This is a genomic window from Lachnospiraceae bacterium (assembly GCA_025758065.1).
Taxonomy (GTDB): Bacteria; Bacillota; Clostridia; order Lachnospirales; family Lachnospiraceae; genus Enterocloster.
This window is the reverse complement of sequence record CP107199.1, coordinates 2,015,172-2,130,514: the sequence shown is the minus strand read 5'-3', so window position 1 is coordinate 2,130,514 and position 115,343 is coordinate 2,015,172. Positions and strand designations below refer to the sequence as shown.

Genomic DNA, 115,343 nt, shown 5'->3' with positions numbered 1-115,343 from the left:
GGAGGCCCGTACTGCCCTGCGTACCGCAATGATCAATGAACAGACTGTCTTTGGTTTTGAAGATCTTGGTCTTCTGCGCCTTCTCTATGCTGCTGACCCGGAAAAAGAAACCAGCCAGTTTGTACAGGAAATACTAGGGCCATTGATTGAAAATGACCATCAAAAGCATTCGGATCTTATAAAAACACTGGATTATTATTTTGAATACGCCGGAAATGTAAAAAGAATATCAGAAGAAATGTTTACACATTATAACACCATCGCCTACCGGATCAAAAATATACAGGAGATCACAAAAAAAGACCTCCATGACAGGAAAGATCATTTCCTGCTGGAGGCGGCAATATATCTGTATAAAGTGAAAGTCAGATTTTAATAGTCATCAGGTCAGGCTGATTAAATTTCCAAGATATAATCCTCTTTGCGGGGAGCTGCCTGGGGCTCCTCGCCTGTATTATATCCAAGAGCAACCGCACCTACACCTTTTAAATTTTCAGAAAGTCCCCACTGTTTTAAAAGTTTCTTTCCTTCTTCACTTTCAAAAATCTCTTTTTCTCTGTGTACCCAGACACTGGAAACACCACAGGCTTTTGCTGCAAGCATCAGATAACAGAGCACATTGGTCCCATCTTCTACCCAGGTGCTACGGCTGCCATCTGCTAAAACAAGGGCGATCACAGGAGCTCCATAAAATGGATCTGCGTCTTTGTCTCCCATGATCTGGGCATTCAGCTTTGAAATATGATCCCGCATTTCTTTATCCTTGATCGCAATGATCACTGGGGACTGTCTTCCTCCACCTGTAGGCGCATAGGTAGCAGTCTTTAATATCTCCTGAAGTACATCTTCCTGTATCATAAGATCTTTTCTGTAACTGCGGATGGATCTTCTGTTTTTCATTGCTTCTAACATTTCTTTATTCATAATGGTCTGCCTCTCTTTCATCTCTTATTTTATTTAAGATTATTATAGCAAATGAACGCGGGAAATGTTCCCAAAATAGAGAGACAGAAATTGTGGAGTTTTTCATTCTGGAATACTGCCCTTATTTTGACCGATATTCTTCTAAACTTATCTTATTTTTTAAGTTTTCTGGAAAATTAAATTTATTTAGCGGAACTTTTTTAGCCACATATTCATATGTTTATCATGCCCCACCATAAAAAAAATAAAGAAGAGGGCCGATACACCGCAGCGTAAATGTACTCTCTTCTTTATGGCTAATTTTTTCGTTGTCCGCCAACCATCAGCTCATTCGTCTGATCTACCTTTCGGATTGAATCATTCTCCCAGTATCTCTACCTGAATGATCAGGTGTTAGCCCACCCGATATAGTATACTATATCTCTAGTAAAACTAGACCAAAATACTGATTAAAAATCAATAGATAACTAGTACATCGTTTCGTAAATAACTGTACTAATCACGTAGGATGCGGATTTGAGTGTGCAGGTCTAAAAACGCAGGCGTAGCGGGCTACGCTGAGGCTTTTAGGCCTGTGCAATCAGATCCGCAGACAAGTGAGTGGTATAGTTATTTTGAAAACGATGTACTAGGTTTACTCCATTCCCTTTAACAGCTTCTCAACGCTGGAAAGCTTTACGCACAATGCAAACAGCTCTGTAGCCACGATCAGGTCGCCCAGAGGTGGATAAGTCGGGGCAATACGGATATTGCTGTCATGAGGATCTTTTCCGTATGGGTAGGTTGCTCCGGCAGAGGTCATAACAACGCCTGCTTTCTTGCATTTTGCTACAATATCTTTTGCACAGCCATCTAAGGAATCAAAAGCAATAAAGTAGCCGCCCTTTGGCTTGGTCCACTCGCCAATACCAAGACCGCCCAGCTCTCTTTCCAGGATCTCTTCTACAGCTTCAAACTTCGGACGGATGATGTCTGCATGCTTTCTCATATGCTCTACCATTCCATGGATGTCCTTAAAGAAACGTACATGACGCAGCTGATTTACCTTGTCATGGCCAATGGTCTGGTGCTTTAACTGAGCCTTGATGTCTTCCAGGTTGTTGTGGGAGGTAGCGATGGCTGCGATACCGGAACCTGGGAAGCTGATCTTGGAAGTAGATGCAAACTTGTAAACCAGATCAGGATTTCCTGCTCTTTTGCACTCTGCAAGGATCTCGATCAGATGATCCTGGTCATGGTCATACAGGTGATGGATGCCATATGCATTATCCCAGAAAATACGAAAATCAGGAGCAGCCGGTTCCAGTCTTGCAAAGCGGCGTACTGTTTCGTCAGAATAGGAATACCCCTGTGGATTGGAATACTTCGGTACACACCAGATACCCTTAATAGAAGCATCATTAGCTACCAGCTCTTCTATCATATCCATATCAGGACCTTCCGGAGTCATAGGAACATTGATCATCTCAATACCGAAATACTGGGTAATACCAAAGTGACGGTCATATCCCGGAACCGGGCAAAGGAATTTTACCTTATCCAGCTTGCACCATGGGGTATTTCCCATGATACCATGTGTCATGGCTCTTGAAACCGTATCATACATAACATTTAAGCTGGAGTTTCCATAAATGATAATGGTAGAAGGATTAACCTCCATCATATCTGCCAGAAGTTCCTTTGCTTCATCAATACCGGTAAGCACTCCGTAGTTACGGCAGTCTGTACCATCTTCACAGGTCAGGTCATCATCACTGCTGAGCACGTCCATCATGCCCATGGACAGATCCAGCTGATCTGCGCTTGGCTTACCTCTGGACATATCCAGTCTCAGATCTTTTGTCTGAAAATCGTGATACTTTGCCTTCAGGTCTTTGCGAAGGGCTACCAGTTCTTCTTTGGTCATCTCTGCATACGGCTTCATAATTTCCTCCTCTATATGTGTTCTTAAGACAGACATATGTCAGTGCCATAAACACATTTTCTTTCATTGCTATAAAATATACACCAAAGTATTTATTCCGTCAACACAAAATTTCCTTATGAAGTCAAAAGCTTTGCTTATGTTTAAATACACCGCATATATTTTTACTTATAGCTCAGTAAATTCCCCGGTAAACCGGGGAATTTGACTGTGCAAACTGATTTTCAGTTTTTACTGCGCTAACAGCTCCTTTAACAGCTTATTTACCATTCCAGGGTCTGCCTTTCCCTTCATAGCCTTCATAGTCTGTCCTACCAAAAAGCCCATGGCTTTTTCTTTTCCGCCCTTATAATCGGCTACGGACTGCGGATTTGCCGCCAGAATGCCTTCAATGGTGGCCTTTAAAGCACCTTCATCATTTACTACCTTTAAGCCCTTTTCTTCTACATAAACAGCCGGATCCACATTATGCTCAAAGATCTCTTCAAATACAGTCTTCGCCACGGTACGGTTGATCTCGCCAGCTGCTACCATCTGGATCAGCTTTGCCAGATTTGCAGGTGAAAAGCCCATATCATCCGGATCCATTTCATGTTCTTTCAGCAGGCGCATAGCTTCTACCATCAGCCAGTTGGATGCCTCTTTTGGCTTTCCACAAAGCTTTACTGTCTCCTCAAATACATCTGCCACATGCTTGGAATTTGTAAGGATCTGTGCATCATACTGAGGCAGGTCAAATTCGCTGATATAACGGACCATTTTCTCGGTACGAAGTTCTGGCTGTGCTGCCCTGATCCTTGCGATCCACTCATCACTGATCACCACCGGTGTCAGGTCCGGATCCGGGAAATAGCGGTAATCCTGGGCATCTTCCTTAGAACGCATAGCCTTTGAGCTTTCTTTATTATCATCCCAGCGTCTTGTTTCCTGGATGACCTTCCTGCCGTCTTCGATCAGCTCGATCTGGCGTCTTGTTTCCCCTTCAATGGCATGTGCAATAGCCTTAAAAGAGTTGATATTCTTCATCTCAGTCCTGGTGCCAAATTCCGACGCTCCCACTTCACGGACAGATATGTTTACGTCAGCTCGCATGGAACCTTCCTGAAGCTTACAGTCAGAAGCTCCCAGATACTGGATGATCAGACGAAGTTTTTCCAGATATGCGATTACTTCCTCTGCGCTTCTCATATCCGGTTCAGAAACGATCTCGATCAGCGGTACACCGCTTCGGTTGTAATCTACCAGGGAGCAGTCTTCCCACTCGTCATGGACCAGCTTTCCTGCATCCTCTTCCATGTGGATCTCATGGATACCGACCTTTTTCTTTATGCCGGACTCTGTTTCGATCTCTACCCAGCCATCGTGACAGATAGGCAGGTACAGCTGTGAGATCTGGTAGTTCTGTGGATTATCTGGATAAAAATAGTTTTTACGGTCAAATTTGCAGTACTGGTTGATCTGGCAGTTTGCAGCCAGACCTACTGCCATGGCATATTCTACCACCTGTTTATTTAATACAGGCAGAGAACCGGGCATACCGGTACATACCGGGCATGTATGGGTATTTGGCGCTCCTCCGAAAGCGGTAGAGCAGCCGCAGAATATTTTCGTCTTTGTTGCCAGTTCTACATGGACTTCCAGACCGATGACGGTCTCATACTGTTTACTCATGGCTTACTCCTCCTCAGTCAGATACTTTTGCCAGCTTAGGCATTTCGTATTTTCTGGTACACTCAAATGCATATCCTGCGCGGATAATGTTCTTTTCCTTAAAGCAGTCACCGATCAGCTGCATTCCAATCGGAAGACCCTTAGAGTCCATGCCGCATGGAACGGTCATTCCAGGAAGACCAGCCAGATTAACGGAAATCGTATAAATATCACCCAGATACATTTTTAATGGATCACTTAAGGAAGCTCCCAGCTTTGGTGCTGTATCAGGAGATGCAGGAGCCAGGATCAGGTCATATTTTGCAAAAGCTTTATCAAATTCTTTCTTGATCAGAGCCTTGGTACGCAGGGCCTTTAAATAATAAGCGTCATAATAACCGGAGCTTAATACGAAAGAGCCAAGCATGATACGGCGCTTTACTTCCGGTCCGAAGCCTTCAGAACGTGTCTTTTTATACATGTTGTGAAGACCCTCGTATGCTTTGGTGCGGTAGCCATATTTTATGCCGTCAAAACGTGAAAGGTTGGAACTTGCTTCTGCAGAAGCAATGACGTAATAAGCAGGAATAGCATAATCTACCAAACCTAAATCAAAGGTTTCTACAATAGCGCCTTTTTCCTTTAAAATATCTGCTGCCTTTAAAATGGCTGCCCTTACTTCCTCATCCAGTCCTTCACCAAAATAGCTTGATGGGATACCGATCTTCATTCCCTTTACATCATCTTTTAATGCAGAGGTAAAATCACAGTCTGTACGGACCATGGAAATGCTGTCTTTTAAATCATGGGAAGAAATCGCTTCCAGAATCGCTGCACAATCGGAAACGTCCTTTGCAACCGGTCCGATCTGGTCCAGGGAAGAACCATAGGCGATGAGGCCATAACGGGATACAGTTCCATAGGTGGGTTTAATGCCGGTAACGCCGCAGAAGGAACTTGGCTGACGGATAGAACCGCCTGTATCAGAACCTAATGCATAAAAGCACTCATTAGCTGCTACAGCTGCACAGGAGCCGCCTGAAGAACCACCAGGTACATGCTCTGTATTCCATGGGTTGCGGGTCACACCGTAATAGGAAGTCTCTGTGGTGCTTCCCATTGCAAATTCATCCATATTGGTCTTTCCAAGAATAACGGCTCCTGCTTTTTCCAGGTTTAAAACAGCCTCTGCTGTATAAGTTGGCACAAAATTTTCAAGGATCTTTGAGCTGCAGGTAGTGCGCATGTCTTTAGTACACATGTTATCCTTAATAGCAGCCGGAACACCTGCCAGTGGACCTGTCAGTGTTCCTGCCTCGATCTGGGCCTGAACCTCTTTTGCACGCTTCATGGCTCCTTCTTCGTCTAACGTAACATAAGAATGAACCTGCTCTTCCACTGCCTTGATCTGCTTTATCACTGCTTCTGTGGCCTGCAAAGAAGTGATTTCTCCGGCCTTTATCTTTTTTCCCAGTTCCAGGGCTGTTAAATCTAATATACTCATCTGGCCGCCTCCTATTCTACTGTCTTAGGCACCATGAAAGCTCCATCCTTCTTTGCAGGTGCATTGGCAAGTATCTCGTCTCTGTCATCCCCGTTTGTCACTACATCTTCACGGAATACATTATTTACGGGAAATACATGAGACATAGGCTCTACGCCAGTTGTATCCAGTTCATTTAATTTATCAATATAATCAAGCATTCTTCCCATATCTTTTTTTGCTTCTTCTTTTTCTTCTGGTGAAAGCTCCAGTTTTGCCAGAATGCCCACATACTCTATGGTATCGTCACTGATCACATTTGCCATGGTTTTGTTTCCTTTCTGAAGTCTCTTTTAATCTCTTTCCAAAGACTTTTTCCAAATTTTTTTATCTAAATTGCTTTATCTAAACCAGATCTGAACCGGTTCCTTCTATAATATATAAGAAGTATTTTAATATTTTTATAAGTCTTTCTTATGAACTATGGTTCCAGTCTTGTTACATCTCTTGGGAAGAGCGCTGTCTCTCTTACGTTCTGCTCATTTAAAAGACGCATGGTCAGTCTCTCTAAGCCGATTCCCAGTCCGCCATGTGGCGGCATTCCATATTTAAAAATCATCAGATAAGAGGCAATGTCTTCCGGATCCATGCCACGTTTTTCCATTTTTTTAAGGATCTCGCCATAATCATGAATACGCTGTCCGCCTGTGGTCACTTCCAGACCCTTAAATAACAGGTCAAAGCTTAATGTAAATTTCGGATCTGCCGGGTCATCCATAGCATAAAATGGACGTTTCTTAGATGGATAATGGGTAACAAATACGAAATCACTGCCGTATTCTTCTTTAAAATAACGGCCAATGAGAAGTTCTTCTTCCGGCTCTAAGTCATATGGGTTTCTGATCCGCCTGTTGTATTTTTCAGTTACCAGCTCTTTTGCTTTGTCAAAACGGACTGCGGGGATCTTACTTACATCCGGAAGTGTGACACCTAACATATCCAGTTCCTTCTTGTACTCTTTTTCAAGAAGAGCCATAGTGTACTGTAAAAATCCGGTCTCCATTGCCATAATGTCCTCGAAACCGTCAATATATCCCATTTCAAAATCCAGGCTGGTATATTCGTTTAAATGACGGGTAGTGTTGTGCTTTTCTGCACGGAACACAGGAGCTGCTTCAAATACACGGTCATAAACACCTACCATGGTCTGTTTGTAAAACTGGGGGCTCTGGCCTAATTCTGCTTTTTTGTTGAAATAGTTTAATTTGAATACGTTAGATCCGCCTTCAGCACCTCTGGCTACGATCTTTGGTGTGTGGATCTCTGTAAAGCCCTGGGTAAATAAATAATCCCTGAAGCCTCTTACAATGCCTTCCTGGATCTTAAATTTTGCACGTTCTCTTACATTTCTAAGTGATACCGGACGCAGGGCCAGCTTTGTTTCAAGGGATGTGTTCATTTTCCATTTGCTGATGGGGATCGGCATTGGCTCTGCGGGCTGGGATAATACTTTGATCTCTTCTAAGCGCAGCTCAAAACCATGAGGAGCTCTTTCTTCTGCCTTAACAGTACCAAGAACTTCTACTGCTGATTCTTCTTTCAGATCATGGATATCAAAATTTGTGACGCCTTCTTCGTATACGCACTGCACCAGTCCTTCTGCCTTCCGCAGGATCACAAAAGCCACCTCGCCCATGTCACGGACATTGTGTACAGCACCGTTCATGCGGATCTTTTTTCCTTCATAGGATCCTTCTAAGATTTGTGCGATTCCAAGAGTTTCCTTTGCTTTGACGCCTTCTACAAATTCCATCATATTTATTCTCCTTCCCAAGGGTGTACATTAAACATTAAATGTACATCTTACGGTTCCGGAGATTTTTATATAAATTTATATAAAAAAACGCCCCGGAACACATTTACTGTATTCCGGGACGGGATCTTCTTTTCCCGCGGTACCACCCGCATTGAGAAATCTTCAGGATGCTCTTAAGACTTCTCCTCTTTTTCGCATGTAACGTATGCCACGGATATACCTACTATCAGTCCTGCCAGCCGGTTGCATCCCCTTCTGGCAAAGCCGCTTCGATATACCAGCTCCAGAGTGTTCCCTTCGCCCAGTCCTGCGTGGCGGCGCTCTCAGTCGGTGACGCCCCCTTCCTGTTACATTTTTCAGACAAGAGTCTCTTTCATTGCTGTTTTTTATTTGTTTTATAAATTAATACTCTGAAAGCAGAAAGTCAAGATGTTTTTTCATATTTGTCTGATTTTTGTTGGTTTTTAAAAATACAGTCCTTTCATTGACGATATAATTGACAAATGATACAATCTCATACGTGAAGAAAAAATAAGCGGCTGCGAAGCAGACAGGAGGCCCTCTTTTATGAATTCTCTTGACAAAAAACTACAGATGTCAGGCTTCATTGCTTTTTTCCTAAGCGGCATCTGCTCCATCAGCAGCGGTATTGTAGTAAGCCTGCTGCAGGAACGTTATGGATTTGATTACAATGTAACCGGCACACTTTTGTCTATTATGAGTATTGGAAATCTGATGGCAGGTTTTGCCACCGGAGTCCTTCCTGCAAAGATCGGACTTAAAGCCACTATTATCACCTTAAGCGCAGGCTATGAACTGGGCTATCTGTGGTTAGGTATTTCCGGCTGGATGAGTATTCTGGTGCTTTCTTTTCTCCTGATCGGTTTTGCCAAAGGAAGTGTCATCAATATGTGTACCATCCTGGTAAGTAATCACTCAAAGAACCGCACCAAAGGCATGAATATCATGCATTCCTGCTACGCTCTGGGTGCTCTCCTCTGTCCTTTTATCATCGCAGGCGCAGGACTTATAGGCCCGGTCATTCCAATGCTTTCTTTAAGCTTTTTAGGACTTGTCATGTGGATCATTTTCCAACTGACACCTATTGAAAAGAAAACAGCCGGAAAAAAAGAAAAAACAGACTGGGATTTCTTAAAAAGCAAGCGTTTCTGGCTTCTTACAGGTCTTATCTTCTGCCAGAACGCAGCAGAGATCAGCGTAAATGGCTGGCTGGTAACTTACTTTAAGGGAAGCGGCATCCTTTCCGGTACCTTAAGCGCCTATACCGTTACCGTTATGTGGACTGCCACGCTGATCGCAAGGCTTCTTATTGCCTTTGTATTCCCCCTGAAAAATCCATATACAGCTATGATCAAAATGGCCGTCAGCTGTACTTTATTTTACATCTGCCTGATGATGGCTGATAATCAGACCGCTGCTATCCTCCTGCTTTTTGCCTTTGCATTTTCCATGGCTGGCATGAACCCCACAGCTGTTGCCTGTGCCGGAAAAATGACCAGCGTAGCCAGTATCGGCGTCATGCTCCCTGCCGCCAGCTTCGGCGGCATCCTGATGCCCTGGATCATCGGTATCGTATCCAACGTGGCTGGCCTGAAAACAGGCATGGCAATGAATATTATTTCCTGTGTGGGAATGCTGATATTCTGCATTGCAGTAAAAAGATTAAAAGATGAGTAATATTTCTTCTTTGAACTGATATTTTCCTTCCCCGCCTTGACCGGCGGGGATTTTCAAACGCGAAAAAGACCGGTCGGGGAACCGGTCTTTCTCAGGAGAAGGTATTTCGTTTCTTATGGGGTGTAGCAAAAACTATATAATGTATTGGGGGGTTACGTCTATTATAATAGCATAGAACACCCAAAAAGTGTGCACAAAGTTTCAATTTTTGTTTTTTTTCTTTTATGCATTTTATCCAACAACTGCTTCTGATAATTCTGTCTTCTGGCGTTTAGGCCACTTTTCCTCAGGCTGCTGGCTTTTTTTATAAAAGTACTGGATAATGTCTTTTCTGGTAATAATACCGATAAAACATTTCTGGTCATCTAATACAGGCACAAAATTCTGGTTTAATGCCTTTCCGATCAGGTCTTCCATATCTGCATCTGCTTTTACCGGACGGTTATCCAGTCTGCGCTTAATGGCTGTAATAGGGATCTTTTCTGCTCCTTTTAAGTCTAAATGGTACTGGTTTTTAATACCCCAGAGCAGATCTCCTTCTGTCAGAGTTCCGATATAGCGGCCTGTCCTGCTGATAATGGGGATGGCAGAATATTTGTGGTGTTCCATTTTCTCTAAAGCCTGTCTTAAGGTGTCTTCCTCACTAATATAAGCTACTTCGCTTTTAGGAGTCAGGAAAAATAAAATGTTCATCTCGATACTCCTTTTATATAATATTCTAAAAAGAGTATACCTTAAGGCTCTGAATCTTCAGTGAATAATTTCTAACATTTTTCTTAAATCGATAATATTACCTGCCTGCAGCCATTTTTACTCCATCTGGTCCAGTGGATCTATAGCTTTTTCCTGGTGTTTTAATTCAAAGAATACATTGACACCTTCTACGGAATAATATTTTGTAGGTTCTGCCACATATCCAAAGACCTGCCCGGCTTCCAGATATTCCCCTGGTACAGCGGTGATCTCCTTTAACTGGCCGCAGGTAGCAGTATATTCATTTCCAAGATCCAGTACAACGAAATTGCCGATCTCTTCATTGGAACCTACTTCCAGTACCTTTGCATTTGCAGGCGCTGCTACCGGGTCGCTGACCTCTGCCTGGATCACAATACCCGGATTGCACTTAAACTGATCCAGAGTAGGAAAATAAATAGTCTGATCCATACTGTAATCCAGGATCACATTTCCTCTTACTGGCCAGGTAAGGGAACTGGTATCTGTAAAATTTAACACCAGGGCTTTTGCTGCCTGTTTTCCTGCCCCTGCTTCTGCTGCAAGGTCATTTCCTGTATTCTTGTTCTCTGCTGTGTTTTCATTGTCTGTCAGTGGGTTGTTTCCTGCATTTTCATCTGTGTTCTTCTGGGCAAAAGCCTTAGGGTCTTCCTGTGACGCCTCTGCTGCCGCCTGGGCATTATCACCGGTATTTTCCTGGTCTGCTCCATTTTGGCCGTTCTCTTTCGCCATCAGCTCACCTCCTGGTACTTCCAGATAGGGGCTCTGGCCATTTTCATCTGTACTGCCTACTGTAAGCACTCCTACCGCAGCCACAGCCGTTAAAAGGCCAATGACCATCATTACCAGGAAGAGCTTATCTTTGAATAACTGATTTACTTTATCTTTCACCTTTTATCACCTCACTGGTATTCTTACCAGTTTGGTCATCTTTATTCAGTGCAAAATTCAATATCACTGTAAAAATATTCCAGTATCTGTTTAAAATCCCATCCTTCTGCTGCTTTTGCCTGGGCTTCACACTGGCTTAAGCCGTACCCGTGTCCATTTCCCTTTACAGTAATGGAAATACCATTTTCCTGAGGCTCTGTAAAAAAACAGGCAGAAGGAAGTCCTAAAGCATCTGCTGCTTCTTCCCCAGTAAGAGAAACACCGTCGATCTGGATCTCTTCCACATAGGCAGAAGCATCTCTTTTTATGATCTGCACCTTTGAGGGAATTGCTTCTGGGCGCACCTGAAAAGCCTTTAACTTTTCTGCTGCCTGTGCATCTGAAAAAGACAGATAGCTGATAAAATCCTCTGCCTCCAGATCATCAGGACAGGAAACAGAAGAAAGATATGGGTAGTTTTCACCCCCATTTCTGGTTTTTCCGGCGCTCAGCCTGCAAAAAAGAGGTGTGATAAGTTTCCCCTGACAGGTCATTACGATCCCGGCCGTCTGGGCTGCTGCTTCCTCCAGACGGCTGTATTTTTCCAAAAACGCATCTGTTCCCCAGGTTTTCTTTAATTCATCTCCTGGCTTTCTCCTTAACCCCAGATCTGATTCTGATATCTCCCATACTGACTGTGACTTTCCTACGGTTGTTACCTCCCCGCCAGTTTCAGACATCCCAATTTCAGGCTTTTCTGATCCATTCTCCATCTTCTCCATCTGCTGCCTTATATATGTCCTTGCAATCACTGCCTGGGCCTTTATGGCTTCCATTTCACTATCCGGGGATACCTGCACTGCCAGCACAGAAGGAAGATATTCTTCCAGTGACAGCCATTTTTCCTTTTCACTGCCACCTGACTGGTCTAAAAAGATGCGGTAACTGCCTGCAGCCGTTCTCTCCTGCTGCCTGCTGTACTGTGTTCCCTGTATATTTCCTGTGACTATCAGTGTAGTCCCAAAAGGCAGAAGCAGACCGGCCACAACCCCGACGATCATCCATTTTCCCATAAAAAATCCCCTGTTTCCAACTTGCTGTTTTCTACAATATATGGAGACAGAGGATCATTTTATTATTGAATTTTGGCTACAGCTTGTACCATCTGCAGACAGCAAGTCTATTTTTACCCAATATAAGCCTGTATCAGACGGAAGGTGTTTTCTGCACCATCTCTGTGGCTTCTTTCATAGCCATGGGAAGCATACACACCTGGTCCGATCAGGGCATGACGGATGTCATTTCCTGCACGGAGAGTAGTCTCCACATCAGAACCATAGTGAGGATATACATCCACTGCAAAACCTATGTTATTTTCCTTTGCAAGCTCCACCAGGCGGCTTACGATCTCGTAATTATAAGGTCCGCCGCTGTCTTTTGCACAGATAGAAACTTCCCGTTCTGTACACATCAGTCCATTGCCTACACAGCCCATATCCACTGACCAGGCTTCCGTAACACCAGCGGGTACAGAAGCACTGCCTCCATGTCCCACTTCCTCATAAACTGTAAAATGGGCATATACAAACCTGTCAGGCTGTATATTTTCTTCTTTCAGATATTTTCCATATCCCAGTAAAATAGCTGCTGAAAGCTTATCATCCAGGAAACGGCTTTTAATATAGCCTGATTTTGTAACCCGTGTCCGTGGCTCAAAGCACACATAATCTCCCGGCATGATGCCCAGCTTTAACGTATCCTCTTTGGAGCTTACCGGCTCATCCACCAGAACTTCTATGGTATCCCAGTTTCGCTCTGTTTTCTCATAATTTCCATTTACATGGACAGAAGCATTGATCAGCTGGCATACACCCTCATAAATCCCGTCTGCTTTGGTAACAATGCGCACATTTTCTGCCTCTGCATTTGCCGGTTTCATACCACCGATATTAGTCAGCCGGAGGCGCCCATCTGCTTTTACCTCAGCTACCATGCCACCTAAAGTATCGCAGTGGGCTTCTAATAAAATCCCATCTTCTCTGTTTTTCCCGCCAAAAGAAGCAACTACACCGCCTTTGATGGTACGTTCTGCCTGGATCCCCAGTCTTTTTAATTCCTCTAACAGATAATCTGTTACCTGCCGGCAATAGCCTGAGGGACTGTCTATGGATAATAATTTTTCTGCCTGTTCTATAATATAATCTGTGTATTTTCTGTAGTCTGTCATGTTTTCACCAAGCCTCTCCTGTCTCTTCCTTTTACCTGATAATAAGCATTCTTTTCTATGTACATCCGCTTTTCCGCTGCCTTTAACATAGCTTCTATCATACTTTCATTTTTCCATTCCAGTCCTATAGAACAGCTGACCTCCGCCTCTTCCAGGTCTTCTTGCACCTGTTTGATCCGTTCCATGAAATCTGCTTCCGCTGTTTTCGCAACAATGATCACAAATTCATCTCCGCCAATACGATACGCATTTTCCGGAAACGTTTTTAAAATACACTGGGCGGCACTACAGATCAGCCTGTCTCCTGCTTCGTGTCCCAGGCTGTCATTAACCTGTTTTAAGCCGTTAAGGTCAATATAGGCAACCCCTGTATCGCGGACCGGGAAATATTCACAGCTTTCCAGCACTTTCATGTATTTATTGCGATTATAAAGCCCTGTAAGCATATCACGAAAGCTTAAAAACTGCAAACGCTCCTGCTGCTTTTGGGAAGACTGGCTGTTTACAATAAAATACTGCAAAGACAGCAAAAGTGTGGCATCATCAAAATGAGTCCGGGGATTGTCTACTCCAACAAAGCCGATAATCTTTTCATTTTTCTTTAGTGGCACTGTTAAAAGGCGTTGAACCTTCTGTTCCACCAGCATTTCGTAAGAGGGATACCCCTTTTCCTGCTTTGTATCTGCGATGTAATAAACTTCTCCTTTCTCGAAACGGTCCAACCAGACTTCAATAACAGAAAGGGGGACTTCCTGGAGATTATCGATCTGACAGGAAACACCCTCTGCTGCATATTCGTATGTATTGATAACGATCTGTTTTTCATAATCAATATCAAAAATATAACTTCTGTCTGCCTGAAAATAGTTACAGATAATGCCCAGAAGGTTATAAATAGCCACACCAGTATTCCTGTCTGCGGAAAGTTCCGCTGCACAACGGTTTAATGTGGTGGCGATCTCTAACTGATGGAGCCTTTCTTTGTTGATCCTTTCCATCTGTTCCTTCAAGCTTCCTACGATCAGAATATTGGCCACAATACCAATAGCCACCACCATTACTTTACTTCTGCCATCTGTATCAAAAATCCAGAAACTGTGTTCTACAGAAAAATAGAACATAGTATACAAATATATGATCCCGCCGCAAAGGATACCTGCTTTGTATCCAAACTGTACTAAAGCCGCAGATAAAATCACAATTAAAATGATATTGGGATTAGAGATCCTAAACCAGTAAGTGACCGCACAGGCTGCTGTCTGTAAAAGTCCCATGAGCAATATCCATTTGATATTTTTATCCTGATGTATGGCTTCCGGTATTTTCATAGGCATCCCCCTTCTATGTCTAATGTACTCCCGGAGTCTCCCTGTGCCTGATTTTGTAAGGATTTTTTGTCAATGATCAGCCAAAACAGCAGGCGCATGAGAAACTCTGAAAGATCATTTTGTAAATATATCGTCACTTCACTTGTAGTTATAACTATATTTTACAAAAGCAAAGAGGATTTTGCAATCGTTTATTAATTTTGTAACCTGATTATAAAAAAGAGCATGTCTCCATTCCCAAAAACACGCTCTTATCTATCTTATATGCTTTTTATAATTCTTTTATCTTTCTACTGCGGACTTACAATCTTGCCCGCAACAGCACAACTGGCTGCTGTCTTTGGAGAAGCCAGATAGATCTGTACCTTGGATGTTCCCATACGGCCTAAGAAGTTGCGGTTATTGGTTGCAACTACTCTTTCACCATCTGTTAAGATGCCGCCGGTTCTGCCGCAGCACAGTCCACAGCCGGGATGGGTGATGATAGCACCGGCTTCTGCCAGTGTATCCAGGATACCCATTTCATCTGCCTGTCTGTAGATCTTACGGCTGGCTGGTGTAACGATCAGTTTTACAAAATCTGCTACCTTCTTGCCCTTTAAAACCTCAGCTGCTGCTGCCAGATCCTCTAAACGGCCATTGGTGCAGGAGCCGATAAATACCTGGTCGATCTCTGTTCCTTCCAGTTCGCTGACATTGCGGATCTTGTCTACCTGGGACGGACATGCCATAACAGGTACAAAATCCTCTGCCTTGTATTCCATTATCTTGCAGTAGTTAGCGTCTGCATCGCCTGCCAGGCTCTTCTGATAATCATTTAAGGTAATATCACAGTATTCTGCTGTTTTTTCATCTGGTGTAAACAGTGCACATTTAGCACCTGCTTCAATGGCCATGTTGGAAATGGTCATACGGCTGGCAACTGTCATATTCTCTACTGCGCTTCCAGAAAATTCCAGTGCCTTGTAAGTAGCGCCGTCTGCGCCCAGATCACCGATCAGACGCAAAATAACATCCTTTGACATTACATTTTCAGGCAATTTGCCATTGATCACAACTTTAATAGTCTCCGGTACCCTGATCCACATGGTTCCGGTTCCTAAGATGCTTGCCATTTCTGTATATCCGATACCTGAAGAAAAGGCGCCTACACAGCCGTAGGTAGTGGTATGGCTGTCTGTACCAAATGCAATATCACCTGGCTTTACATAACCTGCTTCTGTCATCAGCTGGTGGCAGATGCCATCGCTTCTATGTACGTGGGTCATGCCATATTTTTCAGCAAAAGCATCACCAGTATGGAAATGTCTGGTATCATCTAACTGACTTGCAGGTACCAGATGGTCATAGATCAGAACCACTTTATCCGGATCCCAAAGCTTCCCAAAGCCCATTTCCCTGAATTTTTCTGCTACAAAAGGGATAAATATATCGTGGATCATCACACGGTCCACATTTACAGTCACAATATCACCTGGCTTTACTTCTTTGCCGGTATTATGCTCTATGATCTTTTCAATTACTGTCTTTCCCATTTCTTACACTCCTCCTAATCCAGACCATTCAGTTTGCGCATAGCCTTTACCAGACCGCCTGCGCGGATAATGTCCATCAGATTCTCCGGAAGAGCTGCGATGGGATATGTTTTTCCATTATAATCAACATGTTCATTCATTACAACAGATATGGTATCCCCCTCTTTGATGTCATCATAGAGAGTAGGCTGCTCAATAAGAAGCAGACCGTTGTTAATGGAGTTGCGAAAGAAGATCCTTGCAAAGGATTTTGCGATAACACACTGGATTCCCAGTGCCTTGATGATCTCCGGTGCCTGTTCTCTGGAAGAGCCGCAGCCAAAATTCTTTCCTGCAACAATGATATCTCCCGGTTTGATCTGGTCTGCCAGCTCCGGGCGCAGCGGGGAAAATCCGTACTGCTTCATATCATCTATTGTTTTTAATGCAAGGTATTCAGTGGGGATAATAATATCAGTATCAATATCATCTCCCAAAACCCATACCTTTCCTATCATTTTATCCATGTTCCAATATCCTCATATTTTCGATTATTTTATGTCTTCAGCCAGGGCGATCTCTCCTGCAATGGCAGAGGCAGTAACAGTAGCTGCGGAGCCTAAATATACCTTAGAGCTTGGATGTCCTGCACGGCCCTTGAAGTTTCTGGTACCTGTACTGATCAGGACTTCATTTTCACCGATCACGCCCTGACAGCTTCCCCAGCATACGCTGCAGTTCGGGTTCATGACAATAGCGCCTGCTTCCATAAAGATATCGATCAGACCTTCCTTTAATGCCTGACGGTAAACGGTCTGGCTTGCAGGGACTACCAGGAAACGTACCTTTTCTGCCACTTTTTTGCCCTTGATAATAGAAGCACCCACTCTTAAATCTTCAATACGTCCATTGTTGCAGGAACCTAAGAATGCTTCGTCGATCTTTATTCCACGGACTTCTTCTGCAGGAACTACATTATCCACAAAATCAGGTTTTGCAGCCACAGGACGTACTTTGGATAAGTCAAAGGTATATTCTCTCGCATACACTGCATCCGGATCACTCTTGTATACAGCTTTTGGCTTTCTGCCATGTGCTTCCAGATATTCTAATGCCTTTTCATCTGCCTCAAAAATGCCGGTCTTTGCACCTGCTTCTACTGCCATATTGCAAAGTACCATACGCTCACTGATGCTTAAGTTTTTTGCACCTTCTCCGGTAAATTCCATTACCTGGTAATTACATCCGTTTGCACCGATCTCTCCAATGATGGTTAAGATCAGGTCCCTTGCATAAACACCTTCCGGCAGTTTTCCTACCAGATTAAACTTTACAGTTTCAGGAACCAGTACCCAGGATTTTCCAGTTACCATTCCATAAAGGAAATCCGTACATCCTACGCCGGTACCAAAAGCGCCTAAAGCGCCATAGGAACAGGTATGGCTGTCTGCCCCGAAGATCAGCTCACCGGAACACACATAATTTTCCATCATTACCTGATGGCAGACGCCTTTTCCTTCCCAGAAATCAATGTTGTTTTCTTTTGCAAAATCACGCATTTTTTTCTGGGATGCTGCTGTTTTCGGGCAATCTGAAGGTACGTTGTGGTCTACGATAAATACCACTTTTTTTGCATCAGCAATATGTGGGTTTTTTAATTTATTCCGGTACATGTCCACAGTCAGATGTGTGGTACCATCATTACTCATTAAACGGTCTAATGTTACAGTATGGATATCTCCCGGTTTTACACTTTCAACGCCGGCTGCTGCCGCTATGATCTTTTCTGCGATCGTCATTCCCATTTTCCTATTCCTCCTCACGGTTTAATGAGGCGATCAGTCCGCCCTGGTTTAAAATATTCTGCATGTATTCCGGCAACTTGGTGCAGGAATAGGTCTTGCCATTTGCCTGGGCCGTTCCATCTGACATGGAAAGTTCCATGGTATCGCCGGTCTTTACCTCATCCGGCAGCTCCTTACAGACAATAACAGGAAGTCCGATATTAATAGCATTTCTGTAGAAAATCCTTGCAAAGGATTTTGCGACGATAGCCTGTACACCTAATGCTTTTAAAACGCCTGGTGCCTGTTCTCTGGAAGAACCGCATCCGAAGTTTTCACCACCTACAACAAAATCTCCCGGTTTAACTTTTTTAGGAAAATCCGGATCTAAAGACTCAAAAGCATGCTCCTTCATTTCTTCTAAATTTGGTAAAAGCAGATACTGTGATGCGATGATCTGATCTGTATCAAGGTCATTATGAAATTTAAAAATGGTTCCTTTTGCCATGATGTATGTATTCCTTTCTTAAAACCGCCTTGTCTGGGTTTTGCTTTTCTGCATTTTCTGTGTTTTGTACTAATATGTAGTATACCATAGGATGTACTATAATGGAAATGGTGGTTATTGATATATTTAATAACTGTAAGTTATAGAATACGCCCCCACAGATAACCTGCGCTGCATTATTTCAGTAGAATTGCGGGGAGTGCAAAACGCACAAAAAACTGCTGTATACAGTTCTATTACTCTCGTATACAGCAGTTTTTAGCTTCTTCTTATTCTGTTTTTAAAAATACTTCTTGCTTCCCCAAAGATTACTTCTTTTAAGGTCCAGATATTCATTATAAGCCTTTTCAAGGATCTGCTTTTCATTGGAAAACTTCAGCAGATGATATGCTTCATAAAATTTGTAATACCCGGAATCCAGAAAGTATTCTTCCCGCTGTGGTTTACTGTAGTAGCTGTCAGCCATCATCAGATACCAGTGTACATCTTTTTCTACCACATCCTGAGGCGTGTTAAAGGTGTACTGGCTCTTTCCAATGTACTTGATGATAGAAGCGCTTACTCCGGTCTCTTCTTTTACTTCCCTAAGAGCCGTTTCTTTGTATTCTTCGCCAGCTTCTACTGTTCCCTTAGGCAGGACCCAGCCCTCATATTTATTCTTGTAATTCTTATACAGGACCAGAATCTTCCCTCGAAATATAACCACACCGCCGCAGCTCGTTGCCTCAATCATTGCAATTCCTCCCGGTTTTGGTGTGAATCTGAATAACTGGTTTTAGTATACAACGTTTGAGGGGTATATGCAAGAAGGAAATCTAGGTATGAAACTATTGTAGCACTTTGCGGCAATTTCCTTACTGTATATGATAATGTTTTTTCATACCTTCTAAAAATTCTGGTTCTGATGACAAACGGGTGATCTCGCTGGTGCGGCCATCTAATTGCATGGCTGTTATTAAATTTAGAATGGTCAATTCGCCTGCAGCTTTACCCTGGGTGATTCCCCTGCGCATTCCTTGCTTTTCACCCTCCATTTTGCTCTCCTCTACCCAATCAAGAAGTCCTTTGCACATGTTAATTCCCCCTTCCTCACTACGATACTTTTCTTTAACTTGCTGTAATTGTTTTGTATCTGTCATTGCTGCAATAAGATCATAGGCATCTTCGTCTATGTTTTCAAACTGTTTTTCTCGTTCTTTTAAATATTGTTCTACCGCTTTTTTATCTGAGGACCGCCTGATAAATCCGAATACCTCTCTGACATCTGTTTTAAAACATTCTTCATTTGTAAATCGGCGAACATCTAAAACATGGATTGGATAATGGTTGATGAATATTTTTATCTCTTCTGGAAGATTTTTATGGTCCAAAATCTCATAAATATCTTTCGCTATATCCCATGGCTTTTCTCCATAATAGATTACAATAGTAATAACTGGCGTTAAAGCATCTGTGCTTGTCAGACTGCTGATATAATCATTTTTATCCAAAACACCTTTTTCCCGGTTTTGCTTTTGTATCTTTTTCATCTGGCGGTCATAAGATAACGCATCTTCCACCATAATACGTACCGGCATTCCCCGATGAATCTTATCCTGATGTTCCAGAGCAATGATCGTAAATGAAGTTCCAAAAGCTACTCTTTTTACTCCATCTCGAAAACGTTGTATATTTTTCTTCTTTTTCACAGTCAGGCTGCCCCTGCGTGACTTTCCTACCTCTCTTGTATCCTGGCTATAAAACTGTTTTTCTGTTACAATCTGCTTTCCATCAAAAATATAGCCATTTAACAAGTCCGCATACCGCCTGTCATCATCAAAAAACACAGCTGTTTCTATATCTCTTGTTCCCATTTATTCTCCCCTTTCTTTCTACTGCAAAGCAAAAGGGAAGTTTCTAACATCTATTATACGAAATCCAATTGCAGATTTCAATATATTCCCCCTGCCTGTTTTAAAACAAAATTATACTGATCTTTAAACCTGTCTTTCAATAAAGCCCATGTGATTTTTGGCAGAATCTGCCCGAATACAGATATGAAACACATATAGCGTTACATATTTTTAGAATATCATTATTTCTGACTGATAAATGTAATTACAGTATAACATTAAAATTTACAAAAATCTACTACATTTTTCCCTACAAAAAACCAGCCTCACAGGCTGCATTTATACACATTTATGTACTCATGCCTCTTGCCTGCAAGGCTGGCTTTTTATGCTCTATTATTACACTTATGAGTTCATCCTGCACTCACAAGCCATTCGCTTACGCGCTTCACTGCATGCTATTACAGGCAGCTTATTTCATCCCCATAAAGATCTTCTCATCTGTAATAGGCAGTTCCCTGATCCTGACACCGACTGCATTATATACCGCATTTGCAATAGCTGGAGATGGGGTATTGATAACGATCTCACCAATGGATTTTGCACCAAACGGGCCCGTAGGCTCGTAGCTGCATTCAAATTCTACCTGGACTTTTCCGATGTCCAGACGGCTTGGTACTTTGTACTGCATGAAGGAGTTTTCATGGACACGTCCCTGGTCGGAATAAGTTACATCCTCATACATTGCCATGCCAATTCCCTGTGCCAGACCGCCTTCTGTCTGTACTCTGGCCAGATTTTCATTTAATGGTGTTCCACAGTCTACTGCTGCTGCAAACTGGATCAGTTCGATATGACCGGTTTCCTTGTCGATCTCCACTTCTGCAGCACCTGCCATAAATGGTGGCGGTGAAACAGGTGAAGTATGGGACTCTGTAGCCTGGAGAGCTTCCTCGTTAAAGCACATAGCTTTATTTCCGATATCCTTCAGTGTAATCTCCGCCTGTTCTCCCTCAGGCGCATTCAACCTGCGGACTGTCTTTCCAGTAAACTCCAGATCGTCCTCTGAGCAATTCAGATATTCTGCTGCTTTCTTTAATATCTTCTTTTTCAAAGATTCACAGGTCTTTACTACTGCCATACCTGTCAGATAAGCAGTACTGGAAGCATAGGAACCGGAGTCATATGGGGAAATATCAGTATCAACGCCGTAAACCACAATATCATCCAGCTCACAATCCAGGCACTCTGCTGCTACCTGTGCCAGTGTGGTATCACAACCGGTTCCCATATCAGATGCACCAATTGTCATACTGTAAAAGCCGTCATCATTTACCTTAATGGTAACGCTTCCTACGTCTACGCCGGAAATAGCAGAGCCCTGCATTGCCATTGCCAGACCTACTGCCCTTACTTTGCCATTTCCCATGTCTTTTCTTGGATACTTTTCATCCCAGCCGATCATTTCCATAGCCTTGTCTACACAGCGGTCCAGAGCACAGCTGTTGGCAGTTTCGCCATAGTAAGCAGGCATCACCTGTCCCTGGCGTATCATATTTTTCTTTCTAAGCTCAATGGGGTTCATTCCCATCTGGGCTGCCAGTTCGTCTATAGCGGACTCTACAGCAAAAATACCCTGGGTTGCTCCATATCCGCGGTAAGCACCTGCGGACATACGGTTGGTATAAACTACATCATAAGCAAAGCGGAATGCCTTTGGTGTACCGTACAAAGGAATAGACTTGTGTCCTGAAAGACCTACTGTAGTCGGTCCATGTTCGCCAAAAGCACCTGTATTGGACAATGTATACACATCCATTGCCTGTAAAATACCATTGTCATCGCAGCCCAGCTTTACCTTTACCTCCATTTCATGACGTGGAGAAGATGCGATCTGGGACTCATAACGGCTGTAAATGATCTTAGCCGGTTTTCCGGTCTTCATAGTAACGATCGCCGGATAAACTTCTGCTACTACGGTCTGCTTTGCACCAAAACCGCCACCGATCCTTGGCTTGATAACGCGAATCCTTGATTTTGATACATCCAGTGCATGAGCCAGGATACGACGCACATGGAAAGGGACCTGGGTGGAAGCCACTACATTTAAACGTCCATATACATCCATATAAGTAAATGCACGGAAAGTCTCCATCATGGCCTGCTGGTTTGCCTTAGTATGGTATGTTTTTTCCACAATGTGGCTGCAGCCTGCAAATGCTGCCTCCAGATCACCGTGGGTCTCACCGCCGCTGGCACATAAGTTTCTCTTATTATCAGCGCCCACATTACACAGCGCTTTCCAGTTATCCTCAGGATGTACCAGGATTTTTCCATCTTTTGAATCATGCATATCTAAAACAGGCTCCAGAACCTGATATTTCACCTTAATAAGGCGCATTGCATGATCTACCGCAGCTTCTGTCTCACCTGCGATGATAGCCACTGCATCTCCCACAAAACGTACTCTCTGATCCAGGATCAGGCGGTCATACGGACTTGGCTCCGGATAGGTCTGGCCAGCCATGGTAAAACGCTTCTGAGGAACATCCTTCCATGTAAGGATACATTCGATCCCTGGAACTCTGGAAGCAACCTTACAGTCGATTTCTTCGATCAGCGCATGGGCATAAGGACTTCTAAGCACTTTTACGATCAGGCAGTCCTTTGGTGCCAGGTCATCGGTGTAGACCGGCTTACCTGTTACCAATGCTTTCGCATCTTTTTTCACAACAGGAGCGCTTATCAGCCGGAATTTCTTTCCTGTTGCAGGATTGATCTGTGTATATGCCATTTTCTTATGCCTCCTTTCCGCTCTGCTTCATATCCAGATATTTTTTTACAGCCCTAAGCTGGGACATGTATCCGCTGCAACGGCATAAATTTCCAGAAAGATATTCTTTGATATCTTCTTCATCCGGATTTTTTAATTCTTTTTCCATAGCAAGAACATTCATAATAAAGCCCGGATTACAGAAACCGCACTGCTCTCCGCCTTCTCTTGCTAAAAACATTCCAAATTCTTCTGCCTCTTTCTGCAGACCTTCCAGCGTAGTCACATGACGACCATCTGCACGAATGGCAAGTGTGGAACATGACAGAACCGGCTTTCCATCCAGCCATACAGTACAAAGACCACAGTTTGCTGTCTCACAGCCTCTTTTTACACTATAACAGCCCAGCTCACGTACCAGGTCTAATAACAGCATATCTGGCTTTACATCTGTCTCTATCTGTTTTCCATTTAAACGAAATGAAAGTCTCATACTCTGCCCACGCTCCTTCCTTTGATCTGCTCCATAAGACGGCGGATATATACTGTTGCCAGAGTCTTTCTATAAGCACCGCTGGCACGCACATTGTCACCATAAGTAAAGGCATCTGCCGCCTGTTTTGCCATTTCTTTTAAGGTATCAAAATCATCCTCTGTAATGATCACTGTCTTTGCCTTTGCAGGTCTTGCACCAACAGACACAAACCATTTATTTCCAAGATTGGAAACGCAGCAGGCGATCACCGGAAAATCGGTACGGGAATTGCGCTGGCTGGTATAAGCAGCCTTTCTTCCGTCTTTCTTTATAATAATACGAACCAGGATATCCTTCTGATCTCTTCGTACAGGTCTGGCTGCAAATTCAGAAAGCGGAATAGTTCCCTCATGATACAGTTCTACATAAGCATCAAGAGCCAGCAGGCAGGTCAGTATATCAGAAAACCCAAAGCGGGCAAAAATACTGCCTCCTACAGTTGCACAGTTTCTCATCTGAACACCAACGATATTTCTGGTACATTCCCTGAAAATCCCATCAAAATACCGGTTCAGCCCCTCATGAGTCTCTAACTGATGTAAACTGCACATACAGCCAATAGAAAACTCTCCTTCCTTTTCTTCAATTTCATCCAGTCCAAGCCCGGACAAATCCACAATAGTACGCTTGGTAATATGAGTCATCTTCATCCATACCATTCCGCCTACTACCAGACTGCTTCGCTTCTGACAAAGCTCATAAGCCTCTGCCAGATCACTTACCTTAACATAATCATCTGCTCGGAACACCTGTTTTTCTCCCTTCGTATCTTTTCTTTAATAAGTTTTAATAAGTATTTCTTATAAATACCCCCGTCTTTTAGTAAATAAAAGAACAAAACAGCCCGATTATAACACGAAACCCTGACCTTTTCCATAGTAATCGTTATTCTTTTTTAAGATATAATGAGCGCAGGGAAAAACAAGCGGCTGCGTAAGCAGACATTTGTTTTTCACAAGCCATTAACGAACGAATCGCCTGCGAAAGCAGGCAGTAGAGCGCGAATGCGCGGGATTCGTGAGTATAAGATATAATAAGTCCAAAAGAAAAACAAGCGACACCGAAGGTGGCATTTGTTTTTCTTGGACCATTAACGAACGAATCGCCTGCGTATGCAGGCAGTAAAGCACGTCAGTGCGGGGATCTGAGTATAAACATAATGAGCGCAGGGAAAAACAAGCGGCTGCATTATGATTCTCTCGACATATATATGTCAAACAGCTGTCTTGCGATCGGCCCTGCTACCTTACCGCCGCTTCCAGATTCCTCCACCAGGACTGTAACAACGATCTTCGGTGATTCTACTGGTGCAAAGCCGGTGAACCAGGCGTGTGTCTCTTTTCCTGTTTCAAATTCAGCAGTTCCTGTTTTAGCTGCTACCGTATAGGCATCAGTGCGTACAGAAGAACCTGTTCCTTCAACTACTACATCACGCATCAGTTCTGTAAGATTGGCCGCCTCAGCAGCTGTCATAAGGATTCCGCCTGTAGCTGGAAGAAACTTTTTTACCTCTTCACCACCTACACTGACCACCCGGTCCAGCATATATGGCTTCATAAGCGTTCCTCCATTAGCAATGGCCGCTGTGATCAGGGCATTGTGAAGAGGTGTGATCAGTGTGGTTCCCTGTCCAATGGAAGTCTGTAAAATCTCCCAGGTTCCGGCTCCTTCTTTCATATTAAAAGAGCTTTCCTTATAAGAATAACCGGACAATGGTAATGGATTATTAAACAATAATTCCTCTGCTGTGGAATGGAAACGGTTCAGATCCAAAACCAGTCCTAAACTGGAAAATGCACCATTACAGGAATTAGCAAAGGCTTTCACAAAATCCTGACTTCCGTGGGCTTCGCTGTGGAAACATTTAATAGAATAGTCCCCATTGTGGTAAACACCATTGCAATCAAAATGAAAATCCTTGTAGTCATCCGGATGTTCCCGCACATACTCAAGAGCTGTCACGATCTTAAATGTAGACCCAGGGGGATATAAACCGGCAGTTACACGATTTACCAGCTGTCCCTGGTTATTAGAGCTATCTGTGAGAGCCGCCCAGTCCTGAAGAAGGGTATTGGGATCGTATCCCGGCTTTGAAACCATTGCTAAGATTTTTCCTGTATCCGGCTCCATGGCGATCACCGCCCCTCTTCTGTCCCCTAAAGCCGCATAAGCCGCCTGCTGCAGCTCCATATCCAGAGTAGTCACCACACTGTCGCCTAAGTTTTTCGCACCTGCCAGCTCATTTCCCGCCTGTTCCACCAGATTTACGTGAGAACTTAAAAGATAAAAGTTTGCCATGGCTTCAATTCCTGTTTTCCCTTTAGAAGAATAGCCTACTGCATGGTCAAACACACTGCCATAGTTATAAACTCTTGTCTCATTTCCCCCATCATCTGTAGTAGTTTCTGCCAGTACAGTTCCGTCTGCTGCCAGGATGCTGCCCCTTACAATACGGTCTGAAAAACTGTCCAGTCTTGCATTATAAGGATTATTGATCACATCCTCGCTTTTCACCTGAAGAAAATATCCCATGTAAACAGCCAGTGCCAGAAACAAAGCCACACATACATAGGTGACCGACAGAACCTTGGAATTAGGATCACTTTTTTTCAGTTCTTTCATTCTTCCTGTGCCTCCATTTCTTCCAGCTCTTCTTCATCATTGCGTTTGATGATGTAAAGTCCCTGGATAATACTGAATAACAGGAATGTAGTTACAATGGAACTTCCTCCATAACTTACAAAAGGAAGTGTCACACCGGTAGATGGGATAAACTTGGTCACACCGCCTACTGTAAGGAATACCTGGACCACATATTCCATTCCCAGTCCCACTGCCAGCATCTTATAAAACATAGCCTGCATTTTTGTGGCGATCATCATAAATTGGATAAAACAGCCCAGACAGATAAGAAGAACACAGATAGCGAAAATACCTCCCATTTCTTCAGATATTGCTGCGAAAATGAAATCCTTTTCTACTACCGGGATCTTATTTGGCATTCCCTGACACAATCCCATGCCAAACCATCCCCCTGTTCCAATAGCAAAAAGGGACTGGGTGATTTGATAGCCTGTATTATCAATATCTGCCCACGGATTTTTCCATGCTGTAAATCTGCGCCTTACATGATCAAAAAGAGCATATGCAATAGATGTGGCCCCTTTTCCGAGAATCCCCGCTGCGATCAGGTACAGCCAGTTTCCTGTGGCAATAAACAGCATGACCACATAGCTTACAAAGAAGATCAACGCACTTCCCAGGTCTTTTGACAACACCAGGATCACCACATGAAGTGCTGCCACTACCGTAGTGATACAGATGTTTTTAAACTCCAGAGACTGATAAAACATGGAAGCCACAAAAAACACAAAACTGATCTTTACGAATTCTGAGGGCTGAATGGATATCCCGCCAATAGTCAGTGACAATTGGGCACCAAAGCTTTCATTTCCTGCTACCCATACCAGAAGCAGGGCTGCCAGCCCGATCCCTCCATAAAGCCATTGGAATTTGTACAGCTGCCAGAACCGTTCCATGATAAAAGGAACCAGCCAGGAAACCACCGCTGCCGCTGCCACGATCACAAACTGCTTAAAAGCCTTATCCAATCCCTTATCTAAAGACAATCTGGTGAGCATGATAAAACCGCAGGCTAATAACATGCAGCAGTTATTTACCAGAAGTCTTGATACATTTCTGTAAATAAACCGGTAAATATAAATGTACAGCAGGAAAAATACCACCTGGCCTATATAAAATACCAGCAGCATCCGGCTCAGTGTTTCATCTTCTGTTTTCAGATACATCACCAGATATGCCAGAAAATGCAGCAAAAACATAGCCCGGTTCTGCCTTGCGCATACTTTTCTCTTCCGTTCCAGATCCGGAAAAGAAAAGAACCGAAAATTAGCATAAGTATAAATGGCCATCAGCAATATCATAAGATATTTGGATACTTCCACGATCAGATTTGTCATAGGCTATTCTACTCCCCGTCTGAAATGTCCTCTTGTAAAATCTTTTACTGGCTCTGCCACGATCCTTCCCTCTTTATAAGAAGCAGCAAAAGCTTCCAGTATCTTTTTCGTCTCCTCTTTTCCTTCTCTTGTAAAGGAAAGACGCAGGGAAGTCAGGTTCAGCTCTTTCACTGCTTCCTCACTTCCAAACAAAGATAAGGGAAGGGGATTTAAGATCGTATTATAGCAGAAGCTGCAATGTGCCTTTAAGGGCAGTCCGGCTCCTGTACGGTCCTTCATTAAAAGCTGTTCCCTTTTGGCTGTACATCCTTTTAATGTTTTTACCACACACTGGGCAGAAACCATCATAGGAGCATGCCCATAAATGATCATTTCATCTGCCATATCTTCCTTTTCACATGCCGTCGTCACTGCTTTTAGTTCTCTGCTGTTCAATTCCCATGGCATGGTAATAAATTCCGGTCCCATTTTCTTTAATGTGTGTACCGCTTCCCGGTTCCATGCATAAACAGAAGCATCCAGTGCAAATGGGATATGGATATTTTCTTCCTTTAGCCAGGAAACTTCCTCCAAAGCGCGGGCCAGAACACCTGTAAAGCCTGCATTTTCCAGATTTTTCCTGTTTTTAGAGAAAAACTTCATTGCGTGGGTGCGGAAAATGTGTGGAAGTGTCAGGAAACATTCTTTCCCCTTTGTCTCACATTGTTTTACGACCTTTCCCCACTGATCTGGTTTGAATCCATCTGCATCTATATAAATACGTTTTACAGCATCGCAGGATAGTGCAGGTTCCAGCTGGCATTCTTCTTCAAGGGATGCTGTGAGGAAAGCAGATCTGTGATTTTTTTTGGAGGCGGACTGTGCTGCAATGGACAGTTCCCGTTTTGTCTGCGCAAACAGTTCTGATGTGTTTTCTGCGCCCGCACTTTCCTTTTCTTTTCCCGTCTCCTCAGCTTCTGCCTTTCTCTCCCATTTTGCCAGAATACCTTCTGTCAACTTCTCAAAGCCTTCTCTTCGCAGTTCATTTAACGCCTGTACCGGCAGAAAGATATTTCCTTTTAATTCAATATCCAGCTGTTCAAAATTAAAGGATGTTGCACCTGTCTTATTTAACTGCTTACGCACTTTTTCCTCTGTTGCAGGCTGGTTCTGTGCGCTCTGGCAGACCTGGCCTTCAACTTTTACCATTACATCCCCCCTGGTCAGTTCCAGAACAGATGGTCTTCCCTCTTCAAAAACAGCCTTTCCTGAAACAAGCTCCTTTTTCTCTTTATGTACATAATTTTCATCCAGAAAATCAAATAATTTCTGGTTTCCTTCACGGAACTCCGGCTTTTCCTTTAAGGCAACCATATCCTTTCCATTGTGCTTTTCATAATAGCCTGAGGTAAAGCCGCCCCGGTCAAAAAGATCCAGCAGTTCTTTTTTATCTTCTGGATCTACATAATATTCATCTCTTCCGTATGCTTCATACATATCCAGATATTTTCTGTAAATACGGACTACGCCGGCTGTATATCTGGGGCTCTTCATCCTTCCTTCGATCTTTAAGGAATAAACACCAGCCTCTAAGATATTCGGCAAAATATCCAGAGTACAAAGATCTTTTAAACTTAATACAAACTTCTGGTTCTCCTTGTTTAAGCTTTTTCCCTCTGCCTTGCCTCCTTCCCATACCCGGTAAGGCAGACGGCATGGCTGGGCACAACGGCCTCTGTTTCCGCTTCGGCCGCCAATAAGACTGCTCATCAGGCATTGGCCGGAATAACAGTAGCACAAGGCACCGTGAACGAATGTCTCAATATCCATCCCTGTTTCTTTATAAATACGTGAGATTTCTTCTAAGGAAAGTTCTCTGGCCGGAACCACCCGGCAGCAGCCCATTTCCTTTAACATTTTCGCGCTGTATACGCTTGTAACGGTCATCTGTGTACTGGCATGAAGCTCCATTCCCGGAAATGCCTGTTTCATCACCTGAAGAGCCCCCAGATCCTGAACGATAACACCGTCCAGACCAGCTTCGTAATAAGGCTTCATATAGTCCCGCAGCTCTTCCAGCTCTTTTTCCTTAAATAGTGTATTGACCGTCATATACAAACGACAACCATGAAGATGGGCATACCGGATTGCTTCCACCATTTCCTGTCCTGCGGCATTCTGGGCATACGCTCTGGCACCAAAACGGCTGCCACCCATATAAATAGCATCTGCTCCTGCTGCCACTGCAGCCTTTAAGCTGTCAAAGGAACCTGCCGGTGCTAAAAGCTCTGCTTTTCTCTTATTCATCATGATCTTAAACCTTTCCTGATACCGGATCGCTGCGTACTTTGCACTCCCGCATCTGCGCTCCGTTCGGTGTTAAACAAAAAAGGGGCTGCAGTCTGTATCGCGCCCCCTTTGTTTCATCTGTGTTTTATCTGCGTCCGTTTCTGTGAGAACCGGCTTTTCTGGCTGCCTGAAGGGCTTTTCTGGCAAGATCCCTGTCAGAAATTTTTGCCTGGAATGAAGAATTTTGTAATGGAAGTTCTGTCTGAACAAAATTTTCCTGTGCCGGTTCTGTCACAGCAGCCTGGTCTGAAGTCTGTGCCATCTCGCTCACAGATTCAAAGCCTGGTTCATTTACAGGTGCATTTCCTTCGATCACAGTGTCTACCACTTCATCTTCCTCAACTTCATCTTCTTCATTCCCAGAAGCTAAAGCCTGTGCCGCCTGTTTTTTAACAGCTCTTAATTCCCGTTCTGTCTTTGAAAGCTTTGCAGATAACTCCTGAAGCTGGTGCTGGCGTTCTTCTAAATCCCTTAACACACCATCTAACTTCATCTGGGTGCTTACAAGCTCATGTTTTAAGCTGTAAGTTTCTTTTTCCATCCTGTCTTTCTGTTCTTCCATCTGGTCTGCATTTTCTTTTGCCTTAAAATAATCATCTGCGATGTTTAATAAAAGCATCAGCTGCTGATAATCGGCGCTCTGTTTGCTAAAACCAGGGATTGCATACATAGTGGCTATTTTTTCATTTACATAGCTGGCCGCTTTCTGAAGATATGCTTCATCTTCCGTTCCGCCTAAAGTATATATTTTCCCGTCAATTAAAACCTGTGTATAATTCTTTGTATCCATTCTGCTATTTCTCCTGACTATAAAGCACATTTATATGTTGCTGTCCATAAGCTGTACTGGCAACATTCATCTTTTCAGTTCGTTAAAAGGATACCACATTTTCACTTCATTTCCAAGCCCAAATGACGATATGCGTTCTCCGTAGCCATTCTTCCCCGGGGCGTTCTGTTGATCAGGCCGTTCATTAAAAGATAAGGCTCATATACGTCTTCCAGAGTTCCTGCATCTTCTCCCAAAGCTGCTGCTAACGTATCAAGTCCCACCGGACCGCCGGAAAATTTTTCAATGATCATTAAAAGGATATTCCTGTCATTCTGATCCAGTCCCATTTTGTCCACATCCATAATATCCAGTGCAAAATCTGCTACTTCTTTTGTGATCACACCATCATATTTTACCTGGGCAAAATCCCGCACCCTCTTTAAAAGGCGGTTTGCCAGTCTTGGGGTTCCTCTGGAACGCTTGGCCAGTTCAATAGCTCCTTCCGGTTCTATTTCCACTCCCAGGATCGCTGCTGAATGTAAGATAATCGTGCGAAGCTCCTCAGGTGTATAAAATTCCATTCTCTGGACTACACCAAAACGGTCTCTTAAAGGAGCTGACAGCAGTCCCGCCCTGGTAGTTGCCCCCACCAGTGTAAAATGAGGCAGTTCCAGACGAATGGACCTTGCACTGGACTCTTTTCCCAGCATGATATCAATGGCAAAATCTTCCATAGCCGGATAGAGGACTTCTTCCACCTGACGGTTTAACCGGTGGATCTCATCTACGAAAAGGACATCCCCCTCCTGAAGATTGTTTAAAATAGCTGCCATTTCTCCCGGCTTTTCAATAGCCGGTCCACTGGTCACTTTCAGCCTGCTCCCCATCTCATTGGCAATGATGCCTGAAAGAGTCGTCTTTCCAAGCCCGGGCGGGCCATAAAACAGCACATGGTCCAAGGCTTCCCCTCTGCTTTTTGCCGCTTCTATGTATATTTTCAGGGTAGACTTGATCTTTTCCTGCCCCACATAATCGCTGAGGCACTGGGGACGCAGGGTAGTCTCGATCCGCACATCCTCTTCTGTTGCCTCTGTTGTTATAATTCTCCGTTCCATATATACCTCAAACTATATGATGCTCTGCTAAAGATCACAGAAAACTCAAATGCTTCAGCGAAGCCTTTAAAATATCCTCTACGCTCATATTTTCTGTGATCTCCACTTTCTTTACTGCCCTGGAAGCTTCCATATTGGTGTAGCCGAGAGCTATTAACGCTGCCACTGCCTCTTTTGCCGATGCCGCCATACCTGCCACAGATGCACCTGTACCTGTATCGGAAGCAGCTTCCTTTCCGCCTCCAAAGGAAGCCATCATCACTTCTTCTAAATCTACCTTATCCTTAAGATCTAAGATCAGTCTCTGGGCAGTCTTTGCCCCGATCCCCGGTGCCCTGGAAATGGCTTTGGCATCCCCGCCGACAATGGCGATACGCAGATCATCCGGCCGCATGACTGAAAGGATGCCAAGGGCTCCTTTGGGACCGATCCCATTCACCCCTAGCAGCTGTTTAAACATTTCCCTGTCCTGTCTGTGCAAAAAACCATATAAAGTCATAGCATCTTCCCGCACCTGGAAATAGGTATAAACAGTCACCTCTTCCCCTAATGGCGGAAGTTCTTCTAAAAGAGAAAGAGGTACATGGACTGCCAGACCGATGCCTCCTGTCTCTACTACGATCACATCATCTTCTACTGCCCCAAGGGCTCCTTTTATATATGAAATCATCTGTTCTATATTCCTTTTATCTGGTACCGCATAAAAGCGATACTTCATCTTATGATGTGAGTGTCAAAAGTAAATTTTGCCACTCACTGATGTAACCGGATTGCTCCATTGCTATGCAATTCCCGCAATCCTCGAACACCTCAAACTCCCATAAAATGGCGTGTTCACACCATTTTATTTCGTTTTCGGTGTTCGGCGTGTCAATAAGTATAAATTGCTTATTTGTGCGAGCACAAACGCAATTTATACTTTTGACACTTACATCATCTTATTTATCAATCATAACATAGACCCCGCTTCAATGCAAGCAGGATACCGAACAAATATTCGATGCAAAGTTACAGTAACAGCATGGCGTTCTTGCAATTATTTTAAAAATCAGCTAAACTAAGGACGGTTTCTGTTTTCCAACCCGGAATCTGACAGAAGGAACCAGAAAGGATTTTTATGATCACCATTAAACATCCCATTGACTTTCCAGACACCTATCCCTTAGACCGCATCGGGCCCTTAAAAGATATTTTATTTTTTGATATAGAGACCACCGGTTTTTCCGGTGAAACTTCCCAGCTTTATCTCATTGGATGTACCTATTTTGACGGCTTTGGCTGGAAGCTGATCCAGTGGTTTGCTGATACCAGACAGGCAGAAAAAGAGCTTTTAGACTCCTTTTTTGAATTTTTAAAACGATTTAAGATCCTGATCCATTTTAATGGAGACCGTTTTGATATCCCCTATCTTTTAAAATGCTGTGAACGTCTGGGCCTTGACTACAATTTTAATGACCTGGCCAGTATTGATATTTTCAAGAAAATAAAGCCTTACAGAAAGCTGTTAAAACTGGAAAATATGAAACAAAAGTCCATTGAACAGTTTTTAGGGGTACATAGGGAGGATAAATACAATGGCGGACAGCTGATCGAAGTCTACCGCGACTATCTGCATACCCACGAAAAATCCCTCTTTGACCTGCTGATACTGCACAATACAGATGACCTGCGTGGAATGCCTTCTATCCTTCCCATCTTAAATTATGCAGACCTGTTTGAGTCGGATTTTACCCTTTGCAGCCACAAACTGTATTCCTACACAGATGAAGCCGGATATTCCCACCCTTTTGTCAATCTTTTATGGGAAAGTCCCTACAGTATTCCCATTCCCCTGGAATACACCTTAAATCCATTAAACCTGGAACTTCATGACAGCTATCTTGCCTGCAATTTAAACCTGTATGAAGGCACCTTGAAATATTTTTATCCGGATTATCAGAATTATTATTATCTGCCTTTGGAAGATACAGCGATCCATAAAAGCATTGGGGAATATGTAGACCGTTCTGCCCGGAAAAAAGCTACTGCCAAAAACTGTTACTGCAAAAAAGAGGGCTTGTTCTTACCTCAGTTCAGTTCTTTGTGGGAACCATCTTTTAAGGAAGATCATAAGTCCTCTTTCTCCTATATTCTTTATGATGATGAAACCTTATGGGCAGATCGTGAGAAAAACTCTCACTATGCTCATGATATTTTTACCTACCTGACCGGGCAGCTGTAGCCGCTGAATATACTGCGTACATCTGGGAGGCGCCGGTATCTCCATGCCCTAACATGGCCTGGACTGCATGGATATCCGCGCCGCCAACCATAAGGTGGGCCGCAAAGGAATGGCGCAGGGTATGAGGTGTGATATCTGTCTTGATCCCCGCTTTTTCCCCGTAAAATTTGATCAGCTTCCAGAAACCCTGACGGCTCATAGGCTGACCGTTGCAGTTGGTAAACAGCCATTCACAGGTCCGCCCCTTTAAAAGAGAACCCCTAGCCTCATCCAAATAGACCCTCAGCGCCTGTTTTGCCCCTTTTCCAAAAGGGATCATCCGCTCCCTGGTGCCGTCATGACAGGTAATATATCCGATCTGCATATTCACATCTTCTAATTTCAGGCTGATCAGTTCGGATACACGGACTCCCGTTGCATACAACAATTCCAGCATGGCTTTATCACGCATTTCTTTAACTGACGCATTTCCCGGCTGGGCTAAAAGGGCCTGTATTTCCTCTTTTGTCAGTATTACCGGTATCCTGCGTTCAATCTTCGGTGCCCGTAAAAATTCTGCCGGATCCCTGTTTATTTTTCTCTCTTTGAAAAGATAGTTAAAAAATGCCTTAATGGAAGCCAGTTCCCTGGAAATGGTGGATGCTGCTTTTCCTTCTTTTTCCAGATAAAGGATGTAAGAATTTAAACTGGTCTTTGTCACCTTCTCCACATGGGTGATCCCCATTTTCTCCATAAATCCCGCCATCTGGACCAGATCCCGGTGATAAGACACTTCCGTATTTTTCGCTGTATGCTTCACTTCCTGAAGATAGGTTATGAAGCTGTTTATCTCATCTATCATCTTGTTCCCCCGGTACACAGCGCAGTTTTTCTTTTTCTGTACCCAAACACCCCATATCCCTGCAGCTGCTCTCTTTCTGCTTTTACTCCGTTTTTACAGTATAGTTGATTTTCCTGCATTTTTAAATAGTTTTTGTGTATTCTGCGTTTCAAATTGAAAAAAATCAGTAAAAATATGCCTCCACAGCAGCTCCACAGACTGTAAGCAGCATTAAGAAAATAACTGCCGGCAGCCGTAGCCGTTTCTGTCTGCTTACAGACCAGCATGAAAGAACATACCAGACTACCAGATAGAAGATTCCCTGAGGCAAAACAGACCGTAAAAAGATAGGCAGACCTAAAAAACCTTTTTCTGCCGTAAAACTGGCGATCCCCATTCCAAGGCAAAAAGACCAGAAGCATGTAAAAATCCCAAACAGCCAGAAACTATAGACTGTAAGGCTGCAGAGCCACCCGGCGCCCAACTGGAAAAAGCGTTGTTTTATCACAGCAAAAAAAGCCCCAGCAAAAGAAGCTGTATCCGGCCATGTATTTTTATAAGATAAAATTTCTGCCCCGCGCCACCACACCACAACAGACGCCCCGGCCATTCCAAGCCAAAAACACAAAAGCAGAAAATGTCTGCCCGTAAATCTTTTAAATGAAATTTCAGGCATCTGCTTCCCTTTCTGTGCCGCTGCACTTTCAACTTATTTCTATATATCAGTTATATGTTTTTTTCTGTCCGTGCATGATTTTTTGTACACTGACCGGAAATATGGTATACTAGTATAATCCACGATAATTACCGATCCATTACACGCAGGATAAATTTTCATGTGCAAGGAAGCTGAATGAGGCGATGCCGGTAGCATCGTCGATTGAAGCTGACGCGGCAGATGGAAATTTAGACAAGTGAAAGGGGCGGATAATTATTGTGGATTATACTAGATTTTAGTGTACTCTCGGCATCTTAACGTTCACCCAGAATCCTCTGTACTTGATCTTGTGAGAAGATTTTTTGTCAGTTGTTCCCAGATTTCAGAGGCGTTGGCGTTGCGTCCGCCTCTGAAATCCAGGTGCAACTGGCATAAAACCGGCCGCAAAAGCAAGTGCTGGAAAGGCTCCGGGAGTACATCTTATATATTCGGAGGATTTACTATGAACAACTATCAGCTGATCGCTTTTGACATGGACGGAACCCTGTTAAATTCAGATAAACAGATCTCTCCTGAGACTTTAAATGCAATCAAACGGGCAGGCGATGCCGGAAAAACGGTTATCTTATGTACAGGCCGTAATCTTGCAGAGCTAAATGCTTTTACAGAAATAATACCTGGCCTGCGATATCTGGATTGTGTCAGTGGTGCCTGTGTTTACGACCTGAAAGAAAAGAAAACCCTTTATTCCCAGGCTCTTGATCCTGGAATCGTAAAAAAATTAATGGAATTTGCCCTGGAAGAAGAGGCCATGATCCATGTTCTTTCAGAACGTTCTATTGTACAGAGGGACCAGCAGTCCCATATGGCCGATTTTCATATGGGCATTTATCAGACCATGTTTGATAAGATCACAGACAAACTGGAAAACATTTACAATTCTTTCTGCCAGGAACCCTTTCCCGTGCTGAAGCTGAACCTTTATCACAAAGATGAATACTCACGGGCACGCACGGTAGAACGTATCAAGGCTGCCGGGCTTGAAACTGCACTGGCACTGGCAGAGTCTACTTCCCTGGAGTGTTCCGCAAAAGGGATCGACAAAGGCGTAGGGCTAAAGAAACTGTGCGAACATCTGGGACTGCCATTAGAACAGACCATTGCTGTAGGTGATGCAGATAATGATACTATGGCGTTAAAAACAGCCGGTCTGTCAATTGCCATGGGAAATGCAACAGAACCGATCAAAGCTCTGGCTGATGTGATAGTAGCTGACTGCGATCATAACGGCTGTGCAGAAGCCATTGACAAATATCTGCTGGCAGAAAACCGGCCACAAAAACCGGTGTAGAAAAGACTCGAGAGGACATTAAATACAACGGAGGAATAAAGTATTATGAAAATCAGAACTGCAACTTTAAATGACTTAGACGCATTAGCTGCCGTAGAAGCAGAATGTTTTCCAGCTGCGGAGGCAGCCACAAAAAAAGACTTTGAAAACCGCCTGGCTTATTATGCAGACCATTTCTGGCTGATGTTTGATGAAAATGACAAGCTGATTGCCTTTGTAGACGGCATGGTAACAGACCAGGCCGATCTGACTGATGAAATGTACGAAAAAGGAGAACTGCACAATGAAAATGGTGCATGGCAGATGATCTTTGGTGTAAATACCATTCCTTCCTGCCGCAAAAAAGGCTATGCAGGTGAACTGATCAAAGCTGCTATTGAAGATGCCAGAAAACAGGGACGTAAAGGTCTGGTACTTACCTGCAAGGACAAGCTGATCCATTACTATGCAAAATTCGGTTTTGTAAACGAGGGCGTTTCCCAGTCCGTTCACGGAAATGTGGTATGGTATCAAATGAGGCTGACTTTTTAAGCCAGCCCCGTTTCTTTAATCCTTCTGTTATACCAGTTCATCTTTTTTGTCTACAGAGCGGTATTTACGGCCATAAGCCATCAGTGCCGCTATTGTTTTGCCGTCTGTGATCTTTCCGGTATAGATCATCTCTTCCAGATCTTTTAATTCCCATGCTTCCACTTCAATGACCTCATCTTCATCCAGATGCTGGTGAGACGGGATCAGGTTGTGGGCTACAAAAATATCAATAGCTTCATCACAGAATGCAACCGTAGTATTTACGCTCATCAGATATTCCAGCTTTTCAGTACGAAAACCAGTTTCCTCTTCCAGTTCTCTGTAAGCGCATTCGATCTTTGGCTCATCCGGGGCATCCAGCTTTCCTGCAGGAATCTCCAGTGTATAGCGGTTTAAGGCATTGCGGTACTGGCGTACCATAAGGATCTTCCCATCTGCATCCACCGGCAGGACTGCAGCTGCGCCATCGTGATGGATAAAATCCCAATGAGCCTCATGGCCATTTGCCAGAACTGTATCTTCATACATTTTCAGGATATTTCCCTGGTATTTTAACTGGCGGTCCAGACGTACCACCGGCATTCCTTCATTTTCTACTTTTCCCATAGTTCTTCTCTTCTCCTTTTATATGATATGTACTCCCTGAATCTTTTTGTACCTGATCTTGCAAAAGATTTTTGGGCAGTTATGTCCGGTTTTCACAGGCATTAGCATTGCATCCGCTGCAAAAGCGGCTTCAGGTGATGTGCAGCATGCATTTACATTTTCTTACCCATTTCATAGCTGGCATCTTCTGCCTTGATCACAGCATTCCTAAAGCCCCACTCTTCCAGTGCAGATACACCGGCAATGGTAGTACCTCCAGGTGAGCATACCTCGTCCTTTAACTGACCCGGATGCTTTCCTGTTTCCAGTACCATTTTTGCGCTTCCGAGAACTGTCTGGGCTGCCATCTGGTATGCCTTGGCTCTTGGAAGTCCATATTTTACAGCTCCGTCTGCCAATGCTTCAATAAACATATATACATAAGCCGGTGAACAGCCGCTGACACAGCCAACTGCATCCATCATCCGCTCATCTACCACTTCCAGACGTCCGCAGGCCTCAAAAATACCACAAAGCACTGCCTTTTCCTCTTCATTGTAACGGGACTCCTCATATGCCATACCTGTCATGCCTTCACCTAACAGTGCCGGTGTATTTGGCATGGTACGCACTATACGCACCTTTCCGTCTAAACGTTCTGTAAGGCTTGCAATGGTCTGTCCAGGTGCCAGTGAGATAACGATCTGATCTTCCTTTAATACTGGACGGATCTCCTCAAATACTGTCTCAAAATATTGTGGTTTTACCGCCAGGATCACGTATTCAGACTTTTTTACACACTCTGCATTGGATACTGCATGGGGCACTCCGGTCTTTGCTGTTACAGCCTCCATTTTTTCTTTGTGGGCTGCTGTAAATAATAAATCTTCCGGCTTATATACCCGTAAAAGTCCGTTTAAAATAGCAGATCCCATATTTCCCATTCCAATGAAACCGATTTTTGCCATATTTTTGCCTCCTGCTATAATTGCCATATTATTTAAACCATTTTAACGCACATACCCGCCCGCATACGCGGACGGGCCAAAATTCTCTCTATATGTGATTTCTATTTATCATACCCATCCATGATACCACAAAAATCAAAGGTTGCAAAGTAATCCTTTGGAGTTTCTGCGCGGCGGATCATCTGGACAGAACCATCTTCCTTTAATAAAAGTTCTGCTGATTTTAACTTGCCGTTATAATTATAACCCATTGCAAAACCATGGGCACCTGCATCATGGATCACTAAAAAATCACCCTTTTTGATTTCAGGAAGCATACGGTCAATAGCAAATTTATCATTATTCTCGCAAAGAGAACCTGTAATATCATATTTATGGTCGCAAGGCGCATCTTCTTTTCCAAGAACAGTAATATGATGATAAGCACCGTACATAGCCGGGCGCATCAGGTTTACTGCACAGGAATCTACACCAATATACTCCTTGTGAGTATGCTTTTCGTGGATTGCCTTAGTAACCAAGCATCCGTAAGGTCCTAACATAAAACGTCCAAGCTCTGTGCAGAGAGCTACATCATCCATTCCGGCCGGAACTAAAACCTCCTCATAAACCTTGCGTACACCTTCACCAATAGCCATAATGTCATTCGGCTCCTGATCCGGACGATAAGGGATACCGATACCACCTGACAAATTGATAAAGCTGATATGGGCACCGGTTTCTTCTTTTAATTTAACAGCCAGCTCAAAAAGGATCTTTGCAAGCATTGGATAATACTCATTGGTAACTGTATTACTTGCCAGAAAAGCATGGATACCAAAATGCTTTGCCCCTTTTGATTTTAAGATCTTAAATGCTTCAAAAATCTGCTCCGTAGTCATACCATACTTTGCATCTCCCGGGTTGTCCATAATGTCATTGCTGATCTTAAATACGCCACCTGGATTAAAACGACAGCTGATGGTTTCCGGAATAAAACCTAATGTATCTTCCAGACACTGGATATGGGTAATATCATCCAGATTGATGATCCCGCCCATTTCATTTGCATAAGCAAATTCCTCAGGTGGAGTATCATTAGAGGAAAACATTACGTCAGAACCGGAAAAACCGCAGGCCTTTGACATCATTAACTCTGTTAAGGAAGAGCAGTCTGTACCGCAGCCATATTCCTGCAGGATCTTTAAAATAAATGGATTTGGGGTTGCTTTTACTGCAAAATATTCTTTGTATCCCTTATTCCAGGCAAATGCCTGTTTCAGACGTTTTACATTTTCGCGGATACCTTTTTCATCATACAGATAAAAGGGGGTTGGATAGGTCTTGGCGATTTCTTCTACCTGCGCCAGTGTAACAAACGGTTTCTTTTCCATAATCTTGTCTCCTTTCCCTGCGGGGGATCTTTGCTTTGCACAATGGTAATTTATGCAAAACTTTTGTATATTTATCAGAAAATCCTGATATATAAAAAAGCCTGTAAGGGAGTACCATTTCCTTTGCGGATAATTGTACTCCCAGGCAGACTTCCTTGTCCAGTATTATTTTGTTGATATCAAAGTTAAAAGGTAAAAAATCTGATGCAGACCAGCTTACCAGCACATCATTTGGTAAATAACTGTACTGATTGCACTAGTCCACACTTACCACACGCATGATATTGGTAGCTGCTGCTGCCTCGTGACGTCTTGCATAGGTAACAATGCCTGCGGTAATAACGGCCAGATCACCAGATTTGATCACATTGCCGCTCTTTAACTCTTCTAAAGAGTTTTCAATCAGCTCATCCGTACTCTCTGCACGACGGGACCATATAGGTGTTACACCCCACTGAAGCATCATCTGACGGACAGTAGTAGTGCTTGGGGACATACCAATGATACGTGCTGCCGGTCTCCACTTGGAAAGCATCATAGATGTAAATCCTGTGATACTTGGGGCGATAATATAATCAGCGCCAATATCATGTGCAGTAGAAACAGAAGCTGCGCAGACTGCATTGGAGATGTTCTTCATATTCTCCTCTGTTACTTTACGGCGGCGATATGCGCTGTAATCCAGGTAAGCTTCGGTCTCTTCAACAATAGATACCATCATTTTTAATGCGTCAACCGGATATTTACCCATAGCAGTTTCACCTGAAAGCATCACTGCATCAGTACCATCATAAACAGCATTGGCAACGTCCGTAACCTCTGCTCTGGTAGGTCTTGGATTGCGGATCATGGAGTCTAACATCTGGGTTGCAGTGATAACAGTCTTGCATGCCTCGTTGCACTTGCGGATGATCTCCTTCTGGATATGTGGAACTTCCTGTGCCGGGATCTCAACACCCATATCACCTCTTGCTACCATAATGCCGTCTGCAACTGCAATGATCTCATCTAAATTATCAATACCTTCTGCATTTTCGATCTTAGCGATGACTTTGATGGCAGAACCTTCAGAATCCAGCATAGACTTGATCTCACGGATACAGTCAGCAGTACGGACAAAAGAAGCTGCAATAAAATCAAAGCCCTGCTTGATGCCAAAACGGATATCTTCTTTATCTTTTTCAGTCAGCGCCGGAAGCTTGATCTTTACATTAGGAACATTTACACCCTTTTTCTCACCTAACTCACCACCATTGATAACAGTACAAACAATCTCTGTACCTTCTACCTTTTCCACTTCCAGCTCGATCAGACCGTCATCGATCAGGATCTTATTTCCGGCTGCAACGTCCTCATTCAGGCCAGAGTAGTTTATATGGGTAATAGTCTCATCACCAATGATCTCTCTGGTAGTTAAAGTAAAGGTCTGTCCTTCCTTTAAAGAAACTTTTTTTCCATCTTTTAATACACCGGTACGGATCTCCGGTCCCTTTGTATCAAGAAGAGCTGCTACCGGCCGGTCCAGTTCCTTTCTTACTTCTTTTAAGATTTCCAGACGGCTCTGATGCTCTGCATAATCACCGTGGGAGAAGTTAAAACGAGCTACGTCCATTCCATTTTTAGCCAGTTCCAGCATAATGTTCTTGTCATTTGTGTTGGGGCCCATAGTGCAGACGATCTTAGTTTTCTTCATGTTTTCAAATTCCTCCATAAATAAATGTTATTGGGGTTAATAGTATATCCGCTCTTCTACTGCCTTTTTATGCCCCTGAAACAAAGATAAAAAATCCCAGGGCAAGTGGGGATCTGCAGTATGGGAGCGCAGAGTATGCTGTTCACATTAATTATCTACATTATTGTTATCAGCATCCTCTTTTTTGACATGCTTGTGTGTATACAAATGATCCATGCAATATTCATAATTGCCTTCACATTTAGAACAATAACGGAATTCCATACCAGGACTGTCTTTATCTGTGCGTCCGCAGACTGCACATTTATGCCCTCTTTTTACCACCTTCATTTTCTGGGTAGTCTTCTGGAACTCCTGGGATCGTTTCTTCTGCTTAAAACCGGAAGGACCTGCAAAGGTCATCCATCCAAAGAAGATACCGATGAGGATCAGGCTTATAACGATCTCAATCTTTTCGATCAGTCCGCCTGTAATAAAGGAATAAATATAAATTCCTGCCTCTGCCACTGCGATCCAGCTTGCTTTTAATGGAAGTACCATCATAAACAGTACCTGCATATCCGGGAACATCAGGGCAAATACAAAGAAGAAAGAATAAACTAAATAAGTTGGAAACAGGGGCAGCGAAAGTCCTGTTACCAGGTAAATACCAATAGCAGCAGCAGAATGCAGTAGCACGCCTCCAATAATATAGCAGTTAAAGCGGAATTTTCCCCATACCTGTTCTACGATCATACCAAAAGCACGGATACAATAAATGCCCAGAGCATTCATCAGCACAAACATAATGGCATCAGAACCTGTAATGGCAGGTGGGTACACTAAAAATGTAACAATACGCCAGATCTGGCCGTGAAGGATAGCCGCAGGATTTAAGATCAGATAGTTCATCACAAACTGCGGTGCTGTCAGAAAAAGAACCACTCCAAGGATCTCCAGGGCACACACAATATCAATGATACTTCTGCCTCCCATGAAATTTCCTCTCCGCCGTTTCCAGTTATTGGAAAATTTTTCCATTTAAAAACTCCTTTTTTTATATGTTCTCCCGGAATCTTTCTGTGCCTGATTTTGTGAGAAGATTTTTTGTTAGTTGTGCCCAAATTTCTGAGGCGTACGCGGTGCGTACGGTGATGAAATTCGGGTGCGACTGGCGGAAAATCGGCCACAAAGGCAGGTACAGGAAAGACTCCGAGAGGACATTATATTTCAACTTACTTTAAAACAGATCTTTCTTATTAAATATATAAGCAACGATCAAAGTCAATAACAAAGTAAAGAAAAGCACGATGCCGAAACCATATGGACTTTCTGCAAAAGGCATTCCGCTGGCTCTTACGTTCATACCATAAAAGCTTGCGATCATGGTAGGAATAGACATAACAATGGTAACAGTTGCCAAAAATTTCATAACAATATTTAAATTGTTAGAAATAACAGAGGCAAAGGTATCCATAGTACCGCTTAAGATGCCATTGTAAATACTGGTCATCTCCATAGCCTGCTTATTCTCAACGATTACATCTTCCAGAAGATCTGTATCTTCCGGATACTTCTTGATCTTATCAATCCTTAATAACTTCTCCAGCACTACTTCATTGGAACGAAGGGAAGTGGTAAAGTACACCAGCGATTTTTGAAGCTCTAACAGTTCGATCAGTTCCTCATTTTTCTGGGACTGGTGAAGCTTATTTTCAATGACTTCACTCTTTTTATCAATAATACGCAGGTACTGCAGATACTGGGTGGCATTTTTATAAAGGATCTGTAAGATAAACCTTGTTTTCATAAATGTGTGGAAGTCCCTGACTCTTCCGTCCATAAAGGCGGTAAGGACAGGGGTCTCCTCCAGGCAGACGGTTATAAGCATATCCTTGGTCGTAATGATCGCCATAGGAATGGTCACAAACCAGTCTTTCCCGTTTCTCTCTTCTATAGAAGGAATATCCACCAGTATCAGCGTATATTCATCTTCTGCCTCTATACGTGAGCGCTCTTCCTCATCCAGAGGTGCCTTCAGATGGTCCGGATCGATCTGGCACGCATCAGCGATCTCTAAGATCTCCGAAGCGGTAGGATTGGTCAGGGCGATCCATGAGCCTGGCTCCATCTCTTCTTTTTCATGCATAGCGCCATCTTCTGTCTTGAAAATCCGTATCATGCGAAATCTCCCCCATTTTGAATTTTCATTCTACATTATAGTAACTGACCCTGTTTTTGTCAAATCGTTTCAAATTTTTTCATTTTCTTTACATTTTCTTAACCCCCTTTAACAATTGCTAATCCGATGGGATTGTGTTAGACTGTAATGTGCTTTTTTGGGCTTTGATCCCGAAAACGCAACAAGAGACATGATGTTCTAATAAGCAAGATGTTGGGAGAACATTAAGTTACAAAGGAGGTAAGGGGTATCCCCGTATACTATGGATCAGACTACAACTTATTACACCCTGGGGATCGATATCGGTTCAACAACTGTCAAAGTTGCATTACTGGATCAGGATCTTCATATTATATTCTCCGATTATGAGCGTCATTATGCCAATATTCAGGAAACTCTGGCTGGACTTTTAAAGAAAGCCTTAAACCAGACCGGCCCCATTGATATTATCCCGGTGATCACCGGCTCCGGCGGCCTTACACTTTCATCTCACTTACAAGTTCCTTTTGTCCAGGAAGTTGTGGCAGTTGCTTCTGCTCTCCAGGACTACGCACCACAGACCGACGTGGCCATTGAGTTAGGCGGCGAAGATGCCAAGATCATTTACTTTACAGGCGGCATCGACCAGCGCATGAACGGTATCTGTGCAGGAGGAACCGGATCTTTTATTGACCAGATGGCATCTCTTTTACAAACTGATGCTGCCGGACTGAATACATATGCCAAAGATTACAAGGCTATCTATCCTATCGCAGCCCGCTGCGGCGTTTTCGCAAAATCTGATATACAACCGCTGATCAATGACGGCGCTACCAGGGAAGATCTGGCTGCCTCTATTTTCCAGGCAGTAGTAAACCAGACCATCAGTGGTCTTGCCTGTGGTAAACCTATCCGGGGAAATGTTGCCTTTTTAGGCGGACCTTTACATTTCCTTCCTGAACTGAGAAAAGCCTTTGTGCGCACACTGCACCTGACTCCGGAACAGACCATTGCACCGGATCACTCCCATCTGTTTGCAGCTGTAGGCGCTGCCATGAACCCAAAGGAAGGGCAGAAACCGGTAGCTATTACCCACATGATCAACACCCTTTCCAATGGCATTAAAATGGATTTTGAAGTAAAGCGTATGGATCCCCTGTTTAAGGATCAGGCAGAATATGATGCTTTTACCGAAGATCACGGTCACAACCATGTGCGCTCCGGCGACCTTTCTTCTTACAAAGGAAACTGCTATCTGGGCATTGATGCCGGTTCTACCACTACCAAAGCAGCTCTGGTGGGAGAAGACGGCACTTTATTATACCGTTTTTATGATAATAATAATGGTAGTCCTTTAGCAACTGCCATCCGTGCAGTAACAGAGATCAAAGAACAGCTTCCTAAAACAGCCCATATTGCTTACTCCTGCTCTACCGGATACGGGGAAGCCCTTTTAAAGGCTGCTCTTATGTTAGATGAAGGAGAAGTTGAGACCATTTCCCACTATTATGCAGCTGCTTTCTTTGAGCCGGAAGTTGACTGTATCCTGGACATAGGCGGACAGGATATGAAGTGCATTAAGATCAAAGACGGAACTGTAGACAGCGTACAGTTAAATGAGGCATGTTCCTCAGGATGTGGTTCTTTTATTGAAACTTTCGCAAAAAGCTTAAATTACAGCGTAAAAGATTTCGCAAAAGAAGCATTATTTGCAAAAAATCCTACAGATCTTGGTACCCGCTGTACTGTATTTATGAACTCCAACGTAAAACAGGCACAGAAAGAGGGCGCAACTGTTGCTGATATTTCCGCAGGTCTGGCTTACTCTGTTATTAAAAATGCTTTATTTAAGGTGATCAAGATCACCAACGCCTCTGATCTTGGAAAACATGTAGTTGTGCAGGGCGGTACCTTCTATAATGACGCCGTTCTTCGCAGCTTTGAGAAGATCTCTGGCTGCCGTGCAGTCCGCCCGGACATTGCCGGTATCATGGGAGCTTTCGGCGCAGCACTGATCGCAAAAGAACGTTTCCACATGGCCGGTGAAAAAGAGACCACCATGCTGCCTCTGGATAAGATCATCGGACTGCAGTACACCACCTCTATGACCAGGTGCAAAGGCTGCAATAACCATTGCGTTTTAACCATCAACCAGTTCGGAAGCGGACGCCACTATATTTCCGGGAACCGCTGCGAGCGTGGTCTTGGACTTGCAAAAGCAAAAAAAGAGATCCCCAACCTGTTTGGCTACAAATATCACAGAATGTTCGACTATGAACCGCTGCCTTTAGATAAATCAGACCGTGGCGTGGTTGGTATCCCGAGAGTTTTAAATATGTATGAAAACTTCCCATTCTGGGCTGTTTTCTTTAAAAAGCTACGCTACCATGTAACACTTTCCCCACAGTCTACCAGACAGATCTACGAACTGGGCATTGAGTCCATTCCAAGTGAGTCTGAGTGTTATCCGGCCAAGCTGGTACACGGCCATATTTCATGGCTCATACACCAGGGCGTGAAGTTCATCTTCTACCCATGTATCCCTTATGAGCGAAATGAAAGCCCGGAGGCAGGAAACCATTACAACTGTCCAATGGTTACTTCTTATGCGGAAAACATTAAAAATAACGTAGAAGAATTAGAAACAGAGCATGTAGATTTCATGAACCCATTCATGGCATTTACAAATGAAAAGATCTTAACAGACGGTCTGGTACGGGAATTTGGAAAAAAATTCCAGATCCCGGAAGCTGAGATCCGTATGGCAGCCCACGCTGGCTGGGAAGAACTGCTGGCATCCCGTTCTGATATGGAGAAAAAAGGGGAAGAAACTCTTTCCTGGATGAAAGAACACGGAAAGCGGGGCATTGTACTGGCCGGAAGACCTTACCATGTAGACCCGGAGATTCACCACGGTATCCCGGACCTGATCGCTTCCTATGGTTTTGCCGTGCTGACAGAAGACTCTGTTTCCCATATGGGTAAAGTGGAGCGGCCTTTAGTTGTCACCGACCAGTGGATGTACCATTCCCGTCTTTATGAAGCTGCAAGCTTTGTAAAAACCAGAGATGACCTGGATCTGATCCAGTTAAATTCCTTTGGCTGCGGTCTGGACGCTGTTACTACTGACCAGGTTGCTGAGATCTTAACTAAGTCAGGAAAGATCTATACTGTATTAAAGATTGACGAGGTAAATAACCTGGGAGCTGCCCGTATCCGTATCCGTTCTCTCATCGCAGCTCTGCGTGTACGTGACCAGAAGCATTATGAACGGAAAGTAGTTTCCAGCGCTTACAACCGTGTGATGTTTACCAGGGAAATGAAGAAGGATTACACCTTATTATGCCCCCAGATGTCACCGATCCATTTTGACCTGATCGAGCCTGCCATCCGCGCCTTTGGTTATAATATAGAAATCCTGCAGAATCACAACCGCAATGCCGTAGATGTAGGTCTTCAGTATGTAAATAATGATGCCTGCTACCCATCCCTGATCGTTATTGGTCAGATCATGGACGCACTGTTATCCGGAAAATATGATCTGAACCGCACAGCAGTCTTTATGAGCCAGACCGGCGGCGGCTGCCGTGCCTCCAACTATATCGGATTTATCCGCCGGGCACTTGAAAAAGCCGGTATGCCCCAGGTTCCGGTTATTTCTGTTAATGCAAACGGTATGGAGACCAATCCTGGTTTCTCTATTACGCTGCCACTGATGACCAAAGCCATGCAGGCTATTGTATACGGTGACATTTTCATGCGTGTCCTTTATGCAACCAGACCATATGAGGCAGTTCCGGGAAGTGCAGACGCACTCCATGAGAAATGGAAAAAGATCTGTATCAGGGCCCTTTCCAAGAGACAGCCTGCCATGATGGAATTTGCCAGAAATATCCGCGGCATTATCCGTGATTTTGACAATCTGAATCGTCTTGATATTAAGAAGCCGAAGGTTGGTATTGTAGGCGAGATCCTTGTTAAGTTCTCTCCTCTGGCTAACAACCATGTAGTAGAGCTTCTGGAATCAGAAGGCGCAGAGGCTGTAATGCCTGATCTGCTGGATTTTCTTCTTTACTGCTTCTACAACAGTAATTTCAAGGCTGAACATCTTGGAATGAAGAAGTCCACTGCAAGACTCTGCAACGCAGGTATCGCCCTGTTAGAGTTCTTCAGAAAGACCGCAAGAAAAGAACTGGCTGCCAGCAAACATTTTACACCGCCATCTGAGATCCGTGATCTTGCAGAAATGGCAAAGGGCTTTGTATCCTTAGGAAACCAGACTGGCGAAGGCTGGTTTTTGACCGGCGAGATGCTGGAGCTGATCCACAGCGGTGTTAAAAATATCATCTGCACCCAGCCATTTGGCTGCCTGCCAAACCACATTGTCGGAAAAGGTGTGATCAAGGAACTTCGAAAGAGCTATCCAGAATCCAATATCATCGCTGTAGACTACGATCCAGGTGCCAGTGAAGTTAACCAGTTGAACCGTATTAAATTGATGCTGGCTACGGCCCAGAAGAATCTGAAGGCTGAAAATGCTTAATAAAATATTTGAGGCATTTCAAATACATAAAAGCAGTATCTTGAAAAACATTTTTTTCATATGCTACAATATCTACTGAATAAATGATTGCAGGTATTCACAATAAGTAACAAAACGAAAACCCCAGGGACCGCTATTCCCTGGGGTTTTCTATTCCGTTTATGTATTTTTTACTCATACAGCGGATACTTATCGCAAAGCTTAGTAACCTCTGCCTTGATATACTCTTTCTTATTCTCAAAGTCAGTAGCTGCCAGCCAGATGCACTCTGCGATCTTTGGCATATCCTCTTCCTTTAAGCCTCTGGTGGTAACAGCTGGTGTACCGATGCGGACGCCGGAAGTTACAAACGGGCTTCTTGGATCGTTAGGCACTGTGTTCTTGTTTAAGGTGATAAATACCTCGTCACAGCGGTTCTGCAGCTCTTTACCGGAGATATCCATACCACGCAGGTCTAACAGCATCAGATGGTTGTCTGTGCCGCCTGTAAGGATCTTAAAGCCCTGCTTCTGCAGTGCATCTGCCAGTGCTTTTGCATTTAATACTACCTGATGTGCATACTCCTTAAATTCAGGCTTTAATGCTTCACCCAGGCACACTGCCTTTGCTGCGATCACGTGCTCCAATGGGCCACCCTGGGTTCCCGGGAAGATTGCTTTATTGAAATTGAACTTCTCAGCTGCTTCTTTATTTGCTAAGATCAGACCGCCTCTTGGTCCTCTTAAAGTCTTGTGGGTGGTGGTTGTAACAACATCTGCATACGGAATTGGGCTTGGATGCTCTCCTGCTGCTACAAGTCCGGCAATGTGAGCCATATCTACCATCAGGTAAGCTCCTACCTCATCAGCGATCTCACGGAAACGCTTAAAATCAATGGTTCTTGCATAAGCGCTGGCACCTGCCACGATCAGCTTCGGCTTTGCTTCTTTTGCTTTTCTTTCCAGCTCATCATAATCAATAAAGCCTTCGTCATCTACTCCATAAGGAACAATGTTAAAATACAGTCCTGAGAAGTTTACAGGGCTCCCGTGTGTCAGATGACCGCCATGATCCAGGTTCATACCCATAACCGTATCTCCCGGTTTTAACATAGCAATAAATACCGCCATATTTGCCTGTGCACCAGAGTGTGGCTGTACATTCGCATAATCGCAGCCAAACAGCTTCTTTGCACGTTCAATGGCAATGGTTTCCAGTACGTCTACATACTGGCAGCCGCCGTAATAACGCTTGCCTGGATAACCTTCTGCGTACTTGTTAGTCAGTACAGTTCCCATAGCCATCATTACAGGTTCTGATACAATGTTTTCAGAGGCGATCAGCTCCAGATTTCTTCTCTGGCGGCCGCACTCTGCCTGAATTGCTTCTCCTACTTCCTTATCATAGGAAGTGATAAAGTCCATAACTGTATTTACCATTGTTCTACCTTCCTTTCAGTATTTACCCATACCTATAGTATTTTGTCAGTTTATTTATCCAGATATGGTGTTTTCTGCGATTATACCCCATAGTTATGCAAATTGCAAGTATCCCTTTACATACATTTCACAATTTTGGTCACAGTTCGGCCATGCGCTGGTTTGAATGAGGGAATGTGTTGCAAGCTTGCTTGCATAAGCACTTTCTCATCCAAATCAACATATGGCGGAACCACCAAGCTTCTTGTTTTCATGAATATGGAAACAAGAAGATGTCATGGCTGAACTGTAACCAATTTTGACTAAAAGCATTACTGTTCATGTGGCGCATGTATACCAGAGTCATCTCCTTAATGAAACTTCCAGTCTTTTACCACCATCTGAAGGCTTCGGTTTCCATTATATTCATTTATTGTGGGGTAATAAATAATATCCATATTCCGGCTGTTTCCCATTTCTTCCATAAATAAGTCACCTTCTGTAAATACTACCCCATCCATGGAAAATCCCCGTTCATTCATCAGGGATAATTTTACTACATTCCGGTTGCGGCCAAATACTCTGGCACTTCGTATTTTCAGGGATTTTAAAGCAAACTGGGGTTTTTCATTTCCCTGGCCAAAAGGCTCCAGAAGTTCTAATTCCTGTATCAGGCTCTCTGTTATATATTCAAAAGGCATAGGAACATCGATCCATACTCTTGGGATAAAATCATCCTCTGTAAGCCGTTCTTTTGCATTTTCATTTAACCGTCTGCGAAATTCCTCTATATTGGCCTCTTCCAGCGAAAATCCCGCTGCCATGGGATGACCACCAAATTTTAACAGAAGATCTTTTACCTCCACTAAGGCACGGAACATGTGATATGCCTCTATAGATCGTCCTGAGCCTTTTGCGCAGCCCTCTGCCCTTGTAAGGACAAATACAGGCTTATTATACCGTTCACGGATCCTGCCGGCTACAATGCCTGCCAGTGACTCATGGCAGTCCGGCAGGAAAATCACCAGAACCTTATCATCCTTAAGCTCTGTTTCTACCTGAAGGATGGCAGCCTCTGTCCCTTCCTGTGTCATGTCCTTTCGTTCATCATTTAATGCCTTTAATTCATCTGCCAGTTCATCTGCCTGGGCCTTATTTTCTGCCAGAAGCAGCTCCATAGCCATCTGGGCTGTTTTTAAACGCCCGCTGGCATTCAGGCATGGTCCCAGCACAAAACCAATATGATAGGCGCTTATGTGCTCCGGGTCCAGTGTATTTTTCTCCATGAGACTTACAAGACCCTGGATCTTTGTATCTGCCAGCTTTTTAAGACCTTCTTTTACTACAATACGGTTTTCATCCTTAAGCTTCATCACATCGCCTACTGTAGCGATGGCCGCCAGCTCCAGCATATCCAGCCATTCCTGGCGGCCGATCCCGTATTCTTCAAAAAGCACCTGGATCAGTCTATATGCCACCATAGCGCCGCAGATCTCACTAAACGGATATTTACTGTCTTTTCTCTTAGGATTGACAATGGCATCCGCAGGAGGCACGATCTCCTCTCCTAAAACCTCATCTGCCTGGATATCATGGTGATCTGTTACCACAACTGTCATTCCCAGCTTCTTTGCCTCTGCGATCTGATCAATGGCCGCAATGCCATTATCACAGGTAAGTATCATATGAATGCCGTCTGCAGCCGCTTTTTCAATAATATGTTCATTAATACCATAACCATCCTTAATGCGCTCCGGTATTACATAATCAACTTTCGCTCCTACCCGGCTCAGCCCCTTATAAAGGATGCAGGTAGAACACACACCGTCAATATCATAATCTCCCACGATCCGTATCCTGGCGCCGCTTCCTATCTTTTCCTTTAATATAGAAACAGCTTTTTCCATATCCGGGAGCAGCCGGGGATCATACAGATCCTTCAGGCTTCCGTTTAAGTATTTGTCAAATTCTTTTATATCCGTAATATCCCGGTTTCTGATGATCCGGGCGGTAATAGGACTGATATGGAACCTTGCCGCCAGACCATTAAAATCTGCTTTTTTTGCATGAAGCATCCAGACTGATTTTGTCATTCTTTTCTCCATCCTCTGTTGATCGATCCTTTTTCACTGCACTTTCCTGATCTGCCACTGGCAGATTTTTCTGTTACATGATCAGCAACCCCATTGCTGACAGGTTTGCATATAAACGCACAAGCACAAAAAAAGCAGATCCATAAAGAATCTGCTTTTTACATGCGCCAGAGAAGATTCGAACTCCCGACACTACGGTCCGTAGCCGTATGCTCTATCCAGCTGAGCTACTGACGCATTCGTTTGTGTTGCTTGCTGTGTTCCTCAGCAACGTAGATTATTATAATAAATGATATAGTTTTTGTCAACACTTTTTTTAATATTTTTTCAGAATTTTGTTTTGTTAATTTTTAGTCGAAAAATATGTTCTTTTTTACTTATAGCATTATCTGTATTGCTTATAAGTATAAACCTATCCCTCTTACAGTCTTCCTCCTATGTCAGACTGCTGTCTGCTTTTACAGATTTTTTTCATCCCGTAAATTTTTTCTTTTCTGCAATAAAACAGTCGGCCTCTGCATTGTCCATATGAACGGATGAAAAGATTCCTGTTTCGTAAAAGGAAACAACGCAAAACCAATCACAAATCAAACTATTTACGAAATCCTTTGATGCATTACACTCTATCACACCCGCTGCGTTTTCTTTTCTGGACATGGCTATTTTCAAAAAACCTAAAAAAAGCTACCGCATACCAATTTGGTATGCGGTAGTCTTCTTATTTTAGTTTTTTTTCATATTCATCTGCTATTTCATTCCAGAGATCAGCATTTTTTATGCCGCAATTGTCTGGTCGGAAAATAGGATCCTTTCCATCCTTGAATTGTTTTTCATAATCATTCCAGACCTTCCTCACAATTGGGAACAGGAAAATCACTGCAATTAGTGTAACCCAGCAAGATGCTCCGGTTCCAATATCCGCACACAACCATGCAAATTCTGTACTTGAAATACAGCCAATAAAGATTGGAATCAAAAACCATACTTTGAACAAAATCTGTGCAGTCTTACTTTTTGAATATCCCTTGAACATATAAATCAAATCAGATTCAGAAATATTAAAGCAGCCTACTAATGTCGTAAATGAAAATAATGCCAGCATAACCGCTATCATTGGATAACCGAAACCATGAATTACAGAATCCAGTGCTCCCTGTGTAAAACCAACACCAGCATTGACTCCGCTAATACCTTCATACAATACACTCCCCGCCGCATCTGTTACATTATATGTACCGGCAAGTAAAATCATTAAGGCTGTTGCGGTACAAACCAGTAATGTATCAACATATACGGATAAAGCCTGTGTCAAACCAACCTTTGCCGGGTGAGATACTCCCGCAATTGCTGCTGCTTGAGGTGTAGTTCCCATACCTGCTTCACTTGAATAGACACCTCTCTTGATACCATATGCAATTGCTGATCCCACCATACCACCAAAAATTGCATCTTTACCAAATGCACTTTTAAAAATAAGCGCAAATACTGCCGGAATTTTAGTGATATTAACGCCAAGTACAATTAAAGTAACTCCCAGGTACAGAAGGCACATGATCGGTACAATCTTTGATGTAAATCGAATAATACTTTTTAAGCCACCTGAAATGATAATTGCGGCTATAATTACCATGATAACTCCCACAATCCAGTGTGGAACACCAAAAGCATTATACATTGCATCAGCAATGGAGTTCGGCTGTGTTGTATGCAAAATGCCACAATTCAAAAGGCTGCAAAATGCAAATACGGTTCCAAACCATCCAAGGCCAAGTCCCTTTTTTACAAAAAATGAAGTACCGCCCCGATACATTCCGTCAACCTTTTCTTTATACACCTGAGCTAACGTATTTTCTGCAAAAGATGTTGCCGCTCCCAGAATTGCCATAACCCACATCCAGAATACTGCACCAGGGCCACCTGCTGCAATTGCAGTTGCAACGCCTACAATATTTCCCGTTCCAACTCTTGCCGCAACCGTCAAAGCAAATGCTTCAAATGATGTGGAGGATTCACTATCTGCACTCTTTTCAAAAACGCTATTCACCATTTGTTTTAAGTATCGAATTTGAAATCCCTTTAAGCCAACAGTATAGAGAAGTCCAACAAAAATGGAAATATAAATTAACGGGCTGCTCCACAAAACGGTGTCAAAAAAATTTAAAATGCTGGTAAGTACTTCCATACCAATCTCCCTTTCTCCTCTGTATTCAGTAAATTACACTTCTGGTTTCAATGCTTTATGAATCCGTTCCATACATTCTACAATCATACTTCTTGGACTGGCCATATTAATTCTTTCAAAGCCCTTTCCCTCATCTCCAAAAATATAACCTTCATCCAAGGCAACCTTCGCACTCTCGTGCATAAGCTTCTCCAGCTTTTTCTCATCATTGCAATATGCTCTGAAATCCAACCATATTAAATACGTTCCCTGTGTATCTGACATCGTAACTTCAGGCATATTTTTCTGAAGGAAATCATGTACATAAGCAATATTTTCATCAATATACTCTCGAACCTGATCAAGCCATTCTTCCCCGTGTGTATATGCAGCAATCATTGCAGAAATTCCCAGGGGTGCAGCCATCAAACCAAAGCAATCGTCTAACAGAAAATCAAATTTTGCTTTATATTCTTTATTCGGAATCACAATATTAGATATCTGCATTCCTGCCAAGTTAAATGTTTTGCTTGGTGCAGTACATGCAATAATCTGATCTTTATAATCTGGTGCCACAGTTAAAAGTGGATGATGCTTCATGCCCTTTCTTGTCAAATCACAATGAATTTCGTCAGAAATAATCCATTTATTGTATTTCTTACAAAGATCCACTAACTGTCTCAACTCATCTTCAGTCCATACGCGACCTACCGGATTATGTGGACTGCAAATAATAATTCCCTTATTTTGCGGATTTTTCAATTTCTCTTCAAGATCAATATAATCCATCCTATACGTATTTCCATCATGGATCAGTGGATTATTTACAACCCTTCTTCCTGCATTTTCAATTTTAATTGTAAATGGGTAGTATACTGGCCGCTGAATGATGATCCCATCTCCCGGCTCCGTTAAGGCCCGAATCAGAAATGCAAGCGCAGGAACAACTCCAGGACTAAATGATAGTTCTTCTCTTTCTATTTTCCATCCATATTGTCTCATAAACCATCCTGATACAGCCTCATAAACATCTTGATTGTCATATGCTGTATAACCGTATATCTTCCTATCAATTCTTTGATGCAGTGCTTCTATAACAGGATCAGCACAAGGAAAATCCATATCTGCAACCCAAAAAGAAAGACTGTCTTTAGGTGCTCCTTCAGGCAGACAATCTCTTTTAAAGCTGTAGGTATTACTTCTGTCAATAATTTCATCAAAATTATACTTCATTTTTCCTCTCCCTTTGTATTATTTAGATACTTAATAGTTCTTATGGTAAGATAATATCATCTTTCTTTGCATATGTAAATATCTTAAATAAACAAAATAAAACATGCACTTTTGTGCATGTTTTACATTTTGCTGTCCTCTATATCTAATTTAAAGGTTTGGTTCATCCTATCCAATATCCTGCATACTACTTCTATTTCTTTTTCTGAAAACTCTGCTAAATACTCAAATGTCCGTTCATAGCAATGTTGCTCAAATTTTTCTCTTGCCTCGTACAAGCTCCATCCAGCAGACGTCAAATTCAAAAAAGTATTTCTCCTGTTTTTTTCATTTTTTATTTGTTCAATCAATCCTTTTGTCTGCAGTTTTTTCACCATCTGACTCGCTGCACTGCTGGTTTTGTTCAAATCTTGTGCTATATCTGAAACCGTCGTTCCCGGATGCTCCCCGATATATTTTATCAAATGAGCTTCAACCTGATATAAAATCACCTCCCCATATTTTCTCGACATAGAATCATATTCTTCCATTAAATCATATGCCCGATCGATTTGGTTCAACAATTCATCTAATAGTTTTGCCCGTTCCTTCTCCATTGACTTTTTTCATCCCTTCTTTATTCTATGATCTCTCGGAATCTTCAACTCAGTAAAATCAAGGTTTTCTGATTCCTTTTTATTAAATCCCCCACTTTTTTGCCAAAAACACTTGACAAATCGCTCAAAATTTGCGGCGAAGCCGATTGAATATATTTTATTTTATCGACTGGAGGGCGATTTTTATGTTACCTGTTAATTGTGGCAGTCATGCTGACTACCACAACTTTGTTGTTACTAATCTTCGTAAATATTATCCTAATCCAAATGCTCTTGCTCGTTCCACCTGGGATATCATTGAGCGGTTTTGGAATCTCAATTTATCTTTTACCGATACTTTTATGGCTGATAAATATTCAAAATTCGGACCAACTCCACAAACTCCTTCTTGCATGCAGCGTTCTCATCTTCTTTCCATTGACTTTAAAGTTACTTCATTAACGAAGTGGGCTGCTCAGCTTAAAATGAATCCTCTTTATGCTATCCTTAGTGGATTTGAAGTTGGTAACACTCCCGGTGTTTGTACTTTTTATGATTTTTTAAACCGCTTATGGAACTCTGGTGATGATCATATGTCACCACACATCCATCCGCTGAAGACCAAGATTAAAAAGCCTAAAACAAAAGGTACAAAAGCTGATTCCGTGGAAAAAGTTACAGTTGCCGATCTTCTTCCGACCTTGGAGAAAACAGATTTCAAACTTGATGAACAGCCTTATTCTTCTCTCTTTAAAATCTATCAAAAGGAATTCCTTGAGATTTCTGTTTCTACAGGGCTTATCCATGCAGATGCTTTAGTATTAGCGGGTGATGGAATGCCTATTGTAACTTCACACAGAGAACGAAAAAAACGTATCTGCAAATGTAAAGAGAATGGTATCCATGACTGTAATTCTCTTCAAGCTCTTCACTCAGCCTTTCTCTATATTCTGACGGAAGATCGTCCCATTTTAACATAATACTCAACCAGGTCGCTATACAGGTACTTATAAAACAATCTTTAAAAATATAAAACTTTTTTTACGCATTTTCACCTTAATTTTTATCTGCATTTTTACTGCTGTCTGCACGCACTAATCCCATCACTTCCCAGATCCCATCAAAGGTTTCCTCATCTGCAAAAGAAAGCCACTGGGCCCCTTTCGTTTCTTTTTTCACCTGCTCAAAAGAAAGTCCTGCCCCGGTCATCCGGTCTCTCACATGTACATAACACATCAGCAGATCTTTTTCATCTTTCCCAGGCAGTCTTTTGGCTAATTCCCGGCAGACCTTCTCTCGTTCTTCTTCTCCACCCGGAAATATACGTTCTTTATATTTCTTCTCATCCTGTTCCCGCTCTGCCTTGCTCTTAAAGTTGATCCCCAGTATCTGCATGCCATTCTCCCTCTCTCAGTTATGTATATAATCAAAAATCCATTGTCCGTGCTTTCTCAATATGCTAAAAGCAGCCCGACTTCTGTTTTCACTGAAATCCGGCTGCTGTAGTCCCTGGGCTGGCGGGATTCGAACCCTCGTATGCAGGAGTCAAAGTCCTGTGCCTTTACCGCTTGGCGACAGCCCAAAAGTATAAGATATAAAAAATCCTCTTCCTGCTCCAGAAAGAGGATTAGGGTGAGTAGAGGGATTCGAACCCTCGGCCTCCAGAGCCACAATCTGGCGCGATAACCAACTTCGCCATACCCACCATCAATATTTTTTATTAGGCTTTTGCCTAATGAGCCTGAAGGGATTCGAACCCCCGACCCACGGCTTAGAAGGCCGTTGCTCTATCCAACTGAGCTACAGACTCATTCGCCAGCGCTTACCGCACCAACGAGGTATATCTTATCATAGAGCTTTCAGAAATGCAAGCACTTTTTTCAATTTTTTTCAAATTAATTTTCAGTATCTTTTCACGCCTTTTTCAGACTGCTTTTTTCACCCCATAAGATCCTGAAGTTCCATGGGAAGCTCCATGGATGAGAACACTGATACGCTTATAGATCACTGCTGTAATCACAGAAGTAAGTGTACCCTTTACCAGATTAAACGGTCCTACACAGAAAATAGCCAGTGTCCATACGCTGCTGACCGCCGGATTTACTGCTTCCCCTGCTTTAATAATAGTCTCAATAGGCATAAAGTTGGAATAAAACGGGATCATTACCAAAGCATTCATTACAACACCTGCTACTGCCATAAGAACAGTTCCCACTGCCATTCCTGCAAGAGCACCGTTTTTGCTCTTTTTGAAGCGATAGATAAAGCCAGCCGGAAGGATCAATGCGCAGCTCATGACTACATTGGCAAATTCACCTACAAAACCAGTGGATGTTGGCTTTAAGATCAGTTTGATCAGGATTTTTACGATCTGCATCACAATACCTGCTACAGGTCCCAATGCGAAAGTTCCTACTAACATAGGCACTTCTGCAAAATCAAGTCCATAAAAGCTGGGTGCCAGAAATGGCAGCGGCACCTCAAACAGCATAAGCACTGCAGCCAGCGCGCCAAACATGCCCATAAGCACTACATTTTTCGTGTTCATCAGTTTTCTTTCCATAAATGATGTTCCTCCCTGTTCTGAAAATGTTCTCCCGGAATCTCTCTGTGCCTGATTTTGTAAGAAGTTTTTTTGTCAGTTGTACCCAAATTTCATCACTGTACATTTCCGATATACATGGCAATAAAAAAACGGATAGCTGATCAAGCTATCCGGGGATTACTGATATTTTTCTGTTCCTCTCATGCATTTCTATCTATGAAATACATCTGAGTCTGACAGACACATCTTCTTCTCTCATCCAGACTTTACTGTCGGTCCTGGAATCTCACCAGGTCGGCCACATAACATGGTTCGCGGACTATACCGCCGGTAGGGAATTCCACCCTGCCCCGAAGAACTTATCTGTGTATCAGTATACTATTTTCTATTTTCACAGTCAATAGATTGTGGTAAAAAAGAGTACACAAAAAGCAGGTGATGGGAATCGAACGTGCGCACTTAACAAAAAACTTAGATAGAAAGGCACTTTGTACATCATCAATTCAGAGTGTAATCAAAAATGTAATCACCCCATATTTCCTATTTCATGCAGTTTAAAAGAAAAGCTGTCAAGGGATCTGCAAAGCAGATATATCTCGCCCCTTTACAGCTTTTAACCAGCGGAGAACATACAATCACCATTGAAAAAGGCTAGATTAGATGCGTAGTTATCTAATCTAGCCTTGATTATATTACCTTAAAACCTTGTAATAGGTTTCCATGCCCCAATCCCAATCAGATCCATCGTTAAGACCTCCTGTTACATCTATTCCCTCAATAGTTGGTCTTCCGTCATCTGTTCCTAACTGAAATTTAATTGTGTACTTGGCCGTTTTATAGTTATCTTCATCCCATTTGCGGTAATATTCCTTGCCCTGAACAACAAACGTATCATCACTGTTAATCGAAACACCATTAGAGAAATCAATGTCACAACCCCAGTCACTGGCATCTGCATGTTCAATAAAAGTGCCATATATTTTATTATTGGCTATCTTTGTAATTTCAACATCTCCAGTTCCAACATGCCCTACGCTATCTGTATCCGCCATTTCTTTAATGCCATAGCTACCTACATATTTACTGTAGTCTTTTGATGTTGATGAAGCACTGCTATTAGAAGTATTATTGTTTTGGGATGTAGTTGAAACAAAAAGTATGTCTCCTAGTGTAATTTCAGAAATTAATATTCCTTCGTCTTTAACGATTCCCTTTGTTAATCCATTATCAGAGAAAGTTATTATCCCTGTTTCTTCATTGTAAATATATGTTCCTTCTGAATAATAGGCACGCATAGAATTATCGTATTCATAGTCATATGTATTATCTTCATTTAAATCCAAAGTCAATACAAAATGACTGTGTATCTCACCATCATAGTAACCGCCTTCTTTTCCATCATCGTATACATATGTTCCGACTATAGTAGACTTAGAAGGATACATCTTATGGGATTCTACAACAACATTTCCGTTTCCATCAACTTGTTTTCCATCCGGTGTTGTTGTATTCACATACATTGCTCCATCAGCGCCAAAATAATAGGATTTTCCGCCGATTTCTTTCCATGTATTCGAAATCATAGAACCATCTAATACAACGTAGTACCATTTTCCAGATACATTCAGCCATTTATTTTTTGCCAGCGTTCCATTTTCATAATAATGCCAGCTTCCGTTTTCAGATACCCAGCCATTCTTCACTGTCTGCGTACTAGATGAAGTACCGCCATTTCCTGTCTGTGTTGTTGTCTGCCCGGTTACTTTTGCTCCGTTACTGTCTACTTTGGAACCATCCGGTGTAGTGGTGCTTACATACATTGCTCCATCTGAACCGAAATAATAGGACTTACCGCTAATTTCTTTCCATGTACCGGTAACCATAGAACCATCTGATACAACATAGTACCATTTTCTAGACACATTCAGCCATTTATCTTTAGCCATAGCACCATTTTCATAATAGTACCAGCTTCCGTTTTCAGATACCCAGCCATTTTTTGTTGTCTGTGTACCGGATGAAGCATTAGTATTTCCAGACTGTGCGGCTGTTTCTTCGGCAACCTTGGCCCCACTACCATCTACCTTGAAGCCATCCGGTGTAGTTGTGCTCACATACATTGCTCCGTATGGAACTTTGCTATTCATGGAATACAGCCATTTTTCTTGTTCATTATTAAAATGGTAGTTCCCCATATCTCTTACAGGCTGGAAGAAATATTCTTTTCCATCAATTTTCTGCCATCCTGTTTCCATTTTACCACTTGTTGGATTCAGATAATACCAATAGCCATCCTTATCATCATGATGCCATCCCTTTTTCATGGTCTTGTTGGTCTCATTGAAATAATACCATTCATCATTAGAGTCGAAAAACCATCCAGAATATTTTTCACCATTTGAATCCTTCAAATATTCTACACCATTTTCTGTAATAATCATTCCATTTGGTAATGCCTGTGTATTTGCATATACAGCACTTCCAAAAGGTAACACCATACTTGCTGATAAAGTTGTAATCAGCACTTTTTTTGCCAGCTTTTTACTGCTCATTGTAGATCTCCTCATTATTTTTAATGTTTGTCCTGTTACAGGACAAGTTTTTTCAAAAACCAGTATAGCATTATTTTTGTCCTATTACAAGACAAAAAGATATAAAAGGAGATTGAAAATAATGCCGCGTATCATTGAAGGAACATCCATGAACATCACTGGTGAAAAGATTAAATACTACCGAAAAATGCGAAAACTGAGCCAACAACAATTATCCGATAAGCTTGAAACACTGGCTGTATATATATGTAGGGGATCTATTTCCAGAATCGAGGACGGTTCACGAACAATTACAGATATTGAACTTTATGGATTATCAGAGATACTTCAAGTGCCGATTGAAAAGTTTTTTGAAAAATAAAGGAGAAGGGGCATCCTTCTCCCACATTCATAGATAGCGGCCTAAATATCAATGAAATTCGAAAAATGGCCGGACATGAGGACGAAAAAACAACATATAAAAACTATTGCTTTAATCGTCTGTCAGATAAACAAACGGAATCTTTGTTAGAAAACACACTATGCCGTTAAATTACACTCTTTAACATATCGAAAATGTAATCAAGTGTAATCATTCTTTTTCCCTATAAAAAACAAAAAATCCTTGAAATATCAAGGATTTAAAAAAGCAGGTGATGGGAATCGAACCCACGTATCTAGCTTGGAAGGCTAGTGTTCTACCATTGAACTACACCTGCATATCATATATCTATTCTTTTGTACAAGTCGGGGTGACAGGATTCGAACCTGCGACCTCCTGGTCCCAAACCAGGCGCTCTAGCCAAGCTGAGCCACACCCCGTCGCAACAAAGAGTATTATATATGACCATTATTGTTTTGTCAACACTTTTTCGCATTTTTTTGCATATACTATCCTCTAATTCCAGTTTTTCCATACATCCGGCAGATACCCCAGTGTTGATTGCTTACTGTTTCTGACCACCGGTGTCTTAATTACCTGTGGATTTTCAAGAACTTTTTCAAGTTTGTCTTCGTCAGCAATATATTTTATAAGGGCAAGTAAGTTCTTGTCTTTCCCATTCCAGTTGACCATGTTATCTAATCCGCCATTTGCCTGAGCTACAGAATTAAATTCTCCTTTGCTCATGCCCTTTTCTTTCATATCAATGAACTGATACTTTATGCCACGCTCTTTAAAAAAGCGCTCAGCCTTTCTTGTATCATTACATTTCTTTGTCCCAAATATCTGTATATTCATATCAACCTTCCTTTGCCATCAATATAAGTTTTTCGAGCATCATGTTTGCTTACCAGATGCTCTATCTTTCTAATTACATTACCCTATAAGTATCTATTAGTGATATAATATTGATATAATTTCTCTTACAGCATCTACCAAACCATAATAAAGCAGGCAATCTTTAACCCTCGCTTCCGGATGCGAATATTCAACAATAATCCTGCCTGTTGGCTCAACAACATACCATATACCATGTTTCGTCTGTTTCCAGACAGGATTTGAATACTCCGTAATGTTATTAAAATAATTTCCAGAAGTACCACCACAGATTATAATATCTGGTTGACACATATTTATCTGATTACATAGCATCTCCCCGTTATCTATAGCTGCCTCTGTTATCTGCTCAAGTGCAGAGGTATGACCACCAGGAGTCTTTTTTACATTCACAACTGCTATCTGTTGCAGATTTTCTATTCTTTGTTCTTCAGTTATAGTTTCTAGCTCTCTCCATGGTATATCTCGCTCTAAGTGATTTATTCCTATCACCCATCTGGTGACATTATCCCAGGTTTGCTTTCTTCCGCCTTCACGAAGAAATTCTCTTAAATCCCAGTCTTCCCCACCATTCACCTCTTTTAACAAAAATAGAATTTTTATCCCGCTTTTCCAGTAAAATTCATGATCAACTATCCCATCTCTTATAAAACCGGAAACCTTTGCTGCCCAATCGTCTAAGAAAATATTTTCTTTTTTCAAGTGTTCATTTATCATCTTTTATTTTCTCCTCGATCACCCCTGGATCATCTAACAGCCAAAGCCCGTCATTTGTAATGCTTCAGCTGACATTACACCAGGGAAACATCTACCCTAATTATAGCTTGAAGCATATCTTATGTACATTATTTTCCACTACAAAAAAGTCCACCCACATCTGGATTTCTCCTAATGCCAGCAGACTCTATTTTATCTTCATTATTTTATTCAACCTTCAAGCTCTTCGCCAGACTCGTCAGCAAAGCCGCCATCTCCGGATTTCCTAGTATAATCCACGATAATTACCGATCCATTACACGCAGGATAAATTTTCATGTGCAAGGAAGCTGAATGAGGCGATGCCGGTAGCATCGTCGATTGAAGCTGACGCGGCATATTGCAAAGTTCCGCAATGCAGAGTACTGCCGGCAAGATTTTCTTTCTCTACTTCCTTTTCGGTCTGATACACACTTTACATGCGCCATCATTCCCATAGCTGCACTTCTTCCCCTATGTACACTTTTTCACAAAAACTTTTACAGATAATGCTGCTCAAACCGGGCTTCCCCATTGTCATCGATCTTCATCAGCATATAAGAAGGTCTGTGTCCCTCCTGTCTCGGATAGGAAAGGCTGCCGGGATTTAAAGTGATCAGCTCCTTTTCCCCGGATTTATCGATATCAAAGTATGGTCTGTGAGTATGACCGAACATAACGATGTCAAAGCCCCGCTCTTTTGCTTCCTGCTTTAAATAAGCAGGACCGGTAGACACATTATAATAATGTCCGTGGGTGAGAAGCACCTTGTACTTACCGATCATGATTTCCTTTTCCCGTTCTAACTGAGAAAAGAAATCATTATTTCCCATAATCATTTCCAGATCACAGCCTTTATCCACCCATTTCATGATCTCGTATTCGCTTCCCTCTGCATCTCCCAGATGGATCAGCATATCAAAAGGCTTTGTTTTCCTGATCACCCACTTCAGATTTTCATCTTTTCTGTGTGTATCGCTAACGATCAATATCTTCATTTTTCTGCAACCTCTTCCTTTAAGGCCTGTTTCATTGCCTCTAATGCTTTTCCTCTGTGGCTGATGCGGTTCTTCTCTTCCATGGTAAGCTCTGCAGAAGTTTTTCCAAACTCTGGGAGATAAAGGATTGGATCATAACCAAAACCGCCGTCTCCTGCAGGCTCCTTTGCGATCAATCCTTCCATGGCAGCTTCTCTCTGGATCACCCTTCCATCTTCTAAGACAGCGGTAATGTTACAGACAAAACGGGCACTGCGTTCTTTTCCTTCGGCATTTGCCAGACGCTCAATGATATTTCGGTTTTTGATCTCATAAGAGGTATCTTCTCCCATATATCTGGCAGAGTAAACACCTGGCTCGCCTCCAATATAATCTACGGCCAGACCTGAATCGTCTGCCAGCACAATGCCTCCTGTCTGCTTCCACACTGCCATTGCTTTAATTTTTGCATTTTCCGCGAATGTTTTACCATCTTCTACAATATTCAGGACAACACCTGCTTCTTTCATAGACAGCACTGGCAATCCCAGGTCAGACAGAATAGCACGGATCTCTCGCATCTTTCCCGCATTTCCCGTTGCAAATATGATTCTTTTTTCTTTATTATTTTCCATGTTATCACCCTTTGTATCATGTGTTGGCTTTTCCCTGTTTATTTTGTGTCTGTATACACCTTCAGGCACAGGTTGCACTTCTGGGTCTCTTCTACATGCTCCCACAGAGAACCATTGTGGCTTAAATAACCTTCGCCGTCTGCCATTGTCACCTGGGCAATACCATCTCCGGCATCATATTCAATAGCTACAGGATGAACAGTATCCGGCGTTTTTATTTCCACTATTATAGCAAACTTTTCCCCCTGGTCCAATACTATTTTTTGATCAAAAGGAATCGTATAATAGCCTGAATACTCTAAAACTCCCTCTGCTAAAAGAGTCCTCCTGTTTAAAGCGGATTCTAGGCCATGGTCCTGACTGAACCTGTCTTTTCCTGCAGCATCTGAGCCGTCCTTGTCCGGAAGATAACGTGCCACATAGATCTTATATTCTGTATCCGGCCCTGTTGCATAAAAACCGGCTGCCGCCAGCTCTTCCCTTTCTTCTGTGCGATAAGCATTGGCAAACCAGGCTGTATCTTTCCCATACCCGATCTGACCCACCCAGCCGCAAAGATCACTCTGGTAGATCTTGTCATAATTGTCAGTAGGTTCAATTCCCGTGTATACAATATTATGGACTCCAATATTAGTATCATAATAAGATACATAAAAATATCCCTGATCTCCGAAATCTTCGCCCCAGCTGTTAGTACATATAAAGGCTCCGTCTCCTTCCAGATCCATATTAAAATTTTCTTTCGGGAAATCATCATCCCAGCCTACGATCACAGAATCATGGTTAGGCTTTTCCGTACCAATATAGCAATAGGAATTGGTGTCACGATTGTAATAAATAGACTCACTTTCATAATCCTGCATAGATGTATATAAGGAGCTTTGCACACCACCTTCTAAATAAACAGCCCTTTTAATAGCTTCATAATCTTTTGACGGCAGGATCTGTATCTCCTGTACATGTTCCCTTGCTTTTAAGCCATCTGGGGAAATTCCATCACCATAAGGATCCTCTGACTCCCACACCGGTCCTTCCCAGGAAAGAAGATAAGCCATGGACATGGTGTATTCTCCCCCTTCGTCCTGCCCCAGAAGAAAATGATTGTGCATGGACATATGATCCACAGAAAATGTTTCTTTCTGATCCGGCAGCAGCGTAGATTCCAGGGCAGTCAGAGAAGCAAACGCCCAGCAAGTGCCAAGAGATCCCTGATTGCCGATCTTAGGTGCACGTCCCTGTTCCCTGTAATCGTAAGAAGCCGGCAAAACTACATCCTCAGGCATTTTACGGTTCCAGATAACCGGCGGACCCGCTGTGCTTCCATCATCTTGTGCTGTGCTTTTCCCACTGTTTTGTGTATCTTTTCCTGCCTGAGTTTTTTTCTCCTGACCAGGATCTGTATCCTTACTTTCTTTCATCTGTTCCTGCTGCTGATTTTCTCCTGCCTGATCTTTTTCCGGTTTTGCCGGAATGCTTTTACAGCCCGCAAGACAGACTGAAAGAAGGATCGTACACATTATTCCAGGCAAAGCCGCTCCCATAAACATGGAAACGGCTTTCTTTAATTGGATTTTTATTCTTTTTTTAATCAACGTTTCGGTTCTCCTGACTGCGTTTTGGCGGTCTGGGACCCATGAACTGATAGAAATAGGTTTTTAACATGCCATTGTAGATCTTGCGGTTCTTGTCTGCCTTACGGCCAATGTATTTCTCCGCATCCTCATAAGATGTGATCAGATACATGGACCAGGCATCTAAAGCTGCAAAACGCTCACCGATCTCTGTATACAGAGCCGGAAGGTTCTTTTTCTCTTCAATACGCTCGCCGTAAGGCGGGTTGGAAATAATAAAACCATATTTCTTCGGATGGCTGAGAGCGTTTACCGGACGCTGCTGGAAATGGATCATATGGTCCACACCTGCAGACTGGGCATTGGCTCTGGCTGCTTTCACAATATCCCCGTCAATATCATAGCCCTGGATATCTACTTTTACTGTATCATCCAATAGATCATTTGCTTCGTCCATGGCATCATACCAGCATTTTCTTTTAATAATATTCTTCCAGTCTTCAGATAAGAAAGAGCGGTTCATACCTGGTGCCATATTGGCTGCCATCATGGCTGCCTCAACAGGGAACGTACCGCTTCCGCAGAATGGATCCACCAGAATACGGTCCTTATTCCACGGAGTAAGCATGATCAGTGCTGCAGCCAGTGTTTCTGTAATAGGAGCCTTGCTGGTAAGGGTGCGGTAACCTCTTTTATGAAGGGAATCACCACTGGTATCAATGCCAATGGTAACAATATCCTTATACAAAAATACACGCAAGGGGAATTTTGCCCCATCTTCCGGAAACCAGGATACATGATAATGCTCCTTCATCCGTTCTACCATGGCCTTTTTCATAATAGACTGGATATCAGAAGGGCTGAACAGCTTGCTCTTAATAGAAGACGCCTTTGCTACCCAGAATTTACCATCTTCCGGGATAAATTCTTCCCATGCAATAGCTTTTGTTCCCTGGAACAGTTCCTCAAAGGTCTCAGCCCGGAAGCTGCCTGCTTTTAACAGAATACGCTCTGCAGTGCGTAAAAATACATTTGCACGGCAGATTGCCTCATCATCACCGATAAATGTGACTCTTCCATCTTCCACCTGGGAGATCTCATATCCCAGATCCAGTATTTCTTTTTTTAATACAGCTTCCAGCCCAAAATGACAGGGTGCGATCAGTTCATAGGTCTGCTTCAATCCGTTTTCCTCACAGTTCTAAATTCATTCCATTTTTCAATTTCTTTTTCAGTTTCATATTACTTTTTACAGCTTAATTTCTTTTACCACTTCGCCATCCAGGGAATAAATGGCAAATATTCCATCTTCCAGGATCGCATATGTATTTGGATTTCCACCTTTAGGAATAGAAACAGAGCCTGGATTTAATACGGTAATCGTCCCACATTCTGTTTCTGCTTTTTCCGCTTTCAGCAAATGTGTATGTCCATGTACCAGAATATCTCCAGCCTGCATAGGAGGCAGATGATCCTGATTAAATACATGTCCGTGGGTTGCATAAAATGTCTTTCCATCTAATACCAGCAGTGCATAATCTGCCAGGATCGGAAACTGGAGCACCATCTGGTCTACTTCCGTATCACAGTTGCCGCGTACAGCGTAGATCTGGTCCTTTAATGGATTTAACATGGCAATGACTTCCTTTGGAGCATACTCCTTTGGAAGATCATTTCTGGGGCCATGATAAAGGATGTCCCCTAAAATGACCATTCTGGATGCTTTTGTTTCTTTATAAATGTCTAACAGTCTGCGGCAGTAATACGCAGAACCGTGGATATCAGATGCGAATAAAATCTTCATAAAATTGCTCCTTCTGTTCGTTAATGGTGCTGGTCCACTCATGCCCACGCGCTGTCGCGCTCTACTGCCTGCTGACGCAGGCGGGGCATTCGTTACATCGCAAACTCAGATTCCCCGCGCTTTGCGCTCTACTGTCTGCTTCGCAGACGGAATCTTCGTTAATGGTGCCGGTCCACTCATGCCCACGCGCTGTCGCGCTCCACTGCCTGCTGACGCAGGCGGGGCATTCGTTACATCGCAAACTCAGGTTCCCCGCGCTTTGCGCTCTACTGTCTGCTTCGCAGACGGAACCTTCGTTAATGGTGCAAGAAAAACAAATGCCGCCTTACAGCGGCGCTTGTTTTTCTCCTGCACCATTATATCTTACAGCCCGAAACTGCTATCTGTCAATGTATTTCCCTCTGTAATTCATCATTCCACCGGCAAGATCTGCCACCTCATATCCCATACGCCACAGATCACGACAGATGACCATGCTCTTAGCGCCTCTTTCACAATAGAATACGGTCATTTCCCCATAATTTATCTCATCCATATGATCCCAGAACTCATCATAGGGAATATTTTCACTTCCGCGGATCCGCTCTTTTTCATACTGCCACGGACTCCTGAGATCAATAATACGTTGTACCCGCCCCATTTCTCTCCACCGGTCAAATTCCCAATAAGGAAGCATTGGAAAACCAGTCATCTTTCCACCTTCTTTCCTTTATGTTCACTCGGAATCATTCATATATGCGGACATATGAACTATTTCAAAACGTTATAGACAAGTCTTCCTGTTATCAATATATGCCCGTCCTGTCTGATGGGTACAATCCGTGATCACAGCAAAAAGTGACCACTTCAGGTATTCCGTTTTTACCTGAAGCGGTCACTTCTTTCATGACAGTTTTACAGTTTTAATATTCCGTTTTATTTCTGCAGTTGTTCTTTGCATTATTTTTTGAAGTAGTGCGGGTAGTATTTTCTGTTTTATTTTCGCTCTTGTTTTTTGTCTTGTTTTCCTGATTCATGTTGCTGCAGCCATCCATCTGGTTGCTGTAACGGTCACTGTAATCATTGCTATAGTCATTCTTTGCCATTTCAATACCTCCAAAAAGATATTTTTCATATTCAACTTTAAGTTACAGCTTTATTATGGCTGAATCATCTTGTTTTATACGCAGCTTTCAGGGAATTTCCTTGCAATTTCCCTGTATTTATATTATAACTAATGTGAGGCAACATGGTTTCCCTTAAACCACAGCCTCATCCTTATTAATTATTTATACTCCCCTTGAGAAAAGCCAGGATAGCTCCCCTATCCCGGCTTTTCTCCCTTTTATAGATGATGTACTCTCGGAGTCTTTCACGCAAGATCAAGTACAAAAAGATTCCGAGAGTACATGGATGCAGATTTCCCAACCTGCAAAAACGGCCCTTCTGCAGTCAGCAGAAGAGCCTGTTCCTTTTCTTAATTATCCCTTTTATCCCAGCATACTCACGATCTTCACCGGATTTCTGTAATTCCAGTTGGAAACCTTAATACCAGTTGCTTCTGTAGAAGCATGAACGATTTTTCCGTCTCCTATGTACATTGCTACATGGTTAATGCCCTTTCCGCTTCCATAAAAAAGCAGATCACCTGGCTGCATATCTGAAGCGCTGACTGCTGTTCCCTGGGATGCCTGACTGCCAGAAGAACGGTTTAAGGAAATACCTAAACCATGCTGATAGACATATCTGGTAAAACCGGAGCAGTCTGTTCCGGTACGTGGATCACTGCCGCCATAACGGTACGGTCCACCTACAAACTGAAGCGCATAACTTACAAGCTGCTCTCTCTTATAGTTGCCAGAAGACTCAATGGCTTTTCTCTGGATCTCCTCAATCTCGCCTGCTTCCGCTTCTTCTACCTCTGCATTTTCAGAAATAGGAAGATAGCCTTCTGTATCATTTACGCGGATCTTCATCCATCCATTTCCCAGATCCTCTAAAACTTCATATGTATCTCCTGCTTTGGCAGTGGTCAGAACCTCTTCGCTATCTTTTGCCTTATTGATGTTAACACTGTCTGCGGTAATAGTGGCAATGTATGTGCCTTCTTCAAATCCAGGTCCAATAGCTGCCATGGACGTCATCGGAACTGTCATCATCAGCATTCCACATACAAGTCCTGTTCTAACCAGTTTACCAAAAATATTATGCATCTTCATCCCATCCTATTTGTTACGGTTTATGTTAAATAGCTGTGCCCAAATGTTACACAAATGTTACGTTAATTACATTTGTATTATACCACACATAAATCATCCGTCAATATATTTATTTTTTTTAATATTTGTTCATGTTTTCGACAGATTTCACAATTATTTCACATATTGTAACCGGCATACCACCTGTAAACATGGTTTTCAGAACCTGCCAGCAGCATTTTCCCAGCAGAAAAGCAGAAAAAAGCCCCGGTGTTATTTCTGTACCAGGGCTGTAAATAATACTATTAACTTAAAACACTGACTATCTTCACCGGCTTACGGTAATTATAAGGTGAAGTCTTAATACCTGTAGCTTCTGTAGAAGCATGAACTACCTGTCCATTCCCAATATACATTGCCACATGATTGATGCCTCCGCCATCACCGTAGAAGATCAGATCTCCCGGCTGCATCTCCTCCTCTGAGACAGGAGTCCCACAGTTTGCCTGTCCTCTGGAAGAATGAGGAAGGCTGACAGAAGCCGCGTGCTGTAAGATATAGCGGGTAAAACCAGAGCAGTCAACTCCCTTATTGGGGTCAACTCCACCGAAAACATAGCTTCCGCCTAAAAATTGAAGAGCAAATTCTACAGTCTGGCGGCGTTGTCTGACAGAAAGATCCACTGTCTCCTGATTTTTTTCAACTAAAGATGCCTTTCCGGAAGTTTTGATATAACCATCACCATTTCCTGTGCTGATCTTCACCCAGCCGTTTCCCAGATTAGAAAGAACCTCATAAGTCTGTCCACGTTTTACCTCGCCTACAGAACGGCTGTGTTCATTGGCAGAAAGATGCACCTCTACAGCAGGTGCTGCGATAGTCACCATATAAGAAGAACGTGTCTGTACCTCTGCACTTTTAGAAGCGGCCAGACTATCAGTTGGATTTACAAAAAGAATACCTGATAAAAGAAAAAGACCTGCGGCAACCTTTACCGCATGTCTCTGTAATAAAGCAAATTTCACGCTGAAAGTCTCCTAACTGTCGAAATAGTAGAAATAGAATTGTTACGGATTTATTACGAACCAACAACATGATTATATTATTTTTTCACAAAATTGTCAACAAAAAGAGGATGTTTTTTAACATCCCCTCATTTTATGACTTACTGTCCGCAGGTTACTTTCAATCCCAAATTTACCTGCCCATATACATTAAGACAACTGCCCCATTATCTTCCCGACCCCTTAAACATCCAGATGATCATTAAGATCAGAAGCACAGGCCAGATATAAGATAAGATCCAGCCAGCCAATCCTATGATTCCAAAGAACAGGCTCATGAGCAGGAAAATAACGAAAAACACGATCAGTCCTGCTGCAAGTCTCACATACCATTTGCTGAAATCCACATAATGTACATTTCTCCGGTAGTTGTCACCATAACTATCTTCTCTGTCCACAGTTCCATAAGGCCCGCTGTATTCCCGGTTTCCAGGACCGGCATCCTCTTCCTGTGCTTTACCAGATCCGTAAGTCTCATAACCGTCCGGCCGGTCCTCTGTATCAAGAGCCGCGTCTACAATGGTCCTTGCAATGATCTTGGGACCTCCCAGGCTTTCGATCACCTCTGCCTCATCAGCCCCTTTATTCACTTCATCTAAAATATAAGAATCATAATATCTGATATTTTCCTGGATCACAGAATACGGAACACGGCCTTCCAATTCTGTCTTTAATCCCTGTAAAAATTCTGCTCTGGTCATTATTCAGCCCTTTCCTTTATAGCTCCTTCCCGGTATGCTGCCACTAATTCCTTCAGATCTGAGATCTGTTCCTTTAATTCCTGTCCCTTATCCGTATCTGCCACCATAACCCTAGTCTTTAACTTCTCTACTACAGATACCTTTGGTGTACTGTCCTTTTTCGGATCAAATGGCATGTGCTCTGCCAATGCCAGATGATGAGAATTAGAGATCAATGTATATCCTGCAATTCCGGTAGTGCTCTGATATGATTTTGAAAGGCCTCCGTCGATCACAAACAGCTTTCCCCCTGCTTTGACCGGTTTTTCCCCATCTTTTAACTTAACCGGAACATGTCCGTTGATTATATGGGAACCCTCGGTCTTTAAACCAAATTCCTTTAAAATCTGGTCACAGACTTCCACTTTTTCACACAATTTGTAATAAGGATTCATCATCTCTTTATGGGTGGCCGCATCTTCTACAAAATAATGCTCAAAAGTCGTCATCTTGGCTTTTCCAAATACAGGTGACTTTGCACCGCACCACAGATACCACATCAGATCCAGTGCCTCTTCCTTGCCGTCTGAACCATCTGGAAGAAAATATGCATTATGCACCTGGCGGTTCAGGAAATCCATAAGGGATCTTCCCTGATAACCCTTTCCATTGATCATAATAACATCAAACGTGCCGTCCTTCTTCATAGGGATGCATCCATGGTACAGCAGATTAGAATTATAGCACTTGTAAATGCCGCCATGGGAATAAATAAATTTCACCTGGCGCTGTAAAACCTCACTGTGGCGGAAAGAAGCGCAGAGCGTACGCAACAGCTCCTTTTCGCCTCTGGTCAGTTCCAGTGGGTTTCTCGGATCAATGGTTGGAAAATTCATATCCAGCATAGGATATTCTTTTCCATCGATCATAACTGTACCTTTTTGGTAATCTACTGCCGTTAAAAGCATGCGGTTTTCCATCTCATACTCCGGATGGCGCTGGATAATAGCCTCTTCCACCTTAAACTGGATCACAGCAATAGCCTTGTGCATCTTAGCCGCCAGTCCCGGATCTACTGCATCATAAATGTTTTCATCCAGGATCTTTGGCATAAACTGAACACATGGATCATCCTGGTAAACCTTTGCTGCAAACATGGACAGCGGGCGCAGATTAATGCCATATCCGTCTTCCAGCACATCAAAGCTGTTGTAGCTGATAGCGATCCGGAGTACATTGCAGATACAGGCCAGATTGCCCGCTGCAGCTCCCATCCAGGAAATATCATGATTTCCCCACTGGATATCTACATCGTGAAAATTCATCAGTTCTTTCATAATAATATCCGCTCTTGGACCACGGTCAAAAATATCACCGATGATATGAAGATTATCAATGGTCAGATTCTGGATCAGGTAGCATAAAGCCGTAATAAACTTGTCCGCAATACAGCTATCAATAATAGAATGGATGATCTCATTGTAATACAGCTTTTTATTCTCATCTGTATAGTCTACATGGAGCAGCTCATCAATGATATACGCAAACTCCTTTGGCATTTTCTTTCTTACCTTGGAACGTGTATATTTAGAAGACACCTCACGGCAGATCTGGACCAGCCGGTAAATGGTTATCTTCTGCCAGTCTTCCGTATAACGCCCCATTTTCATCATCCGCGGCAGATGGCGTTCCGGATAGTAGATCAGATTCGCTAACTGAAGCTGTTCTTCTTCCGGGATCAGATGCCCGAAGGTCTCCTTGATCTTTTCCCGGATAATACCGGAAGAAGACCGCAACAGGTGGATAAATGCTTCATATTCCCCGTGAAGGTCACTGAAAAAATATTCCGTTCCTTTTGGCAGATTGCAGATCGCCATTAAATTGATGATCTCACTGGTGGCCTCTTTCACCGACGGATATTCCCGCGCTAAAAGCTGCAGATACGCCATGTCCCTCATATATACATTCCCCCAATTTTCGCCTGTTCTTCTATCATTTAACGCCCTTAGTATTTTTATGTGATCCGGGAGTCTTTTACTTTAAAGTGTTAAAATAACCTTGTGTGAAGAACCTTGCGTTTTATATAAGTTTATAGTACCATATTCTTATTGAAAATAAAAGTTTTTCCATAGGAACACAATCTTACAGTTTGTTAACTATTCAGAGAAGAAAGGACTTAAAAGTATGGAAGAATTATATGTATTCGGCACAGGAAATGCCCAGGCAACGCACTGCTACAATACCTGTTTTGCCATAAAAGACGGAAATGAATTTTTCATGGTAGATGCCGGAGGCGGCAATGGCATTTTAGGCATTCTTGAAAAGATGAATGTGGACATGTCCCACATCCACCATATTTTCGTCACTCATGAGCACACCGACCATATCCTTGGCATTGTCTGGATGGTCCGCATGATCGCCACTGCCATGAAAAAAGGAAAATATGAGGGAGAGCTTCGCATCTACTGTCATCCCGGGCTTGTGGATACGATTTCCACTTTATGCCGTTTAACCCTTCAGGGAAAATTTTACAAAATGATCGGTGAACAGATTTTCCTGATCCCGGTAGAAGACGGGGAAACTGTCTCTATTTTAGACTATGATGTGACTTTCTTTGATATTTTATCTACAAAGGCAAAGCAGTTCGGCTTCACCATGATGCTGAAAAACGGGAAGAAATTCACCTGCGCCGGAGACGAACCTTACAATCCTGATTGTAAGCCATATGTAGAAGGCAGCCAGTGGCTTTTACATGAAGCTTTCTGTCTCTACGGGGACCGGGAACGCTTCCAACCTTATGAAAAACACCACAGCACGGTAAAAGAAGCCTGTGAACTGGCTGAAAGCCTTTCTATCCCCAATCTGGTACTGTGGCATACTGAAGATAAGAATTTAAGCCACAGGAAAGAACTTTACACAGCAGAAGGAAAAGAATATTATCATGGAAATCTGCTGGTTCCTGATGATGGGGAGATCATTGAACTATAATTTTTCTGCAGAACCTGCTTTTGGCAGTCTTGTGCAAATATAGGATAATAAAACAGCCTCCAGTGCAGGAATGTTTTTCCTTCTGGAGACTGTTTTTATTTTTATCTGTGCATTACCTGCATCAGAAGGGTCAAAATATAACCCCAATATCTTAATATGCCATTTTATAGATTTCAATAATATCCGGCTTATCTAATACCTTGATACCCGCAAGTGTTCTTTTGCCGTAGTTAGTACATTTTTCTGCCAGTTCTTCAAATGATGCAGGATCTACATTCAGCTCTCTTAAAGAAACCGGCATGTCCAGGCTCTTGAAATAATCTTCTGTTGCCTGGATACCTGCTAAAGCAGTTTTTTCCGGATGCTCAAAATCCATCTCAATATTCCATACATTCACTGCATACTGGGCAAAACGGCTCACATCATCCTTATATACATATCTAGCCCAGGATGCCCATAAAGCAGAAAGCCCTGCGCCGTGGGCAATCTTCTCATCCATACCGGACAATTCATGCTCCATCTGATGTACTGCCATAAAAACATCTCTTCCAAGACCTGTCAGATCATTGTGTGAAATGGTTCCTGCCCACATAATAGATGCTCTTGCCTCATAGTCATTTGGATTTTCCAGTGCAGCTTTTCCAGCCGGGATCACAGTCTTTAAAACTCCCTCTGCAATGCGGTCAGATAATGGAGTGTTCTCCCCAATACTGAAATATCGCTCTAAGGTATGCATCATGATATCCACGGCTCCGCAGCCAGTCTGGAATGGGCTTACTGTATAGGTCAGCTCCGGATTGCAGATTGAAAATAATGGTCTGTGTCCAGGGCTGTTAAATCCTCGTTTTAATCCCAGCTCTGTATTTGTGATAACGCTGGAAGCGCTCATCTCACTGCCAGTTGCAGATAGTGTAAGGATAACGCCCACCGGAAGAGCAGCCTTTGGAGTTTCCTCTTTCATATAAAACTTCCACACATCTACATCCGGGTTTGCAATGCCGTCTGCAATGCATTTTGCTGAGTCGATCACACTTCCGCCGCCTACAGCAAGGATAAAATCAACGCCTTCCTTTTTTCCCAGCTCAATGCCTTCTTTTGCCATCGCCAGTGTGGGGTTTGCCTGAACGCCGCCTAAAGTCACATAATCAATATTTTCTGCCTTTAAAGCATCTAATACAGTATCAAGAAGCCCGCTCTTTTTCGCACTTGCACCGCCAAAATGAACGAAAACCTTCTTAAAGCCATATTCCTTTACCAGTTTTCCCACCTGCTTGTGGGTATCTTTTCCAAAAATCATCCGGGTTGGTGCATAAAATTCAAAATTCTGCATTTTTTTGTCCTCCTTGCGATCATTATGTACTCTCGGAATCTTTTTGTACTTGATTTTGCGAGAAGATTTTTTGTCAGTTGTACCCAAATTTCAGAGGCGTACGCGGTGCGTACGTTGATAAAATTGGGGTGCGACTGGCAGAAAATCGGCCGCAAAAGCAGGTGCAGGAAAGATTCCGAGAGTACATTCATTTTATACTGCCTGATCAGGGACCTTTTAGCATGATCGGTCCATTCCCTATTTTATCTTAAACTCAGGTTCCCCGTGCATTCGCGTTCTACTGCCTGCTTTCGCAGGCGGAACCTTCGTTAATGGCTTGTGAAAAACAAATGTCTGCTGCGCAGCCGCTTGTTTTTCCCTGCGCTCATTATAACATAATTCCTATTTTCTAACAAGGGAGCCACTGGCATATTGACCGTGAGCAGGACATATGATGATACCAGGGCCAAAAGGCCGGAAATATATAAAACAGGTACAGAAAGCTTCCGAGAGTACATTTTAACCAAAAGGGGGATATTATGTCTTTTTCTAAGAAATATTCATTTCATTCATTTGTCTTTATTGGTATGGAACTTTTTGTCCTGATGCTTTTATGCCTTTGTCTTTTTATGAAGAAAACAGACCGGCAGACTGATATTTTCCAGACATCCAGCAAATTTATTAAATGGGTAGATTTTAATGTGACCAGCGAGGCGTTAGATCAGGCTTTCCGGTACGATGTGGATACTTGCCAGGCGGAAATACATTTAAACTGGGTGGATCTGCTGGCGTATCTTGGAACACGCTATGGCGGGGATTTTTCCAGATATAAGAAAAGTGACATGGAAAAGGTGGCAGAGCAGCTGATCAATGGGGACTCGACTATGGAAGAGCTGACAAAAGATATGAAATATTATGACTATTACAAACAGGCTTATGGGGCGGTGTTAGACGGAATGGTAGGGACATTTCAGGCGGAAATACCGGCAGATGAAGTGCCGCAGGTGCCGCAATCATCCGAAACTGTGCCCGATACTGTCTGGGTCACAAAATACGGCCTGAAGGCCTTCTTCCCGCTGGCAAAAAACTTCCCCTACAATGATTTTGACGATTTCGGTGTTTCACGCAGCTACGGCTTCAGGCGCCGCCACTTAGGCCACGACATGATGGGACAGGTGGGAACTCCCATTATCGCCGTAGAATCCGGGTATGTAGAAGCCCTTGGCTGGAACCAGTACGGAGGCTGGCGGATCGGGATCCGAAGCTTTGATAAAAAGCGGTATTATTACTACGCTCACCTGCGGAAAAACTACCCCTTCCAGTCTGATTTAAAAGAAGGCAGTCTAGTCCAGGCCGGAGACGTTATCGGCTATATGGGGCGCACCGGCTACAGCTCCAAAGAAAACACCAACAACATAGAAGAACCCCACCTCCACTTCGGTCTGGAGCTGGTTTTTGACGAATCCCAGAAAGAAAGTGACCACGAGATCTGGATCAACTGCTACGAACTGATAAAATTTCTGCAAAAGAACCAGTGTGAGACCATAAAAGTAGACGGAACCAAAGAATGGAGACGGGTATACCAGACGAAAGATATTCCCCCTGCGTAACATCTGTATAACCCGCCATTTTTCCAGGATGTACATCAAATGCAGCCACCTGTCATAAGATTCCTTATTGTGCAGATCAGGCAAAAAGCCGCCTGGCAACTGCCGGACGGCTTTCATTCAGCTTATTTAACTTAATTTATGGATAAACAACCCACTTCTTAACTTCGGTTCAAACCAGGTAGACTTCGGCGGCATTAAAAGGCCTGCATCTGCTACTGCTAAAAGCTCTTTAATAGAAGTAGGATACATGGAAAAGGCAATCTCCATGTCTTCCCTTACACGGCGTTCCAGCTCTTTTAATCCCCGGATCCCGCCGATAAAATCAATACGCTTATCCGTTCTTGGATCACCGATGCCAAGTACCGGTCCTAACAGCTGGTCCTGTAAAATAGAAACATCCAGTCCCTTTACCGGATCAGTGCTCCTGTACTGGGGAAGTACCTTTAAAGCATACCAGGTGTTGTCCAGGTACATGCCGAAAGTTCCTTTTTCAGCCGGTGCATAAGGTTCTTTTCCAATTTCTTCCAGTTCGAACTTTCCCTTTACTGCCTCAAAGAACTGTTCCCTGCTCATTCCATTTAAATCCTTAACCACACGGTTGTATGGAAGGATCATTAATTCCTCATCCGGGAACAAAACAGACAGGAAGTAGTTAAATGGCTCTTCACCTGTATATCCAGGGTTTTCTGCCCTGCGTTTTAAGCCTACCTTTACAGCGGAAGCTGCTCTGTGATGTCCGTCTGCAATATAGGTAGCCGGAATTGCTGCAAATGCTGCCTCAATAGCCGCAGTCTGTGCCGGATCATCGATCTTCCATACCCGGTGACGGATGCCGTCATCGGATACAAAATCATAAAGAACCGGTTTGGCCTTTTCTTCTGCTACAATAGCCTTTAAGGTCTCATTCTGTCTGTAAGCCAGAAAGATCGGGCCAGTCTGGGCATTAACTGTATCCACATGGCGGATACGGTCTAATTCCTTATCCTCTCTGGTGTTTTCATGCTTCTTGACCACTCCGTTTACATAATCATCAATGGAACTGCAGGCAACGATCCCTGTCTGGCTGCGTCCATCCATGGTCAGCTCATACAGATAATAATGGTCTCCTGCATCTGTAACATACACACCTTCTGCGATCTGGGTATCTAAAAGCTCTCTCGCCTTTTCATACACACAATCTGCATAAGTATCCACATCATCAGAAAACTGAGTCTCCGCCCTGTCAATATTTAAGAAAGAAACAGGATTTCCTGCTACAGCCGCACACGCCTCTTTCCTGTTGTATACGTCATAAGGAAGGGATGCAACCTTAGCTGCATTCTCCTTTGCAGGTCTGATGCATATAAATGGTTTTACTGCTGCCATTTTTTTCTCCTTCTGATCCGCCCTTTTATTTCACTATGCGTACCCGTAAAACGCCATCAATGGCCTTTAATTTCTTCACAGTTGCCTCTTCTGGCTTGTGTTCCAGATCTAATAAGGTATACGCAAACTTATCACGGCTCTTATTAGTCATATCAGAAATGTTTACGCCCTGAGCTGCCAGTATTGCAGTGATCTGTCCGATCATATTTGGGATATTCATATGAAGAACGGCAATACGGCTTTCTGCCTGGCATACACCCATATCGCAGGCCGGATAATTAACAGAATTTTTAATATTACCATTTTCCAGATAATCTGTAATCTCCTTTACTGCCATTACCGCACAGTTGTCCTCAGACTCTCTTGTGGAAGCACCCAGATGTGGGGTGAGGATCACATTTTTCATATGTACTACCTTTGGATTTGGGAAATCGCTGACATAACGGGCAACTTTTCCAGCCTCCAGTGCTGCAGCCATATCGTCATCATTTACAAGAGTATCCCTTGCAAAGTTCAAGATCACCACGCCATCCTTCATCATATCCAGTTTATCTTTATTGATCATGCCTTTGGTGGACTCTAACAGCGGCACATGAACGGTAATATAGTCGCACTCCTGGAAAATAGTATCTACATTGGTGATGTGCTTTACATTTCTGGAAAGTCTCCATGCTGCATTAACAGAAATATATGGGTCATAACCGTAAACTTCCATTCCCAGATGGGTAGCTGCGTTTGCAACCTCAGCACCGATAGCGCCAAGTCCGATGACACCTAACTTTTTACCCTTTAATTCCCAGCCTGCAAATGCTTTTTTGCTCTTTTCTGTTGTTTTTGCAATGTTTTCGTCCTGGGCATTATCCTGGCACCATTTAATACCGCCTACAATGTCACGGGAAGCTAAAAACATACCGGCAAGAACCAGCTCTTTTACTCCGTTTGCATTGGCACCTGGTGTGTTAAATACAACCACGCCAGCCTTTGCACACTCATCTAAAGGAATGTTATTTACACCTGCACCTGCACGTCCTACTGCCAGAAGTCCCTCCGGCAGCTCCATTTCATGCATAGAAGCACTTCGTACTAAAAAGGCATCTGCCTCTGCTTTATTGTCAGTCATCTCATAATCAGCCGGGAACAGGTCTGTTCCGCAGGCTGCTATTGGATTTAAGCAATGGATCTTTTTCATAATACTATCTCCTCGTCCTCATAAATAGTGTTCATATAGATCACAGATGTTTCTTCTCAAAATCAGACATAAACTCAACCAGCTTCTCTACACCGGCCTTTGGCATTGCATTGTAGATACTTGCACGCATGCCGCCTACTGTTCTGTGTCCCTTTAAGTTTTCAAGTCCTGCTGCTTTGGATTCTTTTACAAATAAGGCATCCAGTTCTTCATTTCCTGTGATAAATGGTACGTTCATGATAGAACGGTCTTTCTTTACTACAGTGCCCTTGAACAGCTTGCTCTCATCTAAGAAATCATAAAGGATCTTTGCCTTCTCCTCGTTGATCTTCTTCATCTCTTCCAGGCCGCCTTTTGCCTTTAACCACTTAAATACCTTGCCGCACATGTAAATGCCGTATGTAGGAGGTGTATTGTAAAGGGATTTTGCATCTGCATGGATCTTGTAACGCAGCATGGTAGGTGTTCCCTCTAATACATCCTCTGTGATCAGATCCTCACGGATGATAACGATAACAGTACCTGCAGGTCCTACGTTCTTCTGTGCACCTGCAAAGATCAGGCCATATTTAGATACGTCAACAGGCTCAGATAAGAAACAGGAAGACTGGTCTGCTACTAACAGCTTTCCCTTTGTATTCGGGAGAGTCCAGAACTTTGTTCCGTAGATAGTATTATTTTCACAGATGTACACATAATCTGCATCCTCAGATACAGGCAGGTCAGAACAATCCGGAATATAGCTGAAAGTCTTATCAGCACTGGAAGCGATCGCATTTGCCTTTCCGTAAATAGATGCCTCTTTATGCGCTTTCTTTGCCCACTGTCCAGTAATGATATAATCTGCCACGCGGTTCTTCATCAGGTTCATAGGAACCATGGCAAACTGGGTAGAACCGCCGCCCTGAAGAAAAAGCACCTTATAATTCTCCGGAATGTGTAAGAGATCGCGCAGATCTGATTCAGCATCTTCAATAATGGTCTCATATGATTTAGATCGATGGCTCATCTCCATTACTGACATTCCTGTGCCTCTGTAATCCAGCATTTCTGCTGCTGCTTCTTTCAGGACTTCTTCCGGTAATACTGCCGGCCCTGCTGAAAAGTTGTAAACTCTGCTCATAATTCTCCTCCTCTTGGAATTAATTGTGTACCCTCATTTATTTATATGCAAGGGGCTTCCCTGCATGATGCAAACAGGAAATTTTTCCTGCATCACACAGAGAAGCCACCTGTGTATATACGCCCTTGTATAAGTAATTTTTGTATAAGTAATTCTGTCTTTACTGTTGCTTTACCAGTATAAACCAATAACACGGTAACGTTCCAAGGTGTTAGAAATTACTATACAACGTTTCATTTTATTTTTCAAGCAGATTTCATCTGAATCTTTTTTAGATTTTCAGTTAACTGTTGAATTTTTTTCTATGAAAACGCTGAACTAGTTGATCTTTAAGTCTGTATCATCAAATGCATCTGCGATAGGAGCTCCCGGAGATACCATTGGGAATACCTTGTCATCACAGCCGATCTGACAGTCAATGACAACAGGGATATTTAAAGAGATCGCCTCTTTTAATACAGGAGCCAGCTCCTCTTTCTGGGTCACTCTGTAAGCCTTTGCTCCCATTGCCTCTGCGATCTTTACATAATCAACAGAATCACTGAGAACAGTCTGGGAATAACGCTTTCCATAGTAGAGAGTCTGCCACTGACGCACCATACCTAATACATGGTTGTTGATGATCAGTTCGATCACCGGGATATTGTAACGGGTCGCTGTAGCGATCTCGTTCATATTCATGCGGAAGCAGCCATCACCTGCAATATTGATAACAGTCTTATCCTTGCAACCCATTTTAGCACCAATAGAAGCGCCCAGGCCATATCCCATGGTTCCCAGTCCACCGGAAGTAAGAAGGGTTCTGGGCTGACGGTATTTGTAATACTGGGCCGCCCACATCTGGTGCTGGCCAACCTCTGTTACGATCACAGCGTCCCCGCCTGTAACTTCATTTACAGTCTGGATAATAAAAGGACCGGTAAGTACATTCTTATTGTAACGCAGCGGATACATATCCTTCATACGTTCAATATGGGCGATCCACTCATCATGGTTAATAGGATCCAGATGGGTATTTAACCTGCGTAAAATAGTCTTAGCATCTCCAATGATGCTTGCGTCAACCTTAATATTCTTGTTGATCTCTGCACGGTCAATGTCAATCTGTAAAATTTTTGCGTTTTTCGCGAATTTTGATGCATTTCCAATAACACGGTCACTGAATCTGGCGCCAACTACTACTAAAAGGTCTGCCTCAGTAATGCCATAGTTGGATGTTTTAGTTCCATGCATACCAACCATACCTGTATACAGTTCATCTGCACCATCAAATGCGCCCTTACCCATTAAACTGTCTGCAACCGGTGCCTGGATCTTGTGGGCAAACACACGCAGTTCTTCAGAAGCATTGGAAATAATAGCACCGCCGCCTACGAAAATAAATGGCTTCTGGGCCTTGCGGATCATTTCCAGAGCCCGCTCCATATCTTCTTCTTTAATGGTATCGGTCTGTGGTTCGATCTTCTCCGGCTCCTGATACTCATAATCTGCAGTTGCCGCAGTTACATCCTTTGTAATATCCACCAGAACAGGGCCCGGTCTTCCACTCTGGGCGATGACAAAAGCCCTGCGGATCACTTTTGCCAGTTTATTAATATCTTTTACAATGAAATTATATTTCGTGATAGGCATGGTCACACCGGTAATGTCGATCTCCTGGAAACTGTCCTTACCTAAGAGGCTGTTTGCCACGTTACAGGTAATAGCTACTACCGGAACTGAATCCATATATGCAGTAGCAATACCTGTTACCAGGTTAGTCGCACCAGGGCCGGACGTTGCCAGGCATACGCCTACCTTTCCAGTTGCCCTGGCATATCCGTCTGCTGCATGGGAAGCGCCCTGTTCATGAGATGTAAGAATATGGGTGATCTCATTCTGGTGCTGATACAGCGCATCATATATATTCAGGATGGCACCGCCCGGATATCCGAAAACAGTGTCTACCCCCTGTTCTTTCAAACATTCTATAACGATTTCCGCACCTGTCAATTTACTCATATGTCCTGTACTCCTTTACAATATTACTCAGCGCTTTCCTTATTTTGCCTGAAGGATAGCACCCTTGTCGCCGGAAGTTACCAGTGAAGCATATCTTGCCAGATAACCGGTAGTCACCTTTGGCTCTCTTGGCTGCCATTTTGCTTTTCTGGCTGCCATTTCTTCATCAGAAACCAGTACATTTAACTGATGATTATCAATATCAATGGAAATGATATCTCCCTCTTCTACTAATGCGATCGGACCGCCTACAGCTGCCTCCGGAGAAACATGTCCGATAGAAGCACCTCTGGATGCTCCGGAGAAACGTCCGTCTGTGATCAGGGCTACTGTGGATCCAAGTCCCATTCCTGCAATAGCAGAAGTCGGATTTAACATTTCTCTCATGCCAGGGCCGCCTTTTGGTCCCTCATAACGGATCACAACAACATCCCCGGCAACGATCCTGCCGCCCTTGATCGCTGCAATAGCGTCTTCCTCGCAGTCAAAGACTCTGGCTGGACCTTCATGCTTTAACATTTCAGGAGCTACTGCAGAACGCTTTACAACGCCTGAATCTGGTGCCAGATTACCCTTTAAGATAGCAATACCACCGGTCTGGCTGTATGGATTGTCAATCGGACGGATAACATCCGGATCTTTGTTTACGCAGTCCTTGATGTTTTCGCCGACAGTCTTTCCTGTAACAGTCATGCAGTCCAGATTTAACAGGCCTTTCTTGCTGATCTCATTCATAACAGCGTAGATACCGCCTGCCTCGTTCAGGTCTTCTATGTAAGTATGACCTGCAGGTGCTAAGTGGCACAGATTTGGTGTTCTTGCGCTGATCTCATTTGCAATGTCTACATTTAACTCAACACCAGCTTCATGTGCAATAGCCGGTAAATGGAGCATACTGTTGGTAGAGCATCCTAAAGCCATATCCATGGTCAAAGCATTCATAAATGCTTCTTTTGTCATAATATCTCTTGGACGGATATTTCTTTTTAACATTTCCATTACCTGCATGCCGGCATGTTTAGCCAGCTTGATACGTTCGGAATAAACTGCAGGAATGGTTCCGTTTCCACGAAGTCCCATACCAAGAACCTCTGTCAGGCAGTTCATGCTGTTTGCAGTGTACATACCAGAACAGGATCCGCAGGTCGGACAGGTCTTATTTTCATATTCTTTTACATCTTCTTCGGTCATCTTTCCTGCTGCATAGGCACCAACTGCCTCAAACATACTGGAAAGGCTGGTCTTACATCCCTTTACGTGTCCTGCAAGCATTGGACCGCCGCTGACAAATACAGTTGGGATATTTAATCTTGCTGCCGCCATTAACAGACCAGGAACATTCTTATCACAGTTTGGAACCATGACCAAAGCATCAAACTGATGTGCCATTGCCATACATTCAGTAGAATCTGCGATCAGGTCTCTGGTAACCAGCGAATACTTCATGCCCACATGACCCATAGCAATACCGTCACAGACTGCAATAGCCGGAAATACGACCGGGGTACCGCCACCCATGGCAACACCTAATTTTACTGCCTCTACGATCTTATCCAGGTTCATATGTCCCGGAACGATCTCATTATAAGAACTTACAATACCTACTAATGGCTTATTCATTTCTTCTTCTGTCATACCAAGTGCATTAAAAAGGGAACGATGCGGTGCCTGCTGCATTCCTTTTCTTACTGCGTCACTTCTCATATTTTTATCCTCCTGAAAATCTCATGTACTCCCGGAATCTTTTAGTGAATACGCTCTGCAACCAGATCACCCATCTGGGTAGTTCCAACCCTGGTGCAGCCTTCTGACATAATATCGCCGGTACGATATCCATCTTTCAGCACCTGACGTACTGCTGTCTCTACTGCCAGTGCCTCTTTGTCCAGGTCACAGGAATAACGAAGAAGCATCGCTGCGGAAAGAATGGTTGCTAATGGGTTGGCAATATCTTTTCCTGCAATATCCGGTGCAGAACCATGGCTTGGCTCATACAGACCGAACTTTGACTCATTTAAGCTTGCAGAAGATAACATGCCGATAGAACCGGTGATCATACTTGCCTCATCTGAAAGGATGTCACCAAACATGTTCTCAGTCAGAACTACGTCAAACTGTCCCGGATTCATAACCAGCTGCATTGCACAGTTGTCTACTAACATGTGGCTTACTTCTACTTCCGGATAATCCTTTGCAACTTCATTTACAACCTTGCGCCATAAACGGGAAGTATCCAGAACATTGGCCTTGTCAACACTTACCAGCTTTTTACGGCGCTTCATAGCGATCTCAAATCCCTTGACAGCAATACGGCGGATCTCATGCTCACTGTATGGCATAGAGTCTACCGCATATAATTCACCGTCTTTTTCCTCAGTGCTTCTTGCTCCGAAATAAACACCGCCGGTCAGTTCACGCATAATGACCATATCAAAGCCATTTCCAATGATCTCTTTCTTTAATGGACACGCATCTGCTAACTGCTCAAAAAGATAAGCCGGACGGATGTTTGCAAACAGTCCTAAACCTTTACGGATCTTTAAAAGTCCTGCCTCTGGTCTCAGGTTTGGTGCAATATCATACCATCTGGAGTTGCCTACATCACCTCCAACAGCACCTAACAGCACTGCATCTGAATTTCTGGCTGTCTCCAGCGCTTCATCCGTCAGCGGAACACCATATGCATCAATGGAGCAGCCGCCCATTAAAATATCCGTATAATTAAACTTATGTCCGTAAACTTCTCCTACTTTATCTAATACCTTTTTGGCCTCTCTTATAATCTCAGGGCCAATACCATCTCCCGGAATTGCAACAATATTATAATTCATAATTATTATCCCCTTTATCTACTATTCCTATTAGTTATATCTTTTGCAATAGCTGTGATTTCTATCAATCATATCTCATTTGAGGCTTCATTTCAACTATTCCCGCCCATTTTCCCTATTACAAAATATACATGTTTGGAATTGCCGGTATAACTATAAATCATAATTCTAAATACATTCTTAATCTTCTCATTTTTCTATTGGATCTCACGGATCAGGCAATACTGTTTTAAATCAAAATGCTTCTGGACAATGCCAAAAAGCTTAAAACCAAAATGTTCGTACATAGGCACGTTATCCGGATTATGGGTTTCCAGTGAGATCATCAGATGATGCTCCTGGGCATAACGGATCACCTCATCCATAAGGATAGCTGCCAGACCATGATGCTGCATGTCCGGATCCACTGCAAGGTAGATCACATGAAGACGCTCTTCCTGGTGGAGCTGGTCGGTCCACCGGGAGTTTAAATAATCACGGCCTTTCATAAAATTCCATAAAGTCTTCAGGCTCGGATCCTCTTTGATCAGATATTCATCTGTCTTTAAACCCGCCCAGGCTTCTGTAAGATAAAAAGCAAGGGGATTATAAGGCTCTGACTCATCAGAAACCACTAACAGGGAATTCATTTCCTCGCTGTCAGAATAAATCTCACAGGTTTCAATAAATTCTGTAAGATCACACTTAAAAAGTTCAGGAAGCAGACGCTCCCTTGTCTCTTTTTCCGGAATCAGCTTGCAATATAAGGGATCATGGGCAAAGCATTTCACCAGCAATTTTTCCAGTTTTGGCAGATCTTCTTTTTTTACTCTGTATAACGTCTGACTTTCCATACTATATATCTGTTCTCCTTACTGTTTTTCCAGGTATCCTTCCATGGCAGCTAAAAGCTTCTCCACAGAAGATGCCATATAATCAATATCATCCCGGTAGCACTGCTCCTGGGCTTTTGCAGCCTGAAGCAGAGTCTTGTATTCTTCTTCCAGATCCGGTCTTTCTCCTGCTTTCTGCAGTTTGTTCTTTTTCTTTAAACTTACTACCAGATCGTACAGATTTTCATGGTGGATAATACGGCCATAGCCCCATTTTAACCGGTCTGCCGGCTGATTTAATACATATTCAGTAAAATAACGGAATACTTCTCTGTCAAACAGGAAGGCATACCGGTTATTATCAATCTCATAAACTGCTTCCAGGGCACCTTCCGGATCATCCTCTTTTAAGCAGGCAAGCGCCTTATAAATAGCTTTCAGGTTCTCACCTACCCCCTGCTGCGGGAACAGTACATCGTCATGCCAGTTTAAGCGGACAAAATAGTCCTGTTCCTTGCGGAAGATATAAAGAAGGGAGCTGTTTAAGTCTGCATATCCTGCTGCCACATTCTTTGCCTCATCATACTTTCCTGATTCCAGAAGGCTTTTATAATCATCGTTGATCTTCTGTATCTGACTGTATAACTGACGTCCCAGCTCTTTGGCCTTATTCAGACGTTCTAAAAGGTTCGTTTCATCTGCCTGTGTTTTTTCACACAGGGATTTTTCTACACTGTCTTCCACTGCAGTAAACAGCCGTTCAAAATCCATAGGTACTACTGCTGTATAGTCAAATGCCAGCACCAGTTTTCCATAAAGGTTATGGTGGAAGCGGTAAACCGGCTCGTCATAGAAATCTTCATTATCAAACTGAGAATGATAGTGGGTCTCCATAAACTCCCCGTCGCTGAACTCATTTACAGAGGATGGAATTCCTGCAATGGCAATGGAAAAATCATCAGACCAGGTCTGGATAGGGAAGTGGACTTCCAGGCCTTCCGGGTATGCTTCTTTTGACGGCTGAATATGCTCTGTTGCTTTCTTCATAAAGGAAGCGTATTCGTAGGTGCAGCGGACTGCATCCTTCTTTCCATGGGCATGGGCTGGAAGTTCAAAGTTAAAGTCTGCGACCACCTTTCCCTGCCACTCCGGATGGGCAGTAAATACCTGTTCGTAGGCACCGGTAGACCAATCATATTTAGAGTCTACTACTCCCCACTCTTCTGCTGCCATAGCACAGAACACTAACGTCTTCCTTGGCTTATATCCCATATCAATAAAAGTTCTTGCGATCCCAAGCATCATTGCAACTGCCGCATTGTCATCCTGAAAACCGGTAAAATAAGAGTCATAGTGAGCGGACAGCATGATCATCTGCTCCGGCTCTTCTCCTGGTATCATGCCGGTAATGTTATAGGACTCCCGGTCACGGACCACAGTAGACTGGGCATCAAATAATACCTGGATTTCTTTAAAATCCCCTGTATGATTTCCAGTTTTTTCTATATTTCCCATATCTGCTTTTAAGACAGCCGCATCTGCCTGGGAAATGGAGAAAGCAGCTGCCTCTTTCGGTCCTGCAATATCCTGGGCATTTAAGGACGTATCATGGATCTCCCCATACCCCTGATCCTGAACTGCAATAAGTGCTGCCGCTCCCTTTAAATGAGCCTGATAAACCGGAAAATTGATCCACCATTCTTCTCTCTGGTTAATATCGATCAGCACAAGCTTACCTTTTACATCTATATTTTCATAATTTTCCGCTGTGCCCCGTCCTAAATAGACCATGGAAAATTCCTGAAATCCTTCTGTATGAAAATCCGTCTGATAAGCGCCTAATTGAAATTCATATTCTTTATCTTCTTTATCACGGTAACGAAGGACCGCGTGATGAAAGTCCCAGCTGTCTACCTTGATCTTATCCTTTTGTACATTCTGAAGTCCCATTTCCTGCATTTCTTTTAAAAGCAGTTCTCCCGTTTCCCACTCTGCTTTGGAGCCGGCTGTACGGTATCCCAGTACCGGATTTGTCTTGGGTCCTTCCATTCTTTTTGCAAGATCATAAGATTTTTTTACATCAACAGCCTGTTCAAAGGCTTCTTCCCATTCCCTTAAACTGTTCATATTTCTGTCCTCTTTCTTCTAAGCTCTGTTTGAGAACACATCTATCTCAAATGCTGCATCTATAATAGCACAAAATAAGCCGCTGCAAAATGTCTTTTTACACTTTGCAGCGGCTTGTATTTACAGTAATGTATCTACAGTCTGTCTGTTTTACTGGGCGATCCAGGCTCCATCTGCGCCTACCAGATAATTATCAGGTGTCATGCAATCAGTAAGCATATCTCCATTTTCAGAGCAATAGTAACTCTTTCCATTCCAGTCGATCCAGCCGGTCTTCATATAGCCGTTCTCATCAAAGAAATACCATTTTCCGCCTAATTCTTCCCACTGGTTTGCAGGATAGGTTCCGTCTGCCCTGCAATACCACCACCTCTTGTCTGTTTCCTGTTTCCATTTACCAGTAGTGCCGGAAGCTGTATTTACATTTGATGCATTTGGGTCTGCTTTAAATTCTGCTACTTTGTCACCACTAATATAAACGGTGTTAGATTCGGTCCATTCGCCTTTTACCGTATTGTCATATTTATTAACAGCACGGACTTTTACCATATAGTTTTCATTTGGCTTCATCATACGTATTCTGCAGTTGGCAGAGTTTGTATCGGTAGTAAGGGCAGTTCCTACGATCTTTCCTTCCCTGTATACACGGACTTCGTAGCTTCCTGCTGTACTTATAGCCGGCCAGGTGGCAATTCCATTATCTGATAAAGTAATTCCTTCCATGGATTTTAAACTGTTCTGCAGGGAAGGCAAGTTTACATCTAACAGTAATTCAGAACTGGAATTCTGTCTGGTAGATGATTTATATTCCGCACCACCCTTTAATGTGATCTTATCCTTTCCCAGGGAAGTAAAATAATAATCATCATCTGCAGTCAATGTGATACGGATCTGGGGTGTCATATCTTCTGTCCAGGTAAATCCCTCATTTAATATATCATATCCATCTACGCTGTATCGGCTGCTGCTGCTGTCGATTTCAATATTCTCCATTCCAAAGTCTGTATTCGGTTCAATATCAGCCTTGATCGTCAATGTAACCGATGTGATCTTCTTTCTGCTGGCTGCATAGCCTGGGAACGCACACATTGCCGCAAGAACCCCCGCCATCACAGCTGCGATCAGTCTTTTTTTACTGTATGCCATATACCTATTCCTCCTTTTCCTCACAAATGTTCTCTCAGAGTCTTTCTTTGCTCTAAGACTACCCTTTTTACCACATACTGTCAATAAAGTTTTCCTTACGATTTACTAGTAAATCGTTTCGTAAATAACTGTACTGATCACGTAGGATGCGGATTTGAGTGTGCAGGTCTAAAAACGCAGGTGCAGCATGCCAACGGCACGTAACAGCTGGCTTTCATTATGCAATGTATCAAAAAAAGCTCCATCTGCTGATGAAGCTTTTTTATAATACATTTTTTACTTTGCATAGCCCGTTACTCTGGATTCACGGATCACATTGACTTTGATCTGTCCCGGATATTCCAGTTCGTCTTCAATACGCTTGGAAATATCTCTTGCCAGCAATACCATATCGTCATCGCTGACCTGTTCAGGAATAACCATAATACGGACTTCCCGTCCTGCCTGAATAGCAAAAGACTTATCTACACCCTTGAAAGAATTTGTAATATCTTCAAGCTGCTTTAATCTGTTTGTGTATGTTTCCAGTGTCTCTCTTCTTGCACCAGGTCTTGCAGCAGAAATAGTATCTGCAGCCTGAACGATGCATGAAATAAGATTGGTCGGTTCTGTATCTCCATGATGGGATTCTACAGCATTGATAACAACTGCTGATTCTTTGTACTTTCTGCAAAGATCTGCACCCAGCTGTACATGTGTACCTTCCATATCATGATCAACAGATTTACCAATATCGTGGAGTAAACCGGCACGTTTTGCCAGACGTACATCCACACCCAGTTCAGAAGCTAAAAGCCCTGATAACTGTGCTACTTCGATGGAATGCTTTAATGCATTCTGACCATAACTTGTTCTGAATTTCATCCGTCCTAACAATTTTACCAGTTCCGGATGAATGCCATGAATACCAACTTCGAGACATGCGGATTCGCCTTCTTCTCTCATGTTGTTCTCCACTTCTTTTTGCGCTTTCTCTACCATCTCTTCGATCCTTGCCGGATGGATACGGCCGTCTACGATCAGACGTTCCAGCGCAATTCTTGCTACTTCCCTGCGGATCGGATCAAATCCGGATAAAACTACCGCTTCTGGAGTATCATCAATGATCAGTTCCACACCAGTTAATGTCTCAAGAGTACGGATATTACGTCCCTCACGACCAATGATGCGTCCCTTCATTTCATCATTTGGAAGCTGTACTACAGATACAGTTGTTTCCGCCACATGATCTGCCGCACACCGCTGGATAGCTGTGACAACTAAATCTCTGGCCTTCTTATCAGCTTCTTCTTTTGCCTTGTTTTCAAGTTCCTTGATCAGCTTTGCTGTATCATGCTTTACGTCTTCTTCAACAGATTTTAAAAGATATTCTTTTGCCTGTTCGGAGGTAAGACCGGAAATTCGTTCCAGTTCCTGTATTCCCTGTTCATACTGGGTCTCTACTTCTGCGGTACGTTCACCGAGAATGTTTTCCCTTCTGACCAGATCAGCCTCCTTCTTTTCAAGGGCATCTGCCTTTTTTTCAACGTTTTCTTCTTTGCTTAATACACGCTTCTCATAACGCTGAAGTTCCGCTCTTCTTTCCTTGGTTTCTTTTTCCAACTCATTCTTTGTCTTTAAAGATTCTTCCTTGGCTTCCAGGAGAGCTTCTCGCTTCTTTGTTTCTGCAGTCTTTAATGCTTCATCTATTATTTCTCTGGCTTTTTCTTCTGCACTTCCAACCTTGCTGTCATACTGCTTGCGCTCGTAAGAACGGCCTGCAGAATGTGCAAAATAGCCAACAATAATAGCCGCGATCACCGCGCCGATTATAGCAGGAATTATGATCTGCAACACAGGAGCACCTCCTTATATTTAGTTTTCATTGTACGAAATACAACATAGTAATTTTATACTTTTTTCAGAATTGTGTCAAGTATATTCCTCTTATTTCCCCGTTGTACCGACAACATAAACAAAAGGACATGCTGCTTTCTTTAGTCATCTGTGCTTTCCCTCAAAACCCGCTGGATAACATCAAAAGAAAAGCCTTTTCTGCCTAAAAAATCAGCCAGTTTCTGCCTTTCTTTCCAATCCGCTGGGATCTGTCCGCCTGTTTTTTTCTTTAATAAAGCCCGGACTGTATCATCTTCATTAATGGGAGCTTCTTCCAACATCCGGCTGATCGTATCCTTATCCACGCCCTTTTGCTGCAGCTCAAAAACAATCTGACGGGGACTTTTTCTGCTTTTATTTACATGAATATAATTTTCTGTGTAAGAACTGTCATCTACAAAATGATACTCTTCCAAAAAGGACATCACCTCTCTGATCACATCGTCCGGGTAACCATCTTTTTGCAGTTTTTGGATCATTTCAGCCTTGGTCCGCCCCTGGGACTGAAGAAGATACAGGGCGCGATCTCTGGCCCGTTTTAAAAGGATCTCTTCTTTTATCTTCTCGTAAGTCTGTTCCGAAAGGTCATTTTCTTCTTCTATATGGAAACGGGCTGCTTCACTTTTATATAAAACAAATGCAAAGTCCTCTCCAAGGAAGACTTTGCATTTGTTCTTATCTACAGGGACAATTGCTGTAACGGTCATTCTTTTTCAGCCTCAGAAACAGTCAGCTCTTCTCCTGCATTTTCTGCAAGAACGGAGCCGCTCTCTTCTTTCTCTTTCAGAGCTGCTTCTCTGGCCTTAGCCTCTGCCTCCTCAGCACCTGGCAGATTGTACTTCACACGTACCTGTGCTTCAATCTCAGCACAGATTGCCGGATGCATCAACAGATACTGTTTTGCATTTTCCCGTCCCTGACCAATCTTGGAACCGCCGTATGCAAACCATGCACCGCTTTTTTCTACGATATTTTCCTTTACAGCAAGATCTAAGATATCGCCTTCTTTGGAGATTCCTTTACCAAACATAATATCGAACTCAGCCTCTCTAAATGGCGGAGCGATCTTGTTTTTAACTACTTTTACGCGGACACGGTTTCCAACTACTTCACCGCCCTGCTTTAAGGTTTCGATCCTGCGCACATCCATACGGACAGAAGAATAGAACTTCAGCGCACGTCCACCGGTAGTAACCTCCGGGTTTCCAAACATAACACCTACTTTTTCACGCAGCTGGTTGATAAAAATAACAATACAGTTAGACTTACTGATAATAGCAGTCAGTTTTCTTAATGCCTGGGACATCAGACGTGCCTGAAGACCTACATGGGAATCACCCATCTCGCCATCGATCTCAGCTTTTGGTACCAGAGCTGCTACAGAGTCCACGATCACGATATCTACAGCGCCGGAACGTACCATAGTTTCTGTAATCTCCAGACCCTGCTCACCGTTATCCGGCTGGGAAATATAGAGATCATCAATATCTACGCCGATATTTTTTGCATAAACAGGATCTAATGCATGCTCAGCATCGATAAAACCTGCAATACCCCCTCTTTTCTGCACCTCTGCTACCATATGAAGAGCTACCGTCGTCTTACCTGAGGATTCCGGTCCGTATATCTCAATAATTCTTCCCTTTGGGACACCGCCCAGCCCCAATGCGATATCAAGGCTGATGGAACCTGTAGGAACTGTCTCAATATTCATATTTACACCGGACTCACCTAACTTCATAACGGAGCCCTTACCATATGCTTTTTCAATCTGAGTCAAAGCAGCATCTAATGCTTTTAACTTCTCATCTTTATTCATATCTCTATTCACGCTCATCTTTTCTTCTTTGCCCATGTTCTCCTCCTGAGAAAATAATGCGAACAAGTGTTCTGTCATGTACCATAATCATAGTACAGTTATTAAAAATTGTCAACCTTCTTTTCGGTTTCTTTTGCCATATCCTCCTGGTAAATGCGGGCGAACGCCCCTGAACGGGAATTTATAATGTTTTTGCAGTGTGAATACCTGCGGGAGTTAGTTTTACAATAGCACATTTATTTTCTATTTGCAAGAAGCATTAAAGAGTATAAAAAGACCGCAGCCCGGAAAAAATCCCGGGCCACGGCTATATGAAAAAACAACTGAGCGAAATAAAAGAATTGTATAACAAAATTACTGTGCAATAAAGTCTTCCAGAGCCTTTGCATCCAGTTCTGCTGCTGCGTCAGACTGCATCTGATCCCATAAGCCTTCTGTCTTAATATCAGAGAAGAAGCCATTGCACCAGTTTGCAAAATCTTCATTTCCGTAAGCCATACACAGACCACAGCCTTTATCAAATTCATCCGTTGGTTCCCATGTAAGCTTATCCACTACTACCAGATCATCATTAGCAGCTACAGACATTGCTGCTGAAACTGCATTCATACAGGCCAGATCTGCTTTTCCGTTTTTAACAGCCAAAAGCATGTTCGGAGTATTATCTAATTCCTGGATCTCAGCATCCGGATAGAGATATTTTGTCATTGTAATATCAATAGATCCCATCTGTCCCGCAACCTTAACACCTTTTAAAGTTCCGGTAAACATATCGCTATTTTCATTTCCTTTTCTTGCAACATAACATTCATCAGATTTATGATATACATCTGTAAACAGCCAGGTCTTCTTGCGCTCATCAGTAGGAGACAGGCGTGTTACAAAATATACCTGGTTTGCCTGCAGTGCGGACATACAGCCTGTAAAATCACTTTCATAAAAATCAACTGTCACTTCACGCCCCAGATAATCACTAAGACGTTTTGCCATCTCATACATTCCTTCTACTTCAAATCCCACCAGCTCATCTTTGCCATCTTTAACTGTATGGAAGCAGAATGTAGGATTATTTCCAATGATTCCCACTTTTAATTTTCCATTTTTAATGATATCTTCAAAAATCGGGCCATGCTCCTGTTTTGCAAATTCTTCCGGAGAAACAGAACCCGAAGAAGTTCCTGTTGTGGTTTCCTGGGCTTTTTCTTCTGCTGTAGTCTGTGCTGCAGTTTCTGCCTTGGTTTCCGTAGTCGCAGCTGCGGTCGTTTCCTTGGCACCACCAGAACATGCTGCAAGAGAAAGTGCCATCATGCCCGCCATACAAAGAGCTACCATTTTTTTCATTTTCCTCATAGTCATTTCCTCCTTAAATAATAATGTTCTCCCGGAATCTTTTTGTACTTGATTTTGTGAAAAGATTTTTTGTCAGTTGTATTCAAATTTCAGAGGCGTACGCGGTGCGTATGTTGATGAAATCCGATGCGACTGACGGAAAATCAGCCGCAAAAGCAAGTGCATGGAAGACTCCGAAAGGACATATATCTTTTCATAATATTTTCTTTATCTTTACAACATCTTGCTTAAAAATTCCTTCGTCCTTTTATGCTGTGGATTTGTGATCACATCTTTAGGATTACCTTCCTCTACGATATATCCTCCATCCATAAATACCAACCGGTCACCTACTTCTCTGGCAAATCCCATCTCATGGGTCACTACTACCATAGTCATGCCATTTTCCGCAAGTTGGCGCATGATTTTTAAAACTTCTCCTACCATTTCCGGATCCAGTGCAGAAGTTGCTTCATCAAACAAAATAACCTCTGGATCCATTGCCAATGTTCTTGCAATAGCTACTCGCTGCTTCTGACCACCGGAAAGTTTGGATGGATACACATCTGCCTTGCTTTCCAGTCCTACCTGTTTTAAAAGCTCCATAGCCTTTTTTTCAGCCTGTTCCTTGGGGATTTTTTTCACTTTTCGCAAACCGATGGTCACATTGTCCAGTACGCTTAAATTTTCAAACAGATTAAATAACTGGAACACCATTCCAAATTTTTCACGATACTCATCTAACTTCAGATCTTTTCTTAAAATAGACTGTCCGTGAAACAGGATATCACCGCCTGTAGGTGTTTCTAAAAGGTTTAAGCAGCGCAGCAATGTGGATTTTCCGGAACCGGACGGACCGATCACTACCACCGCTTCCCCTTTCAGAACCTTCATATCTACGCCTTTTAATACTTCAAGACTTCCAAAATTCTTCTTTAATCCTTTTACCTGGATCACGGCTTCTCTCTGATCAGTCATGTGCACGCAGCCTCCTCTCCAGTATTCCTACCAGTTTCTTTAAGACATAGGTGATCACAAAATAAATAAACGCAGTTACGATCAGCGGCTCAAATGCCAGGAACGTATTAGCACGTACTGAATTTGATGTATAGGTCAGCTCATGAAGTGCAATAACGGATACAATAGACGTATTTTTAATAAGAAGGATAAATTCATTACACAGGGAAGGGAGTACATTTTTAATTGCCTGTGGAATGATGATGTAACAGTTTGCCTGCAGTTTGGACATTCCGATACATCTGGCCGCCTCCATCTGGCCTTTGTTTACCGCCTGCATTCCGGCTCTTGTATGTTCTGCAATGTACACAGAACTGTTGACTGTCAAAGATACAACTGCCGCCCAGAACTGTGGAAGCGATGTTGCGATCCCGTAGTACACAATGAAGATCTGCACCATAATAGGAACACCGCGGATAAAGTTAATCCACCAGTCAATGATCGTACTTATGATTTTATAGTTCTGCACACGGATCATACCCATGATCACACCAACTATACTGGAAAGGATCAAAGTCCAGAATGCCAGCTGAAGCGTTACTTTTAAGCCGTCCATGTAATAGAACCAATATTTTGATAAAAATGTAAAATTCAGTCCAAAGATCATATTGGTCACTCCTTACAAAAATGCTATTCCCCCATTACCTCAATGAAATAATGACGGATCTGTAAACCATCCAGTTCCGCAAAATATATATTCTGCTCACCGCCTGTCATCATTTTTCCATCGATCACCGGAAAAATACAGTGATTTCCAACCAGCATTGACTTTAAATGTCCTGGACCATTTCCCGAGCAGGTTCCATAGGTTGGAAGCATATGAGTATGAACATATGGAAAATCTTTTGGAACAATACGCTCCAACTGCATTTCTATATCTTTTTCCACACATGAAAGTGCTTCATTGATCATAATTCCGGTAGTTGTATGTTTGGTGATAACAGCAACCATTCCGTTTTTAATCCCGCTGTCTGCTACAGCTTTTTTCACTTCATTTGTGATGTTGATCATTTCAAATTCATGTTTTGTCACAACTTCGTTTTCATACAGTTTTACCATGTTAATCCTCCAGTCCTAAAAAGCGAATTGCATTTTCTCCAAGAATAGCTTTTTTTACATCTTCACGAAGCGGCAGGTTCAGGATACCATCCAGACTTCTTACATGACGGAAACGTGGATTGTTGGAACCAAACATGACCTTATCCTGGAAGCAGTTCTGAAGCCAGTTTAAATTCATATTAACAGAAAACAGATGACTGTAATAATTCCTTGGAGAATCCATATAAACCATAGAAGTATCCGCATATACATTTGGATATTTCATTAACATCATGATGGTCTCTTCCCACCATGGCCATCCCATGTGAGCCAGACAGAAGCGAAGGTTAGGATAATTGACTGCTACATCTTCAAAAAGGATAGGTTCTGAATACTTGGAAGGAGTATCCGGTTCCCAACTGTAACCAGCGTGGAACATGATTGGTTTGTTATGCTCCTCACAAACTTCATAAAGCGGTGCCAGCAGCGGATCGTCTGCATACATGTGAAGGCGTGAAAGATTTAACTTAAGTCCGGAAAGCTTCTGTGTTTCAAAAGCATATGTTAATTTTTCTTTTGCCTTTGGATCTCTGGGATCTACACTTGCAAATCCAATAAAACGTTCAGGACAGGAAGCTACGATCTTTTCCATTTCTTCATTGCTGACAATAGGTCTTCCCATCTGGGTGGAATAATCTTCCGGAAGCCACACCACCTTATCAATTCTTGCATCATCAATTAAAATCTTTTCAAACTCAACAGGATTGCGTCCTGACTTAAATACTCCAAACTGCTGTTTACGAAAACTAAGGTCTTCTGAGGCCTCATTAATTACATCAAGAAGAACTGGATGTGCATGAATATCAATGATCATAGATTTACGCTCCTTTTTTTATTTTTTACAGATATGGATCAAATACAGAAATTACTTTTGCGGATTGTTCAGCACCTCTTCTCATACATTCCTGTATGCTCTTTCCATCTATTATGCCGCTTATAAATCCTGCAAAATAAGAATCTCCTGCACCTACCGTATTTACAACATGTTCCACTGGGACAATCTCACCTTTATAAAATGCAGAACCATCGTAAGCAATAGAGCCAAGCTTTCCAAATGTAGCGATCATCAGCTTTGCACCTTTTGAATGTGCATACTTAAGAAATGCTTTTCCTTCTTCAAAGTCATTTTCAAAAGATACCAGACCACAGTCGATATTTTGGATCACTTCTTCCAGATCCGGATGTTTCAGATTATTTCCCAGATCAAAAAATACTTTTGTACCGCTTTTGCGTATTTCTCCCAGACTGTGATTCAAACGTCCGGTGAAATCACTGTGCATCATGTCATGGTGACAGATATAATCCAAAGTTTCTTTAGAAAATTCATAATCCTGCATGATCCCACGTACAGGAGTTCCGTGCACCCGGTCATTGTCCACCAAATGCAAAGGTACTCTTGGTGTCATACCTCCTGGTATTACTTCCAGATGAGAGCAATCGATATTTCTTTCATGGAACATTTTTACCGCTTCTTTTCCGTATTCATCGTCAGATACAGCGGAAATAATGGATGCTTCCATATCTTTTCCTTTTTTTATATCCAGCAGATTGAACAGCACATCTACCCCATTACCCGTTATGTAATAACGATTGTTAAAATCCGGATAATAATCAACGCATACATAACCTGCTGCTGCAAATTTCACCATATGCTTCCACTCCTCTTTTTATAACGTCTTGTTCATGTTTTATATACGTCTTGTATCAGCTTGAAGTTATTATATAACGTTATGTTATTTTTGGCAATAGCATTTTACATTTATGCGCATTTTTGTGCATTTGCAATATTTTTACGTAGTATTTTTGTGCATTTTATCATATCAAGCCACAAAAAAAGATACCGTAAGTTCTCAAATTCGTAACTTACGATATCTTTTTTATTTCTAAAAAAATATCTTCCTTTTGCCTTATACAGATCACATCTGGATTGTTAATTTGTAACGTTCCGGATTGATCACTAATTTTGTATAATGTATAACTTCCCCATTCTGGTCATAGGTAATATCTTTCTGTAAAAGCAAAGCCTGACGTTCGCGTACTTCCAGCTTCTGTGCCTCAAATTTAGTAGCATAACAGATACCCACGATCTTGCTGAAATGAGTAGGCTCTGTTCCATGTTTGCGAAAAATCTCAAAGGTAGAACCACAAAGGTCTTCACTCATAAGATAGGAAAAGCGTTTCGGGAAATAGCCATCTTCTACCATCACAGGTACCCCGTCGCATTTACGAACACGAAGCACTCTCAAAACCGGATCTTCTTCCGGAACCTGAAGATGGCGGCTGATGGATGGAACATTGCTGACCCAGCCCACAGAAATCAATTCAGACGATGGTACGTTTCCATCCTGCATGCACATTTCTGTAAATCCCCTTGCCTGTCCTTCATTAAAATTGTTTACTTTCTTAGCTGAAACGAAGGTTCCAATTCCCTGACGCTTTGTTACATAGCCTTCATCTGCCAGGATTTCGAATGCTTTTCGCACAGTAATACGGCTGACATTGTATTCCCTGCTGATATCCTGCTCTGAACCCAAACGATCATCTTCTTTTAAAATGCCATCTCTGATCTGTGCTTTTACTGAATCTACAAGCTGCTGATATAATGGAGTAGAATATTCTTTATTAATGGCCATATCATTCCCCTCATTTCTGTCCTCACCACAAGGACATAGTTGTTATAATACATCTTATATCAATTCTAACACATCCCCAAAAAAAGTACAACTATTCATCTTTCTCAAATACGTGATTTAGGTCACAGTTCAGCCATGCGTTACTGTCCCCTTCCACCGGACAAAATATCATATAATTGGGGGACTGTATGCTTTAACAAATATCCTGCCACACTGCTTACCAGCAAAATAAGAAACGGCATGATAAGAAAAAATACTGCTGCCGCCACCTGGTTTCCTTTCAAGATCACTGCTCCGGTTTTATTAAAAAAGCGGACCCAGGGAAAATGGATGGCATAGAGAAAAAAGCTGTTTTTTACTGTAGAACCAGCCGGTTTAAATGGTATTTCTTTTAAAATGCTGTATAAAACAAGCACTCCCAGAAAACGTATCAGCACAGTATGGACCGGTGTATAATGCAAAAATGCCCCAGATCTTCCAAGAAGCCACAGTATAAGCCAGCTAAAAATAAGGACAGCAGACCATATTTTTTTCTGGAAAGGCGTATTTTCTCCTTCCACTTTTTCTTTAAATAAAACTGCATACCCGGATGCGCTATAATAGAACAAAGCATCCAGATTTAAAAGAGGAATACTTACATTTTTCCACAAAGCAAATATAAGCAAAAGCAGCCAGGCCAGGCCAGACATTTTTCTGCGGATGATCATATACAGAAAAGGAGCCAGAAGCACTAAAAGCAGCAGTTGGAACAAATACCAGAAAACCGGATTATATTTATAATAAACTGCTGCCAAAAGCAGTTCTTTCAGATTAAAGGCAACCGGCTCTTTTCCAATGATATTTTCCACAAAAGAAAGCCTTGTGACTACAACGTAGCCCAGATAATAAAGAATATTCCACAAAACATACGGAAGAAGAAGGCTTTTGCACCGGCTTTTCCATTTGGAAACTGTTTTTGAAAACTGAAAATTTCTATAAAAAAGATAAGCGGAGATCATAAAAAAGCCAGGAACTGCGATCTGCCCCAAAGTCTGGGCAAAAAAGTTCTCCAGGCTATAAATCATTGTTTCCCTTCCTAATTCCCCTAAAAACAGCTCTGTATTTTCAGAATGGACCCATACCACCATCAGGCTGAGGATAAAACTCATCCACCAGATATGTTCCCGAAACCATTTTTCCCTCATATCTTTTTTCCAACTTTCTGCCAAAAAGGGCCATGCAAAACAGCTTGTTTCCCGCTATTTTGTCACAGCCCCTGTAAACTTATATGTTATATAACTAGTACATCGTTTCGTAAATAACTGTACTAATCACGTAGGATGCGGATTTGAGTGTGCAGGTCTAAAAACGCAGGCGTAGCGGGCTACGCTGAGGCTTTTAGGCCTGTGCAATCAGATTCGCAGACAAGTGAGGGGTATAGTTATTTCGAAAACGATGTACTAGATCAGCGCTCCTAGCTAAGCATTATTTTCGCTGTTCTTAGCAGCCTGCTGCTCTTTGTATTGGCTAAGAAGCTTATTGATCCTCTTGGTTGGTGTCAGCAGATCGCTTAAGGATGCGTCATGGTTCAGGTTATCAATGATAAGGGCAATGTACTTGCTCATATCTACGTTAATATAGTATGGTCTGCTTAACAGATCCGGAGTCTGGTATACCAGATTGGTAGTAAGAATACGGTCAATAAGACCATCCTGATAATACTGATCAAACTTGGCAAGTCCACCGGTGAACAGACCAAAAGTAGCACAGATAAATACTTTTCTCGCTTTTCTGCGCTTTAATTCTTTCGCAACATCTAACATACTCTCGCCGGAAGAGATCATATCATCAATGATCAATACATCTTTTCCTTCTACGCTGGATCCCAAAAATTCATGGGCAACAATCGGGTTTCTGCCGTTTACGATCTTGGTGTAATCACGGCGTTTATAAAACATACCCATATCCAGTCCCAGCATATTTGCGAAATAGATAGCACGGCTGGTACCGCCTTCATCCGGGCTGATGACCATCATGTGGTCGCTGTCAATCTGCAGATCCGGCTCGTTCTTTAACAGATGCTTTAAGAACTGGTAGATCGGCTGTACAGTCTCAAATCCCTTTAATGGAATGGAATTCTGTACTCTTGGGTCATGTGCATCGAAAGTAATAATGTTTTCAACGCCCATATTCACAAGTTCCTGAAGAGCCATTGCACAGTCTAAGGATTCTCTTCCGGAACGCTTATGCTGGCGGCTTTCATACAGGAATGGCATGATAACATTAATTCTGCGTGCCTTGCCTGCTGCTGCTGCGATAATTCTCTTTAAATCCTGGAAATGATCATCTGGAGACATATGATTGGTCATTCCAAACAGTGAATAAGTCAGACTGTAATTACATACATCTACCATAATATAGAGGTCATCACCTCTGACAGATTCTTCAATTGTTCCTTTTCCTTCACCGGAACCAAATCTTGGTGTGTTTGCTTCCAGAATATAGGAATCTCTCTGATATCCGGAAAATGCGATAGTTGACTTATGTTCGCTTTCTCTCTCTCTTCTCCACTCTACCAGATAATCGTCCACCTTTTTTCCAAGACCCGTGCAGCTCTTTAAAGGAATAAGGCCTAAAGGACCTACCGGAATTGTTTCAATGATTTTTTCCTCATATAACATGATATTTATCCTCCTGTTTTAACCGGCATTACCTTGTTATCTCATACGGATGCCAGCATATATCTTTATACCATTTTTCGTTTGTATCCGTCAAGGTATCTTAAGGGTTATCTTTTTAACAGACGGATATCTGTGCCATAAAGAGGGATAATACGATATCGCATGATCCTTGAAGTCACACGATCTGTATATGAATCCCTCAGCTGGGTCAGGGAAAGATTAGTGGAAATAATGGTGGAACGGTTCATATTCATACGCTCATTGATGCAGTAAAACAGCTGGGAGGAAGTAAAACTGTTGTTCAACTCCGTTCCCAGATCGTCAATAATCAACAGGTCACATTCTAAGATATAGCGATATGTGTCCTTCATTTCTTCCGTCTGATCGTAGTCAAATTTATTTTTTGAAAACACATCAAAAAGATCTCCTGCGGAAAAATAGATCACTGAATGATAACTGTCCATCAGCTTTCTGGCAATACAGTTGGTTAGAAAGGTCTTTCCGACACCTGTGCTGCCTGTAAAAAGCAGATTATCATGTTCACTGTCAAAATTTTTCACAAAATCCAGGCAGCTTTTTACCACCCGGTTCATGTAATCTGCATTGGTCATGCCGATTTCCGGAATGATCTGGCTGTTGTCATAATACTTGAAAGAAAGTTTATCAAAATTCTCCTGCTCCAGCACCCGTTCCAGATTAGACTGGGCATATAAAAGCTTCATCTGGGCCCGTAAAAAGCAGTGACATTTATGTCCGTCTACCCATCCAGTATCCTTACAGTTCTTGCAGCGGTAATGAAGTTCTAAATAGTCATCTGGAAAACCGGCTGCCTTGATCAGAAGAGCTTTCTGCTCCTTTAAATCTGCCAGCTTTTCACGAAGTTCATAAATAGCTTCCTGACTGCCCTCCAGCAGCTTTCTGGCACAGGCAACGGAGCGTTCCGCAATCTCTGCCTCCAGTTCTTTTACTGCCGGAACTTTTTCATATACTTCTTTTTTTCTGGCTTCCTGGCTGTGCTGGTTTTCCATCTGCCGTTTTCCATATTCCCTCATAATGGCGTCGTACTGGGAATTACTTAATGCCATAAGTCGTTCTCCTTGTGATCCGTGCTGTTAATTAAAGCTTCTATTTCGGACTATCCATCCATTCTTTTACATTTTGAAGCATCAGGGCGTCATAATCAGTGTCACGCTGTTTAAAGTTATGGAACTGATTACTGGAAGATTTTCGGTTGTTCTGCGCGTTATTTACTGCATTTCCATAGCTTCTAAACCGCTTGTCTGCATTGTTTGCACGTTCTGCCCTGCGGGCATCCATTCCTTTAACATCTGCTAATGTTTTTACACCTGCTTTTTTCCAGTCTGTGAGAATGGAATCTGCATACTGGAAACTTGGAGTGTGGATGGCGTTAATGGTCCGGCTGCAGGCTTCTAATACAAGCTCCCGGTCAAAGCCATAGTCCTTAAACCATTTTTCCATCAGCTTCTGCTCCGGCACTGCCGGTTTACGGCTGTTCAAGCCAAAAGCCTTCATGACCGCAAATGCATCTTTGGTATAGGAGGTGCTGTATTCCTGAGCTTCCAAAGCTGTGCGTATTCCTTTTTCATGCCAGCTTAATGCTACTGTTTCCAGATAGCGTACCGATGTATGACCATTCTGGGCACAGTATTCTGCCAGATATTCCAACAGACCGATATTCATACCAAGGGTGTCATAAAGATAGGCAAATACCTGACAATCCCTTGGTGTAAAGGCTTTATTTAAAAACTTCTGGGCAATGTATAAAAGCTGGGAAAATTCCTCATCATTATTCAAACGGCTTACCTGTTCTGCTGAATAGGCAGGGGACTGTACCTGGGCTGCGGCAGTTTCTTTGGAAGCAGCTGGAGTTACTTCTATGTCCATAGACCAGTTGGTATGGTTTTGTTCTATTAATATACTTTCTGCCGGGCTCTCCTGTACCTGTTCCAGGACCCCTGCTTTCTGCCAGTAATTAATAGCTCTTTTTACATCTGCTTCTGTATGATTTAAGGCATCTGCGATCTGCTCCAGAGACAGATCTTCTTTATTTTGGTGACGGAGTATGTAAAGATATACTTTTACATATTCTCCGTTGGCAGCTGCCATATAAGTATCAATAAATGTATCGGCTACAGGAGTCACTCCCATACTCAACCGGTCCTTAAAAATCCTGCTCATCCTTACCACTCCTCACTGTTTTCATCATAACACATTCACATAAAAAAGAAAACAGGTGCATTTTTACACATCCACAAATGTGGATATTGTGGATAATGTGGACATCGGGCTTTGATTTTCCCGTTTTCCCACTGGCATACACCTGTCTTCCCCGCATAAAACCTCATATTTCTTAATCGTGCGACATTTTTTTATGTTAATCTGAAAATCCACATTTTTTCATTCTGGAAAATGTTGAAAACATTGTGGATATTGTGGACAAACTACTCTCCCAAGAGCTTTTCTCCCACTCTTACTATATCTCCGGCGCCCATAGTTATCAACACATCACCCTGCATACAATGTTCCAGGATAAATGTTTCAATTTCATCAAAAGATGGGATATAGTGAGCTGGTGTTCCCAGTTTTTCGATCCTGGATGCAATATCAGCAGAACTTACGCCTAGCGTATCTGTCTCCCTGGCTGCATAAATGTCTGCCAGGATCACTTCATCTGCTGCTGAAAGTGCCTGTGCAAATTCGTCCAAAAATGCCTTGGTGCGGGTGTATGTATGTGGCTGGAATACACACCATAGTTTTTTGTGTGGATAGTTTTTAGCTGCTGACAGTGTTGCAGCGATCTCCTGTGGATGATGTGCGTAATCGTCGATAATGGTTACTCCACCGATCTCACCTTTTTTCTCAAATCTGCGGTCAGTTCCTCTAAACTTTTTAAGACCAGCCATAATTGCATCAAAGCCGATGCCCAGTTCCATAGCTACTGCAATGGCTGCCAGGGAATTGTATACATTATGCTCACCTGTCACCCCTAAGGTAATACGGTTGATGATTTCTCCCTGTACGACTAGATCGTAGGAAGGTCTTGCAAATTCATCATAGGTGATGTTCTGGGCTGTATACATGCTGGAAAGGTCTTTTCCGAAGGTTACGATACGGCACGGTAAACCTGAGATGATCTCATTTATGTTTTCGATACCGCTGTTAATGACTAACAGGCCGCCTTTTGGAAGTTTTTCTGCAAATAAGCGGAAGGAATGACGAATATCGTTGATATCTTTGAAGAAATCTAAGTGGTCTTCTTCGATGTTTAAGATCACTTCTATGGTTGGATAGAAGGATAAGAAGCTATTAGTGTATTCACATGCTTCTGTTACAAACAGGTCTGGTCCGCCTACACGGATGTTGCCGCCAATGTCTTTTAAAATGCCACCTACAGAAATGGTCGGGTCTGTGTCAGCTGCCAGAAGGATGTCTGTGATCATGGAAGTCGTTGTGGTTTTTCCATGGGTTCCGGAAACCGCAACGGATTCTTTGTAATTGCGCATCAGTTCGCCTAAAAGTTCAGCTCTGGTGAGCATCGGAAGATTCTTTTCTTTGGCTGCCTTGAATTCCGGATTGTCCGGATGAATGGCTGCTGTGTAGACTACTACCTGGATGCCTGGCTCGGATTCAATGTTGGATGCTTTCTGGCCGTAGTAGACTCTGGCGCCTTTTTCTTCTAAGCGACGGGTCAATGGGGATTCCTTAGAATCAGAACCTGTGATGGTGAAGCCTTCTTCTAAGAGGATCTCAGCAAGGCCGCTCATACTAATACCGCCGATACCGATGAAATGGATGTGGATCGGGGTGGTGAAATCTATTTGATACATGGTGTGTCCTTTCTATAAAAAAATAATTAAATATGTATGCCCGAATTAAGTATGTATGCTCGCTTACGCATCGCAATTTTTTTTAGAGTCCGTTCACGAACTCGCGCTAACGCGCTTTATCGTCTGCTTACGCAGACAGTTCGTTCACTACGTTATAAACTCACAACCCCCGCGCTTTCGCGCTCTACTGTCTGCTTACGCAGACGGGTTGTTCGTTAATGGGCTTGAAAAAAACAAATGCCGCTTTTGCGGCGCTTGTTTTTTTCGGCACCCATTACATTATAAACACATTTATTCTGAAATGCTACTGGATTTTCTGTCAAATGTAATGCCTGCTTTATGCATTTGTTACTGTTTCTTACTATTCTTGTATTTTTCACTTGCACACATTAAAAAACTTGCTGTTTTCCAGATTTATGCTATATTAGACTTGAACGTTATTCTTAGGAAAATGTATCGTCAGTCCAAATCTTCATATACCTGTTTTTTAACTTATTTTAACCTGTTTATATTATGCAGGATCCTGCCCGTGCAGACCTTTTATGGCTGTAACCAAGTGCTGTTTTTCTGTATCATAATATAACAACACATCTTAATCATATATGAAAAATCTGGTCTGAAAATATGCTTTTTATCTTAAGTTTCCGTTCATTGTATCCCCAAAATTAACTAAATAAAAGCTGAAAAACAGGGGAACACGGTAAGTTGAAGCCAAATGCTTCTGCCTTATGCCGTTTTATCAGCGAAAAGGAGAACACAATGAAAACAACAACTGCAAATCCAGTAACTTCTGAGATGTCCCATTCACGGACCACTTTTATGGTGAAATTAGCCCTTATGGTTGCCATTATTTTTGTCATGGCATTTTCACCTCTCGGTTATCTGCGCACTCCGGGACTTACCATTACATTTTTAACAGTGCCTGTAGCTGTAGGTGCCATTATCCTTGGTCCAACAGCCGGTGCCATCTGCGGCGGTGCTTTCGGCCTGACCAGTGCCATTATGGCTCTTACCGGTGGTTCTGCCTTCAGTGCAGCTTTATTACAGATCAATCCATTCGGTCTTTTATTTACCGTACTGGTTCCTCGTATCCTGGAAGGCTGGCTGTGCGGCCTGATCTTTGCTGCACTTAAGAAAGTTTTCAAAAATGGAGCATTTATCATTGCAAGCCTTGCCTGCCCACTGTTAAATACACTGCTGTTTATGGGTTCTCTGGTAATGTTCTTCTTCAATACAGATTACATCCAAAATATTGCTTCCGGTCTTGGAACTTCCAATCCACTGTTCTTTGTTATCCTGTTCGTAGGCGTTCAGGGTGCTATTGAAGCAATTGTATGCACCATTATCGGAAGCGCTGTTTCCAGAGCACTGGCAGCTGCATTAAAAAGATAATAAATATAACGTGTAAGTACATTTTCCCGGACAGTTTTGTCCGGGAAAAATATTATACAAAGATTTATAGGGAGATCTATTTATTATGAAATTATTTCCACCTTTAAAAGAAATTTCCATTACTGAGATTGAAGGGCTTCGTATTGGAAATGCCCAGGATCTGGATGCCATGACCGGAGTTACCGTTTTACGCTTTGATGAAGGTGCCAAAGCTGGCTGCGATATCAGCGGCGGCGGCCCGGCATCCAGAGAAACGCCTCTTACCTCTCCTGTTACTGCTGATAATCCCATTAATGCCATTGTTTTTTCTGGTGGGTCTGCTTTTGGTCTGGCAGCCAGTGACGGCGTAATGCGCTATCTGGAAGAACATGGGATCGGCTATGATACTGGCTTTGCAAAAGTGCCGTTAGTATGCCAGTCCTGTATCTATGACCTTGGGATCGGTCGGGCAGATGTGCGGCCGGATGCCGGCATGGGATATGCTGCATGTGAAGATGCGGAAAAGAACCAGCCCAAATGCGGCATTATCGGTGCAGGAACTGGAGCCAGTGTAGGAAAGATCTGTGGACGGGAATATGCCGCAAAAACCGGTCTTGGCATCTATGCAGTCAGTGCTGGTAATCTTAAAGTTGCCGCTGTTGTTGTTTTAAATGCTTTAGGCGATATTTATGATCCATCTACCGGAGAAAAGATCGCAGGACCGAAACTTCCTGGTATGGATGGATTTGCAGACTCCAGAAAAGAGCTTTATAAGCTGAGTCAGCAGACAGATCTTTTCTCTTTCAAAAATTCCAACACTACCATTGGTGCCATTATCACAAATGGAGATTTCTCCAAAGCGGAATTAAATAAGATCGCATCTATGACCCGAAGTGCCTATTCCCGCTGCATCAATCCTGTAGGAACTATGGCAGACGGTGATTCTATCTATGTAGCCTCCTGTGGCCCCAGAGTCGTAGCTGATGTAAATATGGCGGGAACGCTGGCTGCGGAGGTAATGGCAGAAGCCATCCAGATAGCTGTAAGAACTGCAAAATAAATATTGATAAAACAAAAACCGCCAACGGCGGTTTTAAACAAACACCTTACAACATCCTCCATCCGCAGACCACAGATGGGGGATGTTTTTACCTTAATGTTCTCTCTAAATCTTTCTGTTTTGATTTTGTAGGAACATTTTTTGTCAGTTGTGCTAAAATTCCAAGGAAGTTAACGTTGCGTTTGCCTCTGAAATCCGTATACAACTAACAAAAAATCAGCCGCAGCGGCAGATGCAGGAAAAACTCCAAGAAAGCATGCTCAACTGCAAAATATAGGCAAAAATTTTAATGCCTGTCTGTCGGCCTTCTGCGCGGCCTTCCTCCAATCCCATCTGTTTCCACTGTTCCCTGAATTGCCTCTGTACTTTTTCCGCATCGTACTCATAAATACTCATTTTAATAACCTCCGACCGATTTTTCTTTAAAAATTCCGCAAGGATATCATTTCGTATACAGTACTCTACCGCTTCATTTACAGCATGAAGCAGTGGATTCTTCGATTTGAGATTTTCTCTTACCCGGCCTACAAATTCTGCATAGTCATGAAGTTCCTTGCAACGTTCCATCAATTCTCTGTTATAACCGATATTTATGTTCAGCACTACTGTTTCCAATTCCAAAGCTGCATGTTCTGATGTTTTCTGGTACAACCCAGAAAGTTTCAGCACTTCCCGCTCTTCCATGGACTCTACTCCATTATAAAATACCACAAATTTAGGTTCTGGTATCTTTACTGGGATGCCACCATAAAGAAAATCTTCCCTTGTAAGAGCTGAATACACATCTGATACATAGAAAAGGTTGCGCAGAGGGATATTGGGATTTTTTGTAGACTGATGTTCGTAAAGCAACAGCTGATCATACAATACAAAAGACACATCATTTTTCATTTCCATGTAGATCGCATTTTCTAGTACATCGTTTCGTAAATAACTGTACTAATCACGTAGGATGCGGATTTGAGGGTGCAGGTCTAAAAACGCAGACGTAGTGGGCTACGCTGAGGCTTTTAGATCTGTGCAATCAGATTCGCAGACAAGTGAGTGGTATAGTTATTTCGAAAACGATGTACTAGTGTAGTCACTGTCAATGCATCTTCATCCTCATACACCGTTCCGTTCATTGCATTATAAAGAGCCAGCAGTGCTTTTTTCTCTTTAAAAACCATGCGGAATACTCTGTCTTTGTAATTTCTTGCCACACCTGGAATTTCTGTCATTATTCCATAACTCTGTTCTGTGCTGATATCTGCCATATACGGTTCCTCCTTGTTGTCTGAGTATGCATGAGAGGAATCTTCTTTGTGATATGCTTTTTCAGAAATCCTCTCTGCTTTTGTTTTGGGTTTTAAGCATTGAAGATTTCCAAGATCGTTTTCACGTAACTGTTCAGAACCCACTTAGTTGAAAATGATATCAGAGTTCCCAGATAGAACTTCACGGATTGCTGTATAGGCATTAATTTCATGCTTATGAGCAGTCCCGATATAGCTCATGATTGTAAGATATTCCTGTGCTCCCTCTTCACTCCGAAAACAACCGGACACTTTAGTTTTTACTTTTATCATTCCGAGGTCTCGCTCAGCCTGGTTGTTATCAAACGGAACACTGAGATTCTTTATAAATAGGCAGACTGACTCCTTGTAATTCTCTAGCCTACCGACTAAATTTAATACTTTGGTCTTTTTCTTACGACCACGCTTTTGACTTGTGGATTCCGGTAATGGATTCTCTTCATAAGCTTGTTGGATGATTTCATCATACCGTTTATCAAATTTATGAAGATAATAATAGCTGACAGCTTCTTTTTCCTGTGCTACAGCTTTATCCTTCACTTTCTTCATTTCAAGAAGAAGGTTTTTGAACTCCTTTACCCAGGTTTGTTCCGAATGTTTTCCTTCTATGCCATTCAGTTCACGCAGTAAATGGGCGCAGCAGATAGCATGAGGGCAGTCTGAGTACTTCCAATAGGAACCCCAGCAGTCATGCACCGTGATTCCATGAAATTTCGGAAGGATTCCGGCATCATGATGTTGTAAAAACACGGGACAACACGAAACATATTTACAAAATAAATTTCGCCACCGCAGTCAATATATGCAGAGCATATCTGAAGCATGGCGGTGACGAAATTGAGACTATGCTTCTCATACAAAAGTTTCTGACACCAGTCAGAAGCAACCGTAAATATCCTATCAATCTCCGTCCAAAGAGAAATAGGGATTTCATGTATCGAGCGGCTTAAATCTCATCACCATTATACTTCTATTCAGGCAGATAATCAATCTGTCTATTTGTGTTGTTCAGCAATAAAACAGGGTAGATGTAGCAATACATGTTCTGGATAATTCACGAATATTTCCGATTCGTTCATTATCACTACCACGTTATTTTCAGACAATTTGGTGATACGCTTACCAGAACCATACTTAACATATGTTTCGTTGTACGAAACACGACTTAGCCAGCAATTTGAATGTCCTATGCTTAACTAAATGACATGATACCAGGGTCAAAAGGTCATAAATCCGATGCAAGCTTGCTTGCAGGAGGATTTTTGACCTTGGGACACGCCAAAAACATGAGTAAGAAGCCATTTTTTGAAGAAAAATGAGCAGATTACGAATGTTTTTAGAATTGCGAGAGTGCAAAGCACGTAGCAATTCGGTATCAGAGGGGTCAAAATACCTTTTGACCCCAACATCATGACATTGATGATTTGGAACAAGGAAAAAAGCAAGGGATGATGCATATGCAGCAGAACCAAGAATCATAAACAGATAGCATTTTAATTCAAATCGCATGTTCATCTCTATTTCTCAAATATATCCGCTGCACTCTGTTTGAAATGGAAGCAGTGACATCACCGTTTACAGTAAGGAACGATAGTTCATTTACGGAAATACAATTCTGATTTTCTTCTCCTAATAATGTGGCATAAGTCAGATTTTCTTTGTCTGGCAGATCGGTAATATCAGCCACCATAAAATCCATGCAGATTAGGCCGATTACGGGTACCATAAAATCATGGATTAAGACGTGGGAATGATTTGAGTTGCTGCGTTTATACCCATCAGCATATCCTGTGGAAATAATTGCAATATCAGTGGGACGTCTAGCAACGAACGTTCGGTTATAGCTGACGGTATCACCTATTTCCAGATGTTTAATGTCTACAATGGCGGCTGTCCATTTTATGACGGGTTTCAATCCAAGCCTCTTTCTGAGGTAATTGTCGCTGAATTGACCATAAATCAGCATTCCCAATCGTACCATATCCAACTGAAAATCCGGATAATATATAAAGGCACCACTATTAGAACAGTGAGCAATGCCAGGATGAATCCCTTTTTCTTTTAAACGGCAGAGAAGATACTGAAAAATTTGGAATTGCCGCCGTGTAAATGCAATATCCTCTTCATTTTGTGATTCAGAACAGGCAAAGTGCGTATAAATGCCAGTAATGTGAAACAGATTTTCATGGTAAAGAGATTCAATATATGAAAAAGTACTTGCATTCTCATCTGAAAATCGAATTCCAGTGCGGCTGAGCCCTGTATCAATTTCAATATGAAAATCGGCTGGCTGATTGAGTCTAGTTAATTCTTCACAGAGCAACTGGGCATAGGAGGTGGAGTGAAGATTTAAGGTCAGATGTTCTTTAATTACAATAGGAAGTTGGGAAGGGTGAATGCTACCGAAAATCAGAATATCCTTTTGTGAACCGGCAGCTCGAATACGCATTCCTTCTTCCAGAGTTGCAACTCCGTAGTAGTCAACCAGAAAATCACATGCTCTGACACATTCTTCAATTCCATGTCCATATGCGTTGGCTTTAACCACAGCCATGAATTTTGTTTGATGGTTCAATCTTTTTTTTAAAATATGGATATTATTAGCAAGATAAAACAAATTAATTTCAATACGTGATCTGTAGATGTCCATATAATACTCCTTTTTGTAGGAAGGAGAAAAATGAATAAGAAAAATGGCTGGTAAGTATAGTATAGCAGAAAAAAAATATAAATCAATACAATATGTATGATTTTCTGAATAAAAACAAAATAAAATTATTATAAAATTGTGACATAAAAAGCAAAAAAAGTATTGACTGTTAGAAATGTTTGTGCTATTTTCAAATAAATAGTTAGAAAAATTATGCAAAACATACAAAATACATAAAGGAAAAAGGGATATGCGGCAATTATCAAAAGTAGTATCAGAATTGAAAGCATCGCCAGTAAGAGAAATGTATGATTTAGCCAGCCAAACAGAAAATTTGTTGGATTTTACGCTGGGCGAACCTGATTTTGATACACCGGATGAAATAAAGAACGCGGCGGTCGAAGCGTTGAAGTTGAATAAAACGCATTATACACATAATGCGGGAATCTATGAATTGAGAGAAGCGGTGAGCACCTATATTAACCGTTATTGTAATATAACAGCAGATCCGGAAAGAGAAATCTTTATAGGAGCAGGTGCAACAGAGGTACTTTCACTTGTGATACGAGCCTTAATAGAAAAAGGGGACGAGGTAATTATACAGACACCCATGTGGCCCACAGTTATCGGACAGATTGATGTCTGCGGAGGAACGGTTATATCGGTTGAGCTGAAGGAAAAAAATGAATTTGTGTTGAAGGCGGAAGATATAGAGAAAAAGATAAGCGAAAAAACAAAGCTGATTATTATGAATACGCCTCAAAATCCAACAGGAGCGGTAATACCGCGGGAAGAGCAGATAAAAATTGCCGAGTTGGCTGTAAAATATGATTTGTTTTTAATTGCAGATGAGGTTTATCATAGATTTGTGTATGACGATGTAGAACATTTTAGCATTGCATCTGAGCAAAAGTATAAAAATCGTGTAATTACCATAGGAAGTCTTTCAAAAACATTTGCAATGACGGGATGGAGGCTGGGATATGGGATAGGAAATCCATATTTAATTGAGCGGATTACAAAGCTGCATGAATTTTACAGCTCTTGCACGAATACGTTTGCGCAATACGGTGCGGTGGAAGCGCTGGCAGGAAAAGGGAATTTTGTTTCTTATATGTTGGATGAATATGACAAGAGAAGGAAGTTTATAACAGAGGCTGTAAATACAATAAAAGATATTCAGTGCAGACCGCCCAAAGGCGCTTTTTATGCCTTCATTAGTATAAAAGAGACAGGGTTGACTTCAATGGAATTCTGCCAGAGGCTTTTAAAAGAAACAGGTGTCGCTCTGGCGCCTGGAATTGGCTTTGGAAAGGAGGGAGATGGATACGTTAGGTTATGTTATGCGAACGCAATGGAAAAGCTGAAAGCAGGAGCTGAAAGAATGGATAGGTTTTGCCAAAAAATATAAAGAGGAAGTGGAGAAACAAGAGTGGATGAGAATAAAACAAAATGGCTGGGGTCGATTATGGATATGATGGAGGCACATTTTGGAAAAGATGTTGAACTGGTTTTGCATAATCTCGAAGCGGACTACGAGAAAACAATTATAGATATCCGCAACGGAGAGGTTACAGGCAGAACCGTTGGAGACGGCGGTGATAATCTAGGATTGGAGGTGGTTAGAGGAACAGTAAAAAATGGAAGTAAATATAACTATATCAATTATACCGATGACGGTAAGGTATTAAAGTCATCTACATTATTCTTAAGGGATGAATCTGGACGTCCTGTTTATGCGTTGGCAATTAATGAAGATGTGACGCAGATGTGGCAGTTTGAAAAATATCTTCGGGAAAAAAATCAGTCAGGCAGAGAATCGGATGTGATTGTGCGGGATGTGAATAAACTTTTGGAAGATAGCATCAAAGATGCACAGCTTATGATAGGAAAAAGCTATGCATCAATGGATAAAAGCGATAAGCAGAGATTTATTAAATACCTGGATGATCGGGGGATTTTCCTGATTTCTAAATCAACTCAGAGAATATGTGAATTACTGGATATTGCAAAATGTACACTTTATAACTATTTAGACTTGGCAAGAAAATAAT

Annotated in this window: 98 protein-coding genes, 6 tRNA genes and 1 riboswitch (1 of these 105 only partly in view); of the genes, 14 read left to right on the top strand and 90 right to left on the bottom strand. The window is 42.5% G+C overall.

The genetic code is table 11. The features are described from left to right. On the top strand, nt 1–376 hold the 3' end of the coding sequence (locus OGM16_09900) for a PucR family transcriptional regulator ligand-binding domain-containing protein (protein ID UYJ45148.1). Its footprint begins 1,226 nt before the window's first position; 376 of the gene's 1,602 nt are visible here — the last part of the coding sequence; its start codon lies off the left edge, out of view; its stop codon occupies nt 374–376. Between the two features lie 20 nt (nt 377–396). Here the strand turns inward: OGM16_09900 and OGM16_09895 are convergent, their stop codons facing one another. The 6 genes from OGM16_09895 to aspS all read right to left on the bottom strand — a co-directional run bounded on the left by OGM16_09895 (nt 397) and on the right by aspS (nt 7,794). Next, nucleotides 397–924, bottom strand: a complete 528-nt coding sequence (locus OGM16_09895) for a nitroreductase family protein (protein ID UYJ45147.1) — start codon at nt 922–924, stop codon at nt 397–399. A 634-nt stretch (nt 925–1,558) separates the two neighbouring features. Continuing rightward, nucleotides 1,559–2,848, bottom strand: coding sequence for an aminotransferase (locus tag OGM16_09890; protein ID UYJ45146.1), 1,290 nt, complete (start codon nt 2,846–2,848; stop codon nt 1,559–1,561). A 231-nt stretch (nt 2,849–3,079) separates the two neighbouring features. Beyond that, nucleotides 3,080–4,519, bottom strand: a complete 1,440-nt coding sequence (gene gatB / locus OGM16_09885) for an Asp-tRNA(Asn)/Glu-tRNA(Gln) amidotransferase subunit GatB (GenBank protein UYJ45145.1) — start codon at nt 4,517–4,519, stop codon at nt 3,080–3,082. Between the two features lie 13 nt (nt 4,520–4,532). Then, nucleotides 4,533–6,002, bottom strand: coding sequence for an Asp-tRNA(Asn)/Glu-tRNA(Gln) amidotransferase subunit GatA (gatA, locus tag OGM16_09880; GenBank protein UYJ45144.1), 1,470 nt, complete (start codon nt 6,000–6,002; stop codon nt 4,533–4,535). Nucleotides 6,003–6,013: 11 nt separating this feature from the next. After that, nucleotides 6,014–6,307 carry an Asp-tRNA(Asn)/Glu-tRNA(Gln) amidotransferase subunit GatC gene (gene gatC, locus OGM16_09875; GenBank protein UYJ45143.1) on the bottom strand — a complete coding sequence of 98 codons (294 nt, stop codon included), beginning with the start codon at nt 6,305–6,307 and terminating at the stop codon, nt 6,014–6,016. A gap of 155 nt (nt 6,308–6,462) precedes the next feature. Further along, a complete protein-coding gene (gene aspS, locus OGM16_09870) occupies nt 6,463–7,794 on the bottom strand; it encodes an aspartate--tRNA(Asn) ligase (GenBank protein ID UYJ48433.1) in 1,332 nt (443 codons plus the stop codon). 570 nt (nt 7,795–8,364) lie between these two features. On the opposite strand from aspS, the gene OGM16_09865 reads away from it, so the two are divergent. Further along, nucleotides 8,365–9,495 carry an MFS transporter gene (locus tag OGM16_09865; GenBank protein UYJ45142.1) on the top strand — a complete coding sequence of 377 codons (1,131 nt, stop codon included), beginning with the start codon at nt 8,365–8,367 and terminating at the stop codon, nt 9,493–9,495. Between the two features lie 231 nt (nt 9,496–9,726). Here OGM16_09865 and OGM16_09860 read toward each other — a convergent pair whose 3' ends face one another. From OGM16_09860 to ruvA, 20 genes are all read right to left on the bottom strand, one after another. Beyond that, nucleotides 9,727–10,188 (bottom strand): CBS domain-containing protein, encoded by a 462-nt coding sequence (locus tag OGM16_09860; GenBank protein ID UYJ45141.1) that lies wholly within the window; start codon nt 10,186–10,188, stop codon nt 9,727–9,729. A gap of 117 nt (nt 10,189–10,305) precedes the next feature. Continuing rightward, nucleotides 10,306–11,118: a M23 family metallopeptidase gene (locus OGM16_09855; protein ID UYJ45140.1), complete on the bottom strand. Its 813-nt coding sequence runs from the start codon at nt 11,116–11,118 to the stop codon at nt 10,306–10,308. Between the two features lie 41 nt (nt 11,119–11,159). After that, nucleotides 11,160–12,170 (bottom strand): SpoIID/LytB domain-containing protein, encoded by a 1,011-nt coding sequence (locus OGM16_09850; GenBank protein ID UYJ45139.1) that lies wholly within the window; start codon nt 12,168–12,170, stop codon nt 11,160–11,162. 113 nt (nt 12,171–12,283) lie between these two features. After that, nucleotides 12,284–13,324, bottom strand: a complete 1,041-nt coding sequence (locus OGM16_09845; protein UYJ45138.1) for a M42 family metallopeptidase — start codon at nt 13,322–13,324, stop codon at nt 12,284–12,286. After that, a complete protein-coding gene (locus OGM16_09840) occupies nt 13,321–14,652 on the bottom strand; it encodes a sensor domain-containing diguanylate cyclase (protein ID UYJ45137.1) in 1,332 nt (443 codons plus the stop codon). Before OGM16_09840 ends, OGM16_09845 begins: the two co-directional genes overlap by 4 nt. Before the next feature lie 290 nt (nt 14,653–14,942). Beyond that, nucleotides 14,943–16,187 carry a 3-isopropylmalate dehydratase large subunit gene (locus OGM16_09835; protein UYJ45136.1) on the bottom strand — a complete coding sequence of 415 codons (1,245 nt, stop codon included), beginning with the start codon at nt 16,185–16,187 and terminating at the stop codon, nt 14,943–14,945. 14 nt (nt 16,188–16,201) lie between these two features. Beyond that, nucleotides 16,202–16,693, bottom strand: coding sequence for a 3-isopropylmalate dehydratase (locus OGM16_09830; GenBank protein ID UYJ45135.1), 492 nt, complete (start codon nt 16,691–16,693; stop codon nt 16,202–16,204). A gap of 24 nt (nt 16,694–16,717) precedes the next feature. Beyond that, entirely contained in the window at nt 16,718–17,971 is a 1,254-nt protein-coding gene (locus OGM16_09825; protein ID UYJ45134.1) for a 3-isopropylmalate dehydratase large subunit, read from the bottom strand. Between the two features lie 4 nt (nt 17,972–17,975). Continuing rightward, nucleotides 17,976–18,458 carry a 3-isopropylmalate dehydratase small subunit gene (leuD, locus tag OGM16_09820; GenBank protein UYJ45133.1) on the bottom strand — a complete coding sequence of 161 codons (483 nt, stop codon included), beginning with the start codon at nt 18,456–18,458 and terminating at the stop codon, nt 17,976–17,978. Between the two features lie 280 nt (nt 18,459–18,738). After that, on the bottom strand, nt 18,739–19,191 hold the full coding sequence (locus OGM16_09815; GenBank protein ID UYJ45132.1) for an NUDIX domain-containing protein: 453 nt from the start codon (nt 19,189–19,191) through the stop codon (nt 18,739–18,741). Between the two features lie 121 nt (nt 19,192–19,312). Beyond that, nucleotides 19,313–20,251, bottom strand: coding sequence for an Rpn family recombination-promoting nuclease/putative transposase (locus tag OGM16_09810; GenBank protein ID UYJ45131.1), 939 nt, complete (start codon nt 20,249–20,251; stop codon nt 19,313–19,315). Nucleotides 20,252–20,762: 511 nt separating this feature from the next. Continuing rightward, on the bottom strand, nt 20,763–23,084 hold the full coding sequence (locus OGM16_09805) for a molybdopterin-dependent oxidoreductase (protein UYJ45130.1): 2,322 nt from the start codon (nt 23,082–23,084) through the stop codon (nt 20,763–20,765). Between the two features lie 4 nt (nt 23,085–23,088). After that, the gene (locus tag OGM16_09800) at nt 23,089–23,556 is read right to left on the bottom strand and encodes a (2Fe-2S)-binding protein (GenBank protein UYJ45129.1); all 468 of its coding nucleotides are present in this window, start codon (nt 23,554–23,556) and stop codon (nt 23,089–23,091) included. Then, a complete protein-coding gene (locus OGM16_09795) occupies nt 23,553–24,347 on the bottom strand; it encodes an FAD binding domain-containing protein (GenBank protein UYJ45128.1) in 795 nt (264 codons plus the stop codon). The genes OGM16_09800 and OGM16_09795 overlap by 4 nt, the downstream gene beginning before the upstream one ends. Before the next feature lie 439 nt (nt 24,348–24,786). After that, a complete protein-coding gene (locus tag OGM16_09790) occupies nt 24,787–26,220 on the bottom strand; it encodes a penicillin-binding transpeptidase domain-containing protein (protein ID UYJ45127.1) in 1,434 nt (477 codons plus the stop codon). Continuing rightward, nucleotides 26,217–27,578, bottom strand: coding sequence for an FtsW/RodA/SpoVE family cell cycle protein (locus OGM16_09785; GenBank protein UYJ45126.1), 1,362 nt, complete (start codon nt 27,576–27,578; stop codon nt 26,217–26,219). The genes OGM16_09790 and OGM16_09785 overlap by 4 nt, the downstream gene beginning before the upstream one ends. A gap of 3 nt (nt 27,579–27,581) precedes the next feature. Then, on the bottom strand, nt 27,582–29,864 hold the full coding sequence (locus OGM16_09780) for a U32 family peptidase (protein ID UYJ48432.1): 2,283 nt from the start codon (nt 29,862–29,864) through the stop codon (nt 27,582–27,584). A 127-nt stretch (nt 29,865–29,991) separates the two neighbouring features. Continuing rightward, complete coding sequence (locus OGM16_09775; GenBank protein UYJ45125.1) at nt 29,992–30,696, bottom strand: cell division protein ZapA; 705 nt, start codon at nt 30,694–30,696, stop codon at nt 29,992–29,994. 101 nt (nt 30,697–30,797) lie between these two features. After that, on the bottom strand, nt 30,798–31,793 hold the full coding sequence (gene ruvB / locus OGM16_09770; GenBank protein ID UYJ45124.1) for a Holliday junction branch migration DNA helicase RuvB: 996 nt from the start codon (nt 31,791–31,793) through the stop codon (nt 30,798–30,800). A 34-nt stretch (nt 31,794–31,827) separates the two neighbouring features. After that, nucleotides 31,828–32,463, bottom strand: a complete 636-nt coding sequence (gene ruvA / locus OGM16_09765) for a Holliday junction branch migration protein RuvA (protein ID UYJ45123.1) — start codon at nt 32,461–32,463, stop codon at nt 31,828–31,830. Nucleotides 32,464–32,910: 447 nt separating this feature from the next. Between ruvA and OGM16_09760 the strand changes: the two genes are divergently transcribed. After that, nucleotides 32,911–34,014, top strand: coding sequence for a ribonuclease H-like domain-containing protein (locus OGM16_09760; protein ID UYJ45122.1), 1,104 nt, complete (start codon nt 32,911–32,913; stop codon nt 34,012–34,014). Here OGM16_09760 and OGM16_09755 read toward each other — a convergent pair. Continuing rightward, a complete protein-coding gene (locus OGM16_09755) occupies nt 33,989–34,855 on the bottom strand; it encodes a tyrosine recombinase (protein UYJ45121.1) in 867 nt (288 codons plus the stop codon). The genes OGM16_09760 and OGM16_09755 overlap by 26 nt on opposite strands. Before the next feature lie 163 nt (nt 34,856–35,018). Then, entirely contained in the window at nt 35,019–35,342 is a 324-nt protein-coding gene (locus OGM16_09750) for a hypothetical protein (protein ID UYJ45120.1), read from the bottom strand. Between the two features lie 652 nt (nt 35,343–35,994). On the opposite strand from OGM16_09750, the gene OGM16_09745 reads away from it, so the two are divergent. Then, entirely contained in the window at nt 35,995–36,843 is an 849-nt protein-coding gene (locus tag OGM16_09745; protein ID UYJ45119.1) for a Cof-type HAD-IIB family hydrolase, read from the top strand. 45 nt (nt 36,844–36,888) lie between these two features. After that, nucleotides 36,889–37,374 carry a GNAT family N-acetyltransferase gene (locus OGM16_09740; GenBank protein ID UYJ45118.1) on the top strand — a complete coding sequence of 162 codons (486 nt, stop codon included), beginning with the start codon at nt 36,889–36,891 and terminating at the stop codon, nt 37,372–37,374. A gap of 27 nt (nt 37,375–37,401) precedes the next feature. On the opposite strand, the gene OGM16_09735 is transcribed toward OGM16_09740, so the two are convergent. From OGM16_09735 to OGM16_09710, 6 genes are all read right to left on the bottom strand, one after another. Then, nucleotides 37,402–37,980 carry an NUDIX hydrolase gene (locus OGM16_09735; GenBank protein ID UYJ45117.1) on the bottom strand — a complete coding sequence of 193 codons (579 nt, stop codon included), beginning with the start codon at nt 37,978–37,980 and terminating at the stop codon, nt 37,402–37,404. A gap of 152 nt (nt 37,981–38,132) precedes the next feature. After that, nucleotides 38,133–38,927 (bottom strand): pyrroline-5-carboxylate reductase, encoded by a 795-nt coding sequence (gene proC, locus OGM16_09730; protein ID UYJ45116.1) that lies wholly within the window; start codon nt 38,925–38,927, stop codon nt 38,133–38,135. Nucleotides 38,928–39,028: 101 nt separating this feature from the next. Then, entirely contained in the window at nt 39,029–40,300 is a 1,272-nt protein-coding gene (locus OGM16_09725; GenBank protein ID UYJ45115.1) for a diaminopimelate decarboxylase, read from the bottom strand. 256 nt (nt 40,301–40,556) lie between these two features. After that, nucleotides 40,557–41,993, bottom strand: a complete 1,437-nt coding sequence (gene pyk, locus OGM16_09720) for a pyruvate kinase (GenBank protein ID UYJ45114.1) — start codon at nt 41,991–41,993, stop codon at nt 40,557–40,559. Nucleotides 41,994–42,140: 147 nt separating this feature from the next. Beyond that, the gene (locus OGM16_09715; GenBank protein UYJ45113.1) at nt 42,141–43,013 is read right to left on the bottom strand and encodes a hypothetical protein; all 873 of its coding nucleotides are present in this window, start codon (nt 43,011–43,013) and stop codon (nt 42,141–42,143) included. A gap of 199 nt (nt 43,014–43,212) precedes the next feature. Continuing rightward, on the bottom strand, nt 43,213–44,154 hold the full coding sequence (locus OGM16_09710; protein UYJ45112.1) for a magnesium transporter CorA family protein: 942 nt from the start codon (nt 44,152–44,154) through the stop codon (nt 43,213–43,215). 262 nt (nt 44,155–44,416) lie between these two features. Here OGM16_09710 and OGM16_09705 point away from each other — a divergent pair, with 262 nt between their 5' ends. Beyond that, nucleotides 44,417–48,676, top strand: a complete 4,260-nt coding sequence (locus OGM16_09705; protein ID UYJ45111.1) for a 2-hydroxyacyl-CoA dehydratase — start codon at nt 44,417–44,419, stop codon at nt 48,674–48,676. Nucleotides 48,677–48,846: 170 nt separating this feature from the next. Here the strand turns inward: OGM16_09705 and OGM16_09700 are convergent, their stop codons facing one another. The 6 genes from OGM16_09700 to OGM16_09675 all read right to left on the bottom strand — a co-directional run bounded on the left by OGM16_09700 (nt 48,847) and on the right by OGM16_09675 (nt 56,156). Next, on the bottom strand, nt 48,847–50,079 hold the full coding sequence (locus OGM16_09700) for a serine hydroxymethyltransferase (GenBank protein UYJ48431.1): 1,233 nt from the start codon (nt 50,077–50,079) through the stop codon (nt 48,847–48,849). Nucleotides 50,080–50,444: 365 nt separating this feature from the next. Further along, nucleotides 50,445–52,166: a single-stranded-DNA-specific exonuclease RecJ gene (gene recJ / locus OGM16_09695; GenBank protein ID UYJ45110.1), complete on the bottom strand. Its 1,722-nt coding sequence runs from the start codon at nt 52,164–52,166 to the stop codon at nt 50,445–50,447. A gap of 163 nt (nt 52,167–52,329) precedes the next feature. Next, nucleotides 52,330–52,403 (bottom strand) — tRNA-Arg (locus OGM16_09690). A gap of 481 nt (nt 52,404–52,884) precedes the next feature. Beyond that, nucleotides 52,885–54,348 carry an alanine:cation symporter family protein gene (locus OGM16_09685; protein UYJ45109.1) on the bottom strand — a complete coding sequence of 488 codons (1,464 nt, stop codon included), beginning with the start codon at nt 54,346–54,348 and terminating at the stop codon, nt 52,885–52,887. A gap of 33 nt (nt 54,349–54,381) precedes the next feature. Then, nucleotides 54,382–55,560, bottom strand: a complete 1,179-nt coding sequence (locus OGM16_09680; GenBank protein UYJ45108.1) for a pyridoxal phosphate-dependent aminotransferase — start codon at nt 55,558–55,560, stop codon at nt 54,382–54,384. 122 nt (nt 55,561–55,682) lie between these two features. After that, entirely contained in the window at nt 55,683–56,156 is a 474-nt protein-coding gene (locus OGM16_09675) for a MarR family transcriptional regulator (GenBank protein UYJ45107.1), read from the bottom strand. Nucleotides 56,157–56,341: 185 nt separating this feature from the next. On the opposite strand from OGM16_09675, the gene OGM16_09670 reads away from it, so the two are divergent. After that, entirely contained in the window at nt 56,342–57,115 is a 774-nt protein-coding gene (locus OGM16_09670; protein ID UYJ45106.1) for a hypothetical protein, read from the top strand. 76 nt (nt 57,116–57,191) lie between these two features. Here OGM16_09670 and OGM16_09665 read toward each other — a convergent pair whose 3' ends face one another. The 6 genes from OGM16_09665 to OGM16_09640 form a co-directional block, all read right to left on the bottom strand. Next, nucleotides 57,192–57,530: a hypothetical protein gene (locus OGM16_09665; protein ID UYJ45105.1), complete on the bottom strand. Its 339-nt coding sequence runs from the start codon at nt 57,528–57,530 to the stop codon at nt 57,192–57,194. Between the two features lie 114 nt (nt 57,531–57,644). Beyond that, nucleotides 57,645–57,717 (bottom strand) — tRNA-Gln (locus OGM16_09660). A 49-nt stretch (nt 57,718–57,766) separates the two neighbouring features. Further along, nucleotides 57,767–57,840 (bottom strand) — tRNA-His (locus OGM16_09655). Between the two features lie 31 nt (nt 57,841–57,871). Next, nucleotides 57,872–57,945, bottom strand: a tRNA-Arg gene (locus tag OGM16_09650). A gap of 114 nt (nt 57,946–58,059) precedes the next feature. Beyond that, on the bottom strand, nt 58,060–58,698 hold the full coding sequence (locus tag OGM16_09645) for an ECF transporter S component (GenBank protein ID UYJ45104.1): 639 nt from the start codon (nt 58,696–58,698) through the stop codon (nt 58,060–58,062). 225 nt (nt 58,699–58,923) lie between these two features. Then, nucleotides 58,924–59,042, bottom strand: a riboswitch (FMN riboswitch). Nucleotides 59,043–59,372: 330 nt separating this feature from the next. Continuing rightward, the gene (locus tag OGM16_09640) at nt 59,373–61,232 is read right to left on the bottom strand and encodes a hypothetical protein (GenBank protein UYJ45103.1); all 1,860 of its coding nucleotides are present in this window, start codon (nt 61,230–61,232) and stop codon (nt 59,373–59,375) included. A 121-nt stretch (nt 61,233–61,353) separates the two neighbouring features. Between OGM16_09640 and OGM16_09635 the strand changes: the two genes are divergently transcribed. Further along, a complete protein-coding gene (locus OGM16_09635; GenBank protein UYJ45102.1) occupies nt 61,354–61,593 on the top strand; it encodes a helix-turn-helix domain-containing protein in 240 nt (79 codons plus the stop codon). Nucleotides 61,594–61,859: 266 nt separating this feature from the next. On the opposite strand, the gene OGM16_09630 is transcribed toward OGM16_09635, so the two are convergent. The 15 genes from OGM16_09630 to OGM16_09560 all read right to left on the bottom strand — a co-directional run bounded on the left by OGM16_09630 (nt 61,860) and on the right by OGM16_09560 (nt 74,091). Next, nucleotides 61,860–61,930, bottom strand: a tRNA-Gly gene (locus tag OGM16_09630). 28 nt (nt 61,931–61,958) lie between these two features. Beyond that, nucleotides 61,959–62,033, bottom strand: a tRNA-Pro gene (locus OGM16_09625). A gap of 76 nt (nt 62,034–62,109) precedes the next feature. Then, complete coding sequence (locus tag OGM16_09620; GenBank protein UYJ45101.1) at nt 62,110–62,451, bottom strand: arsenate reductase family protein; 342 nt, start codon at nt 62,449–62,451, stop codon at nt 62,110–62,112. A gap of 96 nt (nt 62,452–62,547) precedes the next feature. Beyond that, a complete protein-coding gene (locus tag OGM16_09615) occupies nt 62,548–63,207 on the bottom strand; it encodes a hypothetical protein (GenBank protein UYJ45100.1) in 660 nt (219 codons plus the stop codon). A gap of 518 nt (nt 63,208–63,725) precedes the next feature. Continuing rightward, entirely contained in the window at nt 63,726–64,223 is a 498-nt protein-coding gene (locus OGM16_09610) for a metallophosphoesterase (GenBank protein UYJ45099.1), read from the bottom strand. Continuing rightward, nucleotides 64,220–64,837 (bottom strand): RdgB/HAM1 family non-canonical purine NTP pyrophosphatase, encoded by a 618-nt coding sequence (gene rdgB / locus OGM16_09605; GenBank protein ID UYJ45098.1) that lies wholly within the window; start codon nt 64,835–64,837, stop codon nt 64,220–64,222. The genes OGM16_09610 and rdgB overlap by 4 nt, the downstream gene beginning before the upstream one ends. Nucleotides 64,838–64,875: 38 nt before the next feature. Beyond that, nucleotides 64,876–66,384, bottom strand: coding sequence for a lectin like domain-containing protein (locus OGM16_09600; protein UYJ48430.1), 1,509 nt, complete (start codon nt 66,382–66,384; stop codon nt 64,876–64,878). A 37-nt stretch (nt 66,385–66,421) separates the two neighbouring features. Further along, entirely contained in the window at nt 66,422–67,591 is a 1,170-nt protein-coding gene (locus OGM16_09595) for a class I SAM-dependent RNA methyltransferase (protein ID UYJ45097.1), read from the bottom strand. Between the two features lie 66 nt (nt 67,592–67,657). Continuing rightward, nucleotides 67,658–68,212 (bottom strand): phosphodiesterase, encoded by a 555-nt coding sequence (yfcE, locus tag OGM16_09590; GenBank protein UYJ45096.1) that lies wholly within the window; start codon nt 68,210–68,212, stop codon nt 67,658–67,660. A 379-nt stretch (nt 68,213–68,591) separates the two neighbouring features. Beyond that, complete coding sequence (locus OGM16_09585) at nt 68,592–68,903, bottom strand: rhodanese-like domain-containing protein (GenBank protein ID UYJ45095.1); 312 nt, start codon at nt 68,901–68,903, stop codon at nt 68,592–68,594. 211 nt (nt 68,904–69,114) lie between these two features. Next, nucleotides 69,115–69,297, bottom strand: coding sequence for a hypothetical protein (locus OGM16_09580; protein ID UYJ45094.1), 183 nt, complete (start codon nt 69,295–69,297; stop codon nt 69,115–69,117). A 384-nt stretch (nt 69,298–69,681) separates the two neighbouring features. Then, entirely contained in the window at nt 69,682–70,404 is a 723-nt protein-coding gene (locus tag OGM16_09575; GenBank protein UYJ45093.1) for an NlpC/P60 family protein, read from the bottom strand. Nucleotides 70,405–70,694: 290 nt separating this feature from the next. Continuing rightward, a complete protein-coding gene (locus tag OGM16_09570; protein ID UYJ45092.1) occupies nt 70,695–71,414 on the bottom strand; it encodes a C40 family peptidase in 720 nt (239 codons plus the stop codon). Nucleotides 71,415–71,620: 206 nt separating this feature from the next. Further along, on the bottom strand, nt 71,621–72,154 hold the full coding sequence (locus OGM16_09565; protein ID UYJ45091.1) for a hypothetical protein: 534 nt from the start codon (nt 72,152–72,154) through the stop codon (nt 71,621–71,623). Then, nucleotides 72,154–74,091 (bottom strand): fructose-1,6-bisphosphatase, encoded by a 1,938-nt coding sequence (locus OGM16_09560; protein UYJ45090.1) that lies wholly within the window; start codon nt 74,089–74,091, stop codon nt 72,154–72,156. The genes OGM16_09565 and OGM16_09560 overlap by 1 nt, the downstream gene beginning before the upstream one ends. Nucleotides 74,092–74,317: 226 nt before the next feature. On the opposite strand from OGM16_09560, the gene OGM16_09555 reads away from it, so the two are divergent. After that, nucleotides 74,318–75,121: an MBL fold metallo-hydrolase gene (locus OGM16_09555; GenBank protein UYJ45089.1), complete on the top strand. Its 804-nt coding sequence runs from the start codon at nt 74,318–74,320 to the stop codon at nt 75,119–75,121. Nucleotides 75,122–75,272: 151 nt separating this feature from the next. Here OGM16_09555 and OGM16_09550 read toward each other — a convergent pair whose 3' ends face one another. After that, nucleotides 75,273–76,451: an iron-containing alcohol dehydrogenase gene (locus OGM16_09550; GenBank protein UYJ45088.1), complete on the bottom strand. Its 1,179-nt coding sequence runs from the start codon at nt 76,449–76,451 to the stop codon at nt 75,273–75,275. A 518-nt stretch (nt 76,452–76,969) separates the two neighbouring features. Here OGM16_09550 and OGM16_09545 point away from each other — a divergent pair. Then, on the top strand, nt 76,970–78,040 hold the full coding sequence (locus OGM16_09545) for a M23 family metallopeptidase (GenBank protein UYJ45087.1): 1,071 nt from the start codon (nt 76,970–76,972) through the stop codon (nt 78,038–78,040). Nucleotides 78,041–78,166: 126 nt separating this feature from the next. On the opposite strand, the gene OGM16_09540 is transcribed toward OGM16_09545, so the two are convergent. The 24 genes from OGM16_09540 to murC form a co-directional block, all read right to left on the bottom strand. Then, nucleotides 78,167–79,405, bottom strand: a complete 1,239-nt coding sequence (locus OGM16_09540) for a DUF1015 family protein (GenBank protein UYJ45086.1) — start codon at nt 79,403–79,405, stop codon at nt 78,167–78,169. 25 nt (nt 79,406–79,430) lie between these two features. Next, entirely contained in the window at nt 79,431–80,594 is a 1,164-nt protein-coding gene (locus tag OGM16_09535) for a phosphoglycerate dehydrogenase (protein UYJ45085.1), read from the bottom strand. A 40-nt stretch (nt 80,595–80,634) separates the two neighbouring features. Then, complete coding sequence (serC, locus tag OGM16_09530; protein UYJ45084.1) at nt 80,635–81,717, bottom strand: 3-phosphoserine/phosphohydroxythreonine transaminase; 1,083 nt, start codon at nt 81,715–81,717, stop codon at nt 80,635–80,637. A 318-nt stretch (nt 81,718–82,035) separates the two neighbouring features. Beyond that, a complete protein-coding gene (gene ilvB / locus OGM16_09525) occupies nt 82,036–83,718 on the bottom strand; it encodes a biosynthetic-type acetolactate synthase large subunit (GenBank protein ID UYJ45083.1) in 1,683 nt (560 codons plus the stop codon). A gap of 39 nt (nt 83,719–83,757) precedes the next feature. Continuing rightward, entirely contained in the window at nt 83,758–85,422 is a 1,665-nt protein-coding gene (gene ilvD / locus OGM16_09520) for a dihydroxy-acid dehydratase (GenBank protein UYJ45082.1), read from the bottom strand. A gap of 41 nt (nt 85,423–85,463) precedes the next feature. Continuing rightward, a complete protein-coding gene (gene leuB / locus OGM16_09515; GenBank protein UYJ45081.1) occupies nt 85,464–86,549 on the bottom strand; it encodes a 3-isopropylmalate dehydrogenase in 1,086 nt (361 codons plus the stop codon). A gap of 197 nt (nt 86,550–86,746) precedes the next feature. Beyond that, a complete protein-coding gene (locus tag OGM16_09510; protein UYJ45080.1) occupies nt 86,747–87,382 on the bottom strand; it encodes a GNAT family N-acetyltransferase in 636 nt (211 codons plus the stop codon). Nucleotides 87,383–87,400: 18 nt separating this feature from the next. Beyond that, a complete protein-coding gene (locus OGM16_09505; GenBank protein UYJ45079.1) occupies nt 87,401–89,488 on the bottom strand; it encodes a M28 family peptidase in 2,088 nt (695 codons plus the stop codon). A 150-nt stretch (nt 89,489–89,638) separates the two neighbouring features. After that, nucleotides 89,639–90,634, bottom strand: coding sequence for a hypothetical protein (locus OGM16_09500; protein UYJ45078.1), 996 nt, complete (start codon nt 90,632–90,634; stop codon nt 89,639–89,641). 276 nt (nt 90,635–90,910) lie between these two features. Further along, nucleotides 90,911–92,470 carry a ribonuclease Y gene (gene rny / locus OGM16_09495; GenBank protein UYJ45077.1) on the bottom strand — a complete coding sequence of 520 codons (1,560 nt, stop codon included), beginning with the start codon at nt 92,468–92,470 and terminating at the stop codon, nt 90,911–90,913. A 140-nt stretch (nt 92,471–92,610) separates the two neighbouring features. Then, nucleotides 92,611–93,216, bottom strand: a complete 606-nt coding sequence (locus OGM16_09490; protein UYJ45076.1) for a recombination regulator RecX — start codon at nt 93,214–93,216, stop codon at nt 92,611–92,613. Then, on the bottom strand, nt 93,213–94,328 hold the full coding sequence (gene recA / locus OGM16_09485; protein UYJ48429.1) for a recombinase RecA: 1,116 nt from the start codon (nt 94,326–94,328) through the stop codon (nt 93,213–93,215). Before recA ends, OGM16_09490 begins: the two co-directional genes overlap by 4 nt. A gap of 354 nt (nt 94,329–94,682) precedes the next feature. Further along, nucleotides 94,683–95,678, bottom strand: coding sequence for a transporter substrate-binding domain-containing protein (locus tag OGM16_09480; GenBank protein ID UYJ45075.1), 996 nt, complete (start codon nt 95,676–95,678; stop codon nt 94,683–94,685). 213 nt (nt 95,679–95,891) lie between these two features. Beyond that, a complete protein-coding gene (locus OGM16_09475; protein UYJ48428.1) occupies nt 95,892–96,614 on the bottom strand; it encodes an amino acid ABC transporter ATP-binding protein in 723 nt (240 codons plus the stop codon). Nucleotides 96,615–96,627: 13 nt separating this feature from the next. Beyond that, nucleotides 96,628–97,281, bottom strand: coding sequence for an amino acid ABC transporter permease (locus OGM16_09470; GenBank protein UYJ45074.1), 654 nt, complete (start codon nt 97,279–97,281; stop codon nt 96,628–96,630). Nucleotides 97,282–97,304: 23 nt separating this feature from the next. After that, the gene (locus OGM16_09465) at nt 97,305–97,733 is read right to left on the bottom strand and encodes a secondary thiamine-phosphate synthase enzyme YjbQ (GenBank protein UYJ45073.1); all 429 of its coding nucleotides are present in this window, start codon (nt 97,731–97,733) and stop codon (nt 97,305–97,307) included. Nucleotide 97,734: 1 nt separating this feature from the next. Next, complete coding sequence (locus tag OGM16_09460) at nt 97,735–98,586, bottom strand: amidohydrolase family protein (GenBank protein ID UYJ45072.1); 852 nt, start codon at nt 98,584–98,586, stop codon at nt 97,735–97,737. Nucleotides 98,587–98,611: 25 nt separating this feature from the next. Then, a complete protein-coding gene (locus tag OGM16_09455) occupies nt 98,612–99,421 on the bottom strand; it encodes a PfkB family carbohydrate kinase (GenBank protein ID UYJ45071.1) in 810 nt (269 codons plus the stop codon). 267 nt (nt 99,422–99,688) lie between these two features. Next, complete coding sequence (locus tag OGM16_09450; protein ID UYJ45070.1) at nt 99,689–100,405, bottom strand: GntR family transcriptional regulator; 717 nt, start codon at nt 100,403–100,405, stop codon at nt 99,689–99,691. 140 nt (nt 100,406–100,545) lie between these two features. Next, entirely contained in the window at nt 100,546–101,589 is a 1,044-nt protein-coding gene (locus tag OGM16_09445; GenBank protein ID UYJ45069.1) for an acyltransferase, read from the bottom strand. A 273-nt stretch (nt 101,590–101,862) separates the two neighbouring features. Beyond that, complete coding sequence (locus OGM16_09440) at nt 101,863–103,065, bottom strand: ribose-phosphate pyrophosphokinase (protein UYJ45068.1); 1,203 nt, start codon at nt 103,063–103,065, stop codon at nt 101,863–101,865. 107 nt (nt 103,066–103,172) lie between these two features. Further along, a complete protein-coding gene (locus OGM16_09435; GenBank protein ID UYJ45067.1) occupies nt 103,173–104,150 on the bottom strand; it encodes an ATP-binding protein in 978 nt (325 codons plus the stop codon). A gap of 40 nt (nt 104,151–104,190) precedes the next feature. Then, entirely contained in the window at nt 104,191–105,264 is a 1,074-nt protein-coding gene (locus OGM16_09430) for a DnaD domain protein (protein UYJ45066.1), read from the bottom strand. Between the two features lie 263 nt (nt 105,265–105,527). Beyond that, a complete protein-coding gene (gene murC / locus OGM16_09425) occupies nt 105,528–106,913 on the bottom strand; it encodes a UDP-N-acetylmuramate--L-alanine ligase (protein UYJ45065.1) in 1,386 nt (461 codons plus the stop codon). Nucleotides 106,914–107,672: 759 nt separating this feature from the next. On the opposite strand from murC, the gene OGM16_09420 reads away from it, so the two are divergent. Together OGM16_09420 and OGM16_09415 are read left to right on the top strand one after the other, a co-directional pair. Further along, a complete protein-coding gene (locus OGM16_09420; GenBank protein ID UYJ45064.1) occupies nt 107,673–108,305 on the top strand; it encodes an ECF transporter S component in 633 nt (210 codons plus the stop codon). Between the two features lie 85 nt (nt 108,306–108,390). Next, complete coding sequence (locus OGM16_09415; protein UYJ45063.1) at nt 108,391–109,344, top strand: P1 family peptidase; 954 nt, start codon at nt 108,391–108,393, stop codon at nt 109,342–109,344. 216 nt (nt 109,345–109,560) lie between these two features. Here the strand turns inward: OGM16_09415 and OGM16_09410 are convergent, their stop codons facing one another. From OGM16_09410 to alr, 4 genes are all read right to left on the bottom strand, one after another. Beyond that, nucleotides 109,561–110,241 carry a hypothetical protein gene (locus OGM16_09410; GenBank protein UYJ45062.1) on the bottom strand — a complete coding sequence of 227 codons (681 nt, stop codon included), beginning with the start codon at nt 110,239–110,241 and terminating at the stop codon, nt 109,561–109,563. Nucleotides 110,242–110,354: 113 nt separating this feature from the next. After that, entirely contained in the window at nt 110,355–110,600 is a 246-nt protein-coding gene (locus OGM16_09405; protein UYJ45061.1) for a hypothetical protein, read from the bottom strand. Nucleotides 110,601–110,744: 144 nt separating this feature from the next. After that, on the bottom strand, nt 110,745–111,389 hold the full coding sequence (locus tag OGM16_09400) for a transposase (GenBank protein ID UYJ45060.1): 645 nt from the start codon (nt 111,387–111,389) through the stop codon (nt 110,745–110,747). A gap of 748 nt (nt 111,390–112,137) precedes the next feature. Next, nucleotides 112,138–113,289: an alanine racemase gene (gene alr, locus OGM16_09395; GenBank protein ID UYJ45059.1), complete on the bottom strand. Its 1,152-nt coding sequence runs from the start codon at nt 113,287–113,289 to the stop codon at nt 112,138–112,140. 250 nt (nt 113,290–113,539) lie between these two features. Between alr and OGM16_09390 the strand changes: the two genes are divergently transcribed. Beyond that, on the top strand, nt 113,540–114,700 hold the full coding sequence (locus OGM16_09390; protein UYJ45058.1) for a pyridoxal phosphate-dependent aminotransferase: 1,161 nt from the start codon (nt 113,540–113,542) through the stop codon (nt 114,698–114,700). 21 nt (nt 114,701–114,721) lie between these two features. After that, nucleotides 114,722–115,342 (top strand): helix-turn-helix transcriptional regulator, encoded by a 621-nt coding sequence (locus OGM16_09385; protein ID UYJ45057.1) that lies wholly within the window; start codon nt 114,722–114,724, stop codon nt 115,340–115,342. Nucleotide 115,343 lies beyond the last annotated feature (1 nt).

Coding starts and splice junctions, on each gene's coding strand:
- OGM16_09460 (UYJ45072.1), bottom strand. CDS start 98,586: ATGATCATTGATATTCATGCACATCCAGTTCTTCTTGATGTAATTAAT.
- OGM16_09860 (UYJ45141.1), bottom strand. CDS start 10,188: ATGAACATTTTATTTTTCCTGACTCCTAAAAGCGAAGTAGCTTATATT.
- gatA (UYJ45144.1), bottom strand. CDS start 6,002: ATGAGTATATTAGATTTAACAGCCCTGGAACTGGGAAAAAAGATAAAG.
- OGM16_09550 (UYJ45088.1), bottom strand. CDS start 76,451: ATGCAGAATTTTGAATTTTATGCACCAACCCGGATGATTTTTGGAAAA.
- OGM16_09615 (UYJ45100.1), bottom strand. CDS start 63,207: ATGATAAATGAACACTTGAAAAAAGAAAATATTTTCTTAGACGATTGG.
- OGM16_09710 (UYJ45112.1), bottom strand. CDS start 44,154: ATGATACGGATTTTCAAGACAGAAGATGGCGCTATGCATGAAAAAGAA.
- ilvD (UYJ45082.1), bottom strand. CDS start 85,422: ATGAGAAGTGACGCAGTAAGAAAAGGAATGCAGCAGGCACCGCATCGT.
- OGM16_09410 (UYJ45062.1), bottom strand. CDS start 110,241: ATGGAAATGAAAAATGATGTGTCTTTTGTATTGTATGATCAGCTGTTG.
- OGM16_09670 (UYJ45106.1), top strand. CDS start 56,342: ATGTTACCTGTTAATTGTGGCAGTCATGCTGACTACCACAACTTTGTT.
- OGM16_09620 (UYJ45101.1), bottom strand. CDS start 62,451: ATGAATATACAGATATTTGGGACAAAGAAATGTAATGATACAAGAAAG.
- OGM16_09790 (UYJ45127.1), bottom strand. CDS start 26,220: ATGAAAGAACTGAAAAAAAGTGATCCTAATTCCAAGGTTCTGTCGGTC.
- OGM16_09555 (UYJ45089.1), top strand. CDS start 74,318: ATGGAAGAATTATATGTATTCGGCACAGGAAATGCCCAGGCAACGCAC.
- OGM16_09725 (UYJ45115.1), bottom strand. CDS start 40,300: ATGGAAAAGAAACCGTTTGTTACACTGGCGCAGGTAGAAGAAATCGCC.
- OGM16_09890 (UYJ45146.1), bottom strand. CDS start 2,848: ATGAAGCCGTATGCAGAGATGACCAAAGAAGAACTGGTAGCCCTTCGC.
- alr (UYJ45059.1), bottom strand. CDS start 113,289: ATGGACATCTACAGATCACGTATTGAAATTAATTTGTTTTATCTTGCT.
- recA (UYJ48429.1), bottom strand. CDS start 94,328: ATGAATAAAGATGAGAAGTTAAAAGCATTAGATGCTGCTTTGACTCAG.
- OGM16_09675 (UYJ45107.1), bottom strand. CDS start 56,156: ATGGAGAAGGAACGGGCAAAACTATTAGATGAATTGTTGAACCAAATC.
- OGM16_09825 (UYJ45134.1), bottom strand. CDS start 17,971: ATGGGAATGACGATCGCAGAAAAGATCATAGCGGCAGCAGCCGGCGTT.
- gatC (UYJ45143.1), bottom strand. CDS start 6,307: ATGGCAAATGTGATCAGTGACGATACCATAGAGTATGTGGGCATTCTG.
- OGM16_09865 (UYJ45142.1), top strand. CDS start 8,365: ATGAATTCTCTTGACAAAAAACTACAGATGTCAGGCTTCATTGCTTTT.
- OGM16_09510 (UYJ45080.1), bottom strand. CDS start 87,382: ATGGAAAGTCAGACGTTATACAGAGTAAAAAAAGAAGATCTGCCAAAA.
- OGM16_09415 (UYJ45063.1), top strand. CDS start 108,391: ATGAAATTATTTCCACCTTTAAAAGAAATTTCCATTACTGAGATTGAA.
- OGM16_09740 (UYJ45118.1), top strand. CDS start 36,889: ATGAAAATCAGAACTGCAACTTTAAATGACTTAGACGCATTAGCTGCC.
- OGM16_09680 (UYJ45108.1), bottom strand. CDS start 55,560: ATGAAGTATAATTTTGATGAAATTATTGACAGAAGTAATACCTACAGC.
- OGM16_09895 (UYJ45147.1), bottom strand. CDS start 924: ATGAATAAAGAAATGTTAGAAGCAATGAAAAACAGAAGATCCATCCGC.
- ruvB (UYJ45124.1), bottom strand. CDS start 31,793: ATGGAACGGAGAATTATAACAACAGAGGCAACAGAAGAGGATGTGCGG.
- OGM16_09405 (UYJ45061.1), bottom strand. CDS start 110,600: ATGGCAGATATCAGCACAGAACAGAGTTATGGAATAATGACAGAAATT.
- OGM16_09560 (UYJ45090.1), bottom strand. CDS start 74,091: ATGAGGGACATGGCGTATCTGCAGCTTTTAGCGCGGGAATATCCGTCG.
- OGM16_09580 (UYJ45094.1), bottom strand. CDS start 69,297: ATGGCAAAGAATGACTATAGCAATGATTACAGTGACCGTTACAGCAAC.
- aspS (UYJ48433.1), bottom strand. CDS start 7,794: ATGGAATTTGTAGAAGGCGTCAAAGCAAAGGAAACTCTTGGAATCGCA.
- OGM16_09435 (UYJ45067.1), bottom strand. CDS start 104,150: ATGGCATTAAGTAATTCCCAGTACGACGCCATTATGAGGGAATATGGA.
- OGM16_09760 (UYJ45122.1), top strand. CDS start 32,911: ATGATCACCATTAAACATCCCATTGACTTTCCAGACACCTATCCCTTA.
- OGM16_09735 (UYJ45117.1), bottom strand. CDS start 37,980: ATGGGAAAAGTAGAAAATGAAGGAATGCCGGTGGTACGTCTGGACCGC.
- OGM16_09585 (UYJ45095.1), bottom strand. CDS start 68,903: ATGACTGGTTTTCCAATGCTTCCTTATTGGGAATTTGACCGGTGGAGA.
- leuD (UYJ45133.1), bottom strand. CDS start 18,458: ATGGCAAAAGGAACCATTTTTAAATTTCATAATGACCTTGATACAGAT.
- OGM16_09665 (UYJ45105.1), bottom strand. CDS start 57,530: ATGCAGATACTGGGGATCAACTTTAAGAGCAAGGCAGAGCGGGAACAG.
- OGM16_09535 (UYJ45085.1), bottom strand. CDS start 80,594: ATGAAAAAGATCCATTGCTTAAATCCAATAGCAGCCTGCGGAACAGAC.
- OGM16_09455 (UYJ45071.1), bottom strand. CDS start 99,421: ATGGTGAAATTTGCAGCAGCAGGTTATGTATGCGTTGATTATTATCCG.
- OGM16_09775 (UYJ45125.1), bottom strand. CDS start 30,696: ATGGATACAAAGAATTATACACAGGTTTTAATTGACGGGAAAATATAT.
- OGM16_09705 (UYJ45111.1), top strand. CDS start 44,417: ATGGATCAGACTACAACTTATTACACCCTGGGGATCGATATCGGTTCA.
- OGM16_09635 (UYJ45102.1), top strand. CDS start 61,354: ATGCCGCGTATCATTGAAGGAACATCCATGAACATCACTGGTGAAAAG.
- proC (UYJ45116.1), bottom strand. CDS start 38,927: ATGGCAAAAATCGGTTTCATTGGAATGGGAAATATGGGATCTGCTATT.
- yfcE (UYJ45096.1), bottom strand. CDS start 68,212: ATGAAGATTTTATTCGCATCTGATATCCACGGTTCTGCGTATTACTGC.
- OGM16_09445 (UYJ45069.1), bottom strand. CDS start 101,589: ATGAGGGAAAAATGGTTTCGGGAACATATCTGGTGGATGAGTTTTATC.
- OGM16_09755 (UYJ45121.1), bottom strand. CDS start 34,855: ATGATAGATGAGATAAACAGCTTCATAACCTATCTTCAGGAAGTGAAG.
- OGM16_09390 (UYJ45058.1), top strand. CDS start 113,540: ATGCGGCAATTATCAAAAGTAGTATCAGAATTGAAAGCATCGCCAGTA.
- OGM16_09845 (UYJ45138.1), bottom strand. CDS start 13,324: ATGACAGACTACAGAAAATACACAGATTATATTATAGAACAGGCAGAA.
- OGM16_09465 (UYJ45073.1), bottom strand. CDS start 97,733: ATGGTAAAACTGTATGAAAACGAAGTTGTGACAAAACATGAATTTGAA.
- OGM16_09645 (UYJ45104.1), bottom strand. CDS start 58,698: ATGGAAAGAAAACTGATGAACACGAAAAATGTAGTGCTTATGGGCATG.
- OGM16_09480 (UYJ45075.1), bottom strand. CDS start 95,678: ATGAGGAAAATGAAAAAAATGGTAGCTCTTTGTATGGCGGGCATGATG.
- recJ (UYJ45110.1), bottom strand. CDS start 52,166: ATGACAAAATCAGTCTGGATGCTTCATGCAAAAAAAGCAGATTTTAAT.
- pyk (UYJ45114.1), bottom strand. CDS start 41,993: ATGAAGAAAACTAAGATCGTCTGCACTATGGGCCCCAACACAAATGAC.
- OGM16_09505 (UYJ45079.1), bottom strand. CDS start 89,488: ATGAACAGTTTAAGGGAATGGGAAGAAGCCTTTGAACAGGCTGTTGAT.
- OGM16_09850 (UYJ45139.1), bottom strand. CDS start 12,170: ATGGGAAAATGGATGATCGTCGGGGTTGTGGCCGGTCTGCTTCTGCCT.
- OGM16_09420 (UYJ45064.1), top strand. CDS start 107,673: ATGAAAACAACAACTGCAAATCCAGTAACTTCTGAGATGTCCCATTCA.
- OGM16_09785 (UYJ45126.1), bottom strand. CDS start 27,578: ATGACAAATCTGATCGTGGAAGTATCCAAATATCTTATGATATTGCTG.
- OGM16_09805 (UYJ45130.1), bottom strand. CDS start 23,084: ATGGCATATACACAGATCAATCCTGCAACAGGAAAGAAATTCCGGCTG.
- OGM16_09840 (UYJ45137.1), bottom strand. CDS start 14,652: ATGAAAATACCGGAAGCCATACATCAGGATAAAAATATCAAATGGATA.
- OGM16_09470 (UYJ45074.1), bottom strand. CDS start 97,281: ATGATCTTTGGACTGAATTTTACATTTTTATCAAAATATTGGTTCTAT.
- murC (UYJ45065.1), bottom strand. CDS start 106,913: ATGTATCAAATAGATTTCACCACCCCGATCCACATCCATTTCATCGGT.
- OGM16_09685 (UYJ45109.1), bottom strand. CDS start 54,348: ATGGAAGTACTTACCAGCATTTTAAATTTTTTTGACACCGTTTTGTGG.
- OGM16_09545 (UYJ45087.1), top strand. CDS start 76,970: ATGTCTTTTTCTAAGAAATATTCATTTCATTCATTTGTCTTTATTGGT.
- OGM16_09830 (UYJ45135.1), bottom strand. CDS start 16,693: ATGGATAAAATGATAGGAAAGGTATGGGTTTTGGGAGATGATATTGAT.
- OGM16_09540 (UYJ45086.1), bottom strand. CDS start 79,405: ATGGCAGCAGTAAAACCATTTATATGCATCAGACCTGCAAAGGAGAAT.
- OGM16_09640 (UYJ45103.1), bottom strand. CDS start 61,232: ATGAGCAGTAAAAAGCTGGCAAAAAAAGTGCTGATTACAACTTTATCA.
- OGM16_09610 (UYJ45099.1), bottom strand. CDS start 64,223: ATGAAGATATTGATCGTTAGCGATACACACAGAAAAGATGAAAATCTG.
- OGM16_09500 (UYJ45078.1), bottom strand. CDS start 90,634: ATGGCATACAGTAAAAAAAGACTGATCGCAGCTGTGATGGCGGGGGTT.
- OGM16_09490 (UYJ45076.1), bottom strand. CDS start 93,216: ATGACCGTTACAGCAATTGTCCCTGTAGATAAGAACAAATGCAAAGTC.
- OGM16_09835 (UYJ45136.1), bottom strand. CDS start 16,187: ATGGGAAAGACAGTAATTGAAAAGATCATAGAGCATAATACCGGCAAA.
- serC (UYJ45084.1), bottom strand. CDS start 81,717: ATGAGCAGAGTTTACAACTTTTCAGCAGGGCCGGCAGTATTACCGGAA.
- OGM16_09800 (UYJ45129.1), bottom strand. CDS start 23,556: ATGAGACTTTCATTTCGTTTAAATGGAAAACAGATAGAGACAGATGTA.
- OGM16_09780 (UYJ48432.1), bottom strand. CDS start 29,864: ATGAATAAGAGAAAAGCAGAGCTTTTAGCACCGGCAGGTTCCTTTGAC.
- leuB (UYJ45081.1), bottom strand. CDS start 86,549: ATGAATTATAATATTGTTGCAATTCCGGGAGATGGTATTGGCCCTGAG.
- OGM16_09600 (UYJ48430.1), bottom strand. CDS start 66,384: ATGTTTATGGGAGCGGCTTTGCCTGGAATAATGTGTACGATCCTTCTT.
- ruvA (UYJ45123.1), bottom strand. CDS start 32,463: ATGATTTCATATATAAAAGGAGCCCTTGGGGCAGTAGAAGATGATGTG.
- OGM16_09575 (UYJ45093.1), bottom strand. CDS start 70,404: ATGCATAATATTTTTGGTAAACTGGTTAGAACAGGACTTGTATGTGGA.
- OGM16_09565 (UYJ45091.1), bottom strand. CDS start 72,154: ATGACCAGAGCAGAATTTTTACAGGGATTAAAGACAGAATTGGAAGGC.
- rdgB (UYJ45098.1), bottom strand. CDS start 64,837: ATGGAAAATAATAAAGAAAAAAGAATCATATTTGCAACGGGAAATGCG.
- OGM16_09745 (UYJ45119.1), top strand. CDS start 35,995: ATGAACAACTATCAGCTGATCGCTTTTGACATGGACGGAACCCTGTTA.
- ilvB (UYJ45083.1), bottom strand. CDS start 83,718: ATGAGTAAATTGACAGGTGCGGAAATCGTTATAGAATGTTTGAAAGAA.
- OGM16_09700 (UYJ48431.1), bottom strand. CDS start 50,079: ATGGACTTTATCACTTCCTATGATAAGGAAGTAGGAGAAGCAATTCAG.
- OGM16_09815 (UYJ45132.1), bottom strand. CDS start 19,191: ATGATTGAGGCAACGAGCTGCGGCGGTGTGGTTATATTTCGAGGGAAG.
- OGM16_09450 (UYJ45070.1), bottom strand. CDS start 100,405: ATGGCCATTAATAAAGAATATTCTACTCCATTATATCAGCAGCTTGTA.
- OGM16_09715 (UYJ45113.1), bottom strand. CDS start 43,013: ATGGAAAAATTTTCCAATAACTGGAAACGGCGGAGAGGAAATTTCATG.
- gatB (UYJ45145.1), bottom strand. CDS start 4,519: ATGAGTAAACAGTATGAGACCGTCATCGGTCTGGAAGTCCATGTAGAA.
- OGM16_09440 (UYJ45068.1), bottom strand. CDS start 103,065: ATGTTATATGAGGAAAAAATCATTGAAACAATTCCGGTAGGTCCTTTA.
- OGM16_09430 (UYJ45066.1), bottom strand. CDS start 105,264: ATGAGCAGGATTTTTAAGGACCGGTTGAGTATGGGAGTGACTCCTGTA.